This is a genomic window from Escherichia sp. KTE114, from assembly GCF_000407765.1.
Classification (GTDB): Bacteria; Pseudomonadota; Gammaproteobacteria; order Enterobacterales; family Enterobacteriaceae; genus Escherichia; species Escherichia ruysiae.
Window position 1 is genome coordinate 3,557,433 of record NZ_KE136626.1, and the last position, 86,251, is coordinate 3,643,683.

83 protein-coding genes, 1 tRNA gene, 1 other RNA gene, 2 pseudogenes and 1 other annotated feature (1 of these 88 running past the window's edge) are annotated in these 86,251 nt (G+C 49.6%); of the genes and pseudogenes, 47 read left to right on the top strand and 40 right to left on the bottom strand.

Annotated features, from left to right (window positions below):
- The 13 genes from puuA to WC5_RS04310 all read left to right on the top strand — a co-directional run.
- Nucleotides 1-570 carry the 3' portion of a glutamate-putrescine ligase gene (gene puuA / locus WC5_RS04365; protein WP_000449634.1) on the top strand. It extends 849 nt beyond the left edge of the window, so only the last 570 of its 1,419 coding nucleotides appear in the window; the start codon falls outside the window, past its left edge; it ends in the stop codon at nt 568-570.
- 150 nt (nt 571-720) lie between these two features.
- Nucleotides 721-885 (top strand): YmjE family protein, encoded by a 165-nt coding sequence (locus tag WC5_RS25425; RefSeq protein WP_123058196.1) that lies wholly within the window; start codon nt 721-723, stop codon nt 883-885.
- Nucleotides 875-2,260, top strand: a complete 1,386-nt coding sequence (gene puuP, locus WC5_RS04360) for a putrescine/proton symporter PuuP (protein WP_010350589.1) — start codon at nt 875-877, stop codon at nt 2,258-2,260. The genes WC5_RS25425 and puuP overlap by 11 nt, the downstream gene beginning before the upstream one ends.
- A 132-nt stretch (nt 2,261-2,392) precedes the next feature.
- Complete coding sequence (locus tag WC5_RS04355) at nt 2,393-2,638, top strand: YmjA family protein (protein WP_001015114.1); 246 nt, start codon at nt 2,393-2,395, stop codon at nt 2,636-2,638.
- A 307-nt stretch (nt 2,639-2,945) separates the two neighbouring features.
- Entirely contained in the window at nt 2,946-4,589 is a 1,644-nt protein-coding gene (sapA, locus tag WC5_RS04350) for an ABC transporter substrate-binding protein SapA (RefSeq protein WP_001250189.1), read from the top strand.
- Nucleotides 4,586-5,551: a putrescine export ABC transporter permease SapB gene (sapB, locus tag WC5_RS04345; RefSeq protein ID WP_000583302.1), complete on the top strand. Its 966-nt coding sequence runs from the start codon at nt 4,586-4,588 to the stop codon at nt 5,549-5,551. The genes sapA and sapB overlap by 4 nt, the downstream gene beginning before the upstream one ends.
- Complete coding sequence (gene sapC, locus WC5_RS04340; protein WP_001146146.1) at nt 5,538-6,428, top strand: peptide ABC transporter permease SapC; 891 nt, start codon at nt 5,538-5,540, stop codon at nt 6,426-6,428. The genes sapB and sapC overlap by 14 nt, the downstream gene beginning before the upstream one ends.
- Nucleotides 6,428-7,420 carry a peptide ABC transporter ATP-binding protein SapD gene (gene sapD, locus WC5_RS04335; protein ID WP_001128858.1) on the top strand — a complete coding sequence of 331 codons (993 nt, stop codon included), beginning with the start codon at nt 6,428-6,430 and terminating at the stop codon, nt 7,418-7,420. The genes sapC and sapD overlap by 1 nt, the downstream gene beginning before the upstream one ends.
- Before the next feature lies 1 nt (nt 7,421).
- Nucleotides 7,422-8,228 (top strand): peptide ABC transporter ATP-binding protein SapF, encoded by an 807-nt coding sequence (gene sapF, locus WC5_RS04330; RefSeq protein WP_000573415.1) that lies wholly within the window; start codon nt 7,422-7,424, stop codon nt 8,226-8,228.
- 70 nt (nt 8,229-8,298) lie between these two features.
- Nucleotides 8,299-8,661 (top strand): DUF559 domain-containing protein, encoded by a 363-nt coding sequence (locus WC5_RS04325; protein ID WP_000357690.1) that lies wholly within the window; start codon nt 8,299-8,301, stop codon nt 8,659-8,661.
- 488 nt (nt 8,662-9,149) lie between these two features.
- Complete coding sequence (gene fabI, locus WC5_RS04320) at nt 9,150-9,938, top strand: enoyl-ACP reductase FabI (RefSeq protein WP_000506490.1); 789 nt, start codon at nt 9,150-9,152, stop codon at nt 9,936-9,938.
- A gap of 143 nt (nt 9,939-10,081) precedes the next feature.
- Complete coding sequence (locus WC5_RS04315; protein WP_000437863.1) at nt 10,082-11,221, top strand: CMD domain-containing protein; 1,140 nt, start codon at nt 10,082-10,084, stop codon at nt 11,219-11,221.
- Nucleotides 11,222-11,288: 67 nt separating this feature from the next.
- Nucleotides 11,289-13,223: an exoribonuclease II gene (locus WC5_RS04310; RefSeq protein WP_000485032.1), complete on the top strand. Its 1,935-nt coding sequence runs from the start codon at nt 11,289-11,291 to the stop codon at nt 13,221-13,223.
- Between the two features lie 65 nt (nt 13,224-13,288).
- Here the strand turns inward: WC5_RS04310 and WC5_RS04305 are convergent, their stop codons facing one another.
- Nucleotides 13,289-13,411 (bottom strand): hypothetical protein, encoded by a 123-nt coding sequence (locus tag WC5_RS04305; protein ID WP_000221850.1) that lies wholly within the window; start codon nt 13,409-13,411, stop codon nt 13,289-13,291.
- Nucleotides 13,412-13,464: 53 nt separating this feature from the next.
- On the opposite strand from WC5_RS04305, the gene pdeR reads away from it, so the two are divergent.
- Nucleotides 13,465-15,450, top strand: coding sequence for a cyclic di-GMP phosphodiesterase (gene pdeR / locus WC5_RS04300; RefSeq protein WP_000859926.1), 1,986 nt, complete (start codon nt 13,465-13,467; stop codon nt 15,448-15,450).
- Here the strand turns inward: pdeR and WC5_RS26200 are convergent.
- Nucleotides 15,432-15,560 (bottom strand): hypothetical protein, encoded by a 129-nt coding sequence (locus WC5_RS26200; RefSeq protein ID WP_225762567.1) that lies wholly within the window; start codon nt 15,558-15,560, stop codon nt 15,432-15,434. The genes pdeR and WC5_RS26200 overlap by 19 nt on opposite strands.
- 35 nt (nt 15,561-15,595) lie before the next feature.
- Between WC5_RS26200 and WC5_RS04295 the strand changes: the two genes are divergently transcribed.
- From WC5_RS04295 to osmB, 3 genes are all read left to right on the top strand, one after another.
- Nucleotides 15,596-15,769 carry a YciZ family protein gene (locus tag WC5_RS04295; protein WP_001288366.1) on the top strand — a complete coding sequence of 58 codons (174 nt, stop codon included), beginning with the start codon at nt 15,596-15,598 and terminating at the stop codon, nt 15,767-15,769.
- An 88-nt stretch (nt 15,770-15,857) separates the two neighbouring features.
- Nucleotides 15,858-16,607 carry a DNA-binding transcriptional regulator YciT gene (yciT, locus tag WC5_RS04290; protein ID WP_001088634.1) on the top strand — a complete coding sequence of 250 codons (750 nt, stop codon included), beginning with the start codon at nt 15,858-15,860 and terminating at the stop codon, nt 16,605-16,607.
- Nucleotides 16,608-16,875: 268 nt separating this feature from the next.
- Entirely contained in the window at nt 16,876-17,094 is a 219-nt protein-coding gene (gene osmB / locus WC5_RS04285; RefSeq protein ID WP_000498252.1) for an osmotically-inducible lipoprotein OsmB, read from the top strand.
- Nucleotides 17,095-17,219: 125 nt separating this feature from the next.
- Here the strand turns inward: osmB and yciH are convergent, their stop codons facing one another.
- The 5 genes from yciH to pgpB form a co-directional block, all read right to left on the bottom strand.
- A complete protein-coding gene (yciH, locus tag WC5_RS04280) occupies nt 17,220-17,546 on the bottom strand; it encodes a stress response translation initiation inhibitor YciH (protein ID WP_010350240.1) in 327 nt (108 codons plus the stop codon).
- On the bottom strand, nt 17,546-18,283 hold the full coding sequence (gene pyrF / locus WC5_RS04275) for an orotidine-5'-phosphate decarboxylase (RefSeq protein ID WP_000176254.1): 738 nt from the start codon (nt 18,281-18,283) through the stop codon (nt 17,546-17,548). The genes yciH and pyrF overlap by 1 nt, the downstream gene beginning before the upstream one ends.
- A 191-nt stretch (nt 18,284-18,474) precedes the next feature.
- Entirely contained in the window at nt 18,475-19,644 is a 1,170-nt protein-coding gene (lapB, locus tag WC5_RS04270) for a lipopolysaccharide assembly protein LapB (protein WP_000891364.1), read from the bottom strand.
- Between the two features lie 6 nt (nt 19,645-19,650).
- Nucleotides 19,651-19,959 (bottom strand): lipopolysaccharide assembly protein LapA, encoded by a 309-nt coding sequence (gene lapA, locus WC5_RS04265; RefSeq protein WP_000876294.1) that lies wholly within the window; start codon nt 19,957-19,959, stop codon nt 19,651-19,653.
- A 148-nt stretch (nt 19,960-20,107) separates the two neighbouring features.
- Nucleotides 20,108-20,872, bottom strand: a complete 765-nt coding sequence (gene pgpB / locus WC5_RS04260; protein WP_001256524.1) for a phosphatidylglycerophosphatase B — start codon at nt 20,870-20,872, stop codon at nt 20,108-20,110.
- 169 nt (nt 20,873-21,041) lie between these two features.
- Between pgpB and ribA the strand changes: the two genes are divergently transcribed.
- Nucleotides 21,042-21,632, top strand: a complete 591-nt coding sequence (gene ribA / locus WC5_RS04255) for a GTP cyclohydrolase II (protein WP_001176292.1) — start codon at nt 21,042-21,044, stop codon at nt 21,630-21,632.
- A 63-nt stretch (nt 21,633-21,695) separates the two neighbouring features.
- On the opposite strand, the gene acnA is transcribed toward ribA, so the two are convergent.
- The 6 genes from acnA to topA all read right to left on the bottom strand — a co-directional run bounded on the left by acnA (nt 21,696) and on the right by topA (nt 29,160).
- Nucleotides 21,696-24,371, bottom strand: coding sequence for an aconitate hydratase AcnA (gene acnA / locus WC5_RS04250; RefSeq protein ID WP_000099544.1), 2,676 nt, complete (start codon nt 24,369-24,371; stop codon nt 21,696-21,698).
- A gap of 162 nt (nt 24,372-24,533) precedes the next feature.
- Entirely contained in the window at nt 24,534-24,629 is a 96-nt protein-coding gene (ymiC, locus tag WC5_RS25430) for a small membrane protein YmiC (protein WP_016158389.1), read from the bottom strand.
- Between the two features lie 116 nt (nt 24,630-24,745).
- A complete protein-coding gene (locus tag WC5_RS04245) occupies nt 24,746-24,916 on the bottom strand; it encodes a YciX family protein (protein ID WP_000261430.1) in 171 nt (56 codons plus the stop codon).
- A gap of 3 nt (nt 24,917-24,919) precedes the next feature.
- Nucleotides 24,920-25,060 (bottom strand): YmiA family putative membrane protein, encoded by a 141-nt coding sequence (locus tag WC5_RS04240; RefSeq protein WP_001234284.1) that lies wholly within the window; start codon nt 25,058-25,060, stop codon nt 24,920-24,922.
- A gap of 318 nt (nt 25,061-25,378) precedes the next feature.
- Nucleotides 25,379-26,353: an HTH-type transcriptional regulator CysB gene (cysB, locus tag WC5_RS04235; RefSeq protein ID WP_000776255.1), complete on the bottom strand. Its 975-nt coding sequence runs from the start codon at nt 26,351-26,353 to the stop codon at nt 25,379-25,381.
- A gap of 209 nt (nt 26,354-26,562) precedes the next feature.
- Entirely contained in the window at nt 26,563-29,160 is a 2,598-nt protein-coding gene (topA, locus tag WC5_RS04230; RefSeq protein WP_010350249.1) for a type I DNA topoisomerase, read from the bottom strand.
- A gap of 379 nt (nt 29,161-29,539) precedes the next feature.
- Here topA and WC5_RS04225 point away from each other — a divergent pair, with 379 nt between their 5' ends.
- Nucleotides 29,540-29,791 (top strand): YciN family protein, encoded by a 252-nt coding sequence (locus WC5_RS04225; RefSeq protein ID WP_001031530.1) that lies wholly within the window; start codon nt 29,540-29,542, stop codon nt 29,789-29,791.
- Nucleotides 29,792-29,826: 35 nt separating this feature from the next.
- Here the strand turns inward: WC5_RS04225 and sohB are convergent, their stop codons facing one another.
- Nucleotides 29,827-30,876 (bottom strand): protease SohB, encoded by a 1,050-nt coding sequence (gene sohB / locus WC5_RS04220; RefSeq protein ID WP_000422075.1) that lies wholly within the window; start codon nt 30,874-30,876, stop codon nt 29,827-29,829.
- A 218-nt stretch (nt 30,877-31,094) separates the two neighbouring features.
- On the opposite strand from sohB, the gene WC5_RS04215 reads away from it, so the two are divergent.
- Nucleotides 31,095-31,853, top strand: a complete 759-nt coding sequence (locus tag WC5_RS04215) for a YciK family oxidoreductase (protein ID WP_000559298.1) — start codon at nt 31,095-31,097, stop codon at nt 31,851-31,853.
- Nucleotides 31,850-32,440 carry a cob(I)yrinic acid a,c-diamide adenosyltransferase gene (cobO, locus tag WC5_RS04210; RefSeq protein WP_001278900.1) on the top strand — a complete coding sequence of 197 codons (591 nt, stop codon included), beginning with the start codon at nt 31,850-31,852 and terminating at the stop codon, nt 32,438-32,440. The genes WC5_RS04215 and cobO overlap by 4 nt, the downstream gene beginning before the upstream one ends.
- A gap of 52 nt (nt 32,441-32,492) precedes the next feature.
- On the opposite strand, the gene WC5_RS04205 is transcribed toward cobO, so the two are convergent.
- The 5 genes from WC5_RS04205 to rnm all read right to left on the bottom strand — a co-directional run bounded on the left by WC5_RS04205 (nt 32,493) and on the right by rnm (nt 36,457).
- Complete coding sequence (locus tag WC5_RS04205; protein ID WP_001000708.1) at nt 32,493-32,801, bottom strand: hypothetical protein; 309 nt, start codon at nt 32,799-32,801, stop codon at nt 32,493-32,495.
- A 10-nt stretch (nt 32,802-32,811) separates the two neighbouring features.
- A complete protein-coding gene (locus tag WC5_RS04200) occupies nt 32,812-33,813 on the bottom strand; it encodes a hypothetical protein (protein WP_000622016.1) in 1,002 nt (333 codons plus the stop codon).
- Between the two features lie 169 nt (nt 33,814-33,982).
- Nucleotides 33,983-34,858, bottom strand: a complete 876-nt coding sequence (gene rluB, locus WC5_RS04195) for a 23S rRNA pseudouridine(2605) synthase RluB (RefSeq protein WP_001291217.1) — start codon at nt 34,856-34,858, stop codon at nt 33,983-33,985.
- 100 nt (nt 34,859-34,958) lie between these two features.
- On the bottom strand, nt 34,959-35,579 hold the full coding sequence (locus WC5_RS04190; RefSeq protein ID WP_001516499.1) for an L-threonylcarbamoyladenylate synthase: 621 nt from the start codon (nt 35,577-35,579) through the stop codon (nt 34,959-34,961).
- Nucleotides 35,576-36,457: an RNase RNM gene (rnm, locus tag WC5_RS04185; protein WP_001285653.1), complete on the bottom strand. Its 882-nt coding sequence runs from the start codon at nt 36,455-36,457 to the stop codon at nt 35,576-35,578. The genes WC5_RS04190 and rnm overlap by 4 nt, the downstream gene beginning before the upstream one ends.
- 137 nt (nt 36,458-36,594) lie before the next feature.
- On the opposite strand from rnm, the gene trpL reads away from it, so the two are divergent.
- The 9 genes and pseudogenes from trpL (at nt 36,595) to WC5_RS04150 (ending at nt 44,961) form a co-directional block, all read left to right on the top strand.
- Nucleotides 36,595-36,639 (top strand): trp operon leader peptide, encoded by a 45-nt coding sequence (trpL, locus tag WC5_RS24340; protein WP_001700591.1) that lies wholly within the window; start codon nt 36,595-36,597, stop codon nt 36,637-36,639.
- Nucleotides 36,616-36,709: a sequence feature (Trp leader region), on the top strand. Its footprint overlaps the gene before it by 24 nt.
- Before the next feature lie 23 nt (nt 36,710-36,732).
- On the top strand, nt 36,733-38,295 hold the full coding sequence (trpE, locus tag WC5_RS04180) for an anthranilate synthase component I (protein ID WP_001194608.1): 1,563 nt from the start codon (nt 36,733-36,735) through the stop codon (nt 38,293-38,295).
- Nucleotides 38,295-39,890: a bifunctional anthranilate synthase glutamate amidotransferase component TrpG/anthranilate phosphoribosyltransferase TrpD gene (gene trpD / locus WC5_RS04175; protein WP_016158394.1), complete on the top strand. Its 1,596-nt coding sequence runs from the start codon at nt 38,295-38,297 to the stop codon at nt 39,888-39,890. Before trpE ends, trpD begins: the two co-directional genes overlap by 1 nt.
- The gene (trpCF, locus tag WC5_RS04170) at nt 39,891-41,252 is read left to right on the top strand and encodes a bifunctional indole-3-glycerol-phosphate synthase TrpC/phosphoribosylanthranilate isomerase TrpF (protein WP_000983847.1); all 1,362 of its coding nucleotides are present in this window, start codon (nt 39,891-39,893) and stop codon (nt 41,250-41,252) included.
- 11 nt (nt 41,253-41,263) lie between these two features.
- Complete coding sequence (trpB, locus tag WC5_RS04165) at nt 41,264-42,457, top strand: tryptophan synthase subunit beta (protein ID WP_016231734.1); 1,194 nt, start codon at nt 41,264-41,266, stop codon at nt 42,455-42,457.
- The gene (gene trpA, locus WC5_RS04160; protein ID WP_000443099.1) at nt 42,457-43,263 is read left to right on the top strand and encodes a tryptophan synthase subunit alpha; all 807 of its coding nucleotides are present in this window, start codon (nt 42,457-42,459) and stop codon (nt 43,261-43,263) included. Before trpB ends, trpA begins: the two co-directional genes overlap by 1 nt.
- 380 nt (nt 43,264-43,643) lie before the next feature.
- The gene (locus tag WC5_RS04155; protein WP_000807651.1) at nt 43,644-43,823 is read left to right on the top strand and encodes a con-10 family general stress protein; all 180 of its coding nucleotides are present in this window, start codon (nt 43,644-43,646) and stop codon (nt 43,821-43,823) included.
- 85 nt (nt 43,824-43,908) lie between these two features.
- Nucleotides 43,909-44,409: pseudogene (locus WC5_RS0122685) on the top strand (YciE/YciF ferroxidase family protein).
- Between the two features lie 45 nt (nt 44,410-44,454).
- Nucleotides 44,455-44,961, top strand: coding sequence for a ferritin-like domain-containing protein (locus WC5_RS04150; RefSeq protein ID WP_001079483.1), 507 nt, complete (start codon nt 44,455-44,457; stop codon nt 44,959-44,961).
- 58 nt (nt 44,962-45,019) lie between these two features.
- Here the strand turns inward: WC5_RS04150 and ompW are convergent, their stop codons facing one another.
- The gene (gene ompW, locus WC5_RS04145; protein WP_000737249.1) at nt 45,020-45,658 is read right to left on the bottom strand and encodes an outer membrane protein OmpW; all 639 of its coding nucleotides are present in this window, start codon (nt 45,656-45,658) and stop codon (nt 45,020-45,022) included.
- 354 nt (nt 45,659-46,012) lie between these two features.
- On the opposite strand from ompW, the gene WC5_RS04140 reads away from it, so the two are divergent.
- The 3 genes from WC5_RS04140 to yciA all read left to right on the top strand — a co-directional run bounded on the left by WC5_RS04140 (nt 46,013) and on the right by yciA (nt 47,828).
- Nucleotides 46,013-46,756: a YciC family protein gene (locus WC5_RS04140; RefSeq protein WP_000028527.1), complete on the top strand. Its 744-nt coding sequence runs from the start codon at nt 46,013-46,015 to the stop codon at nt 46,754-46,756.
- A gap of 29 nt (nt 46,757-46,785) precedes the next feature.
- Nucleotides 46,786-47,325 carry a septation protein A gene (locus WC5_RS04135; RefSeq protein WP_000808667.1) on the top strand — a complete coding sequence of 180 codons (540 nt, stop codon included), beginning with the start codon at nt 46,786-46,788 and terminating at the stop codon, nt 47,323-47,325.
- A 104-nt stretch (nt 47,326-47,429) separates the two neighbouring features.
- A complete protein-coding gene (gene yciA / locus WC5_RS04130) occupies nt 47,430-47,828 on the top strand; it encodes an acyl-CoA thioester hydrolase YciA (RefSeq protein WP_000108155.1) in 399 nt (132 codons plus the stop codon).
- Between the two features lie 39 nt (nt 47,829-47,867).
- Here the strand turns inward: yciA and tonB are convergent, their stop codons facing one another.
- The gene (gene tonB / locus WC5_RS04125) at nt 47,868-48,587 is read right to left on the bottom strand and encodes a TonB system transport protein TonB (protein WP_016231735.1); all 720 of its coding nucleotides are present in this window, start codon (nt 48,585-48,587) and stop codon (nt 47,868-47,870) included.
- Between the two features lie 223 nt (nt 48,588-48,810).
- Between tonB and WC5_RS04120 the strand changes: the two genes are divergently transcribed.
- Nucleotides 48,811-49,107, top strand: a complete 297-nt coding sequence (locus tag WC5_RS04120) for a YciI family protein (RefSeq protein ID WP_000967596.1) — start codon at nt 48,811-48,813, stop codon at nt 49,105-49,107.
- Between the two features lie 300 nt (nt 49,108-49,407).
- On the top strand, nt 49,408-50,655 hold the full coding sequence (gene kch, locus WC5_RS04115) for a voltage-gated potassium channel protein (protein ID WP_010350461.1): 1,248 nt from the start codon (nt 49,408-49,410) through the stop codon (nt 50,653-50,655).
- A 53-nt stretch (nt 50,656-50,708) separates the two neighbouring features.
- Here kch and WC5_RS25435 read toward each other — a convergent pair whose 3' ends face one another.
- Nucleotides 50,709-50,882, bottom strand: coding sequence for a YciY family protein (locus WC5_RS25435; protein ID WP_001309467.1), 174 nt, complete (start codon nt 50,880-50,882; stop codon nt 50,709-50,711).
- 142 nt (nt 50,883-51,024) lie between these two features.
- On the opposite strand from WC5_RS25435, the gene cls reads away from it, so the two are divergent.
- Nucleotides 51,025-52,485, top strand: coding sequence for a cardiolipin synthase (gene cls / locus WC5_RS04110; RefSeq protein WP_000214525.1), 1,461 nt, complete (start codon nt 51,025-51,027; stop codon nt 52,483-52,485).
- Nucleotides 52,486-52,519: 34 nt separating this feature from the next.
- Complete coding sequence (locus WC5_RS04105; RefSeq protein WP_000366958.1) at nt 52,520-52,849, top strand: HI1450 family dsDNA-mimic protein; 330 nt, start codon at nt 52,520-52,522, stop codon at nt 52,847-52,849.
- 51 nt (nt 52,850-52,900) lie between these two features.
- On the opposite strand, the gene oppF is transcribed toward WC5_RS04105, so the two are convergent.
- From oppF to ychE, 6 genes are all read right to left on the bottom strand, one after another.
- On the bottom strand, nt 52,901-53,905 hold the full coding sequence (oppF, locus tag WC5_RS04100) for a murein tripeptide/oligopeptide ABC transporter ATP-binding protein OppF (RefSeq protein ID WP_000994883.1): 1,005 nt from the start codon (nt 53,903-53,905) through the stop codon (nt 52,901-52,903).
- On the bottom strand, nt 53,902-54,915 hold the full coding sequence (oppD, locus tag WC5_RS04095) for a murein tripeptide/oligopeptide ABC transporter ATP-binding protein OppD (protein WP_000110935.1): 1,014 nt from the start codon (nt 54,913-54,915) through the stop codon (nt 53,902-53,904). Before oppD ends, oppF begins: the two co-directional genes overlap by 4 nt.
- Before the next feature lie 11 nt (nt 54,916-54,926).
- Nucleotides 54,927-55,835 carry an oligopeptide ABC transporter permease OppC gene (gene oppC, locus WC5_RS04090; protein ID WP_000979659.1) on the bottom strand — a complete coding sequence of 303 codons (909 nt, stop codon included), beginning with the start codon at nt 55,833-55,835 and terminating at the stop codon, nt 54,927-54,929.
- 14 nt (nt 55,836-55,849) lie between these two features.
- Nucleotides 55,850-56,770, bottom strand: coding sequence for an oligopeptide ABC transporter permease OppB (gene oppB / locus WC5_RS04085; protein ID WP_000911117.1), 921 nt, complete (start codon nt 56,768-56,770; stop codon nt 55,850-55,852).
- Nucleotides 56,771-56,854: 84 nt separating this feature from the next.
- Nucleotides 56,855-58,486 (bottom strand): oligopeptide ABC transporter substrate-binding protein OppA, encoded by a 1,632-nt coding sequence (oppA, locus tag WC5_RS04080; protein WP_024192236.1) that lies wholly within the window; start codon nt 58,484-58,486, stop codon nt 56,855-56,857.
- A gap of 736 nt (nt 58,487-59,222) precedes the next feature.
- A complete protein-coding gene (gene ychE, locus WC5_RS04075) occupies nt 59,223-59,870 on the bottom strand; it encodes an NAAT family transporter YchE (RefSeq protein WP_000616769.1) in 648 nt (215 codons plus the stop codon).
- A gap of 479 nt (nt 59,871-60,349) precedes the next feature.
- Here ychE and adhE point away from each other — a divergent pair, with 479 nt between their 5' ends.
- Nucleotides 60,350-63,025 carry a bifunctional acetaldehyde-CoA/alcohol dehydrogenase gene (adhE, locus tag WC5_RS04070; RefSeq protein ID WP_000301665.1) on the top strand — a complete coding sequence of 892 codons (2,676 nt, stop codon included), beginning with the start codon at nt 60,350-60,352 and terminating at the stop codon, nt 63,023-63,025.
- Nucleotides 63,026-63,330: 305 nt separating this feature from the next.
- On the opposite strand, the gene tdk is transcribed toward adhE, so the two are convergent.
- A complete protein-coding gene (gene tdk / locus WC5_RS04065) occupies nt 63,331-63,948 on the bottom strand; it encodes a thymidine kinase (protein WP_016158403.1) in 618 nt (205 codons plus the stop codon).
- 603 nt (nt 63,949-64,551) lie between these two features.
- On the opposite strand from tdk, the gene hns reads away from it, so the two are divergent.
- Nucleotides 64,552-64,962, top strand: coding sequence for a histone-like nucleoid-structuring protein H-NS (gene hns / locus WC5_RS04060; RefSeq protein ID WP_001287384.1), 411 nt, complete (start codon nt 64,552-64,554; stop codon nt 64,960-64,962).
- 146 nt (nt 64,963-65,108) lie between these two features.
- Here hns and galU read toward each other — a convergent pair whose 3' ends face one another.
- The 3 genes from galU to rssA form a co-directional block, all read right to left on the bottom strand.
- A complete protein-coding gene (gene galU, locus WC5_RS04055; protein WP_000718987.1) occupies nt 65,109-66,017 on the bottom strand; it encodes a UTP--glucose-1-phosphate uridylyltransferase GalU in 909 nt (302 codons plus the stop codon).
- Between the two features lie 201 nt (nt 66,018-66,218).
- Nucleotides 66,219-67,232 (bottom strand): two-component system response regulator RssB, encoded by a 1,014-nt coding sequence (gene rssB, locus WC5_RS04050; protein WP_016231737.1) that lies wholly within the window; start codon nt 67,230-67,232, stop codon nt 66,219-66,221.
- Between the two features lie 86 nt (nt 67,233-67,318).
- Nucleotides 67,319-68,230, bottom strand: a complete 912-nt coding sequence (rssA, locus tag WC5_RS04045) for a patatin-like phospholipase RssA (protein ID WP_010350469.1) — start codon at nt 68,228-68,230, stop codon at nt 67,319-67,321.
- 112 nt (nt 68,231-68,342) lie between these two features.
- Between rssA and WC5_RS04040 the strand changes: the two genes are divergently transcribed.
- The 4 genes from WC5_RS04040 to WC5_RS24345 all read left to right on the top strand — a co-directional run bounded on the left by WC5_RS04040 (nt 68,343) and on the right by WC5_RS24345 (nt 70,112).
- Nucleotides 68,343-68,801 carry a YchJ family protein gene (locus WC5_RS04040; protein WP_016158404.1) on the top strand — a complete coding sequence of 153 codons (459 nt, stop codon included), beginning with the start codon at nt 68,343-68,345 and terminating at the stop codon, nt 68,799-68,801.
- 49 nt (nt 68,802-68,850) lie between these two features.
- Nucleotides 68,851-69,693 carry a formyltetrahydrofolate deformylase gene (gene purU, locus WC5_RS04035; RefSeq protein ID WP_000555850.1) on the top strand — a complete coding sequence of 281 codons (843 nt, stop codon included), beginning with the start codon at nt 68,851-68,853 and terminating at the stop codon, nt 69,691-69,693.
- Nucleotides 69,694-69,852: 159 nt separating this feature from the next.
- Nucleotides 69,853-69,937 (top strand) — tRNA-Tyr (locus tag WC5_RS04030).
- Between the two features lie 43 nt (nt 69,938-69,980).
- A non-coding RNA gene (locus WC5_RS24345) (RtT sRNA) lies at nt 69,981-70,112 on the top strand.
- Nucleotides 70,113-70,263: 151 nt separating this feature from the next.
- On the opposite strand, the gene narI is transcribed toward WC5_RS24345, so the two are convergent.
- The 5 genes from narI to narK form a co-directional block, all read right to left on the bottom strand.
- Nucleotides 70,264-70,941: a respiratory nitrate reductase subunit gamma gene (narI, locus tag WC5_RS04025; RefSeq protein ID WP_001160110.1), complete on the bottom strand. Its 678-nt coding sequence runs from the start codon at nt 70,939-70,941 to the stop codon at nt 70,264-70,266.
- A complete protein-coding gene (gene narJ, locus WC5_RS04020; protein WP_000571678.1) occupies nt 70,941-71,651 on the bottom strand; it encodes a nitrate reductase molybdenum cofactor assembly chaperone in 711 nt (236 codons plus the stop codon). Before narJ ends, narI begins: the two co-directional genes overlap by 1 nt.
- A complete protein-coding gene (gene narH, locus WC5_RS04015) occupies nt 71,648-73,186 on the bottom strand; it encodes a nitrate reductase subunit beta (RefSeq protein WP_000702663.1) in 1,539 nt (512 codons plus the stop codon). Before narH ends, narJ begins: the two co-directional genes overlap by 4 nt.
- Entirely contained in the window at nt 73,183-76,926 is a 3,744-nt protein-coding gene (locus WC5_RS04010) for a nitrate reductase subunit alpha (protein ID WP_000032863.1), read from the bottom strand. Before WC5_RS04010 ends, narH begins: the two co-directional genes overlap by 4 nt.
- Before the next feature lie 391 nt (nt 76,927-77,317).
- Nucleotides 77,318-78,709, bottom strand: coding sequence for a nitrate transporter NarK (gene narK / locus WC5_RS04005; RefSeq protein WP_000019814.1), 1,392 nt, complete (start codon nt 78,707-78,709; stop codon nt 77,318-77,320).
- A 338-nt stretch (nt 78,710-79,047) separates the two neighbouring features.
- Here narK and narX point away from each other — a divergent pair, with 338 nt between their 5' ends.
- Nucleotides 79,048-80,844: a nitrate/nitrite two-component system sensor histidine kinase NarX gene (narX, locus tag WC5_RS03995; protein ID WP_000918091.1), complete on the top strand. Its 1,797-nt coding sequence runs from the start codon at nt 79,048-79,050 to the stop codon at nt 80,842-80,844.
- Nucleotides 80,837-81,487: a two-component system response regulator NarL gene (narL, locus tag WC5_RS03990; protein ID WP_000070495.1), complete on the top strand. Its 651-nt coding sequence runs from the start codon at nt 80,837-80,839 to the stop codon at nt 81,485-81,487. Before narX ends, narL begins: the two co-directional genes overlap by 8 nt.
- On the opposite strand, the gene WC5_RS03985 is transcribed toward narL, so the two are convergent.
- Nucleotides 81,488-82,882 carry a YchO/YchP family invasin gene (locus tag WC5_RS03985; protein ID WP_016231738.1) on the bottom strand — a complete coding sequence of 465 codons (1,395 nt, stop codon included), beginning with the start codon at nt 82,880-82,882 and terminating at the stop codon, nt 81,488-81,490. It abuts the gene before it with no gap.
- 183 nt (nt 82,883-83,065) lie between these two features.
- Between WC5_RS03985 and ychN the strand changes: the two genes are divergently transcribed.
- Complete coding sequence (ychN, locus tag WC5_RS03980; RefSeq protein ID WP_001169665.1) at nt 83,066-83,419, top strand: DsrE/F sulfur relay family protein YchN; 354 nt, start codon at nt 83,066-83,068, stop codon at nt 83,417-83,419.
- Between the two features lie 55 nt (nt 83,420-83,474).
- Here ychN and chaC read toward each other — a convergent pair whose 3' ends face one another.
- Nucleotides 83,475-84,170: a glutathione-specific gamma-glutamylcyclotransferase gene (gene chaC / locus WC5_RS03975; protein ID WP_010351803.1), complete on the bottom strand. Its 696-nt coding sequence runs from the start codon at nt 84,168-84,170 to the stop codon at nt 83,475-83,477.
- A 157-nt stretch (nt 84,171-84,327) separates the two neighbouring features.
- Nucleotides 84,328-84,557: pseudogene (chaB, locus tag WC5_RS0122695) on the bottom strand (putative cation transport regulator ChaB).
- A gap of 268 nt (nt 84,558-84,825) precedes the next feature.
- On the opposite strand from chaB, the gene chaA reads away from it, so the two are divergent.
- Nucleotides 84,826-85,926, top strand: a complete 1,101-nt coding sequence (gene chaA / locus WC5_RS03970) for a sodium-potassium/proton antiporter ChaA (protein ID WP_000180147.1) — start codon at nt 84,826-84,828, stop codon at nt 85,924-85,926.
- Nucleotides 85,927-86,251 lie beyond the last annotated feature (325 nt).

An 86,251-nucleotide genomic window follows, 5' to 3' on the forward strand; every position in this document is an offset into this window, starting at 1 on the left:
CATATCAGTATGCAAAATAATCGTGGCGAGAACGTGCTGTCTGACGCGGAAGGCGAAGATTCGCCGCTGCTGAAAAAGATGCTCGCCGGGATGATCGACCTGATGCCGTCATCAATGGCATTGCTGGCGCCGAACGTAAACTCATATCGCCGCTTCCAGCCAGGCATGTATGTGCCGACGCAGGCATCGTGGGGTCATAACAACCGTACCGTTGCCCTGCGAATTCCGTGCGGCGATCGTCATAACCACCGCGTGGAGTATCGCGTGGCGGGTGCCGATGCCAACCCGTATCTGGTGATGGCGGCGATTTTCGCCGGTATTCTGCACGGTCTTGATAACGAGCTGCCGTTGCAGGAAGAAGTCGAAGGTAACGGGCTGGAACAGGAAGGATTACCCTTCCCGATTCGCCAGAGCGATGCCCTGTGGGAGTTTATCGAAAACGATCACCTGCGCCACTATTTAGGCGAGCGTTTCTGTCATGTGTATCACGCCTGTAAAAATGATGAGCTGTTGCAGTTTGAGCGCCTCATCACAGAAACAGAAATTGAGTGGATGTTGAAAAACGCGTAGTGCCCCCTTGCGGGGGTTGTCTCATCGGCCTGAGCGGAGCCAGGCCTGACATTTGCTGGTAATCCAGACATTTCCCGGATGTCGCGTTATGGAGCGCAGGCGGCAACGGGCTTCCGTTAACGATTAAGACTGTGACGAGGAAATGAGATGATGCCGATGATGAAATTCCCGCATGGCGAGGGAGGCTGCGTATGCGCTCCCCCTGCGACTGACCGGACTCCGCCCCCTTTGCTTCCCCTGCTAAACAGGTTTGATTTCAGGTCGACGCGACCGCAAACCCGATTACGCAGTGGAGGCAGCGATTATGGCTATTAATTCATCGCTGGACATTACTACACAACCGGGCAAAACCCGCCTGCGAAAATCACTGAAATTGTGGCAGGTGGTGATGATGGGTCTGGCCTATCTCACGCCGATGACTGTGTTCGATACTTTTGGCATTGTCTCCGGTATTAGCGACGGTCACGTTCCGGCATCTTACTTGCTGGCACTGGCTGGCGTGCTGTTTACCGCGATCAGCTACGGCAAGCTAGTTCGCCAGTTCCCGGAAGCTGGCTCGGCCTATACCTACGCACAAAAGTCGATTAACCCGCATGTCGGCTTTATGGTCGGTTGGTCATCGCTGCTGGATTATCTCTTTTTGCCGATGATCAACGTCTTGTTGGCGAAAATCTATCTCTCCGCCCTCTTCCCGGAAGTGCCGCCGTGGGTGTGGGTGGTAACCTTCGTCGCCATTTTAACCGCCGCGAATCTGAAGAGCGTCAACCTGGTCGCCAACTTCAATACCCTGTTTGTACTGGTACAAATCTCCATTATGGTGGTGTTTATCTTCCTGGTGGTTCAGGGGCTACATAAAGGTGAAGGCGTCGGCACCGTCTGGTCGCTACAACCGTTTATTAGCGAGAACGCGCATCTGATTCCGATTATTACCGGGGCGACGATAGTCTGCTTCTCGTTCCTCGGTTTTGATGCGGTGACCACGCTTTCGGAAGAGACGCCGGACGCCGCACGCGTGATCCCGAAAGCCATCTTCCTGACGGCGGTTTACGGTGGCGTTATCTTTATCGCCGCATCGTTCTTTATGCAACTGTTCTTCCCGGATATCAGCCGCTTTAAAGACCCGGATGCCGCACTGCCGGAAATTGCACTGTACGTCGGCGGCAAGCTGTTCCAGTCGATTTTCCTTTGCACCACGTTTGTGAACACGTTAGCGTCTGGCCTGGCTTCACATGCCAGCGTCTCGCGTCTGCTGTATGTGATGGGCCGCGACAATGTGTTCCCGGAACGCGTGTTTGGCTATGTTCACCCGAAATGGCGCACCCCGGCGCTGAACGTCATTATGGTAGGAATTGTGGCATTGTCGGCGCTGTTCTTTGATTTAGTCACCGCCACGGCGTTGATTAATTTCGGCGCACTGGTGGCGTTTACCTTCGTTAATTTGTCTGTGTTTAATCACTTCTGGCGACGCAAAGGGATGAATAAAAGCTGGAAGGAACACTTCCACTATTTATTAATGCCGCTGGTTGGCGCTCTGACGGTGGGCGTGTTGTGGGTTAACCTCGAGTCAACGTCACTGACGCTCGGTCTGGTATGGGCCTCATTAGGCGGCGCATATTTGTGGTATCTGATCCGCCGTTATCGCAAAGTGCCGCTGTACGAAGGCGACAGAACGCCGGTGAGCGAAACGTAATACGTAGGATGCGCGGCGCATTGTCCTGCCGGGGGCAATGCGCCGCGCCATTATCTATAAAAAGATGTATGACCCGGATCACGAGTGCTATCATCCGCCCTTATGCTTAACGCATTAACCCCAGGGCAAAAAATGAACCACGATATCCAACTGAAATATTTTGATATTGCCGATGAGTACGCGACCGAATGCGCAGAACCTGTCGCAGAAGCTGAACGCACGCCACTAGCTCACTACTTCCAGTTACTGCTCACCCGTTTGATGAATAATGAAGAGATCAGCGAAGCAGCCCAGCATGAAATGGCCGCTGAAGCGGGGATTAATCCCGCACGCATTGATGAGATCGCAGAGTTTTTGAATCAATGGGGTAATGAGTAATCCTTTAATTGCAGATGCCCGGCCAGTATCGCAGACCGGATAAGACGTTCATGCCGCATCCGGCTAAAAATGACATGAACCCAGCTTTAATGGGTTTCTCACGATCGCGCCACGCTGTTCCTCGCTAAGTAGTTCTGTGAGTTATAGTTATAGAGAAATCACGGGTACGAATGTTGAACAGATGGCGACGCCACATGTGCAACAACCAACCATACTGCCCTCATTGCGACCCCTGAACACAAACGGTAATGGCAAATGTCATTAAATATTAGTAAGATAGCCTCTTTACATAAAATCCCTTAATATTATGCGCCAGGTATTATCGTCTCTTTTGGTGATTGCTGGACTTGTGAGTGGTCAGGCAATCGCCGCGCCTGAACCCACCCCGCACGCTGATATCCGCGACAGCGGTTTTGTCTATTGCGTCAGCGGGCAGGTCAACACCTTTAACCCATCCAAAGCGAGCAGTGGGTTAATTGTCGATACCCTTGCCGCCCAGTTTTATGATCGACTACTGGATGTCGATCCCTATACTTATCGTCTGATGCCGGAACTTGCCGAAAGCTGGGAAGTGCTCGACAACGGCGCAACCTATCGCTTCCACCTGCGTCACGATGTTCCGTTTCAAAAAACCGACTGGTTTACACCTACTCGCAAAATGAATGCTGATGATGTGGTGTTTACCTTCCAGCGAATTTTTGACCGTAACAACCCGTGGCATAACGTCAACGGTAGCAACTTCCCCTATTTCGACAGCCTGCAATTTGCTGATAACGTGAAAAGCGTCCGCAAGCTGGATAATCACACCGTTGAGTTCCGTCTCGCCCAGCCGGATGCTTCCTTTTTATGGCACCTGGCGACCCATTATGCGTCGGTAATGTCTGCCGAATATGCGCAGAAATTAGAAAAAGAAGATCGTCAGGAACAACTCGACCGCCAACCCGTAGGCACCGGACCGTATAAACTGTCGGAAAATCGCACGGGACAATATATTCGCTTACAACGTCATGATGAGTTCTGGCGAGGCAAACCGTTGATGCCACAGGTGGTGGTGGATTTAGGTTCTGGTGGCACCGGACGTCTGTCGAAACTCTTGACCGGTGAATGTGACGTTCTGGCCTGGCCTGCTGCCAGCCAACTGTCTATTTTGCGCGACGACCCGCGTTTGCGTTTAACGCTGCGTCCGGGGATGAACGTTGCCTATCTGGCGTTTAACACTGCCAAACCACCGCTTAATAATCCGGCAGTACGTCATGCGCTGGCACTGGCGATTAATAACCAGCGCCTGATGCAATCTATCTATTACGGTACGGCTGAAACGGCGGCCTCTATTTTACCGCGCGCCTCGTGGGCTTATGACAACGAGTCTAAAATTACCGAATACAATCCGGCGAAATCACGCGAACAGTTGAAGGCGTTGGGGCTGGAAAATTTAACGCTGAAACTGTGGGTGCCAACACGCTCGCAAGCGTGGAACCCCAGTCCGCTGAAAACTGCCGAACTGATTCAGGCGGATATGGCGCAGGTCGGCGTGAAAGTGGTGATTGTGCCGGTAGAAGGTCGTTTTCAGGAGGCGCGGTTGATGGATATGAGCCATGATCTGACGTTATCCGGCTGGGCGACGGACAGTAACGACCCGGACAGTTTCTTCCGCCCGTTACTGAGCTGCGCGGCAATTCATTCGCAGACCAACCTTGCCCACTGGTGCGATCCGAAATTCGACAGCGTGTTGCGTAAGGCGCTCTCCTCGCAGCAACTGGCGGCGCGTATTGAAGCCTATGACGAAGCGCAAAGTATTCTGGCGCAGGAGTTACCCATTCTACCGCTGGCCTCATCACTACGCTTGCAGGCCTATCGGTACGATATCAAAGGGCTGGTTCTTAGCCCATTTGGTAACGCCTCCTTCGCTGGTGTGTACCGCGAAAAGCAAAATGAGGTGAAAAAACCATGATTATCTTCACCTTACGCCGCGTTTTATTATTGATCGTGACCTTGTTCCTGCTGACGTTCGTTGGCTTCAGTTTGAGCTATTTCACGCCACATGCACCGTTACAAGGCGCCTCACTGGGGAATGCCTGGGTATTTTGGTTTAACGGCCTGATTCACTGGGATTTTGGTGTTTCCAGCATTAACGGTCAGCCGATAGCCGAACAGTTAAAAGAGGTCTTTCCGGCGACGATTGAGCTATGCATTCTCGCTTTCGGTTTTGCGTTGATTGTCGGCATCCCGGTGGGCATGATTGCCGGGATTACGCGCCATAAGTGGCAAGATAACTTGATCAATGCCATCGCGTTGCTGGGCTTTTCAATCCCGGTTTTCTGGCTGGCGCTTCTGCTGACGCTGTTTTGTTCGCTGACGCTGGGCTGGCTGCCCGTTTCAGGGCGTTTCGATTTGCTCTATGAAGTGAAACCTGTTACCGGCTTTGCGTTGATTGATGCCTGGCTTTCGGACTCTCCGTGGCGGGATGAAATGATCATGAGCGCAATACGCCATATGGTATTGCCGGTCATCACCCTGTCGGTTGCGCCAACAACTGAAGTGATCCGATTGATGCGTATCAGCACCATCGAAGTCTATGACCAGAATTATGTGAAAGCAGCGGCGACTCGTGGTTTGTCACGCTTTACTATTTTGCGTCGCCATGTGCTGCATAACGCGTTACCCCCTGTCATCCCTCGTCTGGGTTTGCAGTTTTCCACCATGCTGACGCTGGCGATGATCACCGAAATGGTCTTTAGCTGGCCTGGTTTGGGACGCTGGTTAATTAACGCCATTCGCCAACAAGATTACGCAGCGATTTCCGCCGGTGTGATGGTGTGTGGTTCGCTGGTCATTATTGTTAATGTGATTTCTGATATTTTGGGTGCTATGGCTAACCCTCTGAAACATAAGGAATGGTATGCCTTACGATAGCGTATACAGCGAGAAGCGCCCGCCGGGCACGCTACGTACCGCCTGGCGCAAATTCTATGGTGACGCCGCTGCAATGGTCGGCCTGTACGGCTGCGCGGGGCTGGCTGTACTGTGTATTTTTGGCGGCTGGTTTGCGCCTTACGGCATTGACCAGCAGTTTCTCGGTTATCAATTGTTGCCACCGTCATGGTCTCGCTATGGCGAAGTCTCTTTCTTCCTGGGGACTGACGACCTCGGACGCGACGTTTTAAGCCGTTTATTGAGCGGCGCGGCGCCTACCGTTGGCGGCGCATTTGTGGTGACACTTGCTGCTACCGTCTGTGGCCTGGTGCTCGGCACCTTCGCCGGCGCGACGCATGGCCTACGGTCAGCGGTGCTTAATCATATTCTGGATACCTTACTGGCGATCCCGTCCCTGCTGCTGGCAATTATCGTTGTGGCGTTTGCCGGGCCGAGTTTGTCGCACGCGATGTTTGCCGTCTGGCTGGCACTACTGCCGCGTATGGTGCGTTCGGTCTACAGCATGGTGCATGATGAGCTGGAAAAAGAGTACGTTATCGCTGCTCGCCTGGATGGTGCAACGACGCTGAATATTCTCTGGTTTGCCGTGCTGCCAAACATCACCGCTGGGCTGGTCACGGAGATCACCCGCGCACTGTCGATGGCAATTCTTGATATCGCCGCACTGGGCTTTCTTGATCTCGGCGCGCAACTCCCCTCACCTGAATGGGGAGCGATGCTCGGCGATGCGCTGGAACTGATTTATGTCGCCCCGTGGACCGTCATGCTGCCTGGTGCTGCAATTATGATCAGCGTGTTGTTGGTTAACCTCCTTGGTGATGGTGTGCGTCGTGCGATTATTGCGGGGGTAGAATAATGCCGTTACTGGATATTCGTAACCTGACCATTGAATTTAAAACCGGTGATGAGTGGGTTAAAGCCGTTGACCGCGTGAGTATGACCTTAACCGAAGGTGAAATCCGTGGCCTTGTTGGTGAATCCGGCTCCGGCAAAAGTTTGATTGCGAAAGCGATTTGTGGCGTCAATAAAGATAACTGGCGTGTTACCGCTGACCGTATGCGTTTTGATGACATCGATCTGCTGCGCCTCTCCGCGCGCGAACGGCGCAAGCTGGTTGGGCACAACGTGTCGATGATTTTTCAGGAACCGCAATCGTGTCTAGACCCTTCTGAACGTGTGGGGCGTCAGTTAATGCAAAACATCCCGGCCTGGACCTATAAAGGCCGTTGGTGGCAGCGATTTGGCTGGCGCAAACGCCGTGCCATTGAGCTGCTGCACCGCGTGGGGATTAAAGATCACAAAGATGCGATGCGCAGTTTTCCGTATGAGTTGACCGAAGGTGAATGCCAGAAAGTGATGATTGCCATCGCGCTGGCGAATCAACCACGTCTGCTGATAGCTGACGAACCAACAAACTCGATGGAGCCAACCACCCAGGCGCAAATATTTCGCCTGCTGACGCGTTTGAATCAAAACAGCAATACCACTATTTTGCTTATTAGTCATGACTTACAAATGCTTAGTCAATGGGCGGACAAAATCAACGTGCTTTACTGCGGGCAAACCGTGGAAACAGCGCCGAGTAAGGAACTGGTGACGATGCCGCATCATCCTTACACCCAGGCGCTGATCCGCGCGATACCAGATTTCGGCAGCGCAATGCCGCATAAAAGTCGCCTCAATACGCTGCCTGGTGCAATCCCGCTTCTGGAACAATTGCCCATAGGTTGTCGTCTGGGGCCACGTTGCCCGTATGCACAACGAGAATGTATAGTGACGCCGCGCCTGACGGGCGCGAAAAATCATCTCTATGCCTGTCATTTCCCGCTGAACATGGAGAAAGAGTGAGATGATAGAAACTCTGCTCGAAGTGCGTAATTTAAGCAAAACGTTCCGCTACCGAACTGGCTGGTTTCGTCGTCAGACCGTAGAAGCCGTAAAACCCTTGAGCTTTACGCTACGTGAACGCCAGACGCTGGCGATTATTGGTGAAAACGGTTCCGGTAAATCGACGCTGGCGAAAATGCTGGCAGGAATGATTGAGCCAACCAGCGGTGAGTTATTGATTGACGATCATCCGCTGCATTTTGGCGATTACTCCTTCCGCAGCCAGCGGATTCGCATGATTTTTCAGGATCCATCGACCTCGTTGAATCCGCGTCAGCGTATCTCGCAGATCCTGGATTTTCCTCTGCGTTTGAACACCGATCTGGAACCTGAACAGCGCCGCAAACAGATTATTGAAACAATGCGTATGGTCGGGCTGCTACCGGATCACGTCAGTTACTATCCGCATATGCTGGCACCAGGGCAAAAACAACGTCTGGGTCTGGCGCGCGCGCTGATATTGCGCCCAAAAGTCATTATCGCGGATGAAGCTCTCGCCTCGCTGGATATGTCGATGCGTTCGCAGTTGATTAATCTGATGCTGGAGCTACAAGAGAAACAGGGCATTTCTTATATTTATGTTACCCAACATATCGGGATGATGAAGCATATCAGCGACCAGGTTCTGGTCATGCATCAGGGTGAAGTGGTCGAGCGCGGTAGTACGGCTGACGTGCTGGCATCGCCGCTACATGAACTCACCAAACGGCTCATTTCCGGGCACTTTGGCGAAGCGTTGACGGCGGATGCGTGGCGCAAAGATCGTTGATTTTCTGAACCCGCCTTCCAGATAATTCACCTCATTCTGACAAGGGATTAAATCTTGTCAGAATGAGTGGATGGATAAAATAGAATCAAATGCGCGTTATTTAAGACGCAATCTCACCCCGCAGGAACGAAAGCTCTGGCGATATCTTCGCAGCCGACGTTTTGGTGATTTCAAATTTCGCCGTCAACATCCGGTGGGGAGCTACATTCTCGATTTTGCCTGCTGCTCGGCGCGTGTAGTAGTTGAGCTGGATGGTGGGCAGCATGATTCAACAGTTGCCTATGATACCAGGCGCACACGCTGGCTTGAGTCGCAGGGCTGGACCGTGCTGCGTTTCTGGAATAACGAGATTGATTGTAATGAGGAGGCGGTGCTGGAGATTATTCTGCAGGAACTGAGTCGCCGGTCACCCTCACCCCAGCCCTCTCCCTGAAAGGGCGAGGGAGCCGACCGAGCCGGGTGGCTGTTGTGGTGAAAATATGGAGTCGGATGGTGAAGAATATTCGGCAAGGACTGAATCGCCGGTCACCCTCTCCCCAGCCCTCTCCCTGAAAGAGCGAGGAAGCCGACCGAGCCGGGTGGCTGTTGTGGTGAAAATATAGAGGCGGATGATAAAGAATATTCGACCAGGACTGAACTGCCGGTCACCCTCTCCCTGAAAGGACTAGGGGGCTGTATGTGCCTGTTTGTTGCTGGGGTGACAATATTTGCACAATACGATCCCCTCGCCCCTCTGGGGAGAGGGTTAGGGTGAGGGGAAAAGCCCCCCCTGCCCGCGCCCTGCTCCGGTCGGACCTGGCAACTATAGCCACCCACAGCCAGGTTGATTATAATAACCGTTTATCTGTTCGTACTGTTTATTTAAACGACGAATCGCCTGATTTTCAGGCACAACAAGCATCAACAATAAGGATTAAAGCTATGGGTTTTCTTTCCGGTAAGCGCATTCTGGTAACCGGTGTTGCCAGCAAACTGTCCATCGCCTACGGTATCGCTCAGGCGATGCACCGCGAAGGAGCTGAACTGGCATTCACCTACCAGAACGACAAACTGAAAGGCCGCGTAGAAGAATTTGCCGCTCAATTAGGTTCTGACATCGTCCTGCAGTGCGATGTTGCCGAAGATGCCAGCATCGACACCATGTTCGCTGAACTCGGTAAAGTCTGGCCGAAATTTGACGGCTTCGTACACTCTATTGGTTTTGCACCTGGCGATCAGCTGGATGGTGACTATGTTAACGCCGTTACCCGAGAAGGCTTCAAAATTGCCCACGACATCAGCTCTTACAGCTTCGTTGCAATGGCAAAAGCTTGCCGTTCCATGCTGAATCCGGGTTCTGCCCTGCTGACCCTCTCCTACCTGGGCGCCGAACGCGCTATCCCGAACTACAACGTTATGGGTCTGGCAAAAGCGTCTCTGGAAGCGAACGTACGCTATATGGCTAACGCAATGGGTCCGGAAGGTGTGCGTGTTAACGCCATCTCTGCTGGTCCGATCCGTACTCTGGCGGCTTCTGGCATCAAAGACTTCCGTAAAATGCTGGCTCACTGCGAAGCGGTTACACCGATTCGTCGTACCGTTACCATCGAAGATGTGGGTAACTCTGCAGCGTTCCTGTGCTCCGACCTCTCCGCAGGCATCTCCGGTGAAGTCGTTCACGTTGATGGCGGTTTCAGCATTGCTGCCATGAACGAACTGGAACTGAAATAATCGTTCTGTTGGTAAAGATGGGCGGCGTTCTGCCGCCCGATTTCTCTGTTATACCTTTCTGATATTTGTTATCGCCGATCCGTCTTTCTCCCCTCCCAGCCTTGCGTCAGGATAACGATTTCCTTTACGACCAAGGAGTCCCCATGGAACAACGCCACATTACCGGCAAAAGCCACTGGTATCATGAAACGCAATCCAGTACTTCGGAGTATGACGTTTTACCACTGGTTCCGGGAGCCGCAAAGGTAACCGATCCTTTTCTGCTCGACGTGATCCTTGATGAAGAAACACTTGATCCCTTTCATTCGTGGCTGATCCCGGCGCGTGCTCTTGCTGTAGAATTCTTCCCCGACCAGCTTGCGGTGACCCGTTTACAGACATTCACCGCCTATGAACGCCTGACGACCGCACTGACCGTTGCTCAGGTCTGCGGCGTCCAGCGGCTATGCAACTACTATTCCGCGCGTCTGACACCGCTTCCCGGACCTGACTCCTCCAGGGAAAGCAATCATCGGCTGGCGCAAATCACGCAATATGCCCGTCAACTGGCTGGTTCTCCATCAATCATCGACGGTCAGTCCCGCCAGCATCTTAACGATGTCGGGCTTACCGCCTGGGATTGTGTGATTATCAACCAAATCATCGGCTTTGTTGGTTTTCAGGCACGAGCGATCGCCACATTTCAGGCTTATCTTGAGCAACCGATACGCTGGCTACCCGGTCTGGAAGTGCAAAGCTACGCAGACGGTTCACTTTTTGCTGAAGCATCAACTGGTTGGCGTACCTACTACGAAGTGGAGAAATCTCCGCAAGAGCAAGAGATGAATGCTCACCGACAGTTACCATCCGAACTTCGCCAACTGGTAGCAATCCTGAATCTGCACCCTGCCTCACTTTCACTCTTTGTGACGTTGCTATCCAGCTCGTTGGTAACAACAAAATCCAGCCATCAACTTGCTGCCTTACTCAGTGCGCGAATTAATGGTAGCGTTGCCTGTTTCACCTCTTTAATTCATTCAAATTTTGAATATAAAGAAGCAATATGCATTCTGCGTCAGGGCGAAAACGAAATAAACCAATGGGCTGACCGTCATTCTGTTGAGCGCGCTACCGTTCAGGCGATACAATGGCTGACACGAGCACCCGATCGCTTTAGCGCCGCCCAGTTTAGCCCATTACTCGAACATGAAATATCATCAGCTCAGGTTATCAATCTGCTGGTATGGAGCGGGTTTTGTGGTTGGATAAATCGCTTAAAAATCGCGTTGGGTGAAACACATTAACCTTGCTGCGTCAGGCAGAATCGCGTAAAACTGTCAGCCGCTCTAATGGCCACCAAAATAGACAATTATGTTTCAGGACAACCCGCTGCTAGCGCAGCTTAAACAGCAACTGCACTCCCAGACGCCCCGCGCTGAAGGGGTGGTAAAAGCCACTGAAAAAGGCTTTGGCTTCCTGGAAGTCGACGCACAGAAAAGTTATTTCATTCCGCCGCCGCAGATGAAAAAAGTCATGCATGGCGACCGAATTATCGCGGTGATCCACAGTGAAAAAGAACGTGAATCCGCAGAGCCAGAAGAACTGGTTGAACCGTTTCTGACTCGTTTCGTGGGTAAAGTTCAGGGTAAAAATGATCGTCTGACCATCGTTCCTGATCATCCACTCTTAAAAGACGCCATTCCTTGTCGCGCGGCTCGTGGCCTGACCCATGAGTTTAAAGAAGGCGACTGGGCGGTTGCCGAAATGCGCCGCCATCCGTTGAAAGGCGATCGCTCCTTCTATGCGGAACTGACACAATACATCACTTTTGGTGACGACCACTTCGTACCGTGGTGGGTAACCCTGGCACGCCATAATCTGGAAAAAGAAGCGCCAGACGGTGTTGCTACCGAAATGCTCGATGAAGGTCTGCAACGTGAAGATCTGACTGCTCTGGACTTTGTCACCATTGACAGCGCCAGCACGGAGGATATGGATGATGCCCTTTTCGCTAAGGCGTTGCCGGATGACAAACTACAGTTGATTGTCGCGATTGCCGACCCAACCGCGTGGATCGCAGAAGGCAGCAAGCTGGACAAAGCCGCGAAAATTCGTGCGTTCACCAACTATCTGCCAGGCTTCAATATCCCAATGCTGCCACGGGAACTTTCCGACGACCTCTGCTCCCTGCGTGCCAATGAAGTGCGTCCGGTGCTGGCATGTCGGATGACGCTATCCGCTGACGGCACCATTGAAGACGACATCGAATTCTTTGCTGCTACCATCGAATCCAAAGCCAAGCTGGTTTATGACCAGGTTTCAGATTGGCTGGAAAACACCGGTGACTGGCAGCCAGAAAGTGATGCGATTGCGGAACAAATCCGCCTGTTAGCGCAAATTTGCCAGCGTCGCGGCGAATGGCGTAATAACCATGCGTTGGTGTTTAAAGATCGCCCGGATTACCGTTTTATTCTCGGTGAAAAAGGTGAAGTGTTGGATATCGTCGCTGAACCGCGTCGTATTGCTAACCGTATCGTCGAAGAAGCGATGATCGCCGCTAACATTTGTGCGGCTCGCGTGCTGCGCGATAAGCTCGGTTTCGGTATCTATAACGTACATATGGGCTTTGATCCGGCAAATGCCGACGCGCTGGCAGCATTACTGAAAACGCACGGCCTACATGTTGACGCCGAAGAAGTGCTCACACTGGACGGCTTCTGCAAACTGCGCCGTGAGCTGGATGCGCAACCGACAGGTTTTCTCGACAGCCGCATTCGCCGTTTTCAGTCTTTTGCAGAAATCAGCACCGAACCAGGCCCTCACTTTGGCCTCGGTCTGGAAGCATATGCCACCTGGACTTCACCGATTCGTAAGTATGGCGACATGATCAACCATCGTCTGCTGAAAGCGATCATCAAAGGCGAAACGGCGACGCGCCCGCAGGATGAAATCACCGTCCAAATGGCAGAGCGTCGCCGTCTTAACCGGATGGCAGAACGTGATGTCGGCGACTGGTTATACGCACGTTTCCTGAAAGACAAAGCCGGAACCGACACCCGTTTTGCGGCAGAAATCGTCGATATCAGCCGTGGCGGTATGCGTGTGCGGCTGGTCGATAACGGCGCTATTGCCTTTATCCCTGCACCATTCTTACACGCTGTGCGCGATGAACTGGTTTGCAGTCAGGAAAACGGCACCGTACAAATTAAAGGTGAAACAGTTTACAAAGTAACCGACGTTATCGACGTCACCATCGCCGAAGTACGCATGGAAACCCGCAGTATTATTGCGCGCCCGGTCGCGTAATCCCCCTTCACGGCCCGTTCATTACGGATGGGCCGTTTGCTTTCCCCCCTCCCTTCGCATTCGTTTTATCTCAGCAGATTTTTTTTAATGACTTCCGTTTGAAAACTGGCGTTTTCCCAAAACTGGATTACAAATAAATATATAAAAAAAACAATACGTTTAGCCGACATTAATTTCATGTAAGTCATGTTGGACCTTCCATTTAATGGCATGGTTCGCCGTTAACCGTAGGGTATGCATCATGAAAACCGTTAGGGAGTCCACAACGTTGTACAACTTTCTCGGATCGCACAACCCATACTGGCGGTTGTCGGAAAACAGTGATGTTTTGCGCTTTTCCACCACTGAAACAACAGAACCTGAACGTACTCTGCAGTTATCCGCCGAACAGGCTGCTCGCATCCGGGAAATGACGGTCATCACCTCCAGCCTGATGATGAGTCTGACAGTCGATGAGAGCGACCTTTCTGTCCATCTGGTGGGACGAAAAATCAATAAGCGCGAATGGGGTGGCAACGCGTCGGCATGGCATGATACACCGGCGGTTGCTCGTGACTTATCACACGGACTTTCCTTTGCCGAACAGGTCGTTTCTGAAGCGCATTCCGCAATAGTGATTCTGGACAGCCGGGGGAATATCCAGCGTTTTAATCGGTTATGTGAAGAATATACAGGGCTGAAAGAACACGATGTCATTGGGCAAAGCGTGTTTAAATTGTTTATGAGTCGCCGTGAAGCTGCGATCTCACGGCGTAACAACAGCAGTTTTTTTCGTAGTGGCAACGCCTATGAAGTCGAGCGTTGGGTACAGACGCGCAAAGGTCAGCGACTGTTTCTGTTTCGCAACAAATTTGTCCACAGCGGTAGCGGCAAAAATGAGATCTATTTAATCTGTTCCGGCACCGATATAACCGAAGAACGTCACGCCCAGGAACGATTGCGAATCCTGGCTAACACTGACAGCATCACCGGGCTACCGAATCGTAACGCAATGCAGGAATTAATCGACTACGCCATTAATCAGACCGACGAGAGTAAGGTCGGAGTGGTTTATCTCGATTTAGACAATTTTAAAAAAGTGAACGATGCCTACGGGCATTTGTTTGGCGACCAGCTGTTACGCGAGGTTTCACTGGCCATTTTAAGCTGTCTTGAACAGGATCAGGTGTTGGCACGTCTTGGCGGCGATGAATTTCTGGTACTCGCACCAGACACCTCACAAAGTGCCCTGGAAGCAATGGCATCGCGGATTTTGACCCGCCTGCGCCAACCCTTTCGCATCGGTTTAATCGAAGTTTATACTGGCTGTTCGATTGGTATTTCACTTTCACCGCAACACGGTCCAGACAGCGCGGCGATTATTCGCCATGCCGATACGGCAATGTACAGTGCCAAAGAAGGCGGAAGAGGACAATTTTGCGTTTTTTCGCCGGAAATGAATCAACGGGTATTTGAATATCTCTGGCTGGATACCAACCTGCGTAAAGCACTGGAAAACGATCAGTTAGTCATTCACTATCAGCCGAAAATCACCTGGCGCGGTGAAGTACGCAGTCTGGAAGCTCTGGTACGCTGGCAGTCCCCCGAACGTGGCTTAATTCCCCCTCTGGACTTTATTTCCTATGCCGAAGAGTCTGGTCTGATTGTGCCACTGGGCCGTTGGGTTATTCTCGACGTCGTGCGCCAGGTTGCAAAATGGAGAGATAAAGGTATTAATCTTCGGGTGGCGGTGAATGTCTCAGCACGCCAACTCGCCGATCAAACCATTTTCACTGACCTGAAACAGGTACTCCAGGAACTTAAATTTGAGTATTGCCCTATTGATGTCGAACTGACTGAAAGCTGTCTGATTGAAAACGATCAGCTGGCGCTTTCCGTTATTCAGCAATTCAGTCAATTAGGCGCGCAGGTTCATCTGGATGATTTCGGCACGGGTTACTCTTCTCTTTCCCAACTGGCACGATTCCCCATCGATGCAATAAAACTCGACCAGGTTTTTGTTCGTGATATTCACAAACAGCCAGTCTCGCAGTCGCTGGTACGTGCGATCGTCGCCGTGGCTCAGGCGCTCAATCTTCAGGTGATTGCCGAAAGTGTAGAGAGTACAAAAGAAGATGCCTTTTTGACCAAAAATGGCATCAATGAGAGACAAGGATTTTTGTTTGCCAAACCGATGCCTGCTGTAGCTTTCGAACGCTGGTATAAACGTTATCTGAAGCGCGCATAAAGAGACGAATATATAAATGTAACGGTATATAATTCCATTACATATCGTATTAATGAATGATAATTAGCCTTTGCCGTTAAGCACTTCTCTTTTAGCGGCAATTTTTGCATTATTCATTTTCACTTTTTGCCTTGAGGATACCCTGATGTCTGAATTTGATGCCCAACGCGTTGCCGAACGTATTGATATTGTGTTAGATATCCTTGTGGCGGGCGATTACCACTCTGCGATCCATAATCTCGAGATACTTAAAGCAGAACTGTTGCGCCAGGTTGCTGCATCTACGCCAGACATCCCGAAGGCACCGTGGGAGATTTAACAATCGTGCTTTCAGTTTTCCCTATTTAAGGATGCCCGGCACGTCAGCATTTTTTATTTAGTATTATAACGTTATAAGAATTACAGCGATGAATTCCCGACAACAAACTATTCTACAGATGGTCATTGAGCAGGGTCAGGTTAGCGTAACCGATCTGGCGAAAGCCACTGGAGTTTCCGAAGTTACCATTCGCCAGGATCTCAACACCCTCGAAAAACTTAGCTATCTACGCCGTGCACATGGCTTTGCAGTTTCGCTTGATAGTGATGACGTCGAAACCCGTATGATGAGTAATTATACGCTGAAGCGTGAACTCGCCGAGTTTGCCGCCTCACTGGTTCAACCGGGTGAAACCATCTTTATCGAGAATGGTAGCAGTAACGCCCTTCTGGCTCGCACATTAGGTGAGCAGAAGAAAAATGTCACCATCATTACGGTCAGCAGCTATATAGCGCATTTACTGAAAGACGCGCCTTGTGAAGTCATTTTACTTGGCGGCGTGTACCAGAAAAAAAGCGAAAGTATGGTTGGGCCACTGACACGTCAGTGCATCCAACAGGTGCATTTCAGTAAGGCATTTATTGGTATCGATGGCTGGCAACCTGAAACTGGATTTACAGGTCGCGACATGATGCGTACCGATGTGGTCAATGCCGTGCTGGAAAAAGAATGCGAAACCATAGTCCTGACTGACAGTTCTAAGTTTGGTGCCGTACACTCTTACTCCATCGGTCCTGTGGAGAGAATCAAACGTGTTATAACCGATTCGAAGATTCGCGCCAGCGATATGATGCTTTTGGAACACAGTAAATTAATCGTTCACGTCGTTGACATATAATCACTTTCCCTCCCTACGGATGGTTTGCCCTGACGCAAATCATCCGCTCTAAGATGATTCCTGGTTGATAATTAAGACTATTTACCTGTTATTAACATCCTAAAGTTATAAACTTATTATCAGCGATATAACAGGAAGTCACTATCACCTGCGTGATATAACCCTGCGCGCGAGAAGATTTCACGGAGTTATTTTACCAGGCGTATTCTGAACTATTATAGTTATAGAGAGCTTACTTCCGTGAATCATAAATTCAGGAGAGAGTATTATGTTTGTAACGAGCAAAAAAATGACCGCAGCTGTTCTGGCAATTACACTGGCAATGTCTCTAAGCGCCTGTTCTAATTGGTCAAAACGAGACCGTAACACCGCAATCGGTGCGGGTGCAGGGGCTTTAGGTGGTGCAGTACTGACTGATGGCAGCACGCTGGGTACATTAGGTGGTGCAGCAGTTGGTGGTATTATCGGTCACCAGGTCGGTAAATAATCGTAAATAAATGTCGATAAGCGACTCGCAATTATAATACGCTTGACTCTGTTCATTACGAAATAACTGAATAGTACACACAGTAAAATAAACGAAAGCCACGGAATATTTCCGTGGCTTTTTTGTTAACCGCCAGCGAGTTTTACTTTCATTCCTTTCGCTTCAAGGAGTGATTTTAATAAATCACGCTTATCTCCCTGGATTTCGATAATTCCGTCTTTTACTGCTCCACCGCAGCCGCATTTTTTCTTCAGCTCCGCCGCCAGTTTTGTCAGTTCTGCATCATCGAGATCGACTCCAGTGATCAGGCAAACGCCCTTTCCTTTACGTCCACTGGTTTGACGTTGAATGCGCACCACGCCGTTGCCTTTAGGGCGTACAGGGGCCGCTTTTGGCTCATCAATACGTCCGGTTTCCGTTGAGTAAACCAGACGGCTATTGGAATCACTCATCATGCACTCCGTTGTAATGAGGCGTTGATCGCTTTCAGCGTTTGCGCTGGATCTGCCGATTGCGTTACCGGGCGACCAATCACCATATAATCAACTCCAGCCACCAACGCCTGTTCTGGCGTCATAATGCGGCGCTGGTCACCAGCGTCACTCCCCTGCGGACGAATGCCCGGCGTAACCAGTTTGAACTCCTGGCCGAATACCTGTTTAAAACGCACAGCTTCCTGAGCAGAACACACCACACCATCAAGCCCACATTTTTGCGTCAATGCCGCCAGACGTTCTGCATAATCCGCTGGTGACAGTGTCACGCCAAGATCGGTCAGGTCACTGGCTTCCATGCTGGTCAATACAGTCACGGCAATTAATAACGGTGCATCTTTACCAAACGGAACCAGAGCCTCACGCGCTGCGGTCATCATACGTGCCCCACCGGAGGCATGAACGTTAACCATCCACACGCCTAAGTCAGCCGCTGCAGCCACAGCGTGCGCTGCGGTGTTGGGAATGTCGTGAAATTTCAGATCGAGGAAAATATCAAAACCACGATGTTGCAGTTCATGCACAAACTGCGGCCCAAACAGCGTAAACATCTCTTTGCCGACTTTCAGACGACAATCACGTGGGTCGATCTTGTCGACAAATGCCAGCGCGGCGTCACGATTATGGTAATCAAGGGCAACAACGACAGGAGAATCCGTAACAGCGCGGGAAGAAGATGAAGCAGTTAACGTCATGACCAGACCTTCTTGATGATGGGCACCGGAAGTGGCGCGAAACAGGTAAACGGCGTGCATTCTACCCGTGGAAATAAAAAATTAACAGTTGCGATTTTTCCCCTGCCAGGCTTTTTTACACTGGAGTTGCCGAAGCAAAATGTGGGAACAACCATTAGGATGTTGTAACTAAAGCTGGATTTTTTTAAAAATTACAGGCCATCAAGGCCGCGAATAGGTTTAATGGTTGACCACGCCCGACATGACGGGCAATGCCAGTAGAGCGTATATGCAGTAAAACCACACTTCTGGCAACGATAACGCGGCTTACTACGCACCTTCTCACCTACCATGTCACGCAGCACCATCAGGCTCTCTTTAGCGCGCCCTTCTTCTGCTTCATTCAGGTGGTAATCCATTAACTTGTGGAACACGCGCATGGTCGGGTGACGTTGTAGCTGGCGCGTAATATAGACCTGTGCGGCATCACTGCCGTCGCGCGCTTCGATAATGTCTGCAAGCATCAATTCAGCATCGGCACCGGTATTCTCTTCCACCGCGCGTTGCAGGAACTCTGCCCATTCGGCAGTTTTACCCAGTTGCTGATAGCAGGTTTGCAGCATTTCCAGCGTTTCGCTGACCAGTTCTCTGTCCTGGGAAATGACACGTTGCAGGCTTTCGACCGCTTTGGCGTATTCTCCTTTCGCCATAAACACACGTCCCATCATGATGGATACGCGGGCGCTGTTTTTGTCTGCCGCCGCCCCTTTTTTCAACAAGGTCATGGCGCGATCAAGATCGTCGCTGGCCATGTGCTGGAGCGCCAGTTCACAGTAGAAATGGGCGATCTCAACGCGTTGCTTATCTTTGCCCAGCTTCACCAGGCGTTCTGCAACATCAATTGCTTTCTGCCATTCACTGGTGGACTGATAGATTTGTAACAGCTGTTGCAATGCGCCAACACGGAAGTCCGTTTCATCGGTCAGTTGATTAAACATATCTTCCGCACGATCGTATAAACCCGCCGCCATGTAATCACGACCCAGTTGCTGAATTGCCAGCAAGCGTTGCTCATAGGTCAACGAGGCACTTTCCATTAAGGTTTGATGAATACGAATCGCGCGATCGACTTCGCCACGCGAACGGAACAGGTTTCCGAGCGTAAGGTGGGCTTCAACGGTGCCGGTGTCCTCTTTGAGCATATCGAGGAACAGATCAACCGCTTTATCCTGTTGATTACTAAGCAGGAAGTTAACCCCTGCTACGTAATCACGTGACAGGCGGTTGGCTTCATCTTGCTTGTTTTGTTGCGCACTTCTGCGGCCCATATACCAGCCATAGGCAGCGGCTACAGGCAAGAGCAGAAACAACAACTCCAGCATAGAAAGTTATTCCTTCGCCACTGACGAATCAGGCGCTACCGCCACGCCAGTCGCAGGTGAAAGCTGGTTTTCCAGTCGCTTTATTTTACGTTCAGCGCGTACCAGAGAAACACGAACTCGCAGCCAGAAAAGGCCACAAATCAACCAACCAATAGCAAAACCCGCAGCAAACAATACAGCGAGCAATGTGGAGATACGATACTCCCCTTGCGCTAACAGATAATTAAACGTTACCTGTTGATCATTCTGCGCACCTAATGTGACGGAAATCACAAAAATCGCTAACACCAGTAAGAAAATGAGTAAATATTTCACATTACTTCCCGTTATGTGGTTAGAGCGAATAAATTATGGTCAATTTACCGCAATAGCCCTTTAAATTACCATTTTCACGACGTCTGCGAAATGGTAGCCACAATCATTGTTGATGATTTGAGGGTTAAATTCGGAAATTCAACCAGTATTAACTTTCTTGTTCTCGTTGCGCTATCTCACGATTTTCTTCCGGTGGTGGTGTTAATGGCCCACAAATACGTTGCGCAAGCCAGGTTGCTACCGCGACCAGCGCCCACGAAATCAACGTAGCCACCACCAGATCGCGCGGCCAATGCATCCCAAGCAGCAGGCGGCTTCCCATGACTCCCGTTGCCCAAACCAGCAAGAGTGCAATGGTTACGGTTCGCCGACGCGGCCATAACAGCCCAACGGCCAGCAGAGCCCAACTGGCAGCAAACATTGTGTGACCAGAAGGAAAGGCAAAACCGGTCTCTTTCTGCCAATGAGAACGCAAATATTGCGGGATATTTTTCTCTTCAGCCAACTGTTCTTTCACTAAATTTCCGCGCTCCGCACGCTTTAAAGTGTAGAACTCATCAACCGGAATATGATGTGTTTTTTCCAGCCAGATAACAAACGGGCGCGGTTCCTGAACTTTGTCTTTAATCCAGGATTTTACCGCTTGCCCGACAAGGATCGCCGCCGCCAGTATGGCAAACAACATAATTGCAGCTTTGATACGAAAGCGCAGACACCAGAGAAACCAGCCGAATAAAATCAGATGCGTAATGACGCCCCAGGGCTGAGTGACGGTTTCAGTGACCCAAAAGGCCGCTTTTAACAACCCATTTTGCTCTCCTGGTTGCCAACGCCAGCCAGAAATCCATACCGCTACAGGCATGATAAGTAATAGTGCAGCTCCAACTGCGGTACGTCTGGCAATCGAACGCATGGTCTCTCCTTTCTTATAAGTCTCACAATCATAACTGAAAATGCCCTGACCTGGAAAAATTGACAGATTTGTGCCATTCAGTGAACGATCGACGCGTCGTGATTAGGTGAACGCCTTCACGTTATGGCAAAATAAGCCAATACAGAACCAGCATTATCTGGAGAATTTCATGCAGCTTAAACGTGTGGCAGAAGCCAAACTGCCAACCCCATGGGGCGATTTCCTGATGGTGGGATTTGAAGAACTGGCAACCGGACACGATCATGTCGCGCTAGTCTATGGCGATATTTCCGGGCATACCCCGGTACTTGCGCGCGTCCATTCCGAATGTCTGACCGGTGACGCCCTGTTCAGCTTGCGCTGCGATTGTGGCTTCCAGCTGGAAGCGGCGCTGACACAAATCGCCGAAGAAGGCCGTGGTATTTTGCTGTATCACCGCCAGGAAGGTCGTAACATTGGTCTGCTGAATAAAATTCGCGCTTACGCATTGCAGGATCAAGGCTACGACACCGTAGAGGCTAACCACCAGTTAGGCTTCGCTGCTGATGAGCGCGACTTCACTCTTTGCGCTGATATGTTCAAACTCCTTGGTGTCAATGCAGTCCGTTTGTTAACCAACAACCCGAAAAAAGTCGAAATTCTGACCGAAGCCGGGATTAATATTGTTGAACGCGTGCCGTTGATTGTTGGTCGTAACCCCAATAACGAACATTATCTCGATACCAAAGCCGAAAAAATGGGTCATCTGTTGAACAAATAACCCACTTGCGTTGTGAAGTTAATTTGCTTGCCGGTTATCTGACTTCCGGCAAGCAAATACTCGTTACTTCAACATATTACGGATGACATAATGCAAAATCCCGTCGTTCTGGTAATAGGTTAATTCCGTCGCAGTGTCGATACGACAACGGCACGGCATAACTTCCTGGCTACCATCAGCTCGCGTTAGCGTCACTGGAACCGTTGCGCCGGGTTGTAGATTTTGCAGATCGCTAATATCAATCTTCTCTTCCCCGGTCAGCCCTAATGTTTTACGCGTCACGCCTTGCGGAAATTCCAGCGGCAGAATGCCCATACCAATTAAATTCGAGCGGTGAATACGTTCAAACGATTCGGCAATAACCACCCGGATACCAAGCAGACGCGGACCTTTTGCCGCCCAGTCACGGCTGGAGCCAGAACCATATTCTTTACCGGCAATCACCGCCAGCGGCGTTTGCTCCTGCTTATAGCGCATCGCTGCATCGTAAATAGAGACAACATCGCTGGCAGGTAAATGCCGCGTCATCCCCCCTTCAACGCCAGGCACCATTTCGTTACGAATGCGAATGTTGGCAAACGTGCCGCGCATCATCACTTCATGGTTACCACGCCGCGAACCGTAGGAGTTAAAGTCTTTCCGCTCAACACCCCGACCTTGTAGATATCGCCCCGCCGGACTGTCGGGCTTAATACTGCCCGCCGGAGAGATATGGTCAGTGGTGACCGAATCCCCCAGCATTGCGAGTATCCGCGCGCCGTGAATATCCTCCACTGGCGCAGGCATTGCCTGCATCTCATCAAAAAATGGCGATAACCGAATATAGGTCGAATCATCCTGCCATCCGTAGGTATCGGATCGCACAACGTTAATTTCTTTCCACTCAGCTGTCCCTTCGAAAACTTCTGCGTACTCTTTACGGAACATTTCTGTAGAGACTTGTGCTACCGCACGGGCAATTTCTTGTGCTGATGGCCAGATATCTTTCAGATATACCGGATCGCCTTTACGATCATGACCGATAGGCTCTGAAGCCAGATTGATATTCATATTGCCCGCCAGCGCATAGGCAACCACCAATGGCGGCGAAGCCAGCCAGTTAGTTTTAACCAGCGGATGGATACGGCCTTCAAAGTTACGGTTGCCGGACAGCACCGCACCGACGGTTAAATCGCCTTTTTTGATTGCCGTTTCGATAGGATCGGGCAGCGGCCCAGAGTTACCAATACAGGTGGTACAACCGTATCCCACAAGGTTAAACCCCAGTTCGTCGAGATACGGTGTCAGTTTCGCTTTTGCCAGATAATCAGAAACGACTTTTGAACCCGGTGCCAGCGACGCTTTGACCCACGGTTGCCGCTTGAGGCCCAGAGTTACGGCTTTTTTCGCCAGCAAGCCTGCGGCCATCAGTACACTTGGATTAGAGGTGTTGGTGCACGACGTTATCGCGGCAATGACCACTGCACCATCAGGCAACTGATACTGATGTCCGTTCATAACATAATCGACCGGTTGGCGATCTTTATGCGTGGCATTCACTTCCAGTTCGTTACTGGCGGCAAAAGCTTTTGGTACATCGGGCAGTGCAACGCGATCCTGTGGGCGTTTTGGTCCCGCCAGACTCGCTTCAACGTCATTCATGTCCAGTTCTAACGTACTGGTAAAAATCGGTTCATCGCCCGGGTTACGCCACATGCCCTGCGCTTTAGCATATTTTTCGACCAGTTCGACCTGATCTTCACTGCGCCCGCTTAAACGCATGTAATCGAGGGTGACCGCATCGATTGGGAAGAAGCCGCAGGTCGCGCCATATTCTGGCGACATATTGGCAATGGTAGCGCGATCTGCCAGCGGCAGCGAATCCAGCCCATCGCCGTAAAATTCGACGAATTTCCCCACTACGCCATGTTTACGCAGCATCTGGGTAACGGTGAGAACCAGGTCTGTGGCGGTGATACCTTCACGTAATTTTCCGCTGAGTTTAAAGCCCACTACATCCGGGATAAGCATGGAAACCGGCTGACCTAACATTGCGGCTTCCGCTTCGATCCCGCCAACGCCCCACCCCAGTACGCCAAGACCGTTGATCATAGTAGTGTGCGAGTCAGTACCGACGAGCGTATCCGGATAAGCAATCCATTCACCGTCCTGCAGTTCACTCCACACTGCTTTGCCGAGATATTCGAGGTTAACCTGATGGCAAATGCCTGTGCCTGGTGGCACGACGCTAAAACGACTGAACGCCTGCTGCCCCCATTTCAGGAATACATAACGTTCGTGGTTTCGCTCCATTTCCAGACGCACGTTTTCCTCGAATGCTTCATCATCGCCAAAACGATCGACGGTCACCGAATGGTCAATTACCAGGTCGACCGGTGAGAGCGGATTCACTTTCGCGGTATCGCCACCGAGACGTTTTACCGCTTCTCGCATCGCCGCAAGATCCACGACAGCGGGCACGCCGGTGAAGTCCTGCATCAGCACTCTTGCCGGACGGTAGGCAATTTCACGGTCAGCATGGGCATTTTTCAACCAGCCCGCCAGCGCGTGGATATCCTCTTCGGTAACCGAGTTACCATCCTGCCAGCGCAGCAGGTTTTCGAGCAGAACTTTGAGTGACTTAGGCAGACGGGTGATATCGCCCAGTGATTTGGCAGCAAGCGGCAGGCTGTAGTAGTGGTAAGTTTTATCTTTGGCCTGCAAAGTGTCCTTACTGGCTTCTCGTAGGGTTGACGACATAGCTCCTCCTTAATAACAGGGTTGCGATGCCCTGATTCTCTTCAGGGTGAATATTAAAGATAACACAAACACCGCGTAACGATTTGATAACAACCCGAATTGATAAAAGAGGGAAACCTTGCGGATAAGAAAAGAAAAACCTCGCCGTAGCGAGGTCAGAGATTAGTGAGCAACTATCCAGATGAGTTCAACCCAGAAGAGCATCGACAGAGAAAATGCGCCCATCCAGGACCAGTATTTCATATTTGTGGTGATCATAGGCTACACCCTTCACTTGTTATTACTTTCTGTTGAAATTATTCAACCTTTTATTGCTGTGGTGTATTAAAAACCGTTTAATTCACGAATATATCGGATAATAAGAATGATGATAATTATTGTTTCTGCTGATCATCTTCAGCAAACATCTCTATAAAAGCTTGCTGTTGCGACGTCAGTTTCCAGCCATCTGGAATAACGACTGAACATTCCCGTTTCGTTTCCGTTTCATTGTCACTATGCTGAGACAGTGGCAAAGCAACCTGATGCTGCTCCTGAACGACCATGCTTTACCCCCACACTTTCCAAATTAGCAGTGCGACAAGCACCCAGAAGAGCGCAGACCCAAGAAATACCGCAAGCCAGGCTTTGCGTTTCAATTCAGGGTCCCTGCGAGGTTCCTGATTTCCAGAAGGCATTGCTAACCTCATATAATCGCCATCACTTATCAGCAAGACGCTAAACGATTGGTATAATTAATCAATTGATGAGACAAATCCTAATGAAACTTTAGCCAAAAATCCAGCTAATTTACGAATCGTCTCCAGTGAATAATTCAATCTTTTGACCTGAAATAGATATTTGAAGACTGACATTTGCGAGGCAGGTAATTAGACACTACTTTATGTCCGATTTACCATAAAGATTTCAGGGATAATTATATTGTGAGCGGTGGACAAATAAAAAAGAACAGAGGATATATTCCGGCACCCTGAAAACATAAAAGGTGCCGGAAATAATGCAGGTAATTATTTTTCCGGCAATTTGATATCTTTAAACATGATCTCAATTTCTTCATTGGAACGCAGTGCTACGGCGGCATCAACGACATCGCGAGTTAAATGTGGCGCAAAACGCTGAATGAAATCATACATATAACTGCGCAAAAACGTACTGCGGCGAAAACCAATTTTGGTTGTGCTATGACTGAAAATGTCATGCGCATCAACACGAACCAGGTCGGGATCCGAAACCGGATCCACCGCCATGCTGGCAATCACCCCTACACCCAACCCTAATCGAACGTAAGTTTTAATCACGTCAGCATCGGTAGCAGTGAAAACAATACGCGGCGTCAACCCTGCGCGGTTAAAGGCGGTATCCAGCTCGGAGCGTCCGGTAAAACCGAAGGTATACGTCACCAACGGATACTGCGCCAGTTCTTCAATGGTAATTGCTTTTTTGCCCGCCAGCGGATGGTCTGGTGTCACCACAATAGCCCGATTCCAGTGATAGCATGGCAGCATCACCAAATCTTCATACAAATGAAGTGCTTCCGTGGCAATAGCGAAATCGGCATTACCTTTAGAGACAGCATCGGCGATTTGTGTTGGCGATCCCTGATGCATATGCAAAGAAACGCGAGGATAACGCTCAATGAAACCTTTGATGACATTCGGTAATGCATAGCGCGCCTGAGTATGCGTGGTGGCGATATACAGCGAGCCTTTATCTGGCCAGGTGTGTTCTCCGGCGACCGATTTAATAGCATCAACTTTCGACAGAACTTCACGAGCGATACGAATTATTTCCTGCCCGGCTGGAGTAACCTGCGTCAAATGCTTGCCGCTACGGGAAAAAATTTGAATACCCAGCTCATCTTCCAGCATTCTGACTTGCTTACTGATCCCAGGTTGTGATGTGTAAAGTCCTTCAGCCGTTGATGAGACGTTCAGGTTATGATTGACGACCTCAACAATATAGCGAAGTTGTTGTAATTTCATGTTAAACCATCCAATTAGACGCCATCAGAACATCGTTTTTTCGTCACACCTGACGGGTGACTAATACGATTTAATAATAAAAAAGGTGCTAACTATAACCACTATATCATTTATAGCTTTAGTGTATAGGTGTGGAGATAAAATAATATGCAATAAAAAAGGGTCGCTTTTGCGACCCTTTGTTTTAAAAAACCAGAAAGAATTAAAGGTTATTTTTTCCCTTCAACCCATTTGCCATCAACATAAAATGCTGACCAGCCAGTTGCCTTTCCGTCTTTTTCCGAAGAGACATATTGCTGCCTGGTTTTCCGGCTAAAGCGAACCATTGTCTTATTACCTTCTGGATCTTGCTGTGGCGCATCAGCCAGATAACGCAATTTTTCTGGTAAACGGTCGCGGAAGCGATAAAGCTCTTCCACCAGCGGCGCACGCGTTTCACGTGATTTCGGGAAAGTATTGGCAGCCAGGAACACACCGGCAGCGCCATCACGCAGCACGAAATAAGCATCCGATTTTTCGCACGGTAATTCTGGCAGCGGAACCGGATCTTCTTTCGGCGGCGCGACTTCACCGTTACGTAAAATCTTACGTGTGTTTTTACACTCTTCATTGGTGCAGGCCATGTATTTACCGAAACGCCCCATTTTCAGGTGCATTTCAGAACCACATTTTTCACACTCAACGATCGGGCCGTCATAACCTTTAATACGGAATTCGCCCTCTTCGATCTCATAACCGTCGCAGGTTGGATTATTACCACAAACATGCAACTTACGTTTCGGATCGATGAGATAGCTGTCCATCGCTGTACCGCATTTCGGGCAACGACGTTTGGCGCGCAGCGCGTTGGTTTCAGCGTCTTCGCCTTCCAGCACGTTAAGCACTTCGTTTTCCGGCACCAGGTTGATGGTGGTTTTGCAACGCTCTTTCGGCGACAGCGCATAACCGGAACAGCCCAGGAATACCCCGGTGCTGGCGGTGCGAATCCCCATTTTTCGACCACAGGTCGGGCAGTCAATGCTGGTCAGAACCATCTGGTTCGGGCGCATACCGCCCTCTTCCGGATCTTTTTCCGCTTTATCAAGCTGCTGAGTGAAATCAGAGAAGAAGTGATCCAGTACAGCTTTCCACTCTGCTTCGTGATTTGCCACCTGGTCGAGGCTGTTTTCCATCTGCGCGGTAAAGTCGTAATTCATTAACTCGCGGAAATTTTCTTCCAGGCGATCGGTAACGATCTCACCCATTTTTTCCGCATAGAAGCGACGGTTTTCCACACGCACATAGCCGCGATCCTGAATGGTCGAAATGATCGACGCATAAGTAGACGGACGACCGATCCCGCGTTTTTCCAGCTCTTTAACCAGAGAAGCTTCGCTAAAACGAGCTGGCGGCTTGGTAAAGTGCTGCGCAGGCGTCAGTTCAACAAGCGACAGGGAGTCACCTTTATCGACAGCCGGTAAAATACGATCTTCATCGCCTTTACGCAGAGCTGGCATAACTTTCGTCCAGCCGTCGAAACGCAGAATACGACCGCGCGCTTTCAGGCGGAAGTCACCCGCGCCAACGGTCAGCGTGGTGGAGTCATATTTCGCCGGGGTCATCTGACAGGCAACAAACTGACGCCAGATTAACTGGTACAGCTTCTGCGCATCTGCTTCCATATCTTTCAGCGATTCCGCCATCACATTGACGTCAGAAGGACGAATTGCTTCGTGCGCTTCCTGTGAGTTTTCTTTGCTGGCGTATTGGTTTGGACTTTCCGGCAGATATTTATTACCAAAATTATCGCTGATATAACCGCGAACCATGTTTACCGCGTCCTGACTCAGGTTAGTGGAGTCGGTACGCATGTAAGTGATATAGCCTGCTTCATACAGACGCTGCGCCATCATCATGGTTTTTTTCACGCCAAAACCAAGACGGGTGCTGGCAGCTTGTTGCAGCGTAGAGGTAATAAAAGGAGCGCCAGGTTTACTGGTTGTCGGTTTGTCTTCACGTTCCAGCACGCTGTAGCGCGCTTTTTCCAGCAGACTTACCGCAGCCAGAGTTTGTTCTTTGTTGACCGGGCGGAACGGTTTGTCGTTCTGATGAGTCACCTGCAAAGCCAACGCTTCGCCAGATGGCGTAGTCGTGCTGGCATCGACTTCCCAGAATTCTTCCGGCACGAAGGCTTTAATTTCACGCTCACGCTCAACCACCAGGCGAACCGCTACGGATTGCACACGCCCGGCGGAAAGACCGCGAGCGATCTTTTTCCACAGCAGCGGAGAAACCATATAACCCACGACGCGATCCATAAAGCGACGCGCCTGCTGGGCATTAACACGATCAATATTCAGTTCGCCGGGTTTGTTGAACGCCTGGCGGATCGCGTTTTTAGTAATTTCGTTAAACACCACTCGGCTATAACGCGCATCATCACCCCCAATCACTTCCCGCAGGTGCCATGCAATGGCTTCCCCTTCGCGGTCAAGGTCGGTTGCGAGATAGATGTGGTCGGCTTTTTCAGCCAGTTGTTTCAGTTCAGAGACGACCTTCTCTTTACCAGGCAACACTTCATAGTGCGCCTCCCAATTGTGCCACGGGTCAACCCCCATACGGTTGACGAGAGCGCCACGTTCATCCTTTTTAGGCTTTTTAGCCGTTTTGGTGGAGGTAGAGTCGGCACTCTTTTTAGCAGCTGAGCCACTGGTCGGCAAATCGCGGATGTGACCGACGCTGGATTTCACCACGTAGTCACTACCCAGATACTTGTTGATCGTTTTGGCTTTTGCCGGGGACTCAACGATGACAAGAGCTTTACCCATATTCACCTTACCTAATTTGATTCTTCCAGGAATGCGTCGCACATTGATAAACCTTCCACTGGCAACGAGTTACCGATATGGACTCGCTCTCTGCGGATATCAACCCCTTGTCGTGACTCTGTTCACGAAAATTCCGGTGACTGAGTTAACAGGTCTTGGCCTACAGGCGCTATAGCACGACGGAATTTTGGTCGAATGTCAAGCAAATCTATTGCCAGATTGACGAAAGCGTCACACTGTACCTGATAAAATCCGTTACGCAACTTTATTAGCATGCAAAATCCAAAGTTGCCAGTAAGGCGCTCCTGACGCCAGCGTGGTATATTTGTCTGTATGCCATGCCTGGCGTAGACTAATGTCCTTGTTTAAGGAGTAAATAATGAACAAAGAGACACAACCCATCGACCGCGAAACGCTGTTGAAAGAGGCCAACAAAATCATTCGTGAGCATGAGGACACGCTCGCAGGAATTGAAGCCACCGGCGTCACGCAGCGTAATGGCGTGCTGGTGTTCACCGGCGATTACTTTTTAGATGAGCAAGGACTGCCGACAGCGAAAAGCACTGCGGTGTTTAATATGTTCAAACACCTGGCACACGTGCTCTCGGAAAAATACCATCTGGTAGATTAAAGCAAAACGCGAGGTTTTACCCTCGCGTTTATCTTTTACATCAACGGCTTTTGCCCGCGTTGCCACCAGCGTAGCAACAATCGGTCGGCGCTCTCTGCCGCACTGCCGGTGAATCGGTCGATCAACCGTTTACGCTGCATATAACGTACATTGACCACTTCACGACCTTCCATCAGGCTAAGAATGACTTCATCACTGGTGTTGATTTCGTCAACCAGGCCTTTCTCTACCGCCTGTTGCCCATACCAGTGTTCACCGGTAGCCACCTCTTCAATATCCAGAGACGGACGCATACGTTTTACAAAATCTTTAAATAGCTGATGTGTTTCGTTCAGTTCTTCGCGGAATTTTTCGCGCCCCTCTTCGGTATTTTCACCCAGCAATGTCAGCGTGCGCTTATATTGCCCGGCGGTGTGCAGTTCAATATCAATATCTTTGCTTTTCAGGAAGCGGTTAAAGTTGGGCATTTGCGCCACCACACCGATGGAGCCTACAATGGCAAACGGCGCGGAAACAATTTTGTCAGCCACGCAGGCCATCATGTACCCGCCGCTGGCAGCTACTTTATCTACCGTAACGGTTAAAGGAATGTTTTTATCGCGCAGACGCCGCAACTGCGAAGCTGCCAGGCCATAACCATGAACCATGCCGCCGGGGCTTTCCAGACGCAAAACAACCTGATCCCGTGGCTTAAATGCCGCGAGTACTGCGGTTATCTCTTCGCGTAACGAGTTAACTTCATGCGCGTCCATGCTGCCTTTGAAATCCAGTACCCAGACTCGGGGTTTACTGTCAGTCACCACCTCGCCCAGTTTGGCTTTCGCTTTCGCTGCTTTCGCTTCTTGCTTGTGCTTCTTCTTCTGCGCTTTGTGCCACTGCTTTTGCTGATGCGGATCCATCAACGCTGCTGCCAGTTCTTCTTTCATCTCCTTATATTGTTCGCTGAGATTGTTAACCCGTAACTCGCCACGCTGGCGTTTATTACGTTGAGCAACATTGACAATAATGGCGGCAACAGCCGCAATCGCCACAACAACAGTGACAATTTTCGCCAAAAACAAACCATATTCAGACAACAATTCCACGAGTCCCACCTTGGTTAAACAACGCTTTGCCTCACAGTTTACAACAGGCATCTTAAGCCGTCTCGCAGAGATATTCTTGACGAGAAAGTATGACAAAGTATTCATTTTGCGGCGTTATCGCCCCAGGCCGATTGAAATGCGCCTCTGTTTAAGGCATAACCCCTCAAAGTCATAAAGTACACTGGCAGCGCGACTGATGATGTCGTTGAGGAGTAGCCATGCATTACCAACCAAAACAAGATTTACTCAATGATCGTATTATCCTGGTAACCGGCGCCAGCGACGGCATTGGTCGTGAAGCCGCTCAGACTTATGCGCGTTATGGCGCGACAGTGATTTTACTGGGTCGTAATGAAGAAAAATTACGTCAGGTCGCCCAGCGTATGTTCGAAGAGACCGGACGTCATCCACAGTGGTTTATTCTCGATTTACTGACCTGCACATCCGAAGATTGCCATCAACTGGCACAGCGCATTGCCGTTAATTATCCGCGTCTGGACGGCGTTCTGCATAATGCCGGATTGCTTGGCGAAGTTTGCCCGATGAGCGAACAAAATCCACAGGTCTGGCAGGATGTCATGCAGGTCAACGTTAATGCCACCTTTATGCTGACCCAGGCACTGCTTCCTTTATTACTCAAATCGGACGCCGGTTCGCTGGTCTTTACCTCATCAAGCGTCGGCCGTCAGGGGCGAGCCAACTGGGGCGCATATGCGGTGTCGAAATTTGCCACCGAAGGGATGATGCAGGTACTTGCCGATGAATATCAGCAACGTCTGCGCGTTAACTGTATTAATCCAGGAGGTACGCGCACCGCAATGCGTGCCAGTGCCTTCCCGACGGAAGATCCGCAGAAACTCAAAACCCCCGCTGATATCATGCCACTTTACCTCTGGCTGATGGGCGATGATAGCCGCCGTAAAACCGGCATGACCTTTGACGCCCAACCGGGCCGTAAACCAGGAATTTCCCAATGAGTGATGAACGCTACCAACAGCGTCAGCAGCGAGTTAAAGAAAAAGTGGATGCCCGTGTGGCGCAGGCCCAGGATGAACGCGGCATTATTATCGTTTTTACTGGCAATGGAAAAGGCAAAACCACTGCGGCATTTGGTACGGCAACGCGCGCGGTAGGTCACGGAAAAAAAGTGGGCGTCGTGCAGTTTATTAAGGGCACCTGGCCTAACGGCGAACGAAATCTGCTGGAGCCGCACGGCGTCGAGTTTCAGGTGATGGCAACCGGCTTTACCTGGGATACACAAAACCGCGAGTCTGATACCGCCGCCTGCCGCGAAGTCTGGCAACATGCAAAACGAATGCTGGCTGATTCCTCGCTAGATATGGTTTTGCTCGATGAGCTGACGTATATGGTGGCGTATGACTATTTGCCACTGGAAGAAGTGATGCAGGCCTTAAATGATCGTCCACATCAGCAAACGGTGATTATCACGGGTCGTGGCTGTCATCGGGATATACTTGAGCTGGCAGATACCGTCAGTGAATTACGCCCCGTCAAACATGCGTTTGATGCAGGCGTTAAGGCGCAAATCGGGATTGATTATTAAGTGAAAGCACCTCAAAAGATCGTCTCTTGGGGTGCTTTAATCATAATTATATTCAAGCGGCAATAGCGAAATTCAGAATGCGTTTAATCTCACTCAAATGTCCCGGATATGCTTCATGATTCTCAGCGTCAACATCTTCAATAAATAATATCAGTTCAGTAATTAACGCATTCGCGTCTTCATAACTGATTGCGCTTAACTCTGGTGAGGTTTCAGTACCATAGTTAATCGTCAGGTTGTTCATAACCGAGAGGATAAGGATAAAATATTTATGGCAAACCTTGCATGTGGTTTTGTTGCCCAGGGTATTATACAGCATGTCGAGTAATGCCAGTATTCTACGATTTTGTACATCGTTCATAAAAATCCTCCTATAACATTATTCCGCTAGCAAGAAGTAGTTTTGCCAGCCCCTCAGACGCCTTTAATCCACTAATTACTTGTGCGCGTAATATTTCATTTAACCTTTTTTGTTCAGCCGCTGTGCGTGTTTTATTAGTGTATAAATTTTTCAGATAATCACCCTTATCTATAAAGGCATTTAAAGCCTCAATCGCGGGCATAGCTGGTGCCGATGCCTGTAGTCTGGTTTCATTCACATTGATTACTGAGCTTAGAAACTCTTTCCTGTTTTTCAGAGTGTTAAACTCTGTATTTCTTGAGTTTTTAGATATGTCATTATAATAAACCATATTATTATGCACATTCGCAAAGGTAAGTTTTTCCATTTTATTACTTTTTGTATAAATATCATTGCGCAAAACTTTCATATTATTTATAAGTCTTGCCCAGTTTTTATCTACCGTTTTACCTATTTTCCCAGAATTGACTTTTATTATATATAACTCATTGAAATAATTTACTAAATCTTTAACTGCTGCTGCAGATTGCTCTAAATCTTTCCCTGGTGAAACACCAAGTAATGCTTCCGCGTTGTTTGCGTGATCCAGAGCCTGTTTAAGTAATGCCACCTGCTGACTCTCAGTCGATGCCATATCTTCAGTCAGGAGTTCTACATAAGCACTCATGCTATTAATGACTTCCATTGAAGCAAGTAATTTCTTTTTTTCAAATGGAGCTAGTTGTACTTTTTCTGTCATTGGACCCGGCGGTTGGCATAAACTTTCGCCCTGTCGATTGTTCCCTACATCAATGGTATAATCAGGCCGCAATGCACACTCTGGATTAGTCGCATAAAAATTAACAAGAAAGTTTTCACGAGAAGCATAGTATTGTTTAAAGAAACTTGCATTCGCCGCAACCGCCTTGTTACCCGCAGAAATAACAGATTCAGCTTGTTCATTTTTTAATGCTTCGGTTGCACATCCTGAAAGCATTAACAGAGATAGAAATATTCCACTATATCTAATCATAACCCACCTCTTGACGTTGAGTTTATCTCAGATAATTAAATATTAATGTGGCTATTTCCGGGTATTATTCATAAGCAAGTATGAAATTAAATTAAAATACTGCGACTATTTATCATGCTTCAAATAAAGAAAAGGCCCCGTAGGGCCTTTATTTTATACTTAACTTAAATTAACCGTTATTATTACGTCCACCAGAACGACGACCGCCACTCACCTGACTGTGACGTTTCACCGCACGTCGAATTTGATTCGCCTTCATACGACGACGATCTTTTTCTACGGCAACTTTAGAACTGGTTTCTGGCGGTAGTTCCACCAGCTCACGCAAATAGTTAGTCTGGGCGAGATCCAGCTCCGTCCAGCCACCACGTGGCAGACCTTTCGGTAGAGGGATATCACCATAACGCACACGAATCAGGCGGCTAACCTGCACGCCAACCGCTTCCCACAAACGACGAACTTCACGGTTACGGCCTTCGGTCAGGGTAACGTTGTACCACTGGTTGATCCCTTCGCCGCCGCTGAACTTGATGGTTTTAAAGGCTGCCGGACCATCTTCCAGCTGCACGCCACGACTCAAATCACGCAGTTTCGCGTCGTCAACCTGACCAAATACACGCACGGCATATTCACGTTCAACTTCACGACTGGGGTGCATTAAACGGTTTGCCAGTTCACCGTCGGTGGTGAACAGCAACAGACCACAGGTATTAACGTCGAGACGACCTACGGCAATCCAGCGCGCACCACGCAGTTTTGGCAGACGATCAAACACTGTCGGACGCCCTTCCGGGTCGTTACGGGTACATAACTCACCTTCCGGCTTGTAATAGGCCAGAACGCGACAAATTTGCTCAGCGGACTCACGCACCGAAATAAGATGACCATCGATACGGATTTTCAGTCCAGGGGTAACTTCAACGCGATCGCCGAGTTTAGCAATTTTGCCATCAACACTCACGCGACCGGCTTCAATAATAGATTCGATTTCACGGCGAGAACCGTGGCCGGCACGCGCCAGCACTTTCTGTAGCTTTTCGCTCATAGAGCTTCCTTTTGGTGTCGCCTTCACAGGCGTCGAACAGGAGAATGAATGGCACCATTCAGTGCCATTTTAAGGCCGCGTAGTATACAGAGTTACGCTCTTATAAGAAAGGCTTCACATCACCCACGCCTTCACGCACCACGACCGGCGTATCATCGGTAAGATCAATAACCGTTGTTGGTTTCTGCCCGAGATAGCCGCCGTGAATAATCAAATCTACCTGTTTTTCCAGACGGTCTTTAATTTCTTCCGGATCGGATTCGGTAAATTCGCTGCCTGGCAGCATTAGCGAAGTGGAAAGCATCGGTTCGCCCAGTACTTCAAGCAACGCCTGCGCAATCGGGTTAGAAGGCACACGCATACCGATGGTTTTGCGTTTTTCCTGCAACAAACGGCGTGGCACCTCTTTCGTTCCCTTCAGGATGAAAGTGTAGTTACCTGGCGTGTTGTTTTTCATCAGGCGAAACGCGACGTTATCCACAAAGGAATAGGTCGAGAGTTCGGAAAGATCGCGACACATCAGAGTAAAGTTGTGACCGTCCGGCAGCTGGCGAATACGACAAATACGCTCCATCGCGTTTTTATCTTCAATTTTACAGCCGAGCGCATAGCCGGAATCGGTTGGATAAACAATCACCCCGCCTTTACGCACGATCTCCACCGCCTGGTTGATCAGACGTTGCTGCGGGTTATCAGGATGAATATAAAAAAACTGACTCATAATTCCCTCTCTGTGGTGTTCTGCGGCTGTTCCCATAGCTGCCAGACGCCTTCAACGCCTGCGGGCAGCCAGAGTTTACGACCCAGTTCAATCCACGGGCACGGCTGATGAAAATCAGATCCTTGTGATGCCCATAAATGGTGCTGGCGGGCAAGTGTCGCCAGTTGGGTGCGTTCATTGGGCGATTGCTGGCACTGCGCGACTTCCATCGCGTCGCCGTGGTGTTCGGCAAAATGCGCAACCAATCTTTTCAGCCATTTAGCACTAAGATTGTACCGCCCAGGATGAGCAAGCACCGCCTTACCGCCAGAATGATGAATGACATCAATAGCTTGTTCTATTGTACACCACTGCGGCGGAACGTATCCGGTTTTCCCACGCGCCAGATATTTTTTAAAGACATCCGCCATTGAACTGGCTTTGCCGCATTCGACCAGAAAACGAGCAAAATGACCGCGCGTCACTGCGCCCCCCTGCGCCAGTCTTTGCGCGCCTTCCAGAGCACCAGGTATTTGCGCTTTTTCCAGTCTTTCAGCGATTAACTGCGCCCGCTGATTGCGCCGTGCTGTTTGCTGCGCCAGGAACTCACACATTAGCGGATGAGTAATATCAATATTCAGCCCGACAATATGAATTTCATGATTTTCCCATACGGTAGAAATTTCCACGCCTGGAATAAGATTCAGCGCCAGTCCTGAACGTGAAATTTCTTCTCTTGCTGGTGCGATTGCTGCTGTGGTGTCATGGTCAGTGATCGCCAGCGTGCCGACGCGCATGTCTACAGCACGGTGTACCAGCGCCTCTGGCGTCAGGCAGCCATCGGAAGCCGTGGTATGGCTGTGCAGGTCATAAATGACTGCGTAATTTGTGTCGCTCAAGGCGCACTCCCGTTTTGGAAAATGTTTTTTGCGCCGACATCATAACGGTTCTGACAAATATTCTGAAATGAGCTGTTGACAATCAATCATCGAACTAGTTAACTAGTACGCAAGTTCACGTAAAAAGGGTATCGACAATGAAAGCGATTTTCGTACTGAAAGGTTGGTGGCGCACTTCCTGAAACGGGCAGTGTATTCACCATGCGTAAAGCAATCAGATACCCAGCCCGCCTAATGAGCGGGCTTTTTTTTGAACAAAATTAACGAGAATAACAATGCAAACACAAAAACCGACTCTCGAACTGTTAACCTGCGAAGGTGCTTATCGCGACAATCCAACCGCACTTTTTCACCAGTTGTGTGGGGATCGTCCCGCAACGCTGCTGCTGGAATCCGCAGATATCGACAGCAAAGATGATTTAAAAAGCCTGCTGTTGGTGGACAGTGCGCTGCGCATTACAGCTTTAGGTGACACTGTCACAATCCAGTCGCTTTCCGGCAATGGTGAAGCCCTGCTGACACTACTGGATAACGCCCTGCCTGCGGGTGTGGAAAATGAACAATCACCAAACTGCCGTGTGCTGCGCTTCCCCCCTGTCAGTTCACTGCTGGATGAAGACGCTCGCTTATGCTCCCTTTCTGTTTTTGACGCTTTCCGCTTATTGCAGAATCTGTTGAATGTACCGAAGGAAGAACGAGAAGCAATGTTCTTCGGCGGCCTGTTCTCTTATGACCTGGTCGCAGGATTTGAAGATTTACCGCAACTAACGGCGGAAAATAGCTGCCCTGATTTCTGTTTTTATCTCGCTGAAACGCTGATGGTGATTGACCATCAGAAGAAAAGTACCCGTATTCAGGCCAGCCTGTTTGCTCCAAATGAAGAAGAAAAACAGCGCCTCACCGCACGCCTTGCTGAACTTCGCCAACAGCTAACCGAAACCGCACCGCCGCTGCCGGTGGTTTCTGTGCCGCATATGCGTTGTGAGTGTAATCAAAGTGATGAAGAGTTCGGCGGTGTCGTGCGTTCGTTGCAAAAAGCGATTCGCGCCGGAGAGATTTTCCAGGTCGTACCCTCTCGCCGTTTCTCACTGCCCTGCCCGTCACCGCTGGCGGCCTATTACGTGCTGAAAAAGAGTAATCCCAGCCCGTACATGTTTTTTATGCAGGATAATGATTTCACCCTGTTTGGCGCGTCGCCGGAAAGTTCGCTCAAGTATGACGCCACCAGTCGCCAGATTGAAATCTACCCGATTGCAGGAACACGCCCACGAGGTCGTCGCGCCGATGGTTCACTGGACAGAGACCTCGACAGCCGCATTGAACTGGAGATGCGTACCGACCATAAAGAGCTTTCGGAACATCTGATGTTGGTGGATCTCGCTCGTAATGACCTGGCGCGCATTTGCACTCCCGGCAGCCGCTACGTTGCCGACCTCACCAAAGTGGACCGTTACTCTTACGTGATGCATCTCGTCTCCCGCGTTGTCGGTGAATTGCGTCACGATCTCGACGCCCTGCACGCTTACCGCGCCTGTATGAATATGGGCACATTAAGTGGCGCGCCGAAAGTGCGTGCCATGCAGTTAATTGCCGAAGCAGAAGGTCGTCGACGCGGCAGTTACGGCGGCGCAGTAGGTTATTTCACCGCGCACGGCGATCTCGATACCTGCATTGTGATCCGCTCGGCGCTGGTGGAAAACGGCATCGCCACCGTGCAAGCCGGTGCTGGCGTGGTTCTTGATTCTGTTCCGCAGTCGGAAGCCGACGAAACCCGTAATAAAGCCCGCGCTGTACTGCGCGCTATCGCCACCGCGCATCATGCACAGGAGACTTTCTGATGGCTGACATTCTGCTGCTCGATAATATCGACTCTTTTACTTACAACCTGGCAGATCAGTTGCGCAGCAATGGTCATAACGTGGTGATTTACCGCAACCATATTCCGGCGCAGACCTTAATTGAACGCCTGGCGACGATGAGCAATCCGGTGCTGATGCTTTCTCCTGGCCCTGGTGTGCCGAGTGAAGCCGGTTGTATGCCGGAACTGCTTACCCGTCTGCGCGGCAAGCTGCCGATTATTGGCATTTGCCTCGGTCATCAGGCGATTGTCGAAGCCTATGGGGGGTATGTCGGACAAGCGGGCGAAATTTTGCACGGTAAAGCGTCGAGCATTGAACATGACGGTCAGGCGATGTTTGCCGGGTTAACAAACCCACTGCCGGTGGCGCGTTATCACTCGCTGGTTGGCAGTAACATTCCGGCCGGTTTAACCATCAATGCCCATTTTAATGGCATGGTAATGGCGGTTCGTCATGATGCGGATCGCGTTTGCGGATTCCAGTTCCATCCGGAATCCATTCTCACCACTCAGGGCGCTCGCCTGCTGGAACAAACGCTGGCCTGGGCGCAGCAAAAGCTGGAACCCACCAACACGCTGCAACCGATTCTGGAAAAACTGTATCAGGCGCAGACGCTTAGCCAGCAGGAAAGCCACCAGCTTTTTTCAGCGGTGGTGCGTGGCGAACTGAAACCGGAACAACTGGCAGCGGCGCTGGTGAGCATGAAAATTCGCGGCGAGCACCCGAACGAAATCGCCGGAGCAGCAACTGCGCTTCTGGAAAACGCTGCGCCGTTCCCGCGCCCGGATTATCTGTTTGCCGATATCGTCGGCACCGGCGGTGACGGCAGCAACAGTATCAACATTTCTACCGCCAGTGCTTTTGTTGCAGCAGCCTGTGGCCTGAAAGTGGCGAAACACGGCAACCGCAGTGTCTCCAGTAAATCGGGTTCGTCGGATCTGCTGGCAGCGTTTGGTATCAACCTGGATATGAATGCCGATAAATCGCGCCAGGCGCTGGACGAGTTAGGCGTTTGCTTCCTCTTCGCACCGAAATATCACACTGGATTCCGCCATGCGATGCCAGTTCGTCAGCAACTAAAAACCCGCACTCTGTTCAACGTGCTGGGGCCATTGATTAACCCGGCGCATCCGCCGCTGGCGTTAATTGGTGTTTATAGTCCGGAACTGGTGCTGCCGATTGCCGAAACCTTGCGCGTGCTGGGGTATCAACGCGCGGCGGTGGTGCACAGCGGCGGGATGGATGAAGTTTCATTACACGCGCCGACAATCGTTGCAGAGCTTCATGACGGCGAAATTAAGAGCTATCAGTTGACCGCAGAAGATTTTGGCCTGACTCCCTACCACCAGGAACAACTGGCAGGCGGAACGCCGGAAGAAAACCGTGACATTTTAACACGTTTGTTACAAGGTAAAGGCGACGCCGCCCATGAGGCAGCCGTCGCGGCGAATGTCGCCATGTTAATGCGCCTGCATGGCCAGGAAGATCTGCAAGCCAATGCGCAAACCGTTCTTGAGGTACTGCGCAGTGGTTCCGCTTACGACAGAGTCACCGCACTGGCGGCACGAGGGTAAATGATGCAAACCGTTTTAGCGAAAATCGTCGCAGACAAGGCGATTTGGATAGAAGCCCGCAAACAGCAGCAACCGCTGGCCAGTTTTCAGAATGAGGTTCAGCCGAGCACGCGACATTTTTATGATGCGCTACAGGGTGCGCGCACGGCGTTTATTCTGGAGTGCAAGAAAGCGTCGCCGTCAAAAGGCGTGATCCGTGATGATTTCGATCCAGCACGCATTGCCGCCATTTATAAACATTACGCTTCGGCAATTTCGGTGCTGACTGATGAGAAATATTTTCAGGGGAGCTTTGATTTCCTCCCCATCGTCAGCCAAATCGCCCCGCAGCCGATTTTATGTAAAGACTTCATTATCGACCCTTACCAGATCTATCTGGCGCGCTATTACCAGGCCGATGCCTGCTTATTAATGCTTTCAGTACTGGACGACGAACAGTATCGCCAGCTCGCTGCTGTCGCCCATAGTCTGGGGATGGGTGTGCTGACCGAAGTCAGTAATGAAGAGGAACTGGAGCGCGCCATTGCGCTGGGGGCAAAAGTCGTTGGCATCAACAACCGCGATCTGCGTGATTTGTCGATTGATCTCAACCGCACGCGCGAGCTTGCGCCGAAACTGGGGCACAACGTGACGGTGATCAGCGAGTCGGGTATCAACACTTACGCGCAAGTACGCGAGTTAAGCCACTTCGCTAATGGTTTTTTGATTGGCTCGGCGCTGATGGCGCACGACGATCTAAACGCCGCCGTGCGTCGGGTACTACTGGGTGAGAATAAAGTGTGTGGCCTGACTCGCCCACAAGATGCCAGAGCTGCTTATGACGCAGGCGCGATTTACGGCGGATTGATTTTTGTTGCGACATCACCGCGCTGCGTCAGCGTTGAACAGGCGCAGGAAGTAATAACTGCGGCGTCACTACAGTATGTCGGCGTGTTTCGTAACCACGACCTTACCGATGTGCTAGCAAAAGCGAATACCTTATCGCTGGCAGCAGTACAACTGCATGGCAATGAAGACCAGCAGTATATCGACGCACTGCGTGATGCTCTGCCAGCAAACGTTGCCATCTGGAAAGCATTGAGCGTTGGAGAAACCCTGCCCGCGCGCGATTTTCAGCACATTGATAAATATGTTTTCGACAACGGTCAGGGCGGGAGCGGGCAACGTTTCGACTGGTCACTGTTAAATGGTCAATCGCTTGGCAACGTCCTGCTGGCGGGGGGCTTAGGCGCAGATAACTGCGTGGAAGCGGCACAAACCGGCTGCGCCGGGCTTGATTTTAATTCTGCTGTAGAGTCACAACCGGGCATCAAAGATGCACATCTTTTGGCCTCGGTCTTTCAGACACTGCGCGCATATTAAGGAAAGGAACAATGACAACATTACTTAACCCCTATTTTGGTGAGTTTGGCGGCATGTACGTGCCACAAATCCTGATGCCTGCCCTGCGCCAGCTGGAAGAGGCCTTCGTCAGCGCGCAAAAAGATCCTGAATTTCAGGCTCAGTTCAACGATCTGCTGAAAAACTATGCCGGACGTCCGACCGCGCTGACTAAATGCCAGAACATTACGGCGGGTACTAAAACCACGCTGTACCTGAAGCGCGAAGATTTATTGCACGGCGGCGCACATAAAACCAACCAGGTGCTCGGTCAGGCTTTACTGGCGAAGCGGATGGGTAAAACCGAAATCATCGCCGAAACCGGTGCCGGTCAGCATGGCGTGGCGTCTGCCCTTGCCAGCGCCCTGCTCGGCCTGAAATGCCGCATTTATATGGGAGCCAAAGACGTTGAACGCCAGTCGCCTAACGTTTTTCGTATGCGCTTAATGGGTGCAGAAGTAATCCCGGTGCATAGCGGTTCGGCGACGCTGAAAGATGCCTGTAATGAGGCGCTGCGCGACTGGTCAGGCAGTTATGAAACCGCGCACTATATGCTGGGCACCGCAGCTGGCCCGCATCCTTACCCGACCATTGTGCGTGAGTTTCAGCGGATGATTGGCGAAGAAACGAAAGCGCAAATTCTGGAAAGAGAAGGTCGCCTGCCGGATGCCGTTATCGCCTGCGTTGGCGGTGGTTCTAATGCCATCGGTATGTTTGCTGATTTCATCAACGAAACCGACGTCTGCCTGATTGGCGTGGAGCCTGGCGGTCACGGTATCGAAACCGGCGAGCACGGCGCACCGTTAAAACATGGTCGCGTGGGCATCTATTTCGGTATGAAAGCGCCGATGATGCAGACTGAAGACGGGCAGATTGAAGAATCATACTCCATCTCCGCCGGACTGGATTTCCCGTCCGTCGGCCCGCAACATGCGTATCTCAACAGCATTGGACGCGCAGATTACGTGTCAATTACCGATGATGAAGCACTGGAAGCCTTTAAAACGCTGTGCCTGCATGAAGGGATTATTCCTGCGCTGGAATCCTCCCATGCCCTGGCTCATGCGCTGAAAATGATGCGCGAAAATCCGGAAAAAGAGCAGCTGCTGGTGGTTAACCTTTCCGGTCGCGGCGATAAAGACATCTTCACCGTTCACGATATTTTGAAAGCACGAGGGGAAATCTGATGGAACGCTATGAAACTCTGTTTGCCCAGTTGAAGGAGCGCAAAGAAGGCGCATTTGTTCCTTTCGTGACTCTCGGTGACCCTGGCATTGAGCAGTCGCTGAAAATTATCGATACGCTAATTGAAGCTGGTGCTGACGCGCTGGAGTTAGGCATCCCCTTCTCCGACCCACTCGCGGATGGCCCGACCATTCAAAACGCGACTCTGCGTGCTTTTGCGGCAGGAGTGACCCCGGCGCAGTGCTTTGAGATGCTGGCACTGATTCGCCAGAAGCACCCGACCATTCCCATCGGCCTTTTGATGTACGCCAATCTGGTGTTTAACAAAGGCATTGATGAGTTTTATGCCCAGTGCGAGAAAGCCGGCATCGATTCGGTGCTGGTTGCCGATGTGCCCGTGGAAGAGTCTGCGCCCTTCCGTCAGGCCGCGTTGCGCCATAATGTCGCACCTATCTTTATCTGCCCGCCGAATGCCGATGATGATTTGCTGCGCCAGATTGCTTCTTACGGTCGTGGTTACACCTATTTACTGTCGCGAGCAGGCGTGACCGGAGCTGAAAAACGCGCCGCGTTACCCCTCAATCATCTGGTCGCGAAGCTGAAAGAGTACAACGCTGCGCCTCCGTTACAAGGGTTTGGTATTTCTGCCCCGGAACAGGTAAAAGCAGCGATTGATGCAGGAGCTGCGGGCGCGATTTCTGGTTCGGCAATTGTTAAAATCATCGAGCAACATATTAATGAGCCAGAGAAAATGCTGGTAGCATTGAAAGCTTTTGTACAACCGATGAAAGCGGCAACACGCAGTTAATCCCAAAGCCGTCAGTTCTGCTGGCGGCATTTTGTATTCCTTTAACGAAGCCAGAAAAATCTTAATTTTATTTATTATTTGCCTTTTTACCGTTTCGCTTAGCCCTAACATACGTCAACTTACGTCATTTTTCCGCCCAACAGTAATATAATCAAACAAATTAATCCCGCAACATAACACCAGTAAAATCAATAATTTTTCCTAAGTCACTTATTCCTCAGGCAATTGTTAATATATCCAGAAGTTTCCTCAAAATATATTTCCCATCCTCCTTCTTGTCACACTTAATTTGACTAATTCTCATTAGCGGCTAATTTTAATGAGTGTCGACACACAACACTCATATTAATGAAACAATGCAACGCAACGGGAGAAATAACATGGCCGAACATCGTGGTGGTTCAGGAAATTTCGCCGAAGACCGTGAGAAGGCATCCGACGCAGGTCGTAAAGGCGGTCAGCACAGCGGCGGTAATTTTAAAAATGATCCGCAACGCGCATCCGAAGCGGGTAAAAAAGGCGGTCAACAAAGCGGTGGTAATAAATCAGGAAAATCCTGAACCACTGTTAATTATTAATATCAGCTGATAAAGATAATTGCATCTGCGAGCCTTCTGGCTCGCAGTGATTTCACTGGAGAAAAATATGAATATGAAGACCATTGAAGATGTATTTATTCACCTGCTTTCAGACACCTACAGCGCAGAAAAACAGTTAACTCGCGCGCTGGCAAAACTTTCCAGAGCGACATCTAACGAAAAATTAAGCCAGGCCTTTCATGCGCACCTTGAGGAAACTCATGGACAGATAGAACGTATTGATCAAGTCGTAGAATCCGAATCAAATCTTAAAATTAAACGCATGAAGTGTGTAGCAATGGAAGGACTCGTTGAAGAAGCTAATGAGGTCATCGAAAGCACCGAGAAAAACGAAGTGCGTGATGCCGCACTGATTGCCGCCGCACAGAAAGTCGAGCACTATGAGATTGCCAGTTAAGGGACATTAGCGACCCTGGCTGAACAGTTAGGTTATCGTAAAGCAGCGAAGCTTCTTAAAGAAACCCTGGAAGAAGAAAAGGCTACCGATATCAAACTGACTGATCTGGCCCTTAATAACGTAAATAAGAAAGCCGAAAATAAAGCCTGAAATATGAACTTAAACTTTCAATCATTTTATAAAGAGGACATTTTCATGAATCGTATTGAACATTATCATGACTGGCTACGTGACGCCCATGCAATGGAAAAGCAAGCAGAATCTATGCTTGAATCCATGGCCAGCCGCATAGATAATTATCCTGATTTACGCGCACGTATTGAACAACATCTTAGCGAAACTAAAAACCAGATTGTTCAACTGGAAACTATTCTTGACCGTAATGACATTTCGCGCTCAGTCATTAAAGATTCGATGAGTAAAATGGCGGCGCTTGGGCAGTCTATTGGTGGTATTTTCCCTTCTGATGAAATTGTAAAAGGTTCAATTAGCGGCTATGTCTTCGAGCAATTTGAAATCGCCTGCTATACCTCACTATTAGCTGCGGCAAAAAATGCCGGTGATACAGCCTCTATTCCGGTCATCGAAGCGATTTTAAATGAGGAAAAGCAGATGGCCGACTGGCTGATTCAGCATATTCCGCAAACAACTGAGAAATTTTTAATTCGCTCTGAAGCTGATGGCGTAGAAGCGAAGAAATAATACCCTTTATGCCATGTCCTTATTGACCCCGTAATTACGGGGTCATTTTTGCGGGGAATTAAAAGCGATAACCTGCTGAGAACATAAACACCCACGGATCGAGGCGTACACTGTCGTGTTGCTGTGCACCGCCCAACTTATAATTTGCGGTAGTATCGATATCCATATACCAGACTGACATGTTAACCAACCAGTCACGGTTAATCAGATAATCAACCCCCACCTGCCCGGCAGCTCCCCAGGAATCTTTCAGACTGAGATCGGAAAGCCCGGCCTCTTTGCCATGATCGTTAAATCCATTATCAAAGAACGTGGTGTAGTTAATACCGGCACCAACGTAAGGACGGAATTTGCTGCTGGCATCACCAAAATACCACTGCGCCATCAGTGTTGGCGGCAGATGATGGACTGTTGCAATATCACCGGTCGCGCGAGTACCAATTTTATGGCGGAAAGGCGTCGCTGCCAGTAATTCAACACCGATATTGTCAGTCGCCATATACGTAAACGTCAGGCCCAACTGAGTGTTATTAGTCACACTAAACCCACCCAAACTTCCTAATGTACCACCAGCGCCTTCTGTCGGACGCACAGTCGCAGAACCTGCACGCATAAAAAACTCGCCTGCTTCATGCGCAAAGGCCGTGCCAGAGAGAAGAGTTGTTACTGCCAAAGCCGCCACTGTTAATTTTTTCATATCCGCTCCGTCGTTATGGTTATAAAAACGTGACAAATATACCTACATTGGGGTAACAAATGATCCTACACAGATCACACTACATTCTCTAAATCACCATTTATTGATCTGGATTAATTTAGAAGTTGTATCAAAAATCCTGGTTAACGTGATTTAAATCAATTTTTATATATTTTCGCTGCGCAAATATTAACGCGCTCGCTACTTGCTCCTGTCTGCACACATAAATGCCAACAATTACCTCCGCTTTACAAAGATATGCTTTTCCATACATGACCTGATGCTGCCACTGAGAGGCTAACCAGGGTACAATTGCCCGCTAATTAACACCTGCATAAAACTCAAGGAGAGTGCATGTCTATCACGGCGCAGTCCGTATACCGTGACACCGGAAATTTCTTCCGTAATCAATTTATGACCATTCTGTTGGTATCGTTGCTTTGTGCATTTATCACAGTGGTGTTAGGACATGTTTTCTCACCCAGTGACGCTCAACTTGCGCAGCTCAATGACGGTGTACCCGTTAGTGGCGGCGGTGGGTTGTTCGACCTGGTACAAAATATGTCCCCGGAACAACAGCAGATTTTGCTGCGTGCGTCTGCCGCTTCTACCTTTTCAGGATTAATCGGTAACGCCATTCTTGCGGGCGGCGTATTATTAATGATCCAGCTAGTGTCCGCCGGTCAGCGGGTCAGCGCATTACGGGCAATTGGCGCGAGCGCTCCGGTATTACCGAAGCTATTCTTGCTAATCCTCCTGACGACATTGATTGTGCAAATAGGCATCATGCTGGTGGTCGTTCCTGGTATCATCATGGCCATCCTGCTGGCGTTGGCTCCCGTGATGCTGGTCCAGGATAAAATGGGCATTTTCGCCTCCATGCGCAGCAGTATGCGGCTGACATGGGCGAATATGCGTCTGGTGGCACCTGCGGTATTGAGCTGGTTACTGGCAAAAACTCTGTTGTTGCTGTTTGCCTCTTCGTTTGCCGCATTAACCCCAGAAATTGGCGCTGTACTGGCGAACACCTTGAGCAACCTGATTTCAGCCGTATTGCTCATCTATCTGTTCCGTCTGTACATGTTGATTCGCCAATAACCCTAAGCATTTGATTACGGAATCGTAAAATGAAGCAGTTTCTTGATTTTCTACCGCTGGTTGTCTTCTTCGCGTTCTATAAGATTTATGACATCTATGCGGCAACTGCGGCGCTGATCGTCGCCACAGCGATTGTGCTTATTTATAGCTGGGTTCGCTTTCGTAAGGTTGAGAAGATGGCCCTGATCACCTTTGTTCTGGTGGTCGTCTTCGGCGGTCTGACGCTTTTCTTCCACAATGATGAGTTTATTAAATGGAAGGTCACCGTTATTTACGCACTGTTTGCCGGTGCCTTGTTGGTTAGCCAATGGGTAATGAAAAAGCCGCTGATTCAACGTATGTTGGGTAAAGAGCTTACCCTGCCGCAGCCAGTATGGTCGAAGTTGAATCTGGCCTGGGCAGTCTTTTTTATCCTTTGCGGGCTGGCAAACATCTATATCGCTTTCTGGCTGCCACAAAATATTTGGGTCAACTTCAAAGTGTTCGGTCTGACCGCCCTCACCTTAATCTTCACGCTGTTAAGCGGTATCTATATCTACCGCCACATGCCACAGGAAGATAAATCATAACCAGACAGCCAGTCCTTCGGGGCTGGCGCTGTATCTCCTCTGTTCTCCTCAGGAAAATCATAGTAGCATCGCGCCTGTGATTTTCCTTTTTAGTCGGTTTTACCATGTCAACAACACATAACGTCCCCCAGGGCGATCTGGTTTTACGAACTTTAGCCATGCCTGCCGATACCAATGCCAATGGCGATATTTTTGGTGGTTGGTTGATGTCGCAGATGGATATTGGTGGTGCCATTCTGGCAAAAGAAATTGCACATGGTCGCGTCGTGACCGTTCGCGTGGAAGGCATGACTTTTCTGCGACCTGTAGCAGTCGGTGATGTGGTGTGCTGCTATGCGCGCTGTGTCAAGAAAGGGACAACATCTGTCAGCATTAATATTGAAGTGTGGGTGAAAAAGGTAGCGTCTGAACCACTTGGGCAACGCTATAAAGCGACGGAAGCATTATTTAAGTATGTCGCGGTTGATCCTGAAGGAAAGCCTCGCGCCTTACCTGTCGAGTAATAGTCAAAAGCCTCCGGTCGGAGGCTTTTGACTTTTTGCTTACTGAATTTCGGTGGTGCCGTTAATTTTAAACAGAATATTTACCACAATCCCACTTCCTGGCTTACCCGGCTCGTAGCGCCATCTACGCATCGCGTTTTTCACTTCGCGCTCAAACATGTTTGTGGGTTTGGCGGAAAGAATTTGTACGTTATCCACGCGACCATCCGGTGTAACGTCAAACTTAACTTTAACCTGCCCTTCAATGCGCAATGCCTGCGCGCGCGCTGGATACTGCGGCTGATTACGGCTTAATGCGCGTGGTCCTGAAGCCACACTTGTAACCGGCTTGCTAGTTGCAGCCGTTGCCGTACTTGATGTCGGGCGTGCGGGTGCCGTATTTTCAAACGGTGATGCCGGACGCGACTCCGCTGGTTTAACATCGCGCTTTGGCTGTTCCTGCACCTTTTTCACTGGCTTCGGTTTTGGCTTAGGTTTCGGCTTCGGCTTTTCAATGACCACCGGCGCTTCTTTTGGCGGTTCTGGTAATGGTTCAGGTTCCGGCTCTGGCTCCGCCACCGGCTCTGGTGGCGGTTGAACAGCTTGTGGCGGTTCAAGATCGGCTGGCGCAACCATGGTGACAGAAATCGGCTGCGCGGGCGCAGGTAGTTCAATAACCTGATGTACCGAGGTATAGAGTAGACCCGCCACGACAGCACCGTGAATGCAGACTGAAAGTAACGTCGGCCAGGGGAAGCGGCGAGGTAAATCAAGGGTCATTGAAGTCATAATCATTTCAGTAGAAAAACCAGGCCTCGATTTTAAATGCAAATAGCAATCATATTCAATAACGCAAAACGATCAGGATCAGTGAAAACGCAATTTTTGGCGTAATTAGCCTGACTTTATCCAGACTCTTAACAAAGACATCATCTTTCCGTTGCAGATCTTCGCCCTTTCAAATAACGTACTTTACAACTTTTCCGAACAAGGAGTTGTGCCCGTGTTGTATGTAATTTACGCTCAAGACAAAGCCGATAGTCTCGAAAAACGCCTTTCCGTTCGTCCGGCACATTTAGCGCGTTTGCAGTTACTGCATGATGAAGGTCGTTTGCTGACTGCGGGACCAATGCCAGCAGTTGATAGCAATGATCCTGGTGCCGCTGGTTTTACCGGTTCGACGGTGATTGCTGAATTTGAATCTCTGGAAGCAGCGCAAGCCTGGGCCGATGCCGATCCTTACGTGGCGGCCGGAGTGTATGAACAAGTTTCAGTAAAGCCCTTTAAGAAAGTATTCTGAATAGAGGCTCCACATCTTAGAACACGGTTTTAGCAACCGTGTTCTTGTTTGGCCTTTCCTTGTAGGTATGCCATCGCAGCCACCATCACAAACAGATAATAACTTTATCTGTATTTCTTTATACGATGTCAGCATATTCAGGAAAAATGCCCCTCCCGGACAAGGTATTGCTCAATCAAATCCTTTGATTACTGCGGATAAAGTCATCTACTATTGTTTAACATATTCACGCGTCGCATGTATGCTCACATTATGTACGCGTAGAGATAATTAAACAAAATTGTGGTTACAGAGGTATCAGTGAGTCACTGGGCTACATTCAGGCAAACAGCAGTAAATTTATGGGTGACCCTGCGGCACGATATTATCGCGCTAGCCGTCTTTTTAAATGGATTGCTTATTTTTAAAACAATCTATGGCATGTCGGTCAATCTGCTCGATATCTTCCATATCCAGGCGTTTTCGGAACTTGATCTCTCCTTGCTGGCCAATGCGCCGCTGTTTATGCTCGGCGTCTTTCTTGTTCTGAATTCGATCGGCTTGTTATTTCGGGCAAAACTGGCATGGGCAATCAGTATTATTTTGTTGTTAATAACACTGATTTACACCCTTCATTTTTATCCCTGGCTGAAATTCAGCATCGGTTTTTGCATCTTTACGCTGGTAATTTTACTGGTGCTGCGCAAAGACTTCTCACACAGTAGTGCCGCAGCCGGGACAATTTTTGCTTTTATTAGTTTTACGACGTTACTGTTTTACTCCACCTACGGCGCGCTGTATTTAAGCGAGGGTTTCAATCCGCGAATAGAGAGCCTGATGACCGCCTTCTATTTTTCGATAGAAACTATGTCAACCGTGGGCTATGGCGATATCGTCCCCGTTTCTGAATCGGCACGCCTGTTTACTATTTCCGTCATTATTTCTGGCATTACCGTTTTCGCCACCTCCATGACCTCTATTTTTGGTCCCCTTATCCGAGGAGGATTCAATAAACTTGTGAAAGGAAACAAGCATACGATGAATCGTAAAGATCACTTTATTGTTTGCGGTCACTCCATTCTGGCAATCAACACGATTCTACAACTGAATCAACGCGGACAAAACGTAACTGTTATCAGTAACTTGCCAGAAGATGACATCAAACAACTTGAGCAACGCTTAGGCGACAATGCTGATGTTATTCCCGGTGACAGCAATGACAGTTCGGTATTAAAGAAAGCGGGAATCGATCACTGTCGGGCTATTCTGGCGCTCAGTGATAACGATGCAGATAACGCTTTTGTCGTCCTGTCAGCCAAAGATATGAGCAAAGATGTCAAAACGGTGCTTGCGGTCAGTGATAGCAAAAACCTGAACAAAATTAAAATGGTACATCCGGACATCATTCTTTCGCCGCAGCTTTTTGGCAGCGAAATTCTGGCGCGGGTTTTAAATGGTGAAGAGATTAATAATGATATGCTCGTCTCAATGTTGCTGAACTCCGGGCATGGTATTTTCAGCGATGACGATGAAACGAAAACTGGCAGTAATGAATCGGCGCAAAAATAGATTATAAAGGCTGAAGGCAAACTTATCGGGCACCGCGATGGTGCCCGGAACATTCAGATATTGTAGATCGCAAACAATAACGAGTTACGCTGTTTGTTTAGAATGCACTTCCTGATGCTGTGGATACGCATATTTCGGCGAGACTGCCCCTCAAGCCAACGCGATTTACGCCGGCTAGCCTGACGCTGCATACGCCAGCGTCCCACTTCCGTTCTACTCCGCTTCATGTTAACTACTCTATGCAATAACAGAGCGGTCATTATACCCTCGCCCCCGACGCTGACCAGTGCTTTTCCCGCGTTTTTATTTGCCAGATGAATCCATATGCGTAAACTCATAACAATGCGCTTTCAAAAGGATTTCTAATCTATGACAACCGTTTATACGTTGGTGAGTTGGTTGGCCATTCTGGGATACTGGTTGCTCATTGCAGGCGTAACATTACGCATTCTGATGAAACGACGTGCAGTTCCCTCCGCCATGGCCTGGCTGTTGATCATTTATATTCTGCCGCTGGTCGGAATTATTGCCTATCTTGCAGTCGGCGAACTCCACTTAGGTAAACGCCGTGCCGAACGCGCCAGAGCGATGTGGCCTTCTACCGCTAAATGGCTTAACGATCTTAAAGCCTGTAAACATATCTTCGCGGAAGAAAACAGCAGTGTCGCCGGGCCGTTATTCAAGCTCTGCGAGCGTCGTCAGGGGATCGCCGGGGTCAAAGGAAATCAGCTACAACTGATGACCGAATCTGATGATGTAATGCAGGCGTTAATCCGCGACATCCAGCTCGCCCGGCATAATATTGAGATGGTGTTTTATATCTGGCAACCCGGCGGTATGGCGGATCAGGTAGCTGAGTCATTGATGGCAGCAGCCCGACGCGGTATTCATTGCCGACTGATGCTCGATTCCGCCGGTAGCGTCGCGTTCTTCCGCAGTCCGTGGCCAGAACTGATGCGTAATGCCGGTATCGAAGTGGTCGAGTCCCTAAAAGTTAATCTGATGCGCGTATTTTTACGCCGTATGGATCTGCGCCAGCACCGCAAGATGATCATGATCGATAACTACATTGCCTATACCGGCAGCATGAACATGGTCGATCCGCGCTTCTTCAAACAGGATGCAGGTGTAGGACAATGGATTGACCTGATGGCGCGTATGGAAGGTCCTATTGCTACCGCAATGGGGATTATTTATTCCTGTGACTGGGAGATTGAAACTGGAAAACGCATTCTGCCACCACCGCCAGACGTCAATATTATGCCGTTTGAGCAGGCCAGCGGCCATACGATCCATACCATTGCTTCTGGCCCCGGTTTCCCGGAAGACCTGATTCACCAGGCCCTGCTCACCGCTGCATATTCGGCGCGCGAATATTTAATTATGACGACGCCCTACTTCGTGCCCAGCGATGATTTGCTTCACGCTATTTGCACGGCAGCGCAACGTGGTGTTGATGTCAGTATTATCCTGCCACGTAAAAATGACTCAATGCTGGTTGGCTGGGCCAGCCGCGCGTTCTTTACTGAACTACTGGCTGCAGGGGTTAAAATTTATCAGTTTGAAGGCGGATTACTGCATACCAAGAGCGTGCTGGTCGATGGCGAGTTAAGTCTGGTGGGCACCGTTAACCTCGATATGCGTAGTCTTTGGCTGAACTTTGAAATCACGCTGGCGATCGACGATAAAGGTTTTGGTGCTGACCTCGCCGCCGTTCAGGACGATTATATTTCGCGTTCACGTTTACTTGATGCGCGATTGTGGGCGAAACGACCACTCTGGCAGCGCGTTGCCGAGCGACTGTTTTACTTCTTCAGCCCGTTGCTGTAAAACGTGGCCAACAGATGTTAAACGGGTAGTGACTATGGATATGGATTTAAACAATCGCCTGACCGAAGATGAAACACTTGAACAGGCCTATGATATTTTTCTCGAACTGGCCGCAGATAATCTCGATCCGGCTGATGTTCTGCTGTTCAATCTTCAGTTTGAAGAGCGCGGCGGTGCGGAGTTATTCGACCCGGCAGAAGACTGGCAGGAGCATGTTGATTTCGACTTGAACCCGGACTTTTTTGCCGAAGTGGTGATTGGCCTGGCGGACAGTGAAGATGGTGAAATCAACGATATTTTCGCCCGTATCCTGTTATGCCGCGAAAAAGATCACAAACTTTGCCATATTATCTGGCGAGAATAAATAATCGCTTTTGGCGTGATAAAGGGCTGACAGTTGTCAGCCCTTTTTGTTTTAAAGCGGATCGACTTTCAGGCAAGAAACGGCATGTCTGAAACTCCCCTCCAGCACAGGTCGCGTTTTGGCACACTCAGGACCGGCAATCGGGCAGCGGGTACGGAAAACACAACCAGAAGGTGGGTTGATCGGCGACGGTAATTCCCCTTCCAGTAACTGAATAGATTTATTCTTTTCCAGATCCGGGTCAGGAATGGGCACTGCCGACATCAATGCTTTGGTATAAGGATGCAGCGGATTATGGTAGACCTCATCATACGTCCCCAGTTCTACCGCATGTCCGAGATACATCACCAGCACGCGATCGGAAATGTGTTTTACCACTGCCAGATCGTGGGCGATAAAGATTAATGACAATCCCATCTCACGTTGCAACTGCTGGAGCAGGTTGACTACCTGCGCCTGAATTGACACATCCAGCGCCGACACCGGCTCATCGCAGATAATCAGCTTCGGTTCAAGAATAAGTGCACGAGCAATCCCGATACGCTGACACTGCCCGCCGGAGAACTCATGCGGATAGCGGTTAATCAGATTGGGTAGCAAGCCAACTTTCATCATCATCGCCTTCACGCGCTCACGAACTTCCTGACGTGACATTTTCGGATGATAGGTGCGCAGCGGTTCTGCGATGATCTCGCCGATGGTCATACGTGGATTCAGCGACGCCAGCGGATCCTGAAAAATCATCTGGATATCACTACGAACGGCACGCCATTCATCGGGCTTCATCCCCAACAACTCTTTGCCTAACCAGGCAACACGACCGTCAGTAGCCTTGACCAAACCGATGATGGCACGAGCAAAGGTGGACTTACCGCATCCCGATTCCCCTACCACACCTAATGTTTCCCCTTCATACAGGCGAAGCGTGACACCATCGACCGCTTTCAGCGTTTTTGCCGGTTGCCAGAACCACTGTTTGCCATCTTTGATCTCAAAGTGCACTTTCAGGTCAGCGATTTCGAGGAGGACTTTTCTTCCTTCGGTTACAGCATTCATAACAGCTCCTCCACCGGTTTAAAGCAGGCACGCAGACGACCAGGCGTAAACTCTTCCAGCGGCGGCGCACTACTACAAATTTCCATCGCATACGGACAACGTGGCTGGAACGGGCAACCTTTCGGTAATCGTAGTAGGTTTGGCGGATTACCCGGGATGGTCAACATGGTTTCACCTTCCGCATCAAGGCGCGGCACCGCATTCAGCAAACCGATAGAATAAGGATGAACGGGTTGATAAAAGACATCGCGCGCATTGCCATATTCCATCGTGCGCCCGGCGTACATCACCAGCACTTTGTCACAGATCCCCGCCACGACACCAAGATCGTGAGTGATCATAATGATGGCGGTATTAAATTCCCGCTTCAGTTCATTCAATAGCGTCATGATCTGCGCCTGTACGGTCACGTCCAGCGCGGTTGTCGGCTCATCGGCAATCAGCAGTTTAGGCCGACACAGCAACGCCATCGCAATCATGACGCGCTGACGCATCCCACCAGAAAATTCATGCGGGAACATCTTCATGCGCTTACGCGCTTCTGGCATTTTTACTGCATCAAGCATCCGCACCGACTCTTCAAACGCTTCAGCCTTGCTCATGCTTTTATGCAGCATCAGCACTTCCATCAACTGCTCACCGACGCGCATATAAGGATTTAATGAGGTCATCGGATCCTGAAAAATCATCGAGATTTGTTCAGCGCGCAGTTTGTTGAGTTCTCGCTCTGGAAGATTGAGGATTTCTCGCCCATTGAACGTTGCCGAGCCGCCAATATGTCCGTTGGCAGCCAGCAGCCCCATTAAGGCAAACGCGGTTTGCGATTTACCCGAACCAGATTCACCAACGATACCCAGAGTTTCCCCGGCACGCAGGGAAAAATTCAAATCATTGACCGCCGTGACGTCGCCATCCGGGGTACTAAAGGTGACACGCAAATCTTTCACGTTCAGCAGTGCGTCAGCCTGTTGTTGTGCGAGCGGCACAGTTGCAGTTTCAATTACGCTCATGGCTGCACTCCTTAACGATCTTTCGGGTCGAGGGCATCACGCAAGCCATCGCCGATAAAGTTGAAACAAAACAGCGTCACCACGAGAAATCCCGCAGGGAACAGCAGTAACCACGGAGAGACCTCCATTGAGTTCGCGCCATCACTCAGCAATGCGCCCCAGCTGCTTAACGGCTCTTGTGTACCCAGCCCCAGGAAGCTTAAAAAGGATTCAAAGAGGATCATGCTGGGCACCAGTAGCGATGCGTAGACCACCACCACGCCGAGCACGTTGGGCACAATATGGCGAATTACAATGCCGGGCGTAGATACACCGCCAACTTGTGCCGCCTCAATAAACTCTTTGCGCTTCAGACTCAGGGTTTGCCCACGCACAATACGCGCCATATCCAGCCAGGAAACCATGCCAATCGCCACGAAAATCAGCAGGATGTTTTGGCCGAAAAAGGTCACCAGCAAAATGACGAAGAACATGAATGGGAAGGAGTTGAGGATTTCCAGCAGACGCATCATTACCGAATCCACTTTGCCGCCAAGATAACCGGAAAGTGAACCATAAAGTGTACCTACGACCACTGCCACCAGCGCCGCAGCGACACCGACCATGAGTGAGATTCGTCCGCCAATCGCAACGCGCACCAGCAGGTCGCGACCAGATGAGTCAGTACCGAAGTAGTGACCAGATTCCATATCCGGGGCGCTGGACATCATTGCCCAGTCGGTATCGTCATAAGCAAATTGCGAAAGCATCGGTGCCAGGATAACAAACAGCGCAATCAGCACCAGTACAATCAGACTGGCGACCGCCGCACGGTTATGCATAAAACGTCGGCGTGCGTCCTGCCACAAGCTGCGCCCTTCGACCTCCAGCTTTTCACTGAAATTTTCCAGCGTCTCGCTGTTTTTCTTACTTAACATCATCGCGAGCTCCAGTATCAGTAACGGATTTTCGGGTCGATAACCGCATATAGCACATCGACAATGGCATTAAACAAAATGGTTAATGCACCAACCAGAATGGTCAGGCTTAATACCAATGAATAGTCACGGTTCAACGCACCATTCACAAACAATTGCCCGATCCCTGGTAAACCATAAATGGTTTCGATAACCATAGAACCGGTAATAATGCCGACAAATGCGGGCCCCATATATGAGAGTACGGGTAACAGAGCAGGTTTTAATGCGTGGCGAAGGATGATCCTGCGCATAGGTAAACCTTTCGCGCGGGCAGTACGAATAAAGTTGGAATGTAAAACTTCAATCATCGAACCACGGGTAATACGCGCAATACTGGCGATATAGGCAAGAGACAACGCCACCATCGGCAGTATCATGAATTTCAGCGCCCCGCCATTCCAGCCACCGCCTGGTAGCCAATGCAATATGATCGCAAATATCATGACTAATAACGGCGCAACCACAAAACTGGGGATAACTACCCCGGTCATTGCCAGCCCCATCACGGTATAGTCCCATTTGGTGTTTTGTTTTAATGCGGCAATAACGCCAGCACTAACACCCAGCACTACCGCAAGTATAAACGCGGCTGCCCCCAATTTTGCAGAAACAGGGAAGCTGGATGCGACCAGGTCATTGACCGAATAATCTTTATATTTAAAAGACGGACCGAAATCACCATGCGCCAGTTGTTTCAGGTAGCTGAAATACTGTGTCATGATCGGATCATTAAGATGATATTTCGCTTCGATATTGGCCATCACTTCTGGCGGTAATGTACGTTCGCCGGTAAAAGGACTTCCCGGCGCAAGGCGCATCATAAAGAACGAAATAGTAATAAGAATAAATAGCGTCGGAATCGCTTCCAGACAGCGACGTAGAATAAATTTTAACATTGCCCTACCTTCTGGCCTGTGCCTTCTGTAATGCGATAAAAATCAGACACCGTGGAGCAAGTTCCCCTGCCCCACGTATTGCCATTAGTGCTTCACAATGTACATATTTCTGGTGTAGGTATTATCCAGCGGATCTTTGCCGGTATAACCCCCAACCCACGGTTTCACCAGACGCGCGTTCACGTAGTAATAAACCGGAACAATGGCCGAATCTTTATCCAGCTGCTGTTCTGCTTTGGTGTACAGTGCAGTGCGTTGCGCCTCGTCAGTCGCTTTCAGCGTTTCCGCCATAATACTGTCAAAGGCCGGGCTCTTATAATGCGCGGTATTCATCGAGCTGTTCGACAGCATGGTGTTCAGGAAGGAAGTTGGTTCGTTGTAGTCAGCACACCAGCCTGCACGAGCCACATCAAAAGTTCCCTGGTGACGGGTATCGAGGAAGGTTTTCCACTCCTGGTTAACCAGTTTGACGTTTACACCAATGTTTTTCTTCCACAGTGAAGAGGCGGCAATCGCCAGCTTTTTATGCAGATCGGACGTGTTATATAGCAGGTTAATGGTCAACGGTTTGTCTGCGGTATAGCCCGCTTCAGCCAGCAGCTTTTTCGCTTCTTCGTTACGTTTTTCCTGGCTCCAGCCAAACCATTCCGGCTGAGTTAATTTTGCACCATCTGTGTAAGGAGGAGTGTAACCATAGGCTGGCATATCGCCCTGTGCTTTCACTTTATTAACAATGATATCGCGATCCATACCCAGTTTCAGTGCGGTACGCACACGCACGTCGTTGAATGGCGGTTTCTGGTTGTTAATTTCGTAATAGTAGGTGCACAGATACGGATCGACGTGAACTTCGTTCGGGATCTCTTTTTTCAGCTTCTGGAACAGTTCGATCGGCATGTTGTTATAGGTCATATCAATTTCGCCGCTACGATAGCGGTTAACATCGGTGACTTCAGAAGCAATAGGCAAATAGGTGACCTGGTTAATGACGGTTTTCGCGTTGTTCCAGTAGGTCGGGCTGCGTTCAAGAACGATACGTTCGTTAACGACCCAATCTTTTAAGGTATAGGCGCCATTGGTGACAATATTTCCTGGCTTGGTCCATTTCTCGCCGAATTTCTCAATAGCGGCTTTTGGCACCGGAGAAGTCGATGGGTGAACCAGTAATTTATAGAAATACGGAACAGGCTCACTTAATGTGACTTCTAAAGTGTGGTCATCGACGGCTTTCACGCCGAGATCGGTAATCGGTTTTTTTCCTTCGAGAATTTCATCAATACCGGCGATATGCCCATATTGTAGATAACTGGCATAGGGAGAAGCGGTGTTCGGATCAACAGAACGTTGCCAGCTGTATACAAAGTCCTGCGCAGTGACTGGCGTGCCGTCGGACCATTTCGCATCTTTACGCAGATGGAATGTCCAGACTTTGGCATCTTTATTATCCCAGGACTCAGCGACGCCAGGCGCCGGATGACCATCGAGATCGCTGACCAGCAAGCCTTCAAACAGGTCGCGACTGATATTAGACTCCGGAACCCCTTCAATTTTGTGCGGATCTAATGACTGAACTTCAGAACCATTGTTACGCACCAGCGTTTGTTTTTCTGCAAGCTGAACACCAGCGGGTACATCAGCCGCCAGCGCAACATTCCCTGCCATAAGCGCAGCCAGAACGCCTGCTGCTACTAAACTTCTCTTGGTGATGTTGGTCATTGTTTTTTGGACTCCCTCATTATAATTACTGGCTTTAACCAGCATGTGTAATCCCGGGTTGGGACCCTGGACAGATTCGGAGACTTTCTGCTGCCAGGTTGATATATCGTTACGCTTTGCTATCACCGACTTTATTTATTCTGGTGATTCGAACGACCACCTTACGTCGGTTCCTACTGTGTCTCCCCTGTCGAGACACATTTATTCTTTAATGCAGCAATTTTTATTGTTAATTATTCTCATTACCAAAAAAATCGCCTGACGGTTGGCCGGAAAGTATCAAATGCGCTTCTTGCCCGCCAATACATTTTGCAAAATTGTTAAGTAATTCTCTTTTGCTGACCGCGCCAATATCTAAAGACCTCATCAGGCTGCCAATAAAATCATTTAAAAACAATGATATAAAACCGCAGAAAGCAAGTCTGTTTTTCCTTGTTGCCGTCACGACAGAGAAATACACAATAATTTAACAACAGACCATTATTTAGCACATTCCTCTGCCAAACGCAGTGGAATTACTAATATCATTTCAATTATTCTTCAGCAAGACCCAGGATTATGATGTCGCGAAAATAACATGATGAGGAGGATGGCGGGGTAAGGATATTCTTATAACTAGCTGTAATATGAGGAAAAATATTTATCTATTTCGTTTGCTTTTGATAACTGCGCTGGGCAAAAGTAAAAATAATGACGAAAAAACGGAGCACCATGGCTCCATTTCGTATGAAAGAAATTAATTGAGCAGACCAGGGAAAATCCCTTTGATTCCATTAACGATAAATTCAATCCCTAATGCCATCAGCAGCAACCCCATAATACGAGTAATCACGTTTATACCGGTCTGGCGCAGAACTCGCACCAGCCAGGGTGCCATGCGGAATAAGCCCCAGCAACATAAAGCAAACAATGCAATTGCCACAAAAAAGCCGAACAGATAACCAATGCTGTGATAACGCGTTCCCCAAACGATAGTTGAACTGATCGCCCCTGGCCCCGCCATCAAAGGCAATGCGAGCGGTACAACGCCGATGCTTTCTCGAATTGCGGTTTCTGATTTCTCTTGTTTGTTCTGTTTATCCTCACCAAGCTTACCGCTGATCATCGACATCGCAATTGTAACCACCAGTATGCCGCCCGCGATGCGGAACGAATCAATCGATATTCCAAAAAGTTGCAGAATCGTGTCGCCGAGAAAAAGCGAGATCCACAAGATAATCGCTACCGACAGGTTGGCAGTCAGATTTGTTTTGTTTCTCGCTGCCGCAGTCTGATAGCTGGTCATACTGATAAACACGGGGATAATCCCAACCGGGTTAACCAGCGCAAATAACCCGATGAAAAATTTAAAGTAAACGGGAAAATCAAAGAGTGTCTGAATCACGGTTAGCTCCGAAGCAAAAGCCGGATAATGTTAGCCATAAACAAAGGTAAAAAAATACGCGCTGACAATACGCCTTTTGGCAGCATTTTTCACCTCCTAACCGCTTAAAATTACTATCATTCATTATTGTTATCTAGTCGTGCAAAACATGCTAATGTAGCCAACAATAAATACTACAATTTATTAACTATTAGCTTTTATAGCTAAAAGCGGAGCTGAAAGGTGTCAGCTTTGCGGAATTTTGATCTAGATCACGTAATCAGTACCCAGAAGTGAGTAATCTTGCTTACGCCACCTGGAAGTGACGCATTAGAGATTAGTCTCTCTAATGTTTAAACTCTTTTAGTAAATCACAGTGAGTGTGAGCGCGAGTAATCTTTTGATTTTCATAGGTTAAGCAAATCATCACCACACTGACTATACTCTCGTATTCGAGCAGATGATTTACTAAAAAAGTTTAACATTATCAGGAGAGCATTATGGCTGTTACTAATGTCGCTGAACTTAACGCACTCGTAGAGCGTGTAAAAAAAGCCCAGCGTGAATATGCCAGTTTCACTCAAGAGCAAGTTGATAAAATCTTCCGCGCCGCCGCTCTGGCTGCCGCAGATGCTCGAATCCCACTCGCGAAAATGGCCGTTGCCGAATCCGGCATGGGTATCGTCGAAGATAAAGTAATTAAAAACCACTTTGCTTCTGAATATATCTACAACGCCTATAAAGATGAAAAAACCTGCGGTGTTCTGTCTGAAGACGACACTTTCGGTACTATCACTATCGCTGAACCAATCGGTATTATCTGCGGTATCGTTCCAACGACTAACCCGACTTCAACTGCAATCTTCAAATCGCTGATCAGCCTGAAGACCCGCAACGCCATCATCTTCTCTCCGCATCCGCGTGCAAAAGATGCAACCAACAAAGCTGCTGATATCGTTCTGCAGGCTGCTATCGCTGCTGGTGCACCGAAAGATCTGATTGGCTGGATCGATCAACCTTCTGTTGAACTGTCCAACGCGCTGATGCACCACCCTGACATTAACCTGATTCTCGCGACCGGTGGTCCGGGCATGGTTAAAGCAGCATACAGCTCCGGTAAACCGGCAATCGGTGTAGGTGCTGGTAACACTCCGGTTGTTATCGATGAAACCGCAGATATCAAACGTGCAGTTGCATCCGTACTGATGTCCAAAACCTTCGACAACGGCGTAATCTGTGCTTCTGAACAGTCTGTTGTTGTTGTTGACTCTGTTTATGACGCTGTACGTGAACGTTTCGCTACCCACGGCGGTTACATGCTGCAGGGTAAAGAGCTGAAAGCCGTTCAGGACGTTATCCTGAAAAACGGCGCACTGAACGCAGCTATCGTTGGTCAACCGGCTTATAAAATTGCTGAACTGGCAGGCTTCTCTGTACCAGAAAACACTAAGATTCTGATCGGTGAAGTGACCGTTGTTGATGAAAGCGAACCGTTCGCACATGAAAAACTGTCCCCGACTCTGGCAATGTACCGTGCAAAAGATTTCGAAGACGCGGTAGAGAAAGCAGAGAAACTGGTTGCCATGGGCGGTATCGGTCATACCTCTTGCCTGTACACCGACCAGGATAACCAACCGGCACGCGTTGCCTACTTCGGTCAGAAAATGAAAACTGCCCGTATCCTGATCAACACCCCGGCTTCTCAGGGTGGTATCGGTGACCTGTATAACTTCAAACTCGCACCTTCCCTGACTCTGGGTTGTGGTTCCTGGGGTGGTAACTCCATCTCTGAAAACGTTGGTCCAAAACACTTGATCAACAAGAAAACCGTTGCTAAGCGAGCTGAAAACATGTTGTGGCACAAACTTCCGAAATCTATCTACTTCCGCCGTGGCTCACTGCCAATCGCGCTGGATGAAGTGATTACTGATGGCCACAAACGTGCGCTCATCGTGACTGACCGCTTCCTGTTCAACAACGGTTATGCTGACCAGATTACTTCTGTACTGAAAGCTGCCGGCGTTGAAACTGAAGTCTTCTTTGAAGTTGAAGCTGACCCGACACTGAGCATCGTTCGTAAAGGTGCCGAACTGGCGAACTCCTTCAAGCCAGACGTGATCATCGCGCTGGGTGGTGGTTCCCCGATGGACGCCGCGAAAATCATGTGGGTTATGTACGAACATCCAGAAACTCACTTTGAAGAACTGGCGCTGCGCTTTATGGATATCCGTAAACGTATCTACAAGTTCCCGAAAATGGGCGTGAAAGCGAAAATGATCGCCGTCACCACCACTTCCGGTACAGGTTCTGAAGTGACTCCGTTTGCGGTTGTAACCGACGACGCAACAGGTCAGAAATATCCGCTGGCAGACTATGCACTGACCCCGGATATGGCGATTGTTGACGCCAACCTGGTTATGGATATGCCGAAGTCTCTGTGTGCTTTCGGTGGTCTGGACGCAGTCACTCACGCCATGGAAGCTTATGTTTCTGTACTGGCATCTGAGTTCTCTGACGGTCAGGCTCTGCAGGCGCTGAAACTGCTCAAAGAATATCTGCCAGCGTCTTACCACGAAGGGGCTAAAAACCCGGTAGCGCGTGAACGTGTTCACAGTGCGGCAACTATCGCGGGTATCGCGTTTGCGAACGCCTTCCTGGGTGTATGTCACTCAATGGCGCACAAACTGGGTTCCCAGTTCCATATTCCGCACGGTCTGGCCAACGCCCTGCTGATTTGTAACGTTATCCGCTACAACGCGAATGACAACCCGACCAAGCAGACTGCATTCAGCCAGTACGATCGTCCGCAGGCTCGTCGTCGTTATGCTGAAATCGCAGACCATCTGGGTCTGAGCGCACCGGGTGACCGTACTGCTGCGAAGATCGAGAAACTGCTGGCATGGCTGGAAACGCTGAAAGCAGAACTGGGTATTCCGAAATCTATCCGTGAGGCTGGCGTTCAGGAAGCTGACTTCCTGGCGAACGTAGATAAACTGTCTGAAGACGCATTCGATGACCAGTGCACCGGCGCTAACCCGCGTTACCCGCTGATCTCCGAGCTGAAACAGATTCTGCTGGATACCTACTATGGTCGTGATTACGTAGAAGGAGCACCGGCGGCGGCAAAGGAAGCAGCTCCAGCTAAAGCAGAGAAAAAAGCGAAGAAATCCGCTTAATCAGTAACTCTGTACATCCTCATAAACGGTCCCTTTTGGGGCCGTTTTTTTGTTTTCGCCACACGCTATGCAAAGTCAAATAACCCAACAGCATTAGTATTCTCATATATATACTGTTATCTAATGCGCACAAACCGCGATAACCTGAAAATGACTCAACATCGTAGATGACGAAGCACTAAATCGTTCTGTTACGTTTTTAGCGATGGTTAGGAGTAGAGAAAGGATTATGACTCGGAAGAAGTTAGTAAAACGAACTGACAGGATAAAAGCCTCGATTCATCCTGTCAGTAAAGAAAATCTTATTAATCGTGTTGATGTCTTTCTTGAATAGCCGTCAAAGAACCGACTTCTAACGCTTCTTTATAGTGTTTACGACAAACCGAGACATAACGCTCATTACCACCAATAACTACCTGTTCGCCTTCGTTATAAGGCCTACCCTCTTGATCAAGACGTAGCACCATGCTTGCTTTACGACCACAAAAGCAGATAGTTTTTAATTCGACCAGTTTGTCTGACCATGCCAGTAAGTATTGACTGCCGGTAAATAATTCACCGCGAAAATCTGTACGTAAACCATAACAAAGAACGGGTATATCGAGTTGATCGACAACCTCCGATAATTCATATACTTGTTGTCTGGTTAAAAACTGGCATTCATCAACCAGTACACAATGAATTGCCTGTTGTTCATGTTCCGCACGAATCTCATCAAATAATGATGAATTTTGGTTAAATAATTTTGCCGGTGATGACAAACCTATACGCGAGCTGACTTTCCCTGCCCCGAAACGATCGTCAATTTCCGCCGTATATACGACGGTCCGCATACCGCGTTCCTGGTAATTGTATGAAGATTGCAACAATGCCGTAGACTTACCCGCGTTCATTGCGGAATAGTAGAAATATAGCTGTGCCATCAGCCACAGGCCCTCAATGATATGAAATAAAGTTGGCTGAAGTTTATCATAATTCGCCAGTTTTACAGCCCAACAGTACACGCAGAAGAGCGTATATACATCATTCCTTAAGAAGGATGACATAATCCTTCAGAGCTATCATTGCGTCTGTTTTTGCTTGTTATAACTGCGTAAATGACTCCTGGTAACTATTCACAATCTTTAACTTGTTGCACAAGTAATAACCCTCTGTTGACCTCCAGGATACGGCAATACGAAGTCCCTGCACTTATTGCGACTGTTCTTCTTTTCATCATTCTCTTAATAGAGGATTTTTCGTAAACATGACTAATACCGAAGAGTAAAAGACGTCAGCGCGTGTTAATCCCTACATAAAATGTGACATGAATCAGGAAGTTTTAACCTTAGGTGATGCGAAATCATCGGTGCAAATAGGGCTATATGCCGCATCTTTTCTGGCTAATTTTATGAAAAGATATTTATTGGCGGCACAAAATAAAGAACAATTTTGAATTCCTTACATTCCTGGCTATTGCACAACTGAATTTAAGGCTCTATTATTACCTCAACAAACCACCCCAATATAAGTTTGAGATTACTACAATGAGCGAAGCACTTAAAATTCTGAACAACATCCGTACTCTTCGTGCGCAAGCAAGAGAATGTACACTTGAAACGCTGGAAGAAATGCTGGAAAAATTAGAAGTAGTTGTTAACGAGCGTCGCGAAGAAGAAAGTGCGGCTGCTGCTGAAGTTGAAGAACGCACTCGTAAACTGCAACAATATCGTGAAATGCTGATCGCTGACGGTATTGACCCGAACGAACTGCTGAATAGCATGGCGGCTGTTAAATCCGGCACCAAAGCTAAACGCGCACAGCGTCCAGCTAAATATAGTTACGTTGACGAGAACGGCGAAACCAAAACCTGGACTGGCCAGGGTCGTACTCCGGCTGTAATCAAAAAAGCAATGGATGAGCAAGGTAAATCCCTCGACGATTTCCTGATCAAGTAATAATCTTTTTTAGATTACGCTCGCTTAAAATCCCGCCATTGGCGGGATTTTTTATTGTCCGTTTTAAGACTATCCAATAAGAATAAGCTATAAAAAAACGGCATTGATAACTCAATGCCGTTTCGTAGAAAACACCGCTATTGGGGTTACTTCTTAATGCCCATCTCTTCTTCAAGCCAGGCTTTAAATTCAGCACCCAGCGAGTTGTGACGAATACCGTATTCAACGAAAGCCTGCATGTAACCTAATTTATTACCGCAGTCATGGCTCTTCCCTTTCATGTGATAGGCTTCAACCGTTTCTTTTTCGATCAGCATATCAATAGCATCGGTAAGTTGAATTTCATCGCCTGCTCCCGGAGGAGTTTTTGCCAGCAGCGGCCAAATATCGGCGCTAAGTACGTAACGACCAACAATAGCGAGATTGGACGGTGCAACATCTGCTTTCGGTTTTTCTACTACACCGACCATAGGTACACTTTCACCTGGCGCTAAGTCCACGCCTTTGCAATCCACAACACCATATGCAGTCACATCAGCAACAGGCTCAACCATGATCTGGCTATGGCCAGTTTCATCAAAGCGGCGGATCATCTCTGCGAGGTTATCCTGCGACAAATCGGATTCATATTCATCCAGAATAACATCAGGCAAAATAACAGCCACAGGTTCATCACCAACTACCGGGTGAGCACACAATACTGCGTGCCCTAAACCTTTCGCCAGCCCCTGACGAACTTGCATAATAGTTACGTGCGGAGGGCAAATAGACTGCACTTCATCAAGCAGCTGGCGTTTTACACGTTTTTCCAGCATTGCTTCCAGTTCAAAACTGGTATCAAAGTGGTTTTCAATAGAGTTTTTCGATGAGTGAGTAACCAGCACAATTTCAGTAATACCAGCCGCAATACATTCATTCACGACGTATTGAATTAATGGCTTATCGACAAGCGGTAGCATCTCTTTCGGGATAGCTTTCGTCGCCGGCAACATCCTGGTTCCTAATCCCGCTACGGGGATAACGGCTTTTTTGACTTTCGTGTTAATGGCAGCCATTTAAATTCTCCTGGACTGTTCGTGTATTGAACGTGTTCATATTTCTGTATCACATCCCAGTATATCAGTACCCTGGCGACGCCTGGTTCCGAAAAGGAAGCGAGTTAACATAATTAAGACAATTACTTATACGAATGGCGACGATAGTACCACCAGCCGACATTAGCGGGTAATGCAATTTTATCCCAAATTATCGTTTGCTCAATTCGCAGACAACATCAAGCGTAGCCTTCCACCAGCGCCCCAAATTTGGCATTGCCAGGCATCACATCTCTGACTCAATTGATTCAAATAAGTGTTGCCTAATGTTCCTAACGGAACGCCATTACTGATTTGAATCTGGTGTTCACCCGCATTCAACGTCGCATTCAAGCCTGCGGATACCAGAATGAGATTTTTTAATTCACGATGATAATAGCCGACTAATAGAGGAAATTGACCGGGCAGATTGGCCTGGCGTAGTAAATGGTTTACCTGCTTCAATAACGCGCCTAACTCAGGCAAAGGTTGATTCTGGTGCGCAAGCTGTTCTTGTAATAAGCCATTAAACAACGCACGTAATAACAAGGCGGCAAGGACGCCATTATGTCCAGCACGGGTTACATCAAGGCAATAAAAAGCCAGATCGTTTTCCGAAAGTGCAGCAATATCAAGTACCAGCCCAGGTTTATCAACAGCAACGAGTTGGCGATAATTAACCCGGCAATGGGAAATCTCCTGCTGAACCGGTGGTTGTAATTCTTGCAATAATTTCGCGGCAGCTGTCGGATTATCGACCATTGCATCCCAATCGCGAAAAAGCCTTTCTTCTTCCTCAACCCTGGAGTTAAACATGCTGGGATACAGACAAGCAAAAACCATCTCACGTAAGCGATTAAGGTCTTTAACTGGTTTCAGCAAAACATCTTCCACACCCAGCCGTAATGCTTTCGCAATATCTGCCATATTTTCCGTAGCAGAAATCACCAGAACCGGGGTTTGGTCTCCCCGGTTGCGTATATGTTCCAGCAGTTTTAAGCCATTCATTCTTGGCATTGCAATATCACATATCATCAGATCGGGTGTTAAACCGCCCAGTAGCTCAAGGGCATCCATCCCATCAGCCGCCAGTACTGTCGTTGCTCCCAATGAGGAAAACCATGAATCCAGAAGCGAGCGAAAGACTGGCTCATCTTCAACTATGAGAATCTGTTTTCCGACCAATGGCTGCGTCATGTTCTCTCCCCTGACTGGCTTTATTCAATAGTGACATGCTATTGCCATCAGTGCCTGTCAGAATTAACTTAAGTGTAGATAAAAAATCAGGTCAAAACGTTGGTTCGAACCAGCGGTAAAAGTTCATCCATTTTCTTCTCTACCGCTAATTGTCCTGCCGCAATGGCAGCATTTGCACGATGAAAATCCAGAGTGGATATCTGCGGGCATAAAGGTTGAATCAGAATATCAGGCGGATCCCCAGCCATACGGTTTCGTTTAAGACGGTTTTCCAGCACCTGGATAGACGTGGTCATAATCTCTGTTGCGGTTGGCGCAGTCACTGCCCGACGTGCCGTTATACTGCTTAATCGTTCTTTCAAACGCGCATGCCACGGGAGAGGATCGTCGTTCTCGCCATTATCTTCACTGACATTAAATGAAAGGAGATCTTGTTGCATTAAATGAGCATCGTGCTGCAGATCGACCGCAATCACAATATCAGCGCCCATCGCACGCGTGAGGGAAATAGGAATCGGATTAACAACTGCGCCATCAACCAGCCAATAGCCGTTATGAGCGACCGGCGCCATTAGGCCGGGGATGCTGCATGATGCACGAATAGCAAGATGGAGGTCGCCTTCGGTAAACCAGAGTTCTCGCCCCGTGCTTAAATTAGTGGCAACCGCAGCGAAACGGCGTGAACAATTTTCGATCTCTGTTTCCGGCATTATTTCGCGGTACTGGTTGAACACACGCTCACCGCGCAACAATCCACCACGCTGCCAGGAAAGATCCATCAGCCGTAAAACATCCCAATAGCTAAAAGAGGTAACCCACTGTTCAAGCGCGGTCAGGCGATCGCATGCAAAAGCAGCGCCCACCAGCGAACCGATTGAACATCCAGCGACGATATCTATTTCAATGCCCATTTTTTTAAGCGCGTTAATGACGCCAATATGCGACCATCCTCGCGCCGCGCCAGATCCTAGCGCCAGCCCTATTTTTATCTTTCTCATTGTTCCTGAAGGCTTCCCCTGGAATGCAGCCGTAGCCACATCGCTACTGCTCGGTTAACATAGTGCTACGCAGGCGATTAATACGCCGTTATTGTTTCCAGGGAGATTATTTGTGTCTGAGCTTTGTCCCTGTGGTAGTGCTGTCGAGTATAGCCTATGTTGCCACCGTTATGTGTCTGGTGAAAAGGTCGCACCTGATCCAGAACATCTCATGCGTTCGCGTTACTGCGCTTTTGTGATGCAGGACGCAGATTATTTAATTAAGACCTGGCATCCGTCCTGTGGCGCAGCGGCGTTACGTGCCGAATTGATTGCCGGATTTGCGCATACCGAATGGTTAGGGCTGACCGTATTTGAGCGTTCATATCACGAAGGAGATAACGTAGGTTATGTTAGCTTCGTCGCCCGATTTGCCGAACAGGGTAAAACAGGAGCGATAATTGAACGTTCGCGATTTTTGAAAGAAAACGGTCAGTGGTACTATATTGACGGTACACGTCCACAGTTTGGCCGCAACGATCCCTGCCCTTGTGGTTCAGGTAAAAAATTTAAAAAGTGCTGCGGCCAATAATGGTTGACGGTACGGTTTAGCAAACACTCTCAACAAGGTTTTTCCAGCAATGCACTCACTCCAACGAAAAGTTCTTCGTACTATTTGTCCGGATCAAAAAGGTCTGATCGCGCGCATTACTAATATTTGCTACAAGCACGAGTTAAATATCGTGCAGAACAATGAATTTGTTGATCATCGTACCGGACGCTTTTTTATGCGCACGGAACTGGAAGGCATTTTTAATGATTCGACCCTGCTGGCGGATCTCGATAGCGCATTGCCGGAAGGCTCTGTGCGCGAACTAAATCCCGCCGGTCGTCGCCGGATAGTCATTCTGGTCACTAAAGAAGCGCATTGCCTTGGCGATCTGCTGATGAAAGCCAATTACGGTGGACTGGATGTGGAAATCGCGGCAGTCATCGGCAACCACGATACCTTGCGTTCGCTGGTTGAACGTTTTGATATTCCATTTGAACTGGTCAGCCATGAAGGATTAAGTCGCAACGAGCACGATCAAAAGATGGCGGATGCCATTGATGCTTATCAGCCTGATTACGTTGTGCTGGCGAAGTATATGCGCGTATTAACGCCGGAATTTGTGGCGCGCTTCCCGAATAAAATTATCAATATTCACCACTCATTCCTGCCGGCGTTTATTGGGGCACGTCCGTATCATCAGGCCTATGAACGCGGCGTGAAGATAATTGGCGCAACGGCACACTATGTAAATGACAATCTGGATGAAGGTCCAATCATTATGCAGGACGTTATTCATGTGGATCACACTTATACAGCCGAAGATATGATGCGGGCAGGTCGTGACGTCGAGAAAAACGTATTAAGCCGCGCCCTTTACCAGGTTTTGGCGCAACGTGTGTTTGTTTACGGTAACCGGACGATTATTCTTTAATCGCCAGCAAAAAGAACTGGTTGCCTTTAATCCGTTACGGATGAAAATTACGCAACCAGTTCATTTTTCTCAACGTAACGCTTTACAGCAGCGTGTCATTTGGTATGATGCGCCCCGCTTCCCAATGAGGGAGCAGGCCAGTAAAAAGTATTGCCCCGTGGTGGGGTTCCCGAGCGGCCAAAGGGAGCAGACTGTAAATCTGCCGTCATCGACTTCGAAGGTTCGAATCCTTCCCCCACCACCATTATTCACCACAGCGATGTGGTAACTTCGGTGAGATTATTAATCTTTGCACTCATCGAGGAAGGGTGAGAACCTTCGATTAAGGTTCGACTCGAGCGAAAGCGAGAGAACGTTGCCGCAGGCAACGGCCCGAAGGATGAGGAGCGAAGCGACGAATAATCCTTCCCCCACCACCATTACTTCCTGAAAATACTCTTCTAAACCAATTTACTAACCATTTATTTCTTGTTGTCACACAGAATTCGTCATGCCTGTTTTTAGGTCTGCACACTTTTACTCAAAACAAAAAACCCCGCCGAAGCAGGGTCTATGTGAACTAAATTTCGCTTAGTGGCGAGCACGCACCAGCTGATACTTACGCGTCAGATACTCCACCGGTACGCTCCAGATGTGTACCAGACGCGAGAACGGGAACAGCAGGAATAACGTCATCCCCAGCACCAGGTGCAAACGGAAGATAAACGCCACGCCATCAAGGTGCTGAGAAGCGCCACCGTGGAAGGTCACTACCGACTGCGCCCAGCCAACCAGTTTCATCATCTCGCTACCGTCCATATGCTGAGCGGAGAACGGAATGGTCAGCAGGCCCAGCGCGCACTGGATAACGAGCAGCGACAGGATCAAGATATCCGCTCCGGTAGTCGTTGCACGCACGCGTGGGCTGAACAGGCGGCGTTTCAGCAACAGTACACCGCCAATCAGACACAGCACGCCGCTGGCACCACCAGCAAACATCGCCATTTTCTGTTTCACTTCAATTGGCAGCCAGGCTTCATACATCCAGTGCGGCGTCAGCATACCGAAGAAGTGACCGACAAAAATCCCCAGAATCCCGATATGGAACAGGTTAGACGCCAGGTTCATCCCTTTGCGATCCAGCATCTGGCTGGACGCCGCGCGCCAGGTGTACTGCCCGTAGTCATAGCGCAGCCAGCTACCAATCAGGAAGACCGCCCCGGCAATGTACGGGTAGATATCAAAGAAGAACATATTCAGGAATTGCATTAGTGCTGTCCTCCGGTGGTGATATTCAGATATTGCGGCGCGACGGCACCGGCAAAGCGACGCTGATGAGCAGTGATTGCCGAATCACCGCAGCCTTTGTCAGCAAAGAATTTAACCTGCTCTTCTTCCCAGACAGCATCCAGCGCCTGCGGCGTATCATCGCGCGCTTCATCGGCAATTTTTTCCGCCACTTTGTCGCTGTCTATAGCGGTATTCGCCAGTTTCAGCAGCAGATCAAACAGCACTGCATAACGGCTTTCACGCTGTTGCAGACGAGCACTTAGCAACGCCAGAATCGGCGCGATATCTTTCAAACCTTCCACGGCTTCGCTTTGCGGCAGCTGCGCCAGGTACTCCAGATACAACGGCAGATGATCCGGCAGTTCACGACTGTTTAACTGCAAGCCGTGTTGCTCATACTGCGCCAGCAAATCCACCATCGCCTGACCACGATCGCGGGATTCGCCGTGCACATGTTCAAACAGTAACAGCGACGTGGCGCGACCACGGTCGAACAGTTCGCTGTACTGCGCCTGAGCGTCCAGCGGATCCATCGCGGTTAAATCGCGCAGGAAAATGCCCAGCGCATGGGCATCCTCTTTCGACAGATTTTCCGACGCAGCAATCGCCTCAAACATCTCTTGTTGATGCTGCCATAAGGCAGCATCAGGATATTCAAGGAGACGCGATACAATCACGAGTTCGATCATGGATGCGGCTCCGTTTTGCTGGTCACGTCGATGGCATCGATACGACGGCTGTTGAACAGATTGAATTTGGTATCTGAACCGTGGCAGCCGTCACCAAAGGTAAAGCCGCAACCATTTTTCTCCGGGAAGGCTTCCCGCGCCAGTTCACGATGGCTGCTCGGCACCACAAAGCGATCTTCGTAGTTTGCAATCGCCAGATAACGGTACATCTCCTGTGCCTGGGCTTCGGTCAGGCCGACCTCTTCCAGCGCACGGGTATCAACTTTACCGTCAACGGTTTCAGCTCGTTTGTAATGACGCATTGCCAGCATACGTTTCAACGCGAGCAGTACCGGTTGGGTATCACCGGCGGTCAGCAGATTCGCCAGGTACTGAACCGGGATACGCAGGCTTTCTACGTCTGGCAGAATGCCGTTGCTACCCAGCTCGCCCGCGTCTGCCGCAGACTGAATCGGTGACAGAGGCGGCACGTACCAGACCATCGGCAATGTGCGATATTCTGGATGCAGCGGCAGCGCCAGTTTCCATTCCATCGCCATTTTATAAACCGGCGACTGTTGTGCGGCTTCAATAACGCTCAGCGGAATACCGTCTTTAATCGCCTGCTCGATGACTTTCGGATCGTTCGGATCGAGGAACACTTCCAGCTGACGCTGGTAGAGATCTTTCTCGTTCTCGGTGCTGGCTGCACGTTCAATAGCGTCGGCATCGTACAACAGCACGCCAAGATAACGGATACGACCAACACAGGTTTCTGAGCACACCGTCGGCTGACCGGCTTCAATACGCGGATAGCAGAAGATGCACTTCTCAGATTTACCGCTCTTCCAGTTGAAGTAGATTTTTTTGTACGGACATCCGGTGATGCACATACGCCAGCCACGGCATTTATCCTGATCGATCAGTACGATGCCATCTTCTTCACGTTTGTAGATAGCCCCGCTCGGACAGGTCGCCACACATGCCGGGTTGAGGCAGTGTTCACACAGACGCGGCAAATACATCATGAAGGTGTTTTCGAACTGGCTATACATCGCCTTCTGGATGTTGTCGAAGTTCTTGTCTTTCGCCAGTTTGTCAAACTCGCCGCCCAGGTCATCTTCCCAGTTCGGCCCTTTTTCGATTTTCGCCATCCGTTCGCCAGTAATCAGCGAACGTGGACGGGCAATCGGCTGCGATTTGCTACCTTCCGGCGCGGTATGCAGATTCTGATAATCAAAATCGAACGGCTCGTAATAATCGTCGATCCCCGGCAAATGCGGGTTGGCGAAGATTTTACCCAGCAGCATCGCGCGGTTACCCATACGCGGTTGCAGTTTGCCGTTGATTTTACGGATCCAACCGCCTTTGTATTTTTCCTGGTTTTCCCAGTCGGTAGGGAAACCCTGACCCGGTTTGGTTTCAACGTTGTTGAACCACGCGTACTCAACGCCTTCGCGGCTGGTCCAGACGTTTTTACAGGTAACTGAACAGGTGTGGCAGCCGATGCACTTATCGAGATTCAGCACCATGCCGACTTGTGAACGAATTTTCATTTTACGCTCTCCTGTACCTGGTCATTGCCTTCGCCATCTAACCAGTCAATGTTCTTCATCTTACGCACTACAACAAACTCATCGCGGTTAGAACCTACGGTGCCGTAGTAGTTAAAGCCGTATGCCAGATGGGCATAGCCACCGATCATATGCGTCGGTTTCGGCGTGATACGGGTGACCGAGTTATGAATACCCCCACGCTGCTGCGTGATTTCCGAACCCGGCAGGTTAACGATACGTTCCTGCGCGTGGTACATCATGGTCATCCCTGCCGGAACACGCTGGCTGACAACCGCACGGGCAGTCAGCGCACCATTGCTGTTGAAGACTTCAATCCAGTCGTTGTCGGCAATTCCCAAATCTTTGGCATCGGCTTCGCTCAGCCAGACCACCGGCCCACCGCGACCTAAAGTCAGCATCAGCAGGTTGTCGCTGTAAGTGGAATGAATACCCCACTTCTGGTGTGGCGTCAGGAAGTTCAGGGCTTTTTCCGGGTTACCGTTGGATTTCTGTCCCATCACTTCTTTCACCGAACGGGTATCGATCGGCGGACGATAAACCAGCAGGCTTTCACCAAAATCACGCATCCACTGATGATCCTGATACAGCTGCTGACGACCAGAGAGCGTACGCCACGGGATCAGCTCGTGAACGTTGGTGTAACCGGCGTTGTAAGAAACGTGTTCATCTTCCAGACCAGACCAGGTCGGGCTGGAGATAATTTTGCGCGGCTGTGCCTGAATATCGCGGAAGCGGATTTTCTCGTCTTCTTTATTCAGCGCCAGATGCGTATGGTCGCGACCGGTAAACTCGCTCAGTGCCGCCCAGGCTTTCACGGCTACCTGACCGTTGGTTTCCGGTGCCAGCGTCAGGATCATCTCTGCCGCATCAATTGCGGTGTTGAGCATCGGCTGGCCTTTCGCCGGACCTTCAGCCTTGGTGTAGTTGAGCTTACGCAGCAGATCCATCTCGCTCTGGGTGTTCCAGGCAATCCCTTTACCGCCGTTACCGATTTTCTCCATCAGTGGGCCGATAGAGGTAAAGCGTTCGTAAGTGGCCGGATAATCGCGCTCAACCACCATAATGTGTGGTGCGGTTTTACCTGGGATCAGGTCGCATTCGCCTTTTTTCCAGTCTTTCACATCCAGCGGCTGCGCCAGTTCGGCGGCGGAGTCGTGCTGAATTGGCAGCGTAACGATGTCGGTTTCTTTACCCAGATGACCAACGCACACTTCGGAGAATTTCTTCGCGATGGCTTTGTAGATTTCCCAGTCGCTTTTCGCTTCCCAGGCCGGATCGACCGCCGCAGACAGCGGGTGAATAAACGGATGCATATCCGAAGTATTCATGTCGTCTTTTTCGTACCAGGTCGCCGTCGGCAAAATGATGTCGGAATAGAGACAAGTGCTCGACAGACGGAAGTCCAGCGTCACCACCAGATCCAGCTTGCCTTCCAGACCGTTATCCTGCCAGTCCACTTCTTCCGGCTTCACGCCGCCCTGCTGCCCCAGATCTTTACCCTGGATACCGTGTTCCGTCCCCAGCAGATACTTGAGCATAAACTCATGACCTTTACCGGAAGAGCCCAGCAGGTTAGAACGCCAGATGAACAGGTTACGCGGATGGTTCTTGCCGTTTTCCGGTTGTTCCGCAGCAAAACGGATTGAACCCTCTTTCAGGGATTTCACCGTATAGTCCACCGGATTCATGCCCGCTTTTTCTGCTTCGCGAGCAATAGTCAGCGGGTTAGTGCCTAGCTGCGGCGCAGACGGCAGCCAGCCCATACGTTCCGCACGCACGTTGAAGTCGATCAAGTGTCCGGTATAGCGGGATTTATCCGCCATCGGCGACAGCAACTCTTCTGCGGTCACGGTTTCATAACGCCACTGGCTGGAGTGGTTATAAAAGTAAGAGGTGCTGTTCATGTGACGCGCCGGACGCTGCCAGTCAAGGGCAAACGCCAGCGGCTGCCAGCCGGTTTGCGGACGCAGTTTTTCCTGACCCACGTAGTGTGCCCAGCCACCGCCGCTCTGACCGACACAGCCGCAGAAAATCAGCATGTTGATCAGACCGCGATAGTTCATATCGAGGTGATACCAGTGGTTCAGACCGGCACCGACGATAATCATCGAGCGACCATGCGTTTTATCAGCGTTATCGGCAAATTCACGGGCAATGCGGATAATCTGGCTACGAGAAACACCGGTGATCTGCTCAGCCCACGCCGGGGTGTAGGCTTTCACGTCGTCATAGCTGGTCGCGCAGTTAACGTCGTTCAGACCACGCTCCAGGCCGTAGTTTGCCAGCGTCAAATCATAAACGGTGGTCACCAGTGCAGTGCTGCCATCAGCCAGTTGCAGGCGTTTTACCGGCAGCTTGTGCAGCAGAATGTTTTCCAGCTCCACTTTATTGAAGTGTTCCGTGCCGTCGCCGCCAAAGTACGGGAAGCCCACTTCAGCGATCTCATCCTGACTACCCAGCAGACTCAGTTGCAGTTCGGTTTCTTCACCAGTTTTGCCATCGCGCTGTTCAAGATTCCATTTGCCCTTCTCGCCCCAACGGAAACCGATCGAACCGTTCGGCGCAACCATTTCACCTTGCGTATTAAAAGCTACGGTTTTCCATTCCGGGTTGTTTTCCTGACCCAGCGCATCAACCAGATCGGCGGCGCGCAGCATACGACCTGCAGCGTAATAACCGTCGCGCTCTTCCAGCATTACCAGCATCGGCATGTCGGTGTAGCGGCGCACATAATCGGTGAAATACTGGCTTGGGTTATCAAGATGGAATTCACGCAGCATCACGTGACCCATTGCCAGCGCCATTGCTGCGTCGGTGCCCTGTTTCGGTGCCAGCCACAGATCGCACAGTTTGGCGATTTCAGCGTAGTCCGGCGTGACGGCAACAGTTTTGGTGCCTTTGTAACGCACTTCAGTAAAGAAGTGAGCATCCGGGGTACGCGTCTGCGGGACGTTTGAACCCCAAGCGATGATGTAGCTGGAGTTGTACCAGTCAGCTGATTCCGGTACGTCAGTTTGCTCGCCCCAGGTTTGCGGAGACGCAGGAGGCAGGTCGCAGTACCAGTCGTAGAAGCTTAAGCAAGTACCGCCAAGCAGCGAGAGATAGCGAGCACCTGATGCGTAAGAAACCATCGACATTGCCGGAATTGGCGAGAAGCCGGCGACACGGTCCGGGCCGTAGTTTTTGATGGTGTAAACGTTAGATGCGGCGATCAGTTCGTTCACTTCCTGCCAGGAAGAACGAACAAAACCACCGCGTCCACGCGCCTGTTTAAAGCTTTTCGCTTTATCGGCGTCTTCGATAATAGAAGCCCATGCCTCAACCGGATCGCTATGCTGCGCCTTCGCTTCACGCCACATTTTCATCAGGCGTTTACGCATCATTGGGTATTTCAGGCGATTGGCGCTATAGAGATACCAAGAGTAGCTGGCACCGCGCGGACAGCCGCGAGGTTCATGGTTTGGCAGATCCGGACGAGTACGCGGATAGTCAGTCTGCTGGGTTTCCCAGGTCACCAGACCGTTTTTAACGTAGATTTTCCAGCTGCAGGAGCCGGTGCAGTTTACCCCGTGGGTAGAGCGGACGATTTTGTCATGCTGCCAACGCTGGCGATATCCATCCTCCCAGTCACGGTTGGTATTGAGAAGCTGGCCATGCCCATCGGCAAAGGTATCACCCTTCTGTTTGAAGTAGCGAAACCGGTCCAGGAATTTACTCATCGGTTTTCTCCTGTGGGAGCCTGTCGGCTCTCTGATAAATCGACATTGCTAATGTTTAAAACGAAGGTAACGCTCTGAAACGTCGTGGGAATTGATAACGATCAAGAGTGGTGGGGATGAAAAATAAAGTAAATTCCTAATATACCCCTTTGGGATAATTAATATTTATTACACAACTTATTGTAAATTAATGGTTTTTACATCAATCACCATTTAAACACTTCGGATTTTTATACAGATGGGTATTAAGGAGTATCCCCCATGGATGACATATTAATGGCGCTTAATTGACGCCGTTGAAATAATTATCCTCTTAAAGTATGTTGTAACTAAATGAGAAATAAAAAAAGCGCGACATTACGCCGCGCAAAGGATAATCAAATATTACGATTTATTTTTTAGAATGCCGACCGTATACCGCCCAGGTAATTACCACGCAGGCGATATAGAAAATCAAAAATACTTTCATTGCACCGACTGGCGACCCTGTTAATGCCAGTGAGCTACCGAACGCTTTCGGGATAAAGAAGCCACCAATAGCGCCAATCGCGGAGATGAAGCCCAGCGCCGCCGCAGTGTCGGTTGCCGCTTCACGCATGGCACGTTCGTCAGAACCGCCTTCTGCTTTCACGCGATCCATCGTCAGTTTACGGAAGATCACGGAAATCATCTGGAAGGTGGAACCACTACCCAGCCCCGCCGTCAGGAACAGCGCCAGGAAGACTACAAAGAACGCCATGAAGTTTCCGCCTTGCCCGTCAGTCGGTAAGGTGAGGAACAGCAGACCACTGAAAATCGCCATCAGCACGAAGTTCACCAGCGTTACACGAGTACCGCCGAGACGGTCAGACAATGCTCCCCCCGCAGAACGCGCCAGTGCGCCAATAAACGGTCCGAAGAAGGCGTAGTGCAGGATCTGTACATCCGGAAACTGCGTTTTAGACAGCATGGCAAAACCCGCAGAGAAGCCGATGAAGGAACCGAAGGTTGCCAGATACAGCAGGCTCATAATCCACAGATGACCCCGTTTGAGTACCGGCAACTGCTCCTTGATAGAGGCTTTCGAGGTAGCAAGGTCGTTCATGCCAAACCACGCTGCAATGGTGAAGATGGCGAGGAACGGCACCCATACCCAGGACGCGTTAGCCAGATACAATTCGGTGCCATCCGGCTGTGTTACGCCCTGGCTGCCAAATGCAGCAAAAATTGACAGTGATACCACCAGCGGAGCAACCAACTGCATGACGCTAACGCCCATGTTGCCCAGACCACCGTTCAGCCCCAGCGCGCCACCCTGCTTCTGCTTCGGAAAAAAGAAGCTGATGTTTGCCATACTGGAGGCGAAGTTCGCGCCAGCAAAGCCGCACAGCAGAGAAATGATGATGAATACGCTGTATGGCGTAGTGGTATCCTGCACGGCAAAACCCAGCCAGACGCAAGGAATAATCAGAATACCGGTGCTGAACGCCGTCCAGCGACGACCGCCGAAGATTGGAACCATAAAGGAGTATGGCACACGCAATAATGCGCCAGAAACCGAAGGTAGTGCAGTCAAAAGAAACAGCTGATCGGTCGTAAAATTAAAGCCGACTTTCGGCAAATTCACCGCGACGGCACTGAATAACATCCATACACAAAACGCCAGTAGCAGACAGGGAACGGAAATCCACAGATTGCGGCTGGCTATACGCTGGCCGCGCTGTTGCCAGAACGCAGGATCTTCCGGTCGCCAATCAGTAATGACAGCTCCAGTAGCCCTTTCGGGGGCGGATGAGTGACTCATAGACACCTCTGATACTCGTTTCGATGTCTGCCACCTTAGTGTCTGTAGCCAAAGGTAATTTGATGTAAATCAAACGATAAGATAACTTTATCTATCATTGATATTTATCATTACCCATAGTGAGTACAGAGATTTCATAAAAATTATGAGATTTTTCACAGTACTGTAAAATCCCTACTCTTACTGATGTAAATCGACTAACCACACGGCAAATAAGGAGTAACTCTTTCCGGGTATGGGTATACTTCAGCCAATAGCCGAGAATAACGCCATTCCAGAATGTATCGTTACATTCATTAAGGTTATTGCTCATTCAAAGCCTGAAGGAAGAGGTTTACATGCTTAAACGTTGTCTCTCTCCGCTCACCCTGGTTAATCAGGTTGCGCTTATTGTTTTGCTTTCTACTGCTATTGGACTGGCGGGGATGGCGGTTTCTGGCTGGCTGGTACAAGGCGTTCAGGGCAGCGCCCATGCTATTAACAAAGCGGGATCGCTGCGTATGCAAACTTATCGGCTACTGGCGGCAGTGCCATTAAGCGAGAAAGACAAGCCCTTAATCAAGGAGATGGAACAAACGGCATTTAGCCCCGAATTAACTCGAGCAGCAGAACGAGACGGGCAACTGGCGCAATTGCAGGGTTTGCAGGATTACTGGCGCCATGAGCTGATTCCTGCGCTGCTACACGCACAAAGCCGCGAAACGGTGTCGGCTGACGTCAGCCAGTTTGTTGCCGGGCTTGATCAACTGGTATCTGGTTTTGACCGCACCACGGAAATGCGTATTGAGACGGTCGTACTGGTTCATCGGGTGATGGCTGTGTTTATGGCACTTCTACTGGTATTTACCATCATATGGCTGCGGGCACGGCTGCTACAGCCGTGGCGGCAATTACTGGCGATGGCGAGTGCCGTCAGCCATCGCGATTTTACCCAGCGGGCGAATATCAGCGGGCGCAACGAAATGGCGATGCTCGGAACGGCACTGAACAATATGTCTGCGGAACTGGCGGAGAGTTATGCCGTACTTGAGCATCGGGTACAGGAGAAAACCGCCGGGCTGGAGCATAAAAATCAAATACTCTCGTTTTTGTGGCAGGCTAATCGTCGTTTGCATTCTCGCGCCCCGCTGTGTGAACGCCTGTCACCTGTACTCAACGGCTTGCAAAATTTAACCCTGCTGCGTGATATCGAACTGCGGGTATATGACACTGAAGATGAAGAGAATCATCAGGAGTTCACCTGTCAGCCGGATATGACCTGCGACGACAAAGGTTGCCAGCTCTGCCCGCGCGGGGTATTACCCGTCGGCGATCGCGGCACGACCCTGAAATGGCGACTGGCGGATTCTCATATGCAGTACGGAATTTTGCTGGCGACCCTGCCTCAGGGCCGCCACCTGAGCCATGATCAACAGCAACTGGTGGATACACTGGTTGAGCAATTAACCGCCACTCTGGCGCTGGATCGCCATCAGGAACGCCAGCAGCAGTTGATCGTGATGGAAGAGCGTGCCACCATTGCGCGCGAACTACATGATTCTATTGCCCAATCTCTCTCTTGTATGAAGATGCAGGTGAGTTGTTTACAGATGCAAGGCGACGCACTGCCAGAAAGCAGCCGCGAACTGTTAAGCCAGATCCGTAACGAACTGAATGCGTCATGGGCGCAGTTGCGTGAGTTGCTCACCACATTCCGTTTGCAGCTCACCGAACCGGGATTACGCCCGGCACTGGAGGCGAGTTGTGAAGAGTACAGCGCCAAATTTGGCTTCCCGGTGAAGCTGGATTACCAGTTGCCACCGCGTCTGGTGCCCTCGCATCAGGCAATCCATCTATTGCAAATTGCCCGTGAGGCATTAAGTAACGCCCTCAAACATTCGCAAGCGAGCGAGGTCGTTGTAACGGTGGCGCAAAACGATAATCAGGTCAAACTGACCGTCCAGGATAACGGCTGCGGGGTGCCTGAAAATGCCATCCGCAGCAATCACTACGGCATGATAATTATGCGTGACCGTGCGCAAAGTCTGCGTGGCGACTGCCGCGTCCGCCGTCGTGAATCAGGTGGCACCGAAGTGGTGGTCACCTTTATTCCCGAAAAAACTTTCACAGACGTCCAAGGAGATACCCATGAGTAATCAGGAACCGGCTACTATCCTGCTGATCGACGATCACCCGATGCTGCGAACTGGCGTAAAACAGCTTATCAGCATGGCCCCCGATATCACTGTGGTTGGCGAAGCGAGCAATGGCGAGCAGGGTATTTTACTTGCGGAATCTCTCGATCCTGATCTGATTCTGCTTGATCTGAATATGCCCGGTATGAACGGTCTGGAAACGCTGGATAAACTGCGCGAAAAATCTTTATCCGGCCGCATTGTGGTATTCAGCGTCTCGAACCATGAAGAAGACGTCGTCACCGCGCTGAAACGCGGCGCAGATGGCTATCTGTTAAAAGATATGGAGCCGGAAGATCTGTTGAAAGCGTTACACCAGGCTGCTGCTGGCGAAATGGTACTAAGCGAGGCATTAACCCCTGTTCTGGCCGCCAGCCTGCGTGCTAACCGCGCCACGACTGAACGCGACGTCAACCAGTTAACGCCGCGCGAGCGCGATATTCTGAAACTGATTGCTCAGGGCTTACCGAATAAGATGATCGCCCGCCGCCTGGACATCACTGAAAGCACGGTCAAAGTGCACGTGAAGCACATGCTGAAAAAAATGAAGCTAAAATCTCGTGTGGAAGCCGCAGTATGGGTACATCAGGAACGTATTTTCTGATTATGGTTCCCAGCGCAGTTCGTCCTTTGCCATTGCATCGAAAGGTTCGGCAAGCGTTAGCGTGATCTCATTGGAGGAGACACGCTGTCCCTGGTTATCTTCCACCACCACCGACAAGCGCCATCGATTGGTCGCCTCTTCTCCACTTTGCCAGTCCGGCACGATCAGCGTCCAGCCATCCGCACTGTTGGCAGTTGCTCCCGATGTCAGACTTAACATCTGCGTATCGCCCTGCCAGATCAATTGTCGAATACCGTAACGACTGTGGATTTGTAATTTCAGCGGCACCGTTTCACCAGGTTTAAGATCCCAGGGGGGCGTCGCCAGAAATACCGTTAAGGTTTTACGCTGATGATACTCAATGACCGGCAGATTATTCCGCTGCGGATTGTCATAGCGACTGCCGCGCAACGACTGACTCTCAGCAACTTCGCCAGCAGAAAGTTGTTTGTTTAGTGGCACCCCAAAGCGGTAGTTAATATTCAGCCCGAGATTATTTTGGCTTTCTCCACTTTCGCCTTGTTTATGCTGGGCGGTCATAGTAACGAGTGGGACAGGGGTGTAATTAAGCCCCAGACTCATGGCGACAGGATTATGATAACCCGTACCAGAATTAAACAGATCGACACGCTGACCAAAATATTGTTCGAGGCTGACACTGGTGTTGAGATGCTGGTAAAACGGCATTCGCATCCGGGCAGTCAAATCATAACCACGCGCCATACGCTGCTCGAGCGAGGCAGTCTGTTCATGCCATGAGGCAAAAGGCTGATAATAATTTGCCGACAGACGCAGATATTCTCCCCAGGCTTCAGCGCCAAACCCTGCCCGCTGAAGATTTTCATCTAACAAGTTGTCATAAAACGTGTTGTATCCCATCAACCATGTGCCATGCCTCCAGCGTTGACCAACGCCAAGGTTACTTACGAGTCCATCGTCCTGCTGGGTGAGTCCAAGTTGGCTCCATGTGAGATAACGCTCGTTATCCTGCAACGGTACAAACCAGCTCCCCCGGCTGCCGGTGAAATGCCCTTCGTTATCCACTTTGACGTCAACACTGGCGTTCCCCCACGGCGAAAGCCACGATTCCACATGCTGATTAACCTGCTGACTGAGCGCATCACGGACTTTTCCCAGCGCAAAGGCTTTTGCCTGCTCACCTGTATCCTGACCGTTATCGGTCATACTGGTTTCACCAAAATCTTTCACGATTTCGGCGAAGTGTTTTTCACCGTCATGATTTTCCGGTGCCATTCCTAAGTCCGGCAGAGCATCCTTATCGTTATCAAAAGGATTTGCCGATTGCTGCTCAACGGATGGCTGTGCGCTGGCTATACCGCCTGCCAGCAGCAAGAGTAAATAAAGTGGGGTAACACGAGAGACGATACGGCTCAAAACGTCAGTAATTTCCGGTAAAAATGAACACCCATTACTTTATAGAATAACGATTACTGGTAACTTTTCTCGTACTTTCTCATGCTTTATGGAAAATCCTAAAAATGTGGCAAATTGGTCAGACAGCGTAAAAGCAGTAAGATAGAAGTCGGAAATCTAATTATCTGAATACAGGAGTGAGTAATGCAAAAAATCGTGATCGTTGCCAATGGCGCGCCCTACGGGAGCGAATCCTTATTTAACAGCCTGCGGCTGGCCATTGCGCTACGGGAGCAGGAGAGCAACCTGGATCTACGTCTGTTCCTGATGTCTGATGCGGTAACTGCCGGATTACGCGGACAAAAACCGGGGGAAGGCTACAATATTCAGCAAATGCTCGAGATCCTCACTGCGCAAAATGTGCCTGTGAAATTGTGCAAAACCTGCACCGATGGTCGCGGTATCAGCCCACTTCCGCTGATTGATGGAGTTGAAATTGGCACACTGGTCGAGCTGGCGCAATGGACGCTGGTTGCCGATAAAGTGCTCACGTTTTAATTGCAGTATGGGGCGCTCAAGGTTACAGAAACGCCCCGCTGTGATGACTGTTTCATCAGGCAAAACCGGGCCGTAAGACACCATCCGGGAAATTCTCCGCCAGCAGTTTTTTCACCGACACCAGTAAATCATTCAGCCCGTCATCCTGCATCCCCAGTTTGTTGAGCTCTTGTTCCAGAGAAAATAAATACTGTGCATTGGTTCCAAGTGGACCACTCGCCGCAGCAATCAACGGAGCAATCACCTGAGCTCGGGTATCGGACTCATATTCAGGATGGCGCGGGTCCATAATAAACACCAGCGCGTTGACTGTGCGCCCGTCATCAAGATCAAGCTGACACCAGGTTGGCAGGTAGCAGCCGGTAATCATCTCCCGTTTCCACAGCAGGGTCAGTTCCTGCTCCAGCGTCTCTTCCGGCAAGCGATACGCCACTCCCGTGGTGCGACCGCCCTCTTTCAGGGCAAGCATCCTTCCCGGCTGGTGTGCAGTCCCCCTTCCGGCGGTCAGGCGCAGACAGAATGCCCGATGCCAGCCAACCAGCGTACCGGTACAGGACTCGATAAACTCCAGCGCCGGATTCCACATCAACGATCCATAACCGAAGATCCACACCGCCCCCTCATCAGGACGACAAGCCAGCGTAGCTGCCAGCGAGGCTGCCCGCTGTTCTGCCGACCATAAGAGTGATTCTTCAATAGTGCCAAATGCCGTTTTACAATCGGCATTCATCAAGAAATCCCGAGTTATCACCTTATACCTCCGCCACTGCATACTTCCCTGCGACAACTTTTTGGTGTCTTCCGGACATTTTTACTGCTCATTTTGGAACCATTACCGGGACAATATGCAATCTGCAGACCACTTGCAAGGCGACGCCGCACGAATAGCTTTAACTCATCACCGGGAGTTATAACTTTTTATGCCATTTATCATCACTCCCTTTGGCATATTCATGTTTCACTGCTGCCAGGCCACTTTATGCGCTGTCTCCTCCCGACTGGCATCATCACGCCGATCTTCTTTATCTTTATATTGATCCCAGGCGTTGTTGAATGCCTCTTTATAGATATCCTGGGCATGGGACGGTAGAACGTGTTTTACATTTTCCGGCAGATCGCTTTTTGTTTTATACGGCATTGTTGACTCCTTTTTTAAAGGTGAACTTTAAGTGTGGTCAACAATATCCACGCTTGCCAGCATATAAGACTTTTCACGTCAGACTCTTCTTAAGAGGTGCTAATACAAACGTTGTCTAAACACGTTGATTATTTTTATACCCCAAAGAGTAAAAAAGCGACAGCGGGGTAAAATTTCGTAAAATGTTACCGATATCCAGACACTTTCTGTTATTTTTTCTGCCTATTTATTACATTTTCGACAAATTCATCTGCAAAGGATAACCATAATGACAAATGCTCACGAGGCGGTAAAAACCCGCCACAAGGAGACCTCACTTATTTTCCCGGTTCTGGCGCTGGTAGTGCTGTTCCTTTGGGGAAGCAGTCAAACACTACCAGTGGTCATAGGCATCAATCTTCTTGCGCTTATTGGTATTTTAAGCAGCGCCTTTAGTGTTGTCCGTCATGCAGACGTATTAGCCCATCGACTGGGGGAACCTTATGGTTCTCTTATTCTTAGCCTTTCCGTGGTTATTCTTGAAGTCAGCCTGATATCAGCCTTAATGGCGACCGGCGATGCGGCGCCGACGTTAATGCGAGATACGCTCTATTCAATCATTATGATTGTTACCGGTGGACTGGTTGGTTTTTCATTACTGTTGGGAGGACGCAAATTTGCCACCCAATATATGAATCTGTTTGGTATTAAACAGTATTTAATCGCCCTGTTTCCATTGGCAATTATTGTGCTGGTATTCCCGATGGCCCTGCCTGCGGCGAATTTTTCAACCGGTCAGGCGTTGCTGGTGGCATTAATTTCCGCAGCAATGTACGGCGTATTTTTGCTAATTCAGACCAAAACGCATCAAAGTCTGTTTGTCTATGAACATGAAGATGACAGTGATGATGACGATCCGCACCATGGCAAACCCTCTGCCCATAGCAGCCTGTGGCATGCCGTCTGGTTGATTATCCATTTAATTGCAGTGATAGCGGTTACCAAAATGAACGCAAGTCCGCTGGAAACACTGCTCACCAGCATGAATGCCCCGGTGGCCTTTACCGGTTTCCTGGTGGCGCTATTGATTCTTTCGCCGGAAGGTTTAGGGGCGTTAAAAGCGGTATTAAACAACCAGGTCCAGCGCGCGATGAATCTGTTCTTTGGTTCGGTTTTAGCGACAATTTCGCTTACCGTACCTGTCGTCACGCTGATCGCCTTTATGACAGGCAATGAATTGCAGTTTGCGCTTGGTGCGCCAGAAATGGTGGTGATGGTAGCCTCTTTGGTGCTGTGCCATATCTCCTTCTCCACCGGACGTACTAACGTGCTCAACGGCGCTGCACATCTGGCACTCTTTGCCGCCTATTTGATGACAATATTTGCCTGACATTGATATCTCCCCTGGCGACGGAAGCTGGGGGAGATAATAAAAATACCTGCCCGGTTCCTTTCTTCAGTTATTCTGAACAATTCGTCAGACATAATTGCGAGCCTGTACCACAACATGCAAGAAAGCACTGCAACAGTTGATGAAAAGCTGGAATGAACTCTTCATTACGAACGTTTCAGTGGTGAAGTAAAGAAGACTTGAGACGTAGTATCCACACCAAGCCGGGATTATCCGGTGAGGCGCAATGTTGTGGGGGCTTTATCCCTGGCGGCATTGGTTGCTGGAAAGAGAAAACCCCCGCACGTTGAGAGGTAAAACCTGA

Coding starts and splice junctions, on each gene's coding strand:
- WC5_RS25425 (WP_123058196.1), top strand. CDS start 721: ATGCCGATGATGAAATTCCCGCATGGCGAGGGAGGCTGCGTATGCGCT.
- puuP (WP_010350589.1), top strand. CDS start 875: ATGGCTATTAATTCATCGCTGGACATTACTACACAACCGGGCAAAACC.
- WC5_RS04355 (WP_001015114.1), top strand. CDS start 2,393: ATGAACCACGATATCCAACTGAAATATTTTGATATTGCCGATGAGTAC.
- sapA (WP_001250189.1), top strand. CDS start 2,946: ATGCGCCAGGTATTATCGTCTCTTTTGGTGATTGCTGGACTTGTGAGT.
- sapB (WP_000583302.1), top strand. CDS start 4,586: ATGATTATCTTCACCTTACGCCGCGTTTTATTATTGATCGTGACCTTG.
- sapC (WP_001146146.1), top strand. CDS start 5,538: ATGCCTTACGATAGCGTATACAGCGAGAAGCGCCCGCCGGGCACGCTA.
- sapD (WP_001128858.1), top strand. CDS start 6,428: ATGCCGTTACTGGATATTCGTAACCTGACCATTGAATTTAAAACCGGT.
- sapF (WP_000573415.1), top strand. CDS start 7,422: ATGATAGAAACTCTGCTCGAAGTGCGTAATTTAAGCAAAACGTTCCGC.
- WC5_RS04325 (WP_000357690.1), top strand. CDS start 8,299: ATGGATAAAATAGAATCAAATGCGCGTTATTTAAGACGCAATCTCACC.
- fabI (WP_000506490.1), top strand. CDS start 9,150: ATGGGTTTTCTTTCCGGTAAGCGCATTCTGGTAACCGGTGTTGCCAGC.
- WC5_RS04315 (WP_000437863.1), top strand. CDS start 10,082: ATGGAACAACGCCACATTACCGGCAAAAGCCACTGGTATCATGAAACG.
- WC5_RS04310 (WP_000485032.1), top strand. CDS start 11,289: ATGTTTCAGGACAACCCGCTGCTAGCGCAGCTTAAACAGCAACTGCAC.
- WC5_RS04305 (WP_000221850.1), bottom strand. CDS start 13,411: ATGACTTACATGAAATTAATGTCGGCTAAACGTATTGTTTTTTTTATA.
- pdeR (WP_000859926.1), top strand. CDS start 13,465: ATGAAAACCGTTAGGGAGTCCACAACGTTGTACAACTTTCTCGGATCG.
- WC5_RS26200 (WP_225762567.1), bottom strand. CDS start 15,560: ATGCAAAAATTGCCGCTAAAAGAGAAGTGCTTAACGGCAAAGGCTAAT.
- WC5_RS04295 (WP_001288366.1), top strand. CDS start 15,596: ATGTCTGAATTTGATGCCCAACGCGTTGCCGAACGTATTGATATTGTG.
- yciT (WP_001088634.1), top strand. CDS start 15,858: ATGAATTCCCGACAACAAACTATTCTACAGATGGTCATTGAGCAGGGT.
- osmB (WP_000498252.1), top strand. CDS start 16,876: ATGTTTGTAACGAGCAAAAAAATGACCGCAGCTGTTCTGGCAATTACA.
- yciH (WP_010350240.1), bottom strand. CDS start 17,546: ATGAGTGATTCCAATAGCCGTCTGGTTTACTCAACGGAAACCGGACGT.
- pyrF (WP_000176254.1), bottom strand. CDS start 18,283: ATGACGTTAACTGCTTCATCTTCTTCCCGCGCTGTTACGGATTCTCCT.
- lapB (WP_000891364.1), bottom strand. CDS start 19,644: ATGCTGGAGTTGTTGTTTCTGCTCTTGCCTGTAGCCGCTGCCTATGGC.
- pgpB (WP_001256524.1), bottom strand. CDS start 20,872: ATGCGTTCGATTGCCAGACGTACCGCAGTTGGAGCTGCACTATTACTT.
- ribA (WP_001176292.1), top strand. CDS start 21,042: ATGCAGCTTAAACGTGTGGCAGAAGCCAAACTGCCAACCCCATGGGGC.
- acnA (WP_000099544.1), bottom strand. CDS start 24,371: ATGTCGTCAACCCTACGAGAAGCCAGTAAGGACACTTTGCAGGCCAAA.
- ymiC (WP_016158389.1), bottom strand. CDS start 24,629: ATGATCACCACAAATATGAAATACTGGTCCTGGATGGGCGCATTTTCT.
- WC5_RS04245 (WP_000261430.1), bottom strand. CDS start 24,916: ATGGTCGTTCAGGAGCAGCATCAGGTTGCTTTGCCACTGTCTCAGCAT.
- WC5_RS04240 (WP_001234284.1), bottom strand. CDS start 25,060: ATGAGGTTAGCAATGCCTTCTGGAAATCAGGAACCTCGCAGGGACCCT.
- cysB (WP_000776255.1), bottom strand. CDS start 26,353: ATGAAATTACAACAACTTCGCTATATTGTTGAGGTCGTCAATCATAAC.
- topA (WP_010350249.1), bottom strand. CDS start 29,160: ATGGGTAAAGCTCTTGTCATCGTTGAGTCCCCGGCAAAAGCCAAAACG.
- WC5_RS04225 (WP_001031530.1), top strand. CDS start 29,540: ATGAACAAAGAGACACAACCCATCGACCGCGAAACGCTGTTGAAAGAG.
- WC5_RS04215 (WP_000559298.1), top strand. CDS start 31,095: ATGCATTACCAACCAAAACAAGATTTACTCAATGATCGTATTATCCTG.
- cobO (WP_001278900.1), top strand. CDS start 31,850: ATGAGTGATGAACGCTACCAACAGCGTCAGCAGCGAGTTAAAGAAAAA.
- WC5_RS04205 (WP_001000708.1), bottom strand. CDS start 32,801: ATGAACGATGTACAAAATCGTAGAATACTGGCATTACTCGACATGCTG.
- WC5_RS04200 (WP_000622016.1), bottom strand. CDS start 33,813: ATGATTAGATATAGTGGAATATTTCTATCTCTGTTAATGCTTTCAGGA.
- rluB (WP_001291217.1), bottom strand. CDS start 34,858: ATGAGCGAAAAGCTACAGAAAGTGCTGGCGCGTGCCGGCCACGGTTCT.
- WC5_RS04190 (WP_001516499.1), bottom strand. CDS start 35,579: ATGAGTCAGTTTTTTTATATTCATCCTGATAACCCGCAGCAACGTCTG.
- trpE (WP_001194608.1), top strand. CDS start 36,733: ATGCAAACACAAAAACCGACTCTCGAACTGTTAACCTGCGAAGGTGCT.
- trpD (WP_016158394.1), top strand. CDS start 38,295: ATGGCTGACATTCTGCTGCTCGATAATATCGACTCTTTTACTTACAAC.
- trpCF (WP_000983847.1), top strand. CDS start 39,891: ATGATGCAAACCGTTTTAGCGAAAATCGTCGCAGACAAGGCGATTTGG.
- trpB (WP_016231734.1), top strand. CDS start 41,264: ATGACAACATTACTTAACCCCTATTTTGGTGAGTTTGGCGGCATGTAC.
- trpA (WP_000443099.1), top strand. CDS start 42,457: ATGGAACGCTATGAAACTCTGTTTGCCCAGTTGAAGGAGCGCAAAGAA.
- WC5_RS04155 (WP_000807651.1), top strand. CDS start 43,644: ATGGCCGAACATCGTGGTGGTTCAGGAAATTTCGCCGAAGACCGTGAG.
- WC5_RS04150 (WP_001079483.1), top strand. CDS start 44,455: ATGAATCGTATTGAACATTATCATGACTGGCTACGTGACGCCCATGCA.
- ompW (WP_000737249.1), bottom strand. CDS start 45,658: ATGAAAAAATTAACAGTGGCGGCTTTGGCAGTAACAACTCTTCTCTCT.
- WC5_RS04140 (WP_000028527.1), top strand. CDS start 46,013: ATGTCTATCACGGCGCAGTCCGTATACCGTGACACCGGAAATTTCTTC.
- WC5_RS04135 (WP_000808667.1), top strand. CDS start 46,786: ATGAAGCAGTTTCTTGATTTTCTACCGCTGGTTGTCTTCTTCGCGTTC.
- yciA (WP_000108155.1), top strand. CDS start 47,430: ATGTCAACAACACATAACGTCCCCCAGGGCGATCTGGTTTTACGAACT.
- tonB (WP_016231735.1), bottom strand. CDS start 48,587: ATGACCCTTGATTTACCTCGCCGCTTCCCCTGGCCGACGTTACTTTCA.
- WC5_RS25435 (WP_001309467.1), bottom strand. CDS start 50,882: ATGAAGCGGAGTAGAACGGAAGTGGGACGCTGGCGTATGCAGCGTCAG.
- cls (WP_000214525.1), top strand. CDS start 51,025: ATGACAACCGTTTATACGTTGGTGAGTTGGTTGGCCATTCTGGGATAC.
- WC5_RS04105 (WP_000366958.1), top strand. CDS start 52,520: ATGGATATGGATTTAAACAATCGCCTGACCGAAGATGAAACACTTGAA.
- oppF (WP_000994883.1), bottom strand. CDS start 53,905: ATGAATGCTGTAACCGAAGGAAGAAAAGTCCTCCTCGAAATCGCTGAC.
- oppD (WP_000110935.1), bottom strand. CDS start 54,915: ATGAGCGTAATTGAAACTGCAACTGTGCCGCTCGCACAACAACAGGCT.
- oppC (WP_000979659.1), bottom strand. CDS start 55,835: ATGATGTTAAGTAAGAAAAACAGCGAGACGCTGGAAAATTTCAGTGAA.
- oppB (WP_000911117.1), bottom strand. CDS start 56,770: ATGTTAAAATTTATTCTACGTCGCTGTCTGGAAGCGATTCCGACGCTA.
- oppA (WP_024192236.1), bottom strand. CDS start 58,486: ATGACCAACATCACCAAGAGAAGTTTAGTAGCAGCAGGCGTTCTGGCT.
- adhE (WP_000301665.1), top strand. CDS start 60,350: ATGGCTGTTACTAATGTCGCTGAACTTAACGCACTCGTAGAGCGTGTA.
- tdk (WP_016158403.1), bottom strand. CDS start 63,948: ATGGCACAGCTATATTTCTACTATTCCGCAATGAACGCGGGTAAGTCT.
- hns (WP_001287384.1), top strand. CDS start 64,552: ATGAGCGAAGCACTTAAAATTCTGAACAACATCCGTACTCTTCGTGCG.
- galU (WP_000718987.1), bottom strand. CDS start 66,017: ATGGCTGCCATTAACACGAAAGTCAAAAAAGCCGTTATCCCCGTAGCG.
- rssB (WP_016231737.1), bottom strand. CDS start 67,232: ATGACGCAGCCATTGGTCGGAAAACAGATTCTCATAGTTGAAGATGAG.
- rssA (WP_010350469.1), bottom strand. CDS start 68,230: ATGAGAAAGATAAAAATAGGGCTGGCGCTAGGATCTGGCGCGGCGCGA.
- purU (WP_000555850.1), top strand. CDS start 68,851: ATGCACTCACTCCAACGAAAAGTTCTTCGTACTATTTGTCCGGATCAA.
- narI (WP_001160110.1), bottom strand. CDS start 70,941: ATGCAATTCCTGAATATGTTCTTCTTTGATATCTACCCGTACATTGCC.
- narJ (WP_000571678.1), bottom strand. CDS start 71,651: ATGATCGAACTCGTGATTGTATCGCGTCTCCTTGAATATCCTGATGCT.
- narH (WP_000702663.1), bottom strand. CDS start 73,186: ATGAAAATTCGTTCACAAGTCGGCATGGTGCTGAATCTCGATAAGTGC.
- WC5_RS04010 (WP_000032863.1), bottom strand. CDS start 76,926: ATGAGTAAATTCCTGGACCGGTTTCGCTACTTCAAACAGAAGGGTGAT.
- narK (WP_000019814.1), bottom strand. CDS start 78,709: ATGAGTCACTCATCCGCCCCCGAAAGGGCTACTGGAGCTGTCATTACT.
- narX (WP_000918091.1), top strand. CDS start 79,048: ATGCTTAAACGTTGTCTCTCTCCGCTCACCCTGGTTAATCAGGTTGCG.
- narL (WP_000070495.1), top strand. CDS start 80,837: ATGAGTAATCAGGAACCGGCTACTATCCTGCTGATCGACGATCACCCG.
- ychN (WP_001169665.1), top strand. CDS start 83,066: ATGCAAAAAATCGTGATCGTTGCCAATGGCGCGCCCTACGGGAGCGAA.
- chaA (WP_000180147.1), top strand. CDS start 84,826: ATGACAAATGCTCACGAGGCGGTAAAAACCCGCCACAAGGAGACCTCA.